Raw genomic sequence first — 107,043 nt, 5'->3', positions numbered from 1 at the left:
TTTTTCGATTAATCAATATAATTTATTAGATTACTCTCCAAAATTTTCAAAATCCGATATCATCCTCGAAATATTTGAAAAAACAGACCAAAACGGAGATTTATTGTGGAAACATACCTGATATTCATAATAATACTTTTTGTGCTGGCTATATCCGATTTGATCGTTGGCGTTGCAAACGACGCCGTCAATTTTCTTAATTCCGCCATCGGTTCGAAAGTGGCTCCAAGGCATATTATTCTGGTAGTTGCCGGTTTCGGCGTTGTAGTCGGAACATTGTTTTCCAGCGGTATGATGGAAGTGGCGCGCAAAGCAATCTTTCATCCCGAAATGTTCTATTTCAGCGACGTTATGACGATTTTCGTAGCCGTTATGTTTACCGACGTTATTTTGCTCGATATGTACAATACTTTCGGAATTCCGACTTCCACAACCGTGTCTCTCATATCGGGTCTGTTGGGCGGAAGTCTTGCCGTATCTTTTATTAAAATTTCCGAAGCGGGACAAAGCATAGATGAAATCGGAAATTATATAAATACCGCGCGCGTATCGGGCATCTTCTCCGCAATATTCTTGTCCGTGCTTATTTCTTTTATAGCAGGCTCCGTAATACAATTTATCTCGAGATTGATATTCACATTTGACTATAAAGAAAGGTTCAGAAAATACGGCGCAATCTGGGGCGCGCTGGCTTTGACCGCAATTACTTATTTTATTTTTATCAAAGGAGCCAAAGGCACAACGTTTCTTTCTAAAGAAGACGTCGACTGGATTCTATCCCACACTAAAACAGTATTGCTGGCGAGCGTAATTTTCTGGACGGTCGTTTTTCAATTGCTCCTCTGGTTTACGAAGATTAATATTCTAAAACCGATTGTGTTGATCGGGACATTCTCGCTGGCGTTGGCATTTGCGGCAAACGACCTTGTGAATTTTATCGGAGTTCCGCTGGCTGGTTTGAATTCGTATCAGATAGCTTCGATGAGCGATAATCCTTTGAATATGACAATGGAAGCTTTGAAAGAGCCGGTCAAAGCAAATTCGGTTATTCTTGTTCTGGCGGGTTTTATTATGATCGGAACTCTCTGGCTCAATAAAAAAGCCCGCTCGGTTACGAAAACCGAGATTAATTTGGGAAGGCAGTTCGAAGGATACGAAAAATTCGAATCGTCGGCTCTTGCCAGAAACATTGTAAGAATCGGATTGAATGCCGGCTACACAATTAAAAAAATCATTCCGAAGAAATACCTGAAAAAACTGGATAAACGTTTCGACGTCAACAAAGCAGAATACATGAAATTAAAGAAAAAAGAACGTCCGGCATTCGACTACATCCGCGCTACGGTCAATCTGATGGTGGCAAGCAGTCTTATTTCGGTAGCCACGTCGTATAAACTTCCACTTTCGACAACTTATGTGACTTTTATGGTCGCAATGGCAACATCTTTTGCGGATAAAGCCTGGGGACGCGACAGCGCAGTCTACCGCGTTAACGGAGTATTAACCGTTATTGCAGGCTGGGTTTTTACGGCTTTTATCGCGGTTGCAATAAGCGGCGCTATTGCCGCGCTGATTTACTACGGAGGTGTTGCGGCGGTTATTATTATCTTTGCGCTTGTCGCCCTTTCGATTGTGCGCACTAATCTGCTTCATCGCAAGAGAGAAAAGAAAGTTAAAAAGGTCGAAGAATCGCTGCTCGAAGAAGAGAAAGCATTTCTGTCGAATTCGTTCAAAGAAAACCTCGACAATTATCTGAAAAACGTCGATAAAATTTATTCCGGAATCTGCACTGGTTTATCGGCTGAAAAACGGAATAAATTAAAAAAATCGAAAAAGCAAACTAAAGAACTGGAAGAAGAAAGCGCGGTTCTGATTAATAAACTGTTGTACAGCGCTCAATTTGTCGACGGATTGGAAGATAATGTCGAATTCGGAAAGACGGTAACGGCTATCGGCGACGCCGCCCAGAATTTAAGAGATATCGCCAAAGAAGCGTTCGAACATATCGACAATAATCACTCCGGACTAATTAAAGAACAAATAGAAGATTTGAAAGATTTAAAAGACGCTCTCGAGTCAGTCGTTAAAGCCTTCGACCCGGAGAAGAAAAAGAATTTTAACGACAGATATGAAAAAGCGAAGGATTTGATACGCAAGCTCGACAAAAGCCAGATTAAATATATCAAACAGGGAAAATTGAAAGCCAGGACGAACCTTTTGTTCCTTAATATTCTTTTTAAGACCGAAGACATTCTCGATAATCTGAAAGCGATAAATGAATTTCTGAAAAACGGCGAGAAAAAATAAATTCGAAATAAAGAAGTGAACACAAGGATAAAAAGATAACGTATCCTGAATAACTTCGGATAAATTAGGATTAGGTTTGAATTTTTAAGAAAAAAATCGTAATTAGCAATGTAAGTTAAAACTGATATGGGGCATATGGAGGCAAATAATCAGAAACTAAACGATTTAGCGTTCTATTTCCTGATGGGAATTCTGAGCGTAAGCGTAGTCTACATTATCGGCTATTTATTATACGATATATTAGTGGCGTAAAATACCTCTTTCTGAAAATCGAAAATTAATTTCGATATATAAATAAGAAAGGGGTGGATATGAGGAAATCAATCGGTTTCCTGTTGATTTTCCTTCTTCCGCTCGGGGCAAATTTCTATTCACAGGATCTCTCGCTCTGCGAATTCATCGGCAGAAGCAGCGGCGAAGTCATTAAAAAATTCGGCAAACCGAAATTCCACGACAAAAGCAATCCCGCTATGGAATGCATCTTCTACCAAAACAATAAAGCAAGAATGGCGTTTATTGCCGATAAAGACGGAATATTTCAAATACAGGTCGATTTTATGTACAACAACAAAGCCCAAGCTGATAAAGCTCTCGGCGAATTTCTCGACAAATGCGCTACGAAGAATCTTGAAGTCGATACTTTGAGCGCGGCGGATTATAAAATTACGGGCAAAGGAATCCGGATGGAACTGAGCATGTTCAACAATACTTATACGAAAAAATACGAAATCAAATTCAAAGCCGAGAAGACAGCCTGGAATTAAATTGCAATTTTAACACCCGTAGCCGCTTCGATCATTTCGGCGCTGACGTCCCAGAATTTTTTTCTCAAATTTTCGTCATGGCAGATTGACGAGGGACGCGCCTGCTTTTTATCTATAAAATAAGCCCCGGTTATATTTGCAACTTCTTCCGAATCGGCAAGATAGACCGAAGTTTCGGCTCCTTTTTCCAACGAATCTCCTTTAATGCTGAAACCCGCCCGCAACAGTTTTGTGTCGATTACTCCCGGGTGCAGCGCGTTTACCGTAATATTTTTGTTATTCAGACGTTTAGCCAATTCAATCGTAAAAATAATATTTGCCAGCTTCGACAGAGCGTATGCGCCGTAAGGGTCGTAATGAATTTCCGCGTTAAGATTATTCCAGTCGATCTTTCCGTTCTGATGAGCGATCGAACTGACGTTTATAATTCTGCCCGGCTCGGCGATGACGTCCGAAAGGAGATAAGTCAATAACATATGAGCCAGATGATTTACTGCAAAAGTTAGTTCGTAGCCGTCTCCGGTCAACACCTTCTTTTGCGAGTAAACTCCGGCGTTGTTGATCAGAACGTCGATTCGAGGGCAGCTTTGTTTAATTTCTTCGCTCAATTTTACTAAATTGCGGAGCGAGGATAAATCAGCTTGAATGCCGTCGATTTTAACTTGCGGATATTTCTTTTTGAGTCCTTCCACGGTCGTTTCGATACGCTTCTTGTCGCGGCCGTGAATAATTATATTATAACCTCTTTTTGCCAATTCGTCGGCGGTTTGTTTTCCGATTCCGTCCGTTGAACCTGTAATCAGTATTGTTTTTCCGTTCATATTCCACCGTATTTATTTTAAATGCAAATATAATAAGTTATCAGGACAATATATCTTTATGAAGAAAAATTTTTTATTAAATTCCGTAAGTGAAATAAAGAGATAATTTTGTATTTTTAATAAGACAATAATATTCTTTTCTCTATGATGGTGAATTTATGAGAAATATGACGGAAGAAGTGCTGATAAAAAAAGATATCGAACCGAAGACTCTGGAATCGCTGAAAAAAGCGAAACAAAAGTTTGAAGAAGTATTCGGCGATTCAAGGAACGCTGTCGGAATAACGGCTCCGACCGGATTGATGATCCTTGGCGACCACACGCATTATAACGACGGAATTTTGTTATCGGCGCCTCTGAATTCTTATACAACCGTAATTTTGCGAAAGAGAAAAGACTACGAAATAAAAATTTACAACGCAATTAACGGGACTTCGAGAGAATTTAATTTTTTTGAAATACCTGCGGAAACCGACGTTTATTTCAAATATGTGGTAGGTATTGTCCGGCTTTTGAAAGCCGATAATCTGATCAACAGAGGTTTCGAAGCGCTTTTTGTAAACGACGCTCCCGATTGTATCGGGCTGGGCAAATTCTCTTCGATACAAATAGGTTTCTTATGCGCGCTCAGGAAAGCGTTTCGCTTGAATACCGACGGATTATTGAATTACGTTCATAATAACGAACTCGAATTGCTGGGCAAAATTTCAAATGTCGCGCAGCACCATACAATCCGAAATTCCAAAAAGAATAAATTCTTTTTTATCGATTTGAGAACTTTGCAGGAAAAACAATACAACTACAATTCAGAGTACGACCTTGTTATACTCGACACGCGGAATAAAATTATCGATTCGCTGTCGATTTGCAACGAAAGAATTGAAGAATGCGAAATCGGCGTCAAAGGATTGAGACTTTATATCTGGGGCATCAAAAATTTACGCGACGTAAATCTGGAATTCTTGCTGAGACATATTCATATGCTGCCCCGAAGGATATTCAACAGAATTCTCTATAACGTGCGGGAAAGAATACGAGTTGAAGAAGCGATAGAAGCTCTGAAAAAGAAAGATTACAGAGCCTTTGGCAAAATAATATCGCAATCGCACTGGAGTTTGTCGGCGGATTACGAATTGAGCGACGATTCGTGCGATTTTATAGTGCGCAATTCTGAAAATATCGACTGCGTCTACGGCTCCAAAATGATAAGCTGCTCTCAATACAGAAGCACGTTTCAGCTCGTTAGAAAAGAATGCGCGGCGGATTATATCGATCATATTAAAAAATTATATAACGAAAAATTCAAAAAAGAGTTGATTGCATATCGCTTTCAACCTGCCGAGGGCATGAGAGAATACACTTCGAAAGATTTGGAAAAAATCTGAAGTGTGATACGAGGCGCTAACAAAATTTCGGCGACAAATTCAACTTGATTTTAATGAACCTTAATTATACATTTTCCCGTGAATTTTATGGAGAGTAAATGGATTATAACTTTTTCGACGGTTTCAGCTCCGAATACAGCGACGAAGAATTGAAAGAAAAAATCGAAGCCTGCAAAAACATCATTAACGAAGGTCGAATTCTTACGAATATTGATTTAATAGAAGATACCATTCAACTGTGCATCGACTACGATCTCGTAGAGGACGGACTATATCTTACAAACGCATTATTGCAGATTACGCCTTATAATTATGAAATCTGGCATTTTAAAGGCGTCTTCCTGAACAATATGTTCAGATTTACCGAAGCTTATAATTGTTTCCGTAAAGCTCTGTCGCTCAATCCGAACGACGTGGATACTCATATCAATATCGCCATTGCGGAAGACAATCTCGGCATGTTCGAAGAGGCGGTTGAGTCGCTTGAAAAGGCGCTCGCCATCGATCCTCACAACGAAGAAATACTCTATAATCTCGGAACGCTTTACGAAAAAAAAGAAAAATATTACAAAGCCGTCTCGTATTTCAAAAGGGCGGTTGAAAAAGCTCCCGACTATCTGGAAGTCTGGTACGAATTGGGATATTGTTATGAATCGATGGGCGAACTTAAAGACGCCCTTGCAGCTTACGAAATGTATCTTAACGGCGACCCGGAAAATTACGCCGGCTGGTACAATAAAGGAATCGTTCACCTTCGTCTGGAAGAATTCGAAAAAGCGATCAATGCATTCGAACTTTCGATCGCTCTTAAAGACGATTTTTCGAGTTCCTGGTTCAATTGCGGCTACGCTTACTATAAAACCGGCAAATATAAACAGGCGATGACCGCTTATAAGAAAGCTCTTAAAATCGATCCCGACGACGAAACCATTTATTACAATTTAGGGCAGACTTACGAGGAGATGGGCTCGATTGCAAACGCGATTAAATGTTATACCGAAGCCATCAATCTCGATCCGGATTATTACGAGGCGTATCTTGCCAGAGGAAATTGCTACGACGCTACGGGAAAATTCCAGCTGGCGCTGAGAGATTTCAATAAAGCAATTACAATAGCTTCGGAGCCCGTGGACGCCTGGTATGCAAAAGCCGACCTCGAATATTCGCTGGGTAAATTGAACGAATCGATCGAAAGTTATAAAAACGCAGTCGAAATAGATCCCGATAATTTTAACGGCTGGCTGAAACTTGCAGAAGCTTATTTCGAAGTGGGCAATTGGCTCGAGTCGCTGAAAGCTTACAAAGAATGCATCCGTATCGACAAAAATTACGCGCGAGCTTATTATTCGATTGCCAAAATAAATTTTCTGCTCAGTCATACTCAGGACGGAATCGAATTTCTCAAAAAAGCTTTTGAGCTTGATCCGAATATCAAAACCGAATTTACGAATGATTATCCCGAAATCAAATCTTCCAAGTTGTTCAATAAACTGATCGACGACAATAAATAGTTTCTTCCGACATGCAAACTCAAAATAAGTTCAATCATAATACAAAGATTATCGGAATCATAGGACACCCGATTAAACATTCGTTTTCGCCTTTGATGCACAATCTCGCATTCGAACTGACAAAGCTCAATTATATATATCTGCCTTTCGACGTGCCTCCGACGCTTTTAAAAGATTCGCTCAAAGGCATGATTGCTCTCGGCATAAAGGGTTTCAACGTTACAATTCCTCTCAAGGAAAAAGTAATTCCGCTGCTGAAGGATATTTCCGAAGAAGCTAATATTATCGGGGCGGTAAATACGATAGTCAACGACGAAGGCATTCTAAGAGGTTATAATACGGACGTTCTCGGCGTAATTGAATCCTTGAATCCTTATAAGGAAGAATTACAGAATTCCGTGGTTACTGTTATAGGGGCGGGCGGAGCAGCTCGAAGCGTTATCTATGCATTAATCAGACATTTCAAAGTGGAGCGGATTAATATTGTCAACAGAACGGAACAGATTGCCGAGTCGTTGAAAGAATATTTCTCTACCAAAATGCTGTTCAATAATATTAAAGCTTACCCGCTTGTGCCGCCGGATTTGGTCAATACGTTCAATTCTTCCAAGCTGATTGTAAACACCACATCGATGGGAATGTTTCCCGATATCGACGACGCAGCCACGACCATACCCGAATCTTTTAATAAAGAACAGATTGTTTTCGACGTTGTCTACACGCCGATTAAAACAAAATTGTTGAAATTAGCCGAGTCGCGGGGCGCGCGTATTATTACCGGATTGAGAATGTTTGTCGAGCAGGGAGCAAAGTCGTTCGAATTGTGGACGGGCGAAGAAATGCCGAAAGATAAAATTTACAAAGCAATCGAATCGTATTTGATAAATAATTAAAAAATGCCCCGCTGCTGAGCGGGGCGTTAAGTTTTTATAATTTTACTCTTTTCTGAGCTTCCTCTGCTACTTCCGCCGAAACTATAATTCTGCCGCACGATTCGCAGGAATAAAGCCGTTTGTTTTGTTTTATTTCCAATTGTCTTTGAGGCGGAACGATATTGTGGCAGCCCGAGCAGGCGGCTCTGTTGATAGTAGCGATGGCTTTGCCGCCGAGCGCTTTCCGGATTCTCATGTAAGTGTTGTAATCGGGTTTTCTTACTTTCGCCGCCGTTTTTTCACGGATTTCCTTTAGCTTTACTTCTTCTCTTTCGTTTGCTTTTATAATTTGCTTTAAATCGGCTTCTTTTACTTTGAGCTCTTCGTTAAGAGCGTCGAGCTGCGGTCTTATTTCTTCTATTTCGCCTTTGAGTTTTTCGATCAGGTTTTCGAGTTCTATGTTTTCTTCTTCGAGCTTTTTAATCAATTCCTCCGCATGGTCGATCTCTTTTGTGAGAGCGTCGTATTCTTTGTTGTTTCGCACCTGATAAAGCTGGCTTTTGAATTTTTTCAAATTCGTCCGGAGACGTTCTATTTCTTCGTCGTTGTCTTTTCTCTTTTTGAGGGAATCTTCCTTTTCGGCTTCTTTGGAGTTGATTTGTTCCTGTATTGCTTCGATTTGGGAAGTGAGTTCGTTGACGGCTGCGGGCAGATCTCCCCTCAACTCTTCGAGTTGGTCGAGTTGGTCGTCAATTAACTGTAATTCGTAGAGTACTGTTAATCGTTCTAACAAATTATTTATCTCCTTTATGTTTATAAAACTTTATCGGGTTTGTGCTGCGCGTGTATTTGTATACTTTAATTTTTTTGTCGTTTATAAATTTTTCAATCCTCTTTTTAACTTCGTCGAGTACAACAACCTCTGTTTCGTAATGTCCCGCGTCAATAAGATGGATTTTGTCGAGAGCGTCGTGAAACGTGTGATATTTTATATCGGCTGTAATAAACGCGTCCGCTCCCGAAGCAATTGCGCGTCCGAGAAGTTCGGAGCCCGAACCGCCGCAAACGGCAACTTTATGAATTTTTTTCTGATTCCCTTTTGAATATCTGAACGATTCGAGCCTCAGAGATTTTTTTACGTGTTCGTAAAAATCCGAAGGCGTCATCTCTGCAGGCAAATTACCGATACAGCCGGCTCCGAAATTTTCGTTTTCGTTTTTCAGCGGATAGATATCGAACGCCGGCGTTTCGTAAGGATGATGCCTGTCAATAACGTCGAGTATTTTCGGGAGGAGCCATCTTTCGGCAATCAATTCGAGCCGCATTTCGGATACTTTTTCGAATGAGCCTTTTTTCCCGATTACGGGATTAGAATTTTCGCTCCCACGGAACGTGCCTTCTCCTTTTAACCGGAAACTGCATTTTGAATATTCGCCGATAATACCTGCGCCCGTTTCGAACAATTTTTCTGAAAGCGTATCGACCGATTCCTCCGGCGCGAAAACAACGATTTTGACGCGATTCGAATCGGCATTCTGAAGAAATTCGATATTTTGTAGATTTAATTTTTTTGCAAGGGCGAACGATACGCCGCCTTTGGTAAAGTCGAGATTGGTATGAGCCGAATAGACCGTTAAGCCGTGTATTATAATTTTTTCAATCAGATTGTCTTTGTCGAATTCGAGTTTTTTAAGCGGGGTGAAAATAAGCGGGTGATGCGTAAAAATAAAATTGCATTTCTTTTTGATGGCTTCCGAAACAACGTCGCGATTCAGTTCGAGGCATATCAGAATGTTTTTCAATTCTTTGTTTCGGGAGCCAATTTGAATGCCGACGTTGTCTCTTTCCCAGGCGGCTTCCTTTGGCGCCCAGTCTTCAAGATATTTTATCAGTTCGCCTGTTTTCATATATATATATACAAAAAAAATGCACCCCGATTTTATTGGAGTGCATTTTTACCTTTAAGAATTATTACTGTACGACTCTGGTATTTTCGTTTTGTAACTAAATGTGTCCATAATTATGTACAAAAATATGATTTCCGGTCTTCAATTTCAATACCGTCTAAAAATTAATCTTTTTCGACCCAATTTCCGTCTTCTTTTATTAACTCGATCAATTCGTCAAGAGCGCGTTCCGACTTAATATTCTTTTTAACTATCTCTTTCCCGCGGTAGAGCGTAATTTTGCCCGGACCCGAACCGACATAACCGTAGTCCGCGTCTGCCATTTCGCCCGGTCCGTTTACGATGCATCCCATTATGGCAATTTTAACCCCTTTCAAATGTTCGGTTCGTTTACGGATTTTGTTCGTCACTTCGACAAGGTCGAACAAAGTTCTGCCGCACGAAGGACATGCTATATATTCGGTTTTGGATATTCTTGTGCGCGTGGCTTGCAATATGCCGAACGACAATCTGTTGATTAATTCGGCGGTCTTGCTTTCGCCTGTTTCCCCGGATGGAGAGATCCATACGCCGTCTCCCAGTCCGTCTATCAACAGAGCGCCCAAATCGGTCGACGAGTAGAGCATTAACTTTTCCGCATCGTCCGTAGAGTAGCTGCGGCGAATGACTACCGGATTTTTAATGTCGTTTTCAATTAAGTGAAAGAAGACCCTCCTCTGCTCTGCCATTCCGTGCAGATTACCGGTAGTTAAAACGAATATAATGCGGGGGTCGTTCTTGATGATTTCGAGCGATTTGTTTTTTATGTCGTTAATGTTGATTTCGACGAAATTCATCACAAACGATTTTGAAATCGCCTGAGCAAAGTCTTTCGCCGAACCGAAATAAGGAAAATATTCGGTTTTGTTTTCCGATTTTATCCATTCGTCGTAATCCAGAATCGGTTTGAGATTTGTCGGCAGATTAAAGGCGGGAATTTTTTTGCCAAGATAAATATAATCCGCGGATTGGTCGGAGTAATTCCATTTGTCAGTTTCGCCGTCGTATGAGTATCCGATCGGCTCGAGTTGACTTTCTTTATTTAAATCGACCGACGCAAAATCGGCAATAACTTTCGGAACGTTGGTGCCGCCGAAATCAGACACTTCAAAAGTTTCGCGCCGCTTGTAATTGAAGGGATCGATAACGGACTTTTTAATTGAAGGAATCGATTCGTGTCCGCTCCTGTCCGCATATCTTCCTGCCAGGGTAATTGCAACGGGTATTTCGTTTTCGGGTTCCTCCGTTAAAGAAACGCGAATCGTATCTCCTAAACCGTCTTCTAATAATGCGCCGATTCCCACAGCCGATTTGATTCTTCCGTCTTCGCCGTCCCCGGCTTCGGTTACTCCCAGATGCAAAGGATAATTGAACCCTTCTTCTTCCATTTTGTTTACGAGCAGTCGATAAGCCTGTACCATTACTTGCGGATTGCTGGCTTTCATCGAAAGGACGATATCGTGAAAATTTTCGTCTCGGCAGATACGGACAAATTCCAGCGCCGATTCCACCATTCCCAGAGGAGTGTCGCCGTAACGGCTCATTATTCTGTCCGACAGAGAACCGTGGTTGGTTCCGATTCGAATCGCAGTGCCGTATTCTTTGCAAATTTTAAGGAGCGGGACAAACCGGTCGCGTATTCTTTCGATCTCTTCCTCGTATTGTTTGTCGGTATATTCGATTCTCTGGAATTTCTTTTTATCCGCATAATTGCCCGGATTGATTCTCACCTTTTCTACAATGCGCGCGGCTGTTTCAGCCGCATTCGGAGTAAAATGAATATCGGCAATCAGCGGGGTTTTATATCCTCTCTTGCGCAGCTCTTTTTTGATATTTTCCAGATTGCGAGCTTCGTTAATGCTCGGCGCGGTAATACGAACGTATTCGCAGCCTGCTTCGATCATGCGAATCGATTGTTCGACCGTGGCTATTGTATCCATTGTGTCCGTAGTGGTCATCGACTGGACTCTGATCGGATTGTCGCCGCCGAGCGGAACGCCGCCGATATTAACTTCTCTCGTTTTATACCGTTTGTATCTCGTTGCGCTTACGCAATATTTGAATTTTTCTATATCCATTGATATTGTCATTTTTTAATTAAACCGACGAACGATTCGGCGAATTCGACAGCCGCTTTCGGGTCGCGCGCCGTTATTATGCGTCCGTCTGCGAAGACCGGTACGTCTTTATATTGAACTCCTAACGATTCGAGTTCGGGCTTGTCCGAAGGATAACAAACGGCAAAGTCGCCTAAGACTCCCGCATTCGCTAAAATTAAAGGCGCGCTGCATATTGCTCCGATCGGTTTATCTAACCGGTTAAATTCCTGAACAATTTTTATCAGTTTTTGATTCCCTTTATAGTTCCTGGCGCCTGAGCCTCCGACAATTATCAATCCTCCGAAATTTACCGGATGAATGTTGTATAATTGTATGTCGTTTTTTACTTTTAACCCCGAAGAACCGACGCAAATTCCCGTTGCATCCGAAGCAATAAAGAAATTAATCCGCTCCCGTTTGAGCAAGGACGTAATTGCGAGATATTCCTCTTCGCTGAAATCGGTTTGAGGGATAAATAATAACAGACTTTTCGGAATCAAAAAATTTCTTTCCATGATGGTTATCGCTAAAATAACAATATTAAAATTGACGGGCAATGTTGATTCGGTGCCGATTAAAGAATTAAGTTTACAGGAATGATAAGAAACGGTTTGTGGAAATGAGAATTCCCGACGCAAAGATAGACGAAATACGAAACGCAGCGGACATTGTAGACGTGATCAGCCGGGAAGTCTCTTTAAAGAAACGCGGCAAGAATTTCGTCGGGCTCTGTCCTTTCCATTCGGAAGACACGCCCTCTTTTACGGTCAGCAGGGAAAAACAGATTTATCACTGTTTCGGATGCGGCGCCGGCGGCGACCTGTTCCGGTTTATGATGGAATTCAAAAAAATCTCGTTCGTGGAAGCCGTTCAGGAAATAGCCGACTTTGTGGGAATTCCGATCGAGCCGGAAAGCGGTTATTCAGAAAAATATAAAGCACAGGAAGAACTCTACGACATTATGTCGGCGGCGGTCAGATATTTTACCGAAATTTTGCATAAAAGCAAAGAAGCCGAAGAAGCGAGAAACTATCTTGTCAAAAGAAACATCAAACCGCCGACGCAAAAACTGTTCAATATCGGGTTCGCTCCTTACGGGTGGGACAACTTTTTGACTTTTGCAAAACAAAACGGCATCGACCTTCAAAAAGCAAAAACGCTCGGATTAATCGATACGAAACAAAACGGCGAATATTACGACAAGCTGCGCGGTCGTATAATTTTTCCGATTCATTCGACCAACGGCAGAATTATTGCATACGGCGCGCGCATACTGGACGATTCCGAAAAAGCCGCAAAATATATCAACTCTCCCGAAACGCCGATCTATTCCAAAAGGGAAGTTCTCTACGGACTCTTTCACTCGAAAGAAGAAATACGCAAACTCGACAGAGCGATTCTGGTGGAAGGTTATATGGATTTGATTTCGCTCTTTCAGGAAGGAGTTCAAAACGTTGTCGCGTCGTCCGGCACTTCGTTGACAGAAGAACAGGTGACGCTGCTTTCGAGATTCACAAGGAATATTTATGTTTTATTCGACGCCGACGCCGCGGGTCAAAACGCGGCTTTGCGAAGCATCGAAATTCTTTTGAAACACGATTTCGACATTAAAGTGGTTTCGCTTCCGGAAGGCGAAGACCCGGATTCTTTCATCAAAAAACACGGGCGGGAAAAATTTCAGGAACAACTTCAAAAAGCTCAGAATTTTTTTGAGTTTACGACTTCCAAGTACGCATCGGAAGGGAAATTCGACGACCCGGCTACTTCCGCAGCTGCTTTGAGGGAAATTATTAAAAGTCTGGCTCTGGTTAAAGACGAACTGAAATTGAATTTTTATATCAAATCGATAGCCCGAAAATTCAATCTGCGCGAAAAACTGATCGAAAAAGAATTGGACGAATTTCGTAAGAACGCTTCCGGAAGAACGGAAACCAGAAAAGCCGCCGCGCCGGGTTACTCAAAACCGAATGTAACCGCCGCTCAAAAGGCAAATCCGTACGAACGCGAATTGGCGCGCCTTTTATTGAGCGGCAAAGAAGAGATTGTCGATTATATCCTCGAAAAAGTCGGCTCGGAATCTTTCAGCCATCCTAATCTGAAAAAGATTGCCGAAATCGTAGCCGAATGTCACAAGCAGAACAACGTTTCGACCGCCAATATTCTCGACCATATAACGGATGAGAATTTGAGAGAATTTTTACGGCTCTGGCTGATGAAGGACGAGCAGATATCGACTATCAGCGATAAATGGGATAATTTTTATATAAGCGGAAAACTCGAAAAAGACACGCTGGAACACGCAGTTCAAACCGTAAGAAATTACTTCGTCTATAAAATAGAAGAAGAAATAAAAAGCAACAACGAATTGATTCAAAAAAACAACGACGAAATGCTTCATCTGGAATTGCTTAAACGCAACAAGGAATTATACGAACAAAAGAAAGAACTGTTGAACAATTGAGCTGAAAAATGAATTACAATCCTTCCCTTTACGAAATTAACATTCGAACATTTCTGAAAAGATTCGGAGAAGACGCAACGCTCGAAAAGATACCGCGCGAGTACTGGCTGGAACTCCGATCCAAAGGAATCGATTACGTCTGGTTGATGGGTATCTGGAAAACATGCGAGGAAAGCGTCGACAAATATTGTTTTGAAGATTATCTGATAAAAAGCTACGACAAAGCGCTGGGCGACTGGCGCAGGCGCGACGTTATCGGGTCGCCTTTTGCAATCGACAAATACGAAATTAATCCCCGGCTCGGATCCGAGGAATCGCTGCTGAATTTGAAAAACGAACTCAATGATATCGGGATTAAATTAATTCTCGATTTTGTGCCGAATCATTTCGGAGCCGATACGAGCCTGCTCCGCGAAATTCCCGACATCTTTTTGAAAGCGGACGAATCGAATTACCTTAAAGACCCGCATACTTTTTTCAAACCATTCGATAACCGGGAAGAATATTACGCCCACGGCAGAGACCCGTTTTTCCCGGCGTGGCAGGATACAATTCAGGTGAATCTGCCGGGTCGTAAAGCCCGCAATTATTATATCGATATTCTCGGCAATATGACCCGGCTCTGCGACGGCGTTCGATGCGATATGGCTATGCTGGCTATGAATAACGTTTTCAAAAATACCTGGGCAGGCGTCTATAATAAATCGGAAGAAGAGTCGGATGTCGAATTCTGGGAAGAAATTATTGGAGCGGTGCGCTCCGTAAGGAACGATTTTATATTTATCGCCGAAGCGTATTGGGATCTCGAATGGAAATTGCAGCGGCAAGGCTTCGATTTTACGTACGACAAAAAACTGACCGACAGAATTATTGCGGGTTATGTGAAGGATATTCACGATCACCTGATGGCTGAGGAATCGTATCAAAAAAAATCCGTCAGGTTTATCGAAAATCACGACGAAGAAAGGTCGGTTACGCTTCTGGGCAAGGAAAAGGCGCTGGCAGCTGCCGTAATCATCAGCACTATCCAGGGAATGCGTTTTTATTTCGACGGGCAATTCGAAGGCAAAAAAATTAAACTTCCGGTGCAGCTCGGCAGAGAACCGGTCGAACCCGTAAACAATGAAATAAAAAATTTCTACGACAAGCTGCTAAGCATTGCGTCTTCGGACATACTCAAGAAAGGGAATTGGACTTTGCTGGAACCCGATCCCGCATGGGAAGGTAATTCAACTTATTTGAATATGCTCGCCTGGGAATGGACTTATCAACACAAAAATTGCCTGGTGGTTATTAATTTTTCGGATAAAACGTCTGCCTGCAGAATTAAGCTCGATTTGCGGGATTACGACGATGAAATTTTTCTCAACGATTTGCTGAACGATAAAGTTTACAGACGAAGTTCCGAAGAAATTATTATGCATGGTTTGTACATCGAGCTCAAACCGTATGCGTCTCATATTTTTATGTGGGAATAACCGCGGCGTTAATTCATTTATCATTTAAACCATTCGATTTTTAATTGAAATTAGCGCACACTTTATAATTTTGATTATAAAAATAATTTGTTACTTTTGTCATGTTGCTTATCATACTCTGCAGGGTGCTGTAATAATCGGTACGTTAGAAATTTCTAAAAAGGTGGGGAGATGGGAAGCAAACCGAGGGAGAATTTAATTTCAGAAAAAGGTAAATTCGAAACGCTCATATCTCTCTTAAATAATTTACCTGTTCCCGCTCTCCTGTGCAAAAAAAGACCCCGCAGAATAATAGCGGCAAACAAAGCCGCCGCGCGTATCTACGGCTATTCCTTGAAAAAAATTCAGCAGTTGAAATTCGACGATTTACTGCCGGATAAAAAAACTCCCGCCAAACACAAAACCCGTACGGGTAAAGTAATAGACGTAAAACTTGCCGAAGAAGAAATCGAACTTAACGGTAAAAAGTTTCTCTTAATTCAAGTATGCGACGTTACCCGGGAATCTCAGGCGTTCGATAAACTACTCCTTTCCGAAGAAAAACTAAGAACAACGCTCTACAGCATAGGCGACGGAGTTATCGTTACCGACGAAAAAGGACGCATTACGATTATGAATCCGGTCGCCAAAAAGATGACAGGATGGAAAGAAAAAGACGCCCGGGGAAGGAAACTCGATACTGTCTTCAAAATTATTAACGAATACAGCCGGAAGAAAGTCGAAAACCCTGTTAAAAGAGTCTTACGGGAAGGTATAATAGTCGGACTGGCAAATCATACGCTCCTTGTTTCGAAAGACGGAAATGAATATCCGATACTCGACTGCGCCGCCCCGATTAAAAACAGTCAGGGTAATTTGACGGGAGTAATTCTCGTTTTCAGAGATCAGTCCAAAGAAAGAGAAGCTCAAAGGAAAATTGAAGAAGCCAGTAAATTGTCAGAAGGTATAGTCGAAACAATCAGAGAGCCGCTCGTAATTCTCGACAAAAATTTCCGAATAATAAGAGCGAATAAAGCTTTCTATTCGACGTTTAACGCAAGTCCGGAAAATGTTGAAGGAAAAAACTTATTCGATATTGAAAATAAAGCCTGGAATATTCCCGAACTGAAAAGACTGCTCAAGAAAATTCTTCCGCAAAACACTTCGTTTAACGATTTCGTAGTCGAACATAACTTTCCGGGAATCGGCAAAAAAACAATGCTCCTCAATGCAAGAAGAATTTACAGGGACGGCAATAAAACGGATAAAATCCTTCTGGCGATCGAGGATATCACCGTAAGGAAAAAGTCGGAAGAAAAAATCAGAAAATACAACCGACTTTATGAAGTTTTGAGCAATATTAATCAATCGATTGTGCGCATTAACGACGAGGAGAAGTTAATAAAAACCATTACGGAGATAGCCGTTTCGAAGGGCGATTTTAAATTGGCGTGGCTTGGCAAGCGCGACGGAAACATACTCAAAGAAGCATCGAAAGCGGGCAGAGGCGAACTTTTCCCTTACGACAAAATCGACCTCGATAAAGCCGATTCCGGTTTGTTGAAAGACGTTTTGCTCAAGAAAGAAAAAAAGATAATCAATAATCCGAAGGAATATAAAAAAGACAAATATTTACGGAAAGCCGTAGACAACGGAGCGAAAGCGTGCGCCTTGCTGCCGATTACTCCAAATGACAAAACATGGGGCGCGTTAATTTTAGTTTCCGATCAGTGGGAATTTTTCGACGCCGACGAAATTAAACTCCTCGACGAATTGACGCTCGACATTTCATTCGCGCTCGATTACTACAGAAAAGAAAAAGAAAGATTAGCCGCCGAAAAAATCATTCGGGATAACGAAGCTCTTTACAGAACTCTGCTCGAATCGAGCGAGGATTCGATTTATCTCGTCGATCCCGAAGGCAATTATCTTTATATGAACAATAAATATCTTTCGAGATTGGGAAAAGCCCGCGGGGAAGTTATTGGCAAACATTATTCCGAATTCCATACTCCCGAAGGCACGGACGAATTTTCCGAAAGGATTAATTATGTAATTGCAAATAGAAAACCAGTTACTTACGAATACAGAAGCAGCCGCGACGGGCGTTACTTCATTCGCACTCTTAGTCCCGTTCTCGACAAAGTTCGCAATACGGTGAACGCCGTTACAATCATATCAAAAGATATAACCGAACGCAGGATAACCGAATTGCAGTTGAAAGAGAGCGAGGAAAAATTCAGGAAACTCGCCGAATCGACCAATACGGCAATCTTCATCTATAAAAACACAAATTTTGTCTATGCGAACAGAGCTACCGAAGTTCTTACGGGCTACGGTTCGGAAGAATTATACAAAATGAATTTCTGGGACGTTGTTCATCCCGACGACCGTGAATTGATTATCAAGAGAGGGATGGCGCGCCTCAGAGGAGAAAATGTGCCGTCTCATTATGAATTCAGAGTTCTCAGAAGAAACGGCGAAATTAGGTGGATAAGTTTTACCGCCACTCTAATTGAATATCAGGGAGATACCGCGGCAATCGGCACCGCATTCGATATTACCGATAAAAAGATTGCGGAAGTAGCTCTTAAAGAAAGCGAAGAACGTTTCAGGACGATTTTCGAAAACTTAACAGTCGGAGTTTACCGCGCGAGAATTGACGGCAGACTCATTATGGTGAATCCTTCCTTCGTTGAGATGCTCGGCTACGAAAGCGCGGAAGACGTGATGAAAAATCATACAATACGGGACTTCTGCGCGGATATCGATCGGCGCGAACGGTTCTATCGGATATTATTGGAAGAAGGAATCGTTTACCGCTTCGAAGAAATCTGGAAAAAGAAAGACGGAACGTCGATCAACGTAAAAGAGAGCGCAAGAGCGTACAGAAACGAAAAAGGCGAAGTCTCGTTTTACGAATGCGTTGTCGAGGATATCACAATTCATAAAAATGCGGAAAAGGAATTGATCCTTGCCAAAGAAAAAGCCGAAAAAGCTGACCGTTTGAAAACAAACTTCCTTGCCCAAATTTCGCACGAAATCAGAACTCCGATAAACGTAATCGTCAATTTCAACAATCTCATTAAAGAAGAAATTGAAAATTACGTAAGCGACGAAGTAATGGAAGGGTTCTCAGCCGTCGAACAGGCAAGCAGGAGAATTATCCGCACTATCGACCTGATTCTGAACGTCGCCGAAATTCAAACCAACGCGTACGAGCCGATTTTCAGAGAGATAAACATTAAAGAAGAAATTATCGATAATATTTTAAAGGAATATTCTTTTTACGCAAAGGAAAAAAATCTTGCATTGATCGAAACGGTAAATACGGATAATTACATAGCCAGATGCGACGAGTACTCGGTGTCGCAGATTGTTTCGAATCTCGTGGACAACGCAATCAAATATACCCCTTCGGGTAAAGTGGAGCTTGTTTTGAGCCGGAACGAAAAAGACCGGCTTGTTGTCGAAGTGAAAGATACGGGAATCGGTATGAACGAGGATTTTCTTCCTCAGCTTTTCAGACCTTTCACTCAGGAAGAATCGGGATATACCAGGCGGTACGAAGGCAGCGGACTCGGTTTGGCTCTTGTGAAATATTATTGCGATCTGAATAATATCGATATCAGTGTGGAAAGCAGGAAAAATCACGGCACAAAATTTACGCTTACATTTAAATAATATTTATTGTTTATTTTGGTCGGATAAATTCATAAATTTAAGGCATAATAAACGGAAGGAGAGAAATGAGCGAAGCCAGAAAACCCACGCTTCTGATTGTCGAAGACGATTACGAAAATCAGAAATTTCTTCAGCTCTTTCTTAAAAGAAAATTCGAAGTCGAAGTTTGCGACTCTGCGGAAACCTTCTACGAAAAAATGAAAGAAAAAAAGATCGACATTATTTTGATGGATATTTCGCTTAGAGGGAAAAAAGACGGTCTGCAACTCACAAAAGAATTGAGGGAATCCGAAGAATATAAAAATATGCCGATTGTAGGTCTCTCCGCCCATGTTTTTCAAAGGGACAAAGACAACGCTTACAACGCCGGCGTGGATATATTTCTTACCAAACCGATACAGAACAGCGTTTTGATGGAAACTTTGGTTAAAACTCTCGAGAAAAAGACAGGCATTAAAATCGAATAATTTTACAGAAGAACTTTTCGGTTTTTCGCTGCGTCTAAAGGGCACATTTTAAAGAGGAGTATCATGAAAAAAGTAATTTTTTTATTGCTTGTCCCATTCGTATGCTCATTCGGGCAATATTACCATACCGATACGGATTTTCACAAATGGTTCAGATGGCACAAAGGCTCGCCCATGATCGAACTAAATTACGGATTTGCATCACCTGAGCACAAAAAACTTCAGAAAGATTTTGCCGACTTCGGCGCGCTCGATATTAAGCTCGGTTATTCGCGGGTGGATACTTTCGAATTGAATGTTACGGAAGTGAGCGAAAAGTTTTTAACGGGCGGTAAAGTTTCTTCGAAACTGGTTGAAAACGAGGGCTTGGGTTATAAAGCCGACATCTGGAAATTCGGCTTTGCCAAAAGGGAAGGCTGCGGATACAGGTTCGAAAAAATCGGAATCGAACCGTACGTTCAGGAAGGCTTCCTCTGGTCGGATTTCAAACCGGAGCAACTAAACGTTGTCTCGTCGGATTTAATATACGAAGATATCGAATTGTTGAAACGATTCGAAGGGAGAATCCGTTTCGGGTCTAACGTCGAAACGGGTTTGAAATTAAGAATCGGCAGCCATCTGGCTCTTAATGCGGCGTATGAATACAATCAGATTTTCCCGCGTTATCTCTTCTGGAAACACATCGGCAGCATTGCAATCGAAGGCGCGGCGGGTAAATTGCTCGACGAATTTATTGAGGAAGCTGCATATTCTTCGCCTTACGCCGCTCCTTTGATTCATCTTTTGTTGAAGGGCGGACTATCGTATGCGTTCTATGAATTGAGAAAAGACAGAATGAACTGGCCTTTCGAAAGCGAATCCCCGATAAGCTACGCTGCGTTTAAATTAGGCGTTTCCTTTTCGTTTTAAAATAAAAAAGCCTTCTGTTTGGTTTTAAACAGAAGGCTTTTTGCATCATCGTTTTATTAATATTCGTTCCAGCTTTTAATTTCGAGAGCGTCGGGATTTTTATTTACAAGCGCTTCTGCCAGTCTCATTGCAAGCTGACGGTTCGTTATAAGAGGAATTTTATAATCGACGGCCGTACGGCGAATCAGGTAGTCGTTTGTAAGCTCTTCTTCCTGGAAGTTTTTAGGTATGTTGATAACGAGGTCGATCGATTTGGATTTAATTAAATCGAGAGCGTTCGATTTTTTACCGTTCAAAGGCCAATCGACAGTGTCGACTGCAATTCCGTTCGAGTGCATAAATTTTGCCGTGCCGGGCGTAGCGTAATATTTTACGCCTGTTTTCTGGAGTTGTCTCAATGGCTCGAGAAGTTCCGATTTCGATTCGATTGTACCCGAAGAAACCAGTATCGATTTAATCGGAAATCTGAAACCGACCGCTGTCAAAGCTTTCAGAAACGCCTCGTCGAAATCTTTGCCCAGGCATGCTACTTCTCCGGTCGAAGCCATTTCGACTCCCGTAGTCGGATCGGCTCCTTCGAGTCGCGTAAATGAAAACTCCGGCGCTTTTACTCCGACATAATCGTAATTGAACGAAAAGTCGTCCGATTTCTCGACTTTTTTGCCTACAATAACTTTCGTTGCGATATCGATAAAATTTTTCTTGAGCGTTTTCGAAACAAACGGGAACGACCTCGAAGCTCTAAGATTGCATTCGATCACTTTTACTTTATTGTCTTTTGCCAGGAATTGGATATTGAAAGGACCGTTGATATTAAGCGAACGGGCAATATCCGAAGAGAATTTTTTAATCTGACGCATCGTTTCGAGATACGTTCTTTGAGCCGGAAGCACAAGCGTGGCGTCTCCCGAGTGAACGCCGGCGTTTTCAACGTGTTCCGAAATAGCCGAGCAAACAATCTCGCCGTTCTGAGCAACCGCGTCGAATTCGAGTTCTTTTGCGTTAACCAGAAATTTCGAAATAACGACAGGATGTTCGGGCGACACGTCTACGGCTTTTTGCAAAAAGTTTGTAAGCTCCACGTCGTCTGTGGCAATTGCCATAGCGGCTCCGCTCAACACGTATGAAGGACGAACCAGCACCGGATATCCGACTTTGTTGGCGAATTGAAGAGCCTCGCCGATTGTCTTGAGCGCGCTCCATTCTGGTTGTTCTATTCCGAGTTTGTCCAGAAGGGCAGAAAATTTTCTGCGGTCTTCCGCGTTGTCGATCGACTCCGGCGAAGTGCCGAGAATCCGCACTCCTATTTTATGAAGCTTAAGCGCCAGATTGTTCGGCGTTTGACCGCCCATCGAAACGATTACTCCCCGCGCTTTTATTTGATTGTAAATTTCCCAGATTGTCTCCGTCGTAAGTTCCTCGAAAAAGAGAGCGTCGGACTGATCGTAGTCTGTGCTTACGGTTTCAGGATTGCAGTTAATAATTACCGATTTATATCCTTGCTCTCTCAAAGTTTTGCTCGTATTAACGCAGCACCAGTCGAATTCGACAGAACTGCCGATTCTGTAAGGACCGGAACCGAGTATGATAATACTGTTTTTCAACTTGAGCGTTGAATCGTGTTTCGAACAATTGTACGTAAGATAAAGATAATTTGTTTGAGCCGGATATTCGGCGGCTAATGTGTCGATATGCTGAATAAACGGATGAATGTCGTGTTTAACTCGGAGTTTATAAATGTCGTGCGCGTCTTTATCGAGTATGTTGGCAATTTGTCTGTCGGAAAATCCGTGCTGTTTGGCTTCCAAAAGCGCTTCTTTTGTTAAGCGGTTGGAGCTCCGGATTTTCTTTTCTATTTCGACGATGTTCTGGATTTTATAAAGAAACCATTTGTTTATATGAGTAAGATTGTGCACCCAGTCGACGGAATAGCCGCTTTTGAGAGCCTGGACAACGGCAAACATTCGCTCTTCGGTCGGATTGCTGAGAGCTTCTTCCAAATTATCGAATTCGATTTTGGTTCTGCTGGCAGTCAAGCCTTCGACTCCGATGTCGAGCATTCGCATTGCTTTTTGAATCGCCTCTTCGAATTTCCTGCCGATAGCCATAACTTCGCCGACGGACTTCATCGACGAACCCAGTTTCCTTTTGACCAATCGGAATTTCTTCAAATCCCAGCGTGGAACTTTAACAACAATGTAATCGAGAGCGGGTTCGAAAAACGCTTTTGTTACTTTTGTGATTGAATTCGGGAGTTCGTGCAGTCCGTATCCGAGAGCCAGTTTGGCGGCTACGAACGCCAGCGGGTAGCCCGTGGCTTTCGACGCCAGAGCGGAACTTCGCGACAGCCGGGCGTTAACTTCGATGACGCGATAATCGTGCGAATTCGGATCGAGCGCAAACTGAATGTTACATTCGCCTACGATGCCGAGGTGCCGGATTGTTTTAATTGCTATCTTTCTTAACTGGTGATATTCTTCGTTCGTCAATGTTTGGCTGGGAGCTACGACAATGCTTTCTCCCGTATGAATTCCCATCGGATCGATGTTTTCCATATTGCAAACGGTGATACAATTATCGTAACGGTCGCGCACAACTTCGTATTCGATTTCTTTCCAGCCTTCGAGATATTCTTCCACGAGAATCTGGGAAGTATAAGAAAGCGCTTTTGAAGCTAATTTTTCCACCTCTTTTTTATTGCGGCAAATTCCCGAACCGAGTCCCCCGAGCGCATAAGCTATTCGAATTATCACGGGGAAACCGATTTTCTTTGCATATTCAATCGCTTCTTCGGTTGAACCGACGGCTTTGCTCTGCGGAAATTTTACGTCGATTTCGGAAAGTTTATTGCAGAAGAGCTGACGGTCTTCGGTGTTTTCAATCGCTTCTATCTGCGTGCCGAGAACTTTTACTTTATACTTGTCGAGAATTCCTTGTTTGTACAGGTCGAGTCCGCAGTTCAATGCGGTTTGTCCGCCGAAACCGAGAATAATTCCATCGGGTTTTTCACGAGCTATTACGCGCTCCACATAATTAGCCGTAATCGGAAGCAGATAGACCTTATCGGCAAGGTAATCCGAAGTTTGAATGGTGGCGATGTTTGGATTAATTAAGATTGTATAGACGCCCTCTTCTTTGAGAGCTTTAATGGCTTGCGAGCCGGAATAATCGAATTCTCCGGCTTCGCCGATTTTAAGCGCCGAACTTCCGATAATTAATACTTTTTTGTATTTCATCTGCTTTCTTCTTTTAATTAAACATCTTTTAGAAATTCATCGAAAATGAATTCGGTATCGACCGGACCCGGGGTCGCTTCCGGATGAAACTGAACGCTTCTGAACGGCAGTTTTTCGTGAATCATTCCTTCGTTTGAATAATCGTTAAGATTTTCGAACCAGGGCATCCAGCCTTTGGGCAATGTTTTTGTGTCGACGGCAAAACTGTGATTCTGCGAAGTTACATAGCATTTATTGGAGCCGACAACTTTAACGGGCTGGTTTTGACTGCGATGTCCGTATTTTAATTTATATGTTTTAGCTCCCGCCGCCAGAGCAAGAATCTGATGACCCATACAGATGCCGAGAGTGGGCACCTGTTTCTGGATTAATTTGCGGGCGGTTTCTACAAGTTTTTTATACACAACCGGATTGCCCGGTCCGTTTGACAAAACAACGCCGTCGAAATCCTCGTTCGAAATATCGTAATCGTACGGAACTCTCAATACGCGGACGTTTCGGTCGAGCAGATTTGTTATTATGCTTTTTTTACAGCCGCAGTCGACAAGTAGAATTCTCTTTTTACCGCTGCCGTATTCGTATTTCTGTGAAATGGTAACTTTGGAAATTAAGTTGTCCGTGTCGGGATCGTAATAATCGACCGGTTTGTTGTCGGTTATAATTTTTCCGAGCAGCGTGCCGTGCTCGCGTAAAATTTTTGTCAGCCCGCGCGTATCGATGCCGTAGAGACCGGGGATATCGTACGCTTTGAGCCATTCGTCCAAACTTTGATATCCGTTCCAGTGCGAGTGTTTTTCGGAATGTTCCGAAACCACGATTGCTTCTACCTGAATTTTCTGCGATTCGAAATAGAGAGGCAGATCGTCCGAATCGTTTAATTGCGGCACTCCGTAATTGCCCACAAGCGGATAAGTGAATACGAGTATCTGACCTTTGTAAGAAGGGTCGGTCATTGTTTCGGGATAGCCCATCATCCCGGTGTTAAAAACAACTTCGCCCGCTGCATTTCTTCTGCTCCCGAACAGAAATCCTTCGAATACTTTTCCGTTTTTCAATACAAGTTTGGCTTTTCGTTTGGGCGTATTTTTTCTATCTTTCATAGTCTCGTGTATCTCCAAGTTATTTAGGGAGGAAGCCTGCAATTGGATGTATAAATAAATTGTGCAAATTTATGAAAAAAATATTTTCGTTCAAAATTATTATTGCGTTATGACCGGAAAAATAAATAAAATATCGATTATAGTAAGTTTAACCTTAATAATTACGGCTTGTACGTCATCCGTGAGATTTACGTCGAAAACGGAAAAGTCGGCTAATGACTATGAAAATCTGAGAGTTCAAACCGGAATCGCATCTTTTTACAGCGACGAATTCCACAATAAAATAACGTACAGCGGCGAAGTTTACAATATGAATTCGATTTCGGCGGCGCACCCTTTCTTTCCGATGGGAACCCTTGTGCGAGTGACCAATCTTTCGAACAATAAAAGCGTGGTGCTGAAAATTAACGACAGGATGCCTTACCGTCCGGACAGAATAATCGACCTGTCGCTCGGCGCCGCCAGAGAACTCGGCTTTGTTGAAGACGGACTGGCTGAAGTTAAAGTCGAAGTGCTCGAATGGGGGAAGGGGAAAAAATAATCAATCCTGAAACGTTTTCCGTTTTTGGACATCATACCGACAGCAAGCAAAATTCAATAGGAGAAAAAATGTATATAGACGATCAATTAAAAGAAGAATTGCAGAAAGTTCTTTCGGTCTTGACAAAGGACGTTAAGATTGTGTTTTTTACGCAGGAACTCGAATGCCAATACTGCCGCGAAACAAAAGGAATATTGACAGAATTAGCTGATATAAACGACAAACTTCATCTTGAGGTCAAAAATTTTGTTAACGACAAAGCGGACGCGGAAAAATACGGAGTCGATAAAATTCCGGCTACGGTCCTTTTGGACGAAAACGGTAAAGATTACGGAATCCGTTATTACGGAATACCGAGCGGGTATGAATTTGCCTCGCTGCTCGAAGACATAAAAATGCTCGGCACGGGCGTTACCGGATTGCCGAAGGAAATCGAAGAGGAAGTAAAAAAAATCGACAAGCCGGTGCATATGCAGGTATTCGTAACTCCGACTTGCCCGTATTGCCCGCAGGCGGTAATTACGGCTCACAAATTCGCTTATCTGAACGACAATATTAAAAGCGATATGGTGGAAGCAACGGAATTTCCGCATCTGTCTCAGAAATACAATGTACGCGGCGTTCCGAGAACGGTTATAAACGAAAGCGCTTTCCTGGAAGGAGCGGCGCCGGAACAATCCGTGCTTGAAAAGGTAAAAGAAGCTCTCAATACGATTATTGTTTAATATGATAAATAAAAAAACAATAAAGAAAATATTTCCCGTAGCCGCCGGCGCATTGCTCGGATATGCGTATTACTATTTTATCGGCTGTAACGGTAGTTGTCCAATATCGGGCAACCCGTATGTATCGACGCTCTACGGCGCGCTGGTAGGCGCGGTTTGGTTAATCCCCGGTAAAAAAAATGAAGAAGATAAACAAAGAAATTCTGATTGAAGACCTTGTAAATCTGCTGCCCGAATCGGTTACATACTTGATGGAAAAAGGGATACGATGCTTGAGATGCGGCGAGCCGATTTGGGGCACTTTGGAAGAAGCCGCCGTCGAAAAAGGCTTTGACGAAAATCAAATAGACGCATTTGTCGAAGACCTGAACGAAATGTTATCAAAAAGTGATAAATAAATTGAGCGTTATTTATTATCTTTATTTTATTCATAAAAAGAAATGAGGAAGAATATGAAAAAGAAAAATCCCGGCGCAAAAGAAACCAAACAGGGATTAACCAAGAAACAAAGAAGTTATATTTATACAGGATTTTTCGTCGGATTGATACTGCTTTTATTCGTAGTCAATAATACCGGCAGCGAACCCGAAAGAGGACCCTATCCGCCGAATTACGTTCCTGCGGCTCAGCAGAATTCGGTAAAGGCTCCCGATTTTGCGCTGCCTACAACCGACGGCAAGACTTTGAAACTTTCCGACTTGCGCGGAAAAATTGTTATTCTGGATTTCTGGGCTACATGGTGCCCTCCGTGCCGCAAAGGAATTCCCGATTTAATAGATCTTAAAAATAAATACGGCAAAAAAGGACTCGAAATTGTGGGCATATCCGTCGATACCGATACGAAAAATCAGGTTGTTCCTTTTATGAAAGAAAAGGGAATCAACTACCCGGTAGTTTACGGTAATCAAAGCGTTTATATGCAGTATGGCGGAATTAGAGCCATTCCGACGACATTCGTTATCGATCCTGAAGGCAAAATAGTAGCCAGCTACGAAGGACTCGTGCCCAAACTTGCATACGAAAATCACATCAAAAAGATTTTGGGTCTGTAGAAATTAATTAACGAAATTAAAAAAGGCTGTCCCTGCCGAGAGACAGCCTTTTTTATTTTAAAACAAGTCGTCTATTGAAAGATACCGTTCGCCGGTGTCGTAATTGAAAGTAAGGATTCTTGAACCTTCGGGAATATCTGGCAGTTTTTTGTTGATTGCCGCAAGCGAAGCGCCCGATGAGATGCCCGCAAAGAGACCTTCTTCTTTTGCCGCTCTTCGGGCAAATTCGAAGGCTTCTTCTTTAGAAATTCGGATAGCGCCTTCGATCAAAGATGTGTCGAAAATTTGAGGAATAAAGCCGGCTCCGATACCCTGAATGGGATGAGGTCCCGGTTTGCCGCCCGATATAACAGGCGAATTTTCCGGCTCGACGGCAAAGACTTTCAGATTCGGAAATTTTTCTTTAAGAACTTTCGAAACGCCGGTAATATGTCCGCCGGTTCCCACGCCCGTAATCAGGTAGTCGAAACCTTCGGGAAAGTCGTTTAATATTTCCTGCGCCGTGGTTTTAACGTGAATTTCTACGTTCGATTGATTTTCGAATTGCTGAGGTATCCACACTTTTGGATTCGAAGCGGCAAGTTCTTTTGCTTTTTCGATTGCTCCTTTCATACCGAGTTCGCGCGGAGTCAGTTCGAATTCGGCTCCGTATGCAGCCATAATTTTACGGCGTTCAATCGACATCGATTCCGGCATTACGAGTATAATCCGGTAGCCCTTTACGGCGGCGACCATTGCAAGTCCGATCCCGGTGTTTCCCGAAGTCGGTTCGACAATTATGCTGTCGGGTTTTAAGATTCCTTTTTTCTCGGCGTCTTCTATCATTGCAAGAGCAATACGGTCTTTAATACTTCCGCCGGGATTAGACCTTTCGAGCTTTACCCAAACTTCGTATTTGTCGCCGAAAATACGATTTAATTTGAGATGAGGAGTGTTGCCGATTGTCTGGAGTATATTGAAAGCTTTCATTTTATTTTTCCCTTTCTTTTTTAGATTACAAAATCGAGCGTTTCTTCGAACGGTCTGGAAGACCTGATACGCACTTCGCTTTTATTATAAACAACGGAATTCGGAGGAATGCTCTTGATAATCCATGAGTTTCCTCCGATAACGGAATTTCTTCCGATCACAGTATTGCCGCCCAAAATAACCGCCTGCGAATAGATTACCACGTCGTCTTCAATGGTGGGATGCCTTTTTTGCTGAGCGAGATTTTTGTCGACGCTCAAGGCGCCCAGCGTAACGCCCTGATAAAGTTTGACGTTTTTGCCGATAACGGTTGTTTCGCCGATTACAATGCCGGTGCCGTGATCGATAAAAAACGGACATCCGATTTGAGCTCCGGGGTGAATGTCGATTCCCGTTACCTGATGGGCGTGCTCTGTAAGAATGCGCGGAATGATAGGAATTTTCAGTTCGTAAATAGCATGAGCGAGACGATAAATTACAATAGCCCGGAAGCCCGGATATGCGAGTATTACTTCGTCGATACTCTCAGCCGCGGGGTCGCCTTTGTAAATGAATTCGGCGTCTTTCCACAGCATCTCGTTGATTCCGGGCAGCTTTTTAATGAACTCGCCGCTTTTTTCCTCGGCGTTGACGGGAGCCATTCCGTTCAGCAATTTAATCAGTTGTATAAAATCTCTCTTGATCAATTGAAGCTTTGAAAGAATATCTTCTTCCGTATAATAAATTTTGGAAGAAAAATGAGGGAACAGAAAATCTATAATTCCTTCCAGAAAAGCAATCGATTCGTTTTTGAGCGACGAAGTGCATGCGTGCGTTTGCCGTCTCATCAAAATATTTTTTGCAAAATCTGTAAAATTAGTCCTTTCCAAGGATTCCATTTTTTATGCCCTTTAATAATTTCTTAAAATTAATTTTGGGGATTTAAGTATGTATTAACAACAGCAACAAGCGCAGTTGTTGGAGCGACAGCAATTAAGCTGAATTGAGAAAGAAGAGTGCAGTATGGATGTGAAAGTTTTCATATAAATACGAATTACGATTTTAAAAATGCGTTAATAATTCGAAAAGTTCAAGAACGGGCATAAAAAAAGCGGCATACAGCCGCTTTCGTTTGTTGCAAAATAATAAACTTTATTATTTGACAACTTTTACGTCTTGAGCCTGAGGTCCTTTCGGTCCGTCTCCGACTGTAAATTCAACCTGTTGACCTTTTTCGAGAGTTTTGTATCCGTCAACCTGAATCGAAGAGAAGTGAACGAATACATCTCCTCCTTGCGATCGCTCAATAAAACCGTAACCTTTTGTGGCATTGAACCACTTAACGGTTCCGTTTTCACGTTCTGCCATAAAAAAGAACTCCTTAAAAATTTTACTTACTACTAAATCGTAGGCAGAACGCGTCTAAAAAATTTTCATAATTTAGAGCATCTGCTCTACGGGCGAAACTTAAGAATAAATTCGATAATTTCAAAAATAATTCAAGCGGCGCGAATCATAGCGGCAATTTCCATTGCCTGTTTTTGATTGTATTCGAACGCAATTTTTTTGTAATTGATCAGATCGATTATCGTTCCGATCATGCAAATGCCGCCTGTCAGCAAATAGAGAATTCCGAGTCCCATTCTGTCGGTAATGAACCGTTGAATGCCTGCGATTCCGAGGAAGCCGACCAGCGTAAGAAGTAAGATCGTCTGCGGATCGCGCCTGCGGGTTCTGTAAACATTTGCAAATTGCTGGGCTTTTTGGTCGTCGAAATTTTTGATTATACTGGACACAAAAATCTGTTCTTCGCCCATAATTTCGGGCATCAGTTCGTATACGTTAGCCATATCAACTCCGATTTTTTGAAATTAATAATTGTTCTATGAATTAATTTTATTGTGCGGGCTGCAATTAATATCAATGCGACCGCGCCAAGAAAGTGGGATTCGAATGAATTGGCGAAATCAAAATGATAAATGAATCCTATCGAGCGTCCCAATCCGCAGCCAGGACAACTCTCGATGCCAATATTCTTAAAAGGGCAGAGCGTATAATGCTGCGGCGCATAAGGATCTATCGAAGCGAGGTAAATCAGTCCGCATAACCAGAAAACAGCTTCCCACTCGATGTTTTTCAATATGAAGATTAGTCTAATCAAATTTTATCGCTTTTTAACGGTTTAGTCGTATGAAAGGCGGGATAGTTTTAAAAGCCGGCATTTCAGTTACCGTTAAAAATAATTTTCCTTTATGAAATTAATATGATGAATAAAATGCCCCGCAATAATGTAGACTGCCGCCGATACGTTGAAAGGATATCCCCCGATATCTCCTTTCCTGCAGAGCGTTTCTTCGGTCAATGTTTTTATAAACGAAATTGTGGACTTGCGCATATTGATAAAATCTTCTATTAACAATAGGTGGTTTATTTTGCCGCATCCCGAATTGCGGACGTAAAATTCCTGGTCGAAACTTTTCAAATCGGAGCCGTCGTTCCTCGCTGCCGAAAGCATTCGGTAGACAAATATCCGCTCGGTATCGATCAAATGAACGATTATCTCTTTAACGCTCCATTTACCTTCGCTGTATCTGCGGTTGAAATCATTGGCAGTCAAGCCTGCTGCAAAATCATTGAACTCGTCGATTTGATTTTCGAGAACGGAAACAATGTCTTCCGAATCAATCAGATCGATATACATCTTGTAATACGGATGATAATCTTTAGGCGAAGGTTTCATTGTTCCTCTTTTGGTATAATTCTTTCCGTATACGAATCATAGTCGGGTAGAATTCTTTCATAGGGCTCGTCCATCAAAGCCGATGAAAAAATAAAATCCGCCGACGATCTGTTGTTCGCAATCGGAATATTCCAGACGACGGCAATTCTCAAGAGAGCTTTGACGTCGGGGTCGTGAGGCTGCGGTTCGAGAGGATCCCAGAAAAAAATCAGAATGTCGATTTCGTTTTCGGCAATTAAAGCGCCGAGCTGCTGGTCGCCTCCGAGCGGTCCGCTTTTAAGTCTTTTTACTTTGATACCCGTTTCTTCTTCGAGAAGTTTTCCGGTAGTTCCGGTCGCATAAATAACGCAATCTTTAAGTTTGTCCTTGTTGAAAGCAGTCCATTCCAGAAGGTCGCGCTTTTTGTTGTCGTGAGCGACGAGGGCAATCCTCTTTCTGACTGGCATTTTAATTTTTATTTTGTTCTGTTTCATAAGAGATATATTAATTTGTTATAAATCCGCTGAGGTAATAACCTTTGCTTCTGAGGTATGGAAGGTGCTTACCGATAAAATCTTTGACGGCTTCAATTCCGATTACCTTTACAATGCCGCTTCTAATAACTTGCTCTTTTTCCACGTAAACTTCGCCTTTATAAGGAATTTGAGGATTGAAGTCGATATCGTGTTCTTTGGTGAAGGGATGAAGATTCAATTGGAAATCTGCCGGCACTGAACGAACGAGTCCGACAAGTTCGAAATTCGGCACTCCGTCCCGGATAGCCAGAACGATACCGCCGCTGGAACCTTTATTGAAGACGGCGTCTATTAAAAAGATGTTCTTTTCTCTTTTGGGATTGCTCACTAGCGCTTTCGTAATCATTTTATAATTCATCGGATATCCGAATACGTAGACGAAAGTGCCCCATTCCAGTTCGGACGATGAGCCCCACGGGTAATTAAAAGGATTGAGCGCAAAAGCCGCTTTGGGATCGATTTTCTTGCCAAGGAGCGCTACGTCGATATTCTTATCCATTAAAATTATATCGAGCTCTCCGCCGTCGGGAAGGTCGGGAATGTAATTGCTTTGTCTCGATTTAATCGATATGCTTTCGATATATTCGGAAACGCTGCCGTCCGGATTGATAAAATAGGAATAGACTGTATCGGGGAAAGCCACGATGTGAGCTACGGTAAGGTAGAGAATACTTCCGTCCCCTGAATAAATCAAAGTAGCCGTTCCCGATGCGGTGCGGTTGAAATAAACTTTTTCCACAGCCGCGGATTCGATATCTGTCTGCGAGATGTTCTTTCTGGTTAGCCGCGAATTTTCGTCGAAAACATATCCTGTATAGAACGCTATGCTGTTCAGGAGATTGATTGAATTGCTTATCTCTTCTAATTGTTCCGAGGAGCTTTTATACGGAAATTCGCTGTCGTACTTGCCGTCGGTAAGAGTGGGATATACCGAGTCGTAGACGGCAGAGCAGCCGGATAAAATCACTAATAAAACAAGTAAGACACGCACAAATCCCCCGCGCGGAAATTTTTGTTAATAAATGTAACAGAATTTCCGCACTGAGGAAAGAATATTTTTTCAGCCTCTCATTTTGTCGAGCAAATCGTTTAGTAATTTGGCTTCGTTTTCGGTAAGATTCGACAGAGCCCTGTCGAATTCATCGTCGCATTTATCGATCTCTTTTAAAAGGTCGAGTCCTTTCTCGGTAATAATCACATTGGCGCGTCGTCTGTCGTTCGGGCATCGATTTCTATCGACCAGCCCTTTGAGGCGGAGCCGTTCGACCAATCGGGAAGCGTCGGACGTTTTATCGAGCATACGCTCTTTTAGCAGATTTACAGACGCGCTTTCGGGATATTGTCCTCTCAAAATACGCAATATATTGAACTGGTTCGGCGTTATGCCGAACCGTTCGAAAATCGACTTGTGTGTATTTATCAGCCAGTTGTTCGTATAATGAAGATTGACCGTCAGTTTATGAAATTCATTCCTGAATTTTTTCTGTTTTATCTCGTCTTCTAATCTCATTTCGCTTTAATAAGTTCTATATCGATAACAATGTCGACGTCTTCGCTTACAACCGCTCCGCCGAGTTCAAGCAATGCATTCCATTTCAGACCGTAGTCGAAACGGTTGATTGTGCCGGTTACTTTGAAGCCTGCGCGCGTATTGCCCCACGGGTCGTTAACCATCCCGTTGAAAGTTACGTCGAGGGTAACTTCTTTTGTATTGTCGCGTATTGTGAGGTCGCCCACCAATTTATATTTATTGTCCGCAACTTTTTTGAAGGATTTGCCGACGAAGGTAATTTTGGGAAATTTGGCGGCATTGAAAAAGTCGTCCGATTTCAAGTGTTCGTCGCGTTTTTCGTTGTCGGTGTCAATACTGTTGACGTCGATGGTAAAATTAATTTTGGCGTTTTCGAAATTATCGCCGTTAGTTTCAACCGTGCCTTCGTACTCGTTGAAATATCCGGTTACTTCCGATATAACCATATGCTTAACTTTAAAAGCGACTTTGGAATGGGATTTATCGAAATTCCATTTAGTCTGGGCGTTTATTAACCCGGCGGCTAAAAAGAGCATTAAAGATGATAAAAATAACTTGCGCATTGTATTTCTCCTTTTTTTGGTTAGAAAAACTAATTAGTATATGTGTTGTAACATATATTGCAATTAAAGAGTTCACTGAAAATTCAAAAAAAATTTTTCTTGCTTCTGATTAGGTAGATTCACTATTTTTGTAGGCGTTTTTCGAAAGGATTATGTTCTTTTTTAGAAATTAGTTCTGTTCGGTTATCCCGGTAAATCGGGATATCTGGCGCGCAGTATGTCGTCCCGCCGGGGCGGGATCGGATAGCGCCGAAACAAAGTTCTTAAATAAATGGGGTCGTAGTTCAGTTTGGTTAGAACGCCTGCCTGTCACGCAGGAGGTCGCGAGTTCGAGTCTCGTCGGCCCCGCATAGAAAAGCTTCAAAACAGTTTGTTTTGAGGCTTTTTTTGTTTCTGCTCTTCCTTAAAATCCCACTGTCATTGTACCCCACTGTGTACCCATTTTGTACCCACTTTTTTGAGGTACATCCTTTTTATTGTTGGTTGGTTAATATGGTTAGTTAAACTTAGCATCATCTTAAAATGAAATTAGTGATTGCTTCCCTCTTTAGCAACAAGAACAAGTGTAATTTTGCCGGGTTGATATACAACGGTATATTCTTTACCGATTTCAAAACCAATATTGACTAACTGTGAGTTTTTAATTTTTATCTGCGGGACCTTCTTATGATCCCGCTTTGTGCGATGGCTGCTTTCATATACTTTCATCTTATCCCCTCTGGATTAGATTCTTCAAACTCTTTACCGCAGATTTTACATTGCTTGGTTTGAGCAATTACAATATTGTTCAATGAATTAACTGAGTGAGTTTGAGAAATGATTTTAAGATTATTACTACACTCGTGTTTAGGAATCCAGCCGGAATTTTGGCTTTCTTCAAAGAATAATTGCAATTCATCTGGTTTTTGATTTGAATTCATTGTAACTCCTTTTTTTACGAGAATGATAAAAAAGGCGTACTGCCCCACAAAAAACATATTTTGCCCGCTTATCAGCGACTTTGCGTTTTTTATGTAAGGACATGGTGATGTTGTACGATTAACATGATTATTCAAGGCAAGGGCGAATACCGCTAACACTATTATCAAAAGAAATAGCGGTATGAGTTTATATACCCTTGCCCCGATTTATTGATTATGTTAGGTAAACACTAAGCTTGAAAAAGCAGCGGGCGAAATGTGCTTTTAACGTTTTGCGATTAGCAAAACATCAAATTGGGACTTAGTAGGTGTTGACGCCGTGTTTTTGGGTGGCAAGAGCTACGTCTAATTGACGCTGAATATTGTGATTGATTGATAGCCTTGCTGAGGGAATGGAATAAATGCTTTATTATTTATGTAATGAGCGAAATAGGGCGAAGGATTGATTCGTGTGATAATGATAGGACTTCCCTATCAAATAGAGAAGCCCTTGGAAGGATTAAGTTACTAAGACTGCTGTGTAAATGTAGCTGAGTACTGAACTACACTACCTTCAGCCGATTTGGAAGCAACAGCTAAATAAAGAATGCTATTTTGATATTTTGCAGCGATGCTTTGTTGTACTACATCAAGTGGAAGAGTGCCGTTATAAACTGCTGAGAAATCGAAGCCGGATTCTGCTTTGGAGAGTTTGATTACTCTGTACGGATTGTCTTCCGGGTTAATTGGATTATGGTAAACTACAACTGCAGCAATTGATAAATCGACTTCTTCGGGAGAGAATATTGCAACTGAATCCAATGCACCAAGTTCTAAGGTTAGATTATCTGATGCAAGTGTTGCGGTTGTTACAGGAAGACCGAAACCACCAGGAGTGATTATATTGTCCTCAGTTGGTCTATCCGGCGAAGTGTAAGGATAATTGCTTTTGAAGATTGTATTGAAAACACTCATACCAGGATATTTCTCTTTAGTCCAAATAGAAACAAGATCGGGATTCTCCATAAGGAATTTTGAAAAGTTGCCGGTTATACCGAAACGCTTTCTTGCTTCTATAGATTCTGGAGTCTGACTTACTGTGAAAGATGAAGGTCTTGCCGAAAGAATCGTTTTTCCTTCAACAGTTCTTGCTGAGAGGTTTCCGAGTTTACCTCTTAAGTTACCGAGTACACTACCAGTTAAACGTGCCATTTTATTTTTCTCCTTTCTTTGGTTAATGACGACTGAAAAGTATTGAGATAGAGAAAAAATGTAACTGTAGGAATGATTACAGTGTGATTGTATGCTAAGACTATTTACATACTATTCAGATACTATTTAGAAGGTAAGATCGAGGACTGATTTTTTGTTTCTTTCACGAAATAAAATTGAGTTGATGGAATCGAATGAGAGGAAATATTTTTGGGATAGTTGTGAAATGGATTCAATCATCGAATGAGATTTGCGAAGTTGGTTGTAATCGTTTTTGATTTGGAGATTGCGCAGAGCGATTTCATCAATTAATCCAAGAGAATAGAATTCTTTGAATTTGTTATCAGTTAAAAGATGATCGATATTTAATTTTTCCAACTGCATAAATTACTTGGACCAAATTCCCAAATTGTTTTTCATTGCTGTGCGGCGAAGGTTGTAGAATATTTCGTAATACCGCTTACCTTTTGGATAATAGCGAATATGTGCATAACCTTTTTTAAGTAATTCTGCTTGGACAAAGATTGAGTCTTGACCAGCTTTATTTGTAAGCCAAACGTATGCTAACAGTCTGCCGAAAATATCGAATGACTTACCATCAAATGTGAGTTTAATTGTTTTACCGTCAATAAGCTGCTTGGTAAGAACCTTGGCGGAATCTGAGAAGGGTTCAGCCGGTTTACCATTTCTTTCTAATTCAGGTGTGTCTATCCCCAGCATTCTTACGTGTTGTGAATCTGAAAGTACGAAGGTATCACCGTCAATTACGCGAGCTACTTTTGCTTTTACTGTGTAGCCGTAAGGATAATACATTTTATATTGACAATGAATAGTGCCGGAAATAAAAAGAAGAAGTGAAATAAGTATTCCGATACGCGAAAAGGATGATATTAGTTTTGAAAGTTGGAGATATTTATTTGTATGTGTGATAAACATAATCAACTCAAATTCTTTTTTGGAATTTATGAGTTGAGAAAATTTTAAACAACAATCGATGTTTATGTTTGATTTGCCTTTGTTTGACTTGAAGATAAAAATAGGAGCGAATTAGAGATTGGACGTTTTGGACGGAAAATTATGCGGTTTCAAATTGTGATTAAAAAGAAATAGAAATTGTGTCCAAAGTGTCCAAGTTATTTTATGTTCTTTTCTCTTGATAGAAAAGAACCAAAAGATCAAGACTGCAAATAAATTCCTAAAATTATTCTTCATTACTCTACAGAAAAATAACTCCCCCGATAGAATCGGGGTCAGACAGATTTTTCTGTTTAACGCTTCATTGCGAATAATTTTTTAACGGAATTTATTTGAGGTCATTTGAGAAAACATTAATAAAAAAAGTTATTTAAACAAATGAAGTGTTGGTTTTATTATACAAATGCAAGCGGAATGGAGGCGTGTCGAGGAACGAGCCGCCGGAATGAAGCGATATTCAGCTGAAATATTATGTTAGAAAGACCAATGAAAAGTTTAAATGATTGCTTTTACCAATGTAAGCGAATGAAGGGTGTGTCGAAGAATGAGCCACCCGAAATGAGCGATGATGAGCTGACAAGTGTTTTTGTGCCGAGTTTACATAAGGCAACATTATGCGACTTCGATAGAACTACAAATGTTAGTTGGGACTGCCAAAGTTAGTTGCATAATGTTTCTTATGTAACACTGGCTGTCCCAGTTCTTTTGATGAGCTGAGACCTCACGTGAAAGGTTGCTTGAAAATATTTTTCTTTGGGTTGTCTTCAGTGACGTCATTGGCTTCTTTTCTAAGGTAGTTGATGCAATTATGGTGCAAATGATGCGATTATGATTCCATTGTGAGGCGATTGAGGCGATATATTTATTCGCCAACTAATCCGCCTTTGCTTAAGCTCCGGCGGACAGGTCGCCAAAATCGCCAAGTTATGCCTTCACCCAGCCCTCTTACCAAAGGAGAGGGTGAAATAGGTTTTGTAAAAATTTTCGACTAAAAGCAGAAAATTGAATGAAATTTGAAATTATTTTCGAGGATAGAGTTAGTTTTTGTAAATATTTTCCAAAATAAGAATTGTGAGCCAATTGAGTTACTAGCTTTACCCCCAAATAACTGCGATAACGGTCAATTCGGCCCAATTTTGATCATCAATATGCAATTAATATGCAATTGATGTGCAATTTGTGCAATTAATGTGCAATTATTTCAAAGTATAAAATGAGCCGGCGCCTTTCACATTACTTTGAAGAATGAACCCTTTCTCAACTAAATCAGCAAGGTCATTGGTAGCTGTATTTCTAGAACAATCATTTATTTGCTGATAATCTTTGTTGGTGATTTTATTATTCTCTTTCAAATAAAGTACTGCTTGTATTTGGCGGGGTTTAAGTCCAATTTATTGAGGTATTCTTCTGTTAGTATGTCTTTGAAGATTGTAACTTGGAAACCACCGGCGGATTCTTTTCGTAGAAGGGATGATGAGTTGAGACCCACGTAAGAGGTGGGGATTAATAAGATAAAATAGAAGGAACAATAATCATTAAGTGAATGTATAAACTTGACAAAACTTGACAATGTAAAGGGAATCATTTAATTTAGACCTATGGAAAAAAAACTTAATATTCCATTACTTACCGAAAGATCTGAAGAACTCGGCCTCACTCAAACTTCAATTAGTAAAGAATTAGGTGTGTCTAAAGAAGCTGTATCACAATGGTTTCGCGGAGAAACATTTCCTAGACCACAAAAGCTACTTAGTTTAGGCCAATTATTAGACTTGAACTATCGAGATATTGTAATAGGTAAAAAACAATTTGAACCAGTTATTGCCTTCAGAAAAGTCAAGAATGCAAAAACTTCTATAAATCACATCAAAAAAGCTAAAGAAGCAGGTTATAATCTAGAAAAGCTTATTAAATATTTACCTTTTGAGACTGTTACTAAACCACCAGAACTGATAAATCCGAGTACCGAATATAATTACATTCAAACAGCAGTTAAAGTAGTAAAAAAGAAATTAGATATAAAAAAAATCACAATAGATGCTGATGATATTATAAGATGTTTTAATAAATATAAAACTATTCTTATACCGGTTTTATTAGGAAGCAAAAAGAATCACGAGAATGCATTACATATACATTTACCAGAAAGTGCTACTAATTGGGTTTACATCAATCTAGATACAAAAGTATTTGATTTCAAGTTCTGGTTAGTGCACGAGTTGGGACATATTTTCACACCTAGTTTAAAAGGCGAATTTGCAGAAGATTTTTCTGATAAATTTGCCGGAGCATTTCTGTTCCCAGAGGAAATAGCAAAAAAAACTTATGAGCAATTAAAGACAACAAGTTCCAAGAAAAAGAATGCAATCATATTTAATCTTGCAAAGAGATATATAATATCACCCTATACAATACTTTACGAAGTGGAAAAATATGCAACGCATTATAAGCTTGAACCAATAGGCATTGATAAGACATTTCACGCAAACTGTAATAGATTCCTAAATACCTATCAACTAATAAGTGAAAATTTATTCGGAACTGATAAACCAACCGCAGAGGAATATGTAGAAGTAGTAGAGAGGGAATTTGAAACAGTATTCTTTAATGCGTTACGTAAATTAATTAAAGAAGAGAAAGTGAATTATTCATATATTAGGAATGTATTAAATGTATCTATTACAGATGCAAAGGAAATATATACCGTTTTAGATTATGGCCTTCACAAAAATACTACTTGATACGAATGCTTATCTCAGATTAGGCAATTCAATACGACCACTACTATCCGATCCTTTCGGTACTGAACAATACGCTCTATTTATACACAAAGATCTCCAAAAAGAATTAAACAGAAGTTACAGAATACAAACAAAATACTATTGGCTTGATCAGCAAGAATATAGAGAAGAAAGAAAAAAAATAATTAATACAAGCAAAGCAGAGAAGGCAAGAATTGATAAAACTTACGATTTTATTTGGGATTACCAAAACGATGAAGGATTAAGCTTGTCAAGGGAAGATATACTGTGTATAGCGGTTGCGTACGAACTAAAAATTATTCTTGTTACAGATGACGAGGCAATGATTAAAGTAGCAAGGGATTTCGATGTAGATGTAAGAAATACTTTAGAGCTTTTGAAACTAATGAAAGATAATAAAAAAATAGATTTGCCTAAGATAGAGGAGATTGTAAATTATTGGTATTATCTAGATGATTTACCGGCTAATTTTGAGAAAGACTATAAGCGTTTATTTAAGAAAAACCCACCTAAAAAAAGCAAAAACTGGGACCAATGAATATCATATTTCGGGTGCTCCACGAATAAATTCATATCGAAATTCCCAATAATTCCGTTACCATTGATATTGTAATCTTCTCACTACAATTGAATATATTGAATTATTATTCAAATTATACCTAGTTTGCTTCATAGCTTTTTAGAATTAGGGGTTTTGCTTTTTCGAAGTCTTCTTCGTTGTTGATTTTGATTTCTACATTCCCTACTCCTAAGTGACCGATGTTTGATACATCTCTTGTAAATCCTTTTTCAAATGTTACTGACTTAGAATCGAGTTTGAGGTACACTATTACTTGGCTTTTTTGTGGACGTATTTCAACTGATGCAAAGGTTTTGATTTTTAAGAAAGCGTAATAATATAAGAGTTCTTTGTATTGAACATTTTCACCTAAGTTCATTATGAATTCTTTTACCATTACATATAGGTCTCGGGTTTTCTGATCTGCTTTTTCTAGTAATTCTGAAACGGTAGAGTATTTTTGTTTTGATGCTGATGATTTTGTTGGTTTATCAGTTTTTGTATCTGAAGTGGAGTTAACTAATTCAAGTAAGAGTAAATCATCATATTTTTTGTAACGATAGAGTTCTATGTTTCTGTTAATTTGCTCTACAGCGTAGCTGTCATACTTTGTATAATCACCAGCGATACAAATCATTCTTGAGGCAGCCCATTCTATTGATTCTGATGTTTTTTGACCTAGCTTCTTTTGAACTAGTAATTGAAAATCCGCTTTGTGGTCTAGCAGCCAATCTAAGTAAAACAAACCTTGATTGATTACGTTTTCGTTTGTTGATCTTTTGTACTCGATAATTACAGGACAATTATTTTCGTCAACACCCAATGTGTCTATTCTCCCACCGTGTTTTACACCGGTTGGATATTCTGTTGCAAGGAATTTAATACCAAGAAATTCTTCAAGATGATTTTCGATTAGTGTTTGGAGTGATTTCTCGATTTGAACTGATTTGCCTTCGAGTTCTTTTACAGTGTTGTTTTTAATTTGGAAAAGTTTGATGTCTGACATAATAGCTCAATTGTTGTTTACCATTTAGGAATTATTTTATAACCGTTCTTGCTTAACCACTCTACTGCTTTTTTGTACTTGGGAAATATTGCACTAAGTTTAAGCCAAAATTTAGTTGAGTGATTTGGAATTTTTGTATGTAATAATTCGTGATATATGATATAATCAATTACAAATTTTGGAGTATGGATTAAACGCCAATTAAGAGAGATGTTCTTTTTGTTTGAGCAATTACCCCATTTTGTATAAGATGAGCGGATGAATGCACGATTGTATTTGATTTTAGTTTTATCAGATAATTCTTGTAATCTTTCGTTAAGAAAATTCCTAGCAAACTTTTTAATATGATATTCCAGCTTGTCTGCATTAGTAATAAGAATCTTATCCTTTAAGTTAAAATCGAACTTGGAAGTATCTTCATCAATAACACGAAACGGTAAGCCAAAAAGCAATACAGAATTTTTCTTAACCACCGTTCTATGAGTTCTCGCTTTGAAAAAATCGAGCTTATTATTTATCCAGTCCTCTTTTTGAATTAAAATTTTATCTAACCGTGATTTGGAAATGTTTTGGGGTACAATAACTTTTACTTGTAAATCTTCATTTACCTTTATTCTAATATGCTTAACCGATTTTCTTATTATGTTAATATTAGATGAAGTCATTTAATTAATTGCGTAATTTTTAACAAAAATATTCAATAGACCTTCCAATAACTCATCGTTATCATAAATAGATAAAGAATCATATTCGTCAAATTGAGCAAAAAGATTAATGAGTGTTTTCATTCTGTATAATTCCGCATCGTTGTTTTGCCAACCGGAATAAATTGATTTCTTTATGTTGTCTGCAAGACCTTTGGAAAAGTCTTTTAGTAGTTCTTTGTCAGTATCTGTGATCTTATTTTTTAGGAGAGTAAAAACATCAAAAGCTGCTTTATCGTCAAAGCCCATTTTTTTAGGAAGTTCGGAAGCTGTGTTTACTTCAGTAAATAGTTCTGACAGATCGATCAGTAAATCACTAATCTCTTTTGCTTGGCTATCTTTCTCATTAATTAGGTTTTCTAATCTGTCTTGAAACTCTTGATATATGGGGCTTTCATTTTCATTTAACTTAATTATGGTTTCTATATCACGAATAATTTTTTCTGCCTTATCCGAAGGCTCCAAATTTAAGCGTTCAAGATTTTCCAAATAGTTTTCGTCAATAGTGATTTCAGGTAAATCACGCTTGAAGTTAAGCATCTTAGAGTTTTCTTGAATTAGTTTCCGAGTTTTAGCTGCGAAGAATTCTGCATCAAAGGATTGACGAACAAATTCCTCTAGATAAATTTCGTAAATGGTTATAAGCCACAGATATTGATCTTTGTATTTTAATAGTTCAGGATAAGGAGAAATTGCCTCGTAAAGATTAACAACATCCATTACACTTTGTCTGAACTTAGTTTGATCAATAACAGATAAACGCTGAACGATAGCTCTGCTACATTCATAAGAATCTTCTAATTTTATACCATCAAAGTATGACAATGCCGTCTCGATTGCCGGAGGAAAATTCTCAAATAGTTTATGGACGTCTTCAAAGGTCCCGATGTCTTCTGGATCATAATTGAGCGCTTCGTTATAATATTTAAATACACCAACATAGTCAACGATACGTCCGAATTCCTTTTTAATACCGGTTTCTTTTATTTCATAAGGTCTGTTTGTTCTAGCAATTGCTTGCAAAAGGTTGTGATTTTTTAGTGGACTATCTAAATACATAGTTTGTTCTATCGGGGCATCGAAACCGGTAAGGAGCATATTGCAGACGATGAAAATTTTAAGGTTATTTCCGTTTCGTTTTTCTTCTTCCGTAATTCTTCTTTTGAATTTCTTAATTAGTTTCTTTAATTCTCCTTCGGCGAGGTAATGATCTTTGTATAGATTGTATCGATACTCATCATCATAATTGCTTTGTGAGAAAACAATTGAAATTTCTGAAGGATCGAAATACTTAGTTAACTCATTATAATAAAGAACACAGGCTTCTTTATCACAAGCAACAATTTGAGCTTTGAAACCATTTGGTTCGACCGATTCACGAAAGTCTTTTGCAATGTCTTCGGATAAAGCCTTTATACGATCGGGGTGTTTGAGGAAGACCTTCCAAGGTTGAACTTGCCTTGCAACAATATTTGTTTGATCTTCGGTGAGCTCTGCTGTTATATTTTCCCACCCTTCCTTAATCTTATCTTTATCCAATTGCCATTTTTGAGGGCCAAAGGTGTAGTGGACAGGAACAGTAGCACCATCTTCAATAGCTTCTTTAATTTTATATCTATCAAGGTAATCACGAAATGTTTGAGTTGTTTTTAGAATAGGGGTGCCGGTGAAAGCGAAACGGCGAGCGTTAGGTAAAACACGCATCAATTCACTGTGAAAATCACCATACTGCGTTCTATGTGCTTCATCAATAAGTACAATTATATTATCCCGATCGTCAACTTCATCACCAAGAGAATCAAATTTCTGAACAGTTGAAATAATAACTTCAGAAGGTTTGTCTTTAATCTTTGCGCGAAGCTGCGAGATACTTGTAGGTTTAGAAGTATTCGGGAAATCACAATCTTCAAAAGTTCCACTAAGCTGGTTAACTAAATCTTTTCTGTCAATAACTATATAAACTGTTGGGTCTTTCAGTTTATCGTGGTTGCGTAATTTATAAGCTGTGTATAGCATAGTAAGGCTTTTACCGGAACCTTGTGTATGCCAAATTATACCGGTTTTAAGATCATCTTCAACTACACGTTTAACAATTTTATTTGCAGCACGAAGCTGTTGATAACGAGCAACTTTCTTGACAATACCGCTGTCATCGGTTCTTTCAAAAACAATAAAGTTCTGAAGAATATCTAGAATACGAGCGGGCTGCATTAACCCGACAATACCAAATTTCATCTTTTCATAATGCGGAATATCAAGAAAGTATTGACCTTCTTCTTCTTTGAATTTAACATTTTCTGTTGGTTTATCTATTATTGGGTTGGGTGCACTTATATCAATTGAGGAATCTTTCCATTCAAAAAAATATGCTGCGGATGAACCGGGAATACCGTATTTGGTTAAATGACCATTACACGCAACACCAAAGAGATGAGTTTGGAATAATTTAACGGCACGTATTGCATAGGTTGAAAACTGTCTAACTCCTTCTAACCAATTTGTACCTTTTTTTGAACTCGTTTTTGCTTCTATTGGAACGAGAGGAATACCATTTACCAAGCAGACAATATCTACCTTAACTATTTTATAACCTTGTACCCAATATTGACGTGTTACCCAAAAACTGTTATTCCAGATTTCATTAAAGTCGATGTAATAAATGTCTTTGTCTTCTTCATTTATTGTAAGTGTTGTTCCTTCAACAAGGCGTTCTAAGAATTTCTCGTTTCCGTCTATTGGGCTAGGATTATTGAGATTCTGAACTAAGATGTCATAAGCTTTTTTTGCGTCTTCTTCTTCAATGGAGTTTATTGCCATAATTTTGGAAATAAGGACTTGCTCTAAAATTGGATTGGAAAGAGGGCGCTTGTAGGTTTGAAGTTCTTCACTTGTTTTGTATTCCCAACCAATAAGTTCAAGCCAGCCAGTAACCGGTTTTTCTACTGCAAGTTTTTCTGAGATTTTGCTCATATATATCCCAATAAAATTTGTGACAGTATTATGGGCCACCTAGCGGCTAAAGCCCTAGTATTTTTTTGCTTCTTACTATCCGGCAATTTATTTTGCTATTCTTTTATTAGTTCTTGGAACTTGTTTAAGTCTATTCTTTTTTTGCCGGTTAATAGATTTTGCATTAGGGATTTTTTGAGTTTTTCTAAACTTTTGATTTTGTTCTGTTTGTTTTCTATTTGCTTGTCTGTTTCTTTTAACAAATTACTTATTTTAATCTGTTCCTCTTTATCATTTGGTAGTGGGATAACAATTGCCATAATGTTGGAAACATTGATGTTTGCTTGACTGATAGCAGGAGTAACTTTTGATTTAATTTTCTTTATACCATCATAATAATTCAAATAATAGTTAATATAATATGGGTCATTCTCTTCATTGGTTCTAAGACGAATAAGGTAAGAAGCAAAAACGTATTCACCCTCTAAATCGAAGATGCCTACCTTTCCGACTAACTCAAGACTGTTCGTTCGGTTAATGAGAATATCTCCCTTATTGACTTTATACTTTTCAAACTCTTTATTTGATAAGTCTATATACGCCATTGGAGCAGCAATCATTTTACCATTTTCTATATTATTCATTCTGAAAATTGGATATTTGCCAGTTTCATTCATTGCCTTCGACAAGCCATATTGACATTCAGTAAAAACTGAACCTAGTTTTTTGTATGACCAGGTTTTGGGTATCTTTCCATATTTTTCATCTACATAAAATTCATCTTCAGTGCGCCAGGTACCGTCCGGTTTAAGTTTGCCAGATAAGAGGTTTTGCATTAGAGATTTTTTTAGGCGTTCTGCTTTTGTAATAGTTTCTTTTGTTGCTTGGATAAGATCGTCAACTGTGGAGAGTATTTTTGCTATGGCTTTTTGTTCTGGTTTTTCAGGCTTGTATACTTCTAAATTCTTAAGAATACCTTTATCAACGTGTGGTATACCCGAACCAGCAGTCTTGGCTTTTAAAATATATTCTAAATATTTCATTGAATATATGAAATAAAGCTTATCGAATTCCTCCTCATCGATAATTAACTTAGTCATTGTTGAGGCTAGTATACCTTCTTTACTAATAAATATTTCGCCGGCATTGGAGCCATCCCAAAGAACGATTACTTCACTATCACCTATCTCAACAAGCCTTCCGTTTGGCTCAACATACAAAGGCTGAGATATTCCTCTCAAAAATTCAGGTGATAAATATGGCTTGAATCCTTCTTTAAATGAATCAAAGGTTTCAACAGGGGCTTTTCCTTTCTGATAATCTATATATTGACCAATTTTGACTAAGCTTTTACTCATCACTCATCAAATTCAATATTTTGGTTAATTCTTCGTCTTTTGTTAATTCTACTTGACGGAGTTTTACAAAATCTTTTACTGCTTCATTCAAATCAATTTCCTCTTCCGGTTCAAAAGTGTCTACATAACGCGGGATGTTAAGGTTAAACTCGTTTTCTTCAATTTCTTCTAAATCAACGATTGAGAAGTAACGTTTGCGTTCTTCGGGGTCCGCAAACATATTCATAAGTTCTGTTTTAACTCTTTCAATTTCGGCACGCTCTTTTTCGGCATTTTCTTTTGCTTCTTTTATTTTATTCTCTTTCTTTTCAAGAATTTTTTCAAGTCTCTCTAATCGTTTGGTTAGTTTATTCTTTTCTGCTTTTTTAAGGCCGTCTTTTTTCAGCTTTTCTATAATTTCATTATACTGCTTAACTTCTTCTTCGTATTCAAGATCAATTTCGCCTAGAGTAAAAAGAAGATTTTCTTCAATCATTTTGTTCAGACGTTTTTCGTGTATTGGTATAACTCGTTTTGCAACTTCAATATCACCCCAAGCTTCAAGCTGAACGAGTATTCGCAGAATATCGTGAGGCAGTAAAATGTTAAGATTAGATTCTTCTTTATACCATCCTTCGCGGGCGGCGTAAACCATAAGAATTTTATCTTTAATCTCTTCCGGTTTGTTTTTATTGAAAAAGATAATTGCAGCGGGAATGGTTGTACCGTAAAATAAATTTGCCGGGAGAACTACAATTGCTTCGATAATATTCTTTCGTTCTATTATTTTATTGTTAAGATCGCGTTTGCCTTCGATAAAGCCACGGCGTATTAAATATTCATCATCGGCTTTACGGTTTTGACCGTCTTCTTCTTCGGTTTTTTCGGGCTGCCCACGGAAAAGAACACCTTGGGGACATACAACGCCCGCTCTACCATTTTCTTCATCTAAAGAAGCAATTATATGTTGAATAAAGGCAAAATCTCCGTTTGAGTATGGAGGAATACCATAGTCGAATCTATTAAAGGGATCAGAGAAATCTTCTTTGCTTGGGTATTCCATTTGAGGGGAACCATCCTTTTTATATACCGTCTGCCCTTTCTTATTCTTTTTAGGTTTACCGTTACCCCACCAATTTTCTTGAGAGAAAGGAAAGTTAGCAAAGATGTATTTGAATTTTTCTATATCGTTATTTTCATCGAGAAATTTAGGGTCTCGAATTGTATCGCCTTGAGCGATTTTTCCTTCAAAACCGTGAAGAACCAAGTTGATGTTAGCAATAGCCCACGTGTTCCAGACAATTTCTTGACCATAAATTTGTACCGGGTTTTTGCTGTTAGCAGTTGGGTCTGTTTCTTTAACAAACTTAGCTGAGTTAATGAGGAAGCCGCCGGAACCACAATAGGGATCGTAAACTTTGCTGCCTTTTTCGGGCTTAATGTAACGGACAATTATATCTACAACTTCTTGGGGAGTATAGAATTGTGCTGCTACTTTACCGCCTTTGTTTTCATCAGCAAACTTTTTAATTAGGTATTCGTAAGCATCACCGAGAACATCAACAGAAACGTTATCGTTATCCAGCTTAACCGCATCCATATAATTTATAAGTGAAATAAGCAATTCAGGTGAAAGACGTTTACCACCTTTACCGTCGGGAGCGGGAGCGTTCCAATTAACCGCGTTTATAATACCTTGCGGAAGAATGTTTGCGTTAGCTTCAGCAATTGATTGAACGGCATTAGCAAGAACTTCATTTTTCTTTTTGGGCGGAGCATCTTTTACATCTTGCCAAAAGCAGCCATCAGGAATAATGAAAGTGTGTTTCTTTTCCTTGATTGTTTTAAGCTGTTTTGCGTTTGGTTCACGTCCGTATTCTTCTTTGAAAGCTTTTATTTCATTTTGAGTTTCCCAGTGGTAATTGTCTGAGATTCGTTTGAAGAAAAGAAGTGAAAGGATGTAGGTTTTATAATCTTCGACTTTGCTGTAAAGGATTTCCGCAAGACCCCAAAGAGTGTTACCAAGAGCTTGTTTAGATAGCATATATAGAATTAAATTTAATTAAATAAGTATTTATAAAATAAGAAAAATTGGAGAAAATTAGTATTAGTGAGATTAAGGGGCAAAAAATTATTCTGCCTGAGCAAATTGGAAGTATAGGTATATTTTTTATTTGACTATTTAACCATATACTATTAGTTTAAATAAAATAATTCTTTACAAACGAAGATCAGCTACCATATCACGAATCGATCCGAAAATTCTTGAACTAAGATAAGAAATTTGGATGGGACATAAACGGTACGGTCATCTTAAAAAGACTAAAGCTTGGCGTTTAATTGTAAATGAATTAGCCGGGTTTGCATTAGGAACCTCCGAAATATCCTCAATAGCTCAAAAGACTCTTCAAGAAGTACAAGACAGGTACAGCAATCTAAAAAATGATCCCTCCATAAATGCAGGCTTCGAGTTTTTAGTACACGTTTCTTTGGCTTTCCAAAAGGAAAACCCGTTAAAATATCTTGCGGAAAAAAAGATTTTAGATAAAGAAGAACTTTCATTAATAAAATTGGCTAGGGGCGCAACCAAGTATAAAAACAATGAAGTAGTTTCCCACGAATATCAAACATTTGCAAGACAGGCTGCTATAGATGCAATTAACAAATGGTACAGACAGAACATTGAAAGAGGACGAAGTTTATTCAGTGAAGATATTGATTCGAAAGCAATATTTCATAAGGCTGCCAACGGAAGCGGTTTTTGTGAGCTATCAAGATTGTACTTCTCAAAATTGACTGAACGGTATTTGAAGTATTATCTAGAAAGAGAAGCGGCCGCAAAAATTACTAATGTAAATGACAGAAAGAGATTTTCTAAAGAAATTGAGAAAGAAGTAAATCAAATTTCTCAACACGCTTTTGAAACCGCTAAAATTACAGAATCATTTGCTGCGGGATGGTATAACAAAAATGTTAAGAATGCATTCCCGGAAGAAAATGAAATAAAATATTTCCTATCTCGTTCTTTAGGCAAAATGAAAAGCGAACTCTTGATGGAAGAGGAGAAATGAGAGAGTTCGCGGAACATATAATCGCTTGCAATGGAATACATCTAAAAGACGACTTTAAAAATTCAAGGTATTTGGAGCTTAACCATGAAGGCGACAGAGGTAAAAAGAATGTAAATATTTATCTAAATAATTTTGTAGAAAACATATATAAGTTAGACAACAGGTATAAAGATTTATTAGAGATTGCAGCTTATATATTTGCCGCCGACAGACGGACATATAGAGGTAAACCGGATGATAATGAATACCATAGCTGGAGCAGATCATTTAATTTCCATCTACCCGTAAGAGATTATAATTTTTGGAACACATTAGAAGTAAAAGAATTGCTTGAAGAAGCCTTACTCTTTATGAGCGGCGATCATAGTTATAAATTTACGTTTTATAAAAGGAGTAAAGATTTTCCTACCAGTATTTTTGATGATGAGAATTTTACTGTTGACAGACCGGATAATTTGAAGGTTGTGCTCTTTTCAGGTGGGATTGATTCACTTGCGGGAGTTATTGAATTATTAGAAACAACAGATTCGGAAATATGTTTGGTAAGCCACCAAACAGGACTTCCGGGTGTTCAAACTACACAGAAGGGGTTGTATAATGAAATCAAAAGGTTATATCCCGAACGATGTAAGCATTATAAATTCCGCTGCGGTTTAAGCAATACACCTTCAAGAGACGAGACTCAAAGAACAAGGTCGTTTTTATATACTTCAATTGCATTTGCACTTGCAAGAGAGTATAACCAAGATTCTATCTATATTTATGAAAACGGTATCACTTCAATTAACTTTGCCGAGACACAGGATTTAATGAACGCAAGGGCAAGCAGAACAACACATCCGCAAACTATAAGAAAATTAGAAGAATTATTTACAGTTATCGGTGAAAAGCAGTTTTCAATTCAACATCCCTATTTGTATAAAATCAAAACAGATGTTGTTGAGATACTAAAAACACATAATAGATTAGATTTATTAGACAGTTCCGTTTCATGCAGTACAACAAGGAATAAAGCACCCGGCACAACTCACTGCGGTGTATGTTCACAATGTATTGATAGAAGGTTCGCAGTTTACGCTGCAGAAGTTGAGAAATATGATAACACCGGGCTATACCATTTTGATTTTTTAGAAGATGACTTAGAAAAAGACGATATAAAAAAGATATTAACCGAATACATACGGTTAGCACAAAGTTTCGCAAATCAAAACATTGACGGATGGTATGAAGAACGTGGAAGTGAAATTATAGACATAATAGATTTTATTGAAGGCTCTTCTGAATTCGAAAGACTTGAAAAGTTATATAATCTTTGTCGAAGACATTCGAAACATATAGAAAAATCAATAAAGAGAATGCGAGATTTACACGACTCGCCTTATAAACATCCGAGACCTAAATCATTTTTCAATTTGATAATAGGTCCAAGAGTTTATCAACAAAAAACAGACCAAAACAAATCTCCTTCGAGAAAGGAAAAGGGATTAGAAAAAGAGGTTCCTTCGAAAGGGCTAAAGAAATTAGCGAAAGAAGCTTGCGAGAAATTAATCAAACAGAGAATAATTACTGAAGTGCTGACTGAAACCAAGACAAAAAGAAATATCAGTAACTTAGTAGTTGAGCAATTGAAAAAGGAACGCTACATAATCACAAAAAGAAACGAAAATACTATCAGCGATTATTTCAGAAAATTTGAATTACAGCTTAGGAAAGAAAAAAACGGAAACCTAGTAGTAATAGAGAACCGTTTAAAAAGATAAAAAAGGATCATCCCCAAAATCCCCACGAAATCCCCGCTTGTTCCCTTTCATCTTCCCCTTTTTATTAGCGTCAAAAAAAGGAGAAGAAAAGGAAATGAAAAAAGACGCAATAGCAAAGCAGTTGGAAGAAATCAAATCACTTCTTAAAAAGAAAGTCGACCAGGCCAATCGGTATGCAAGTAAACCTCTAAACTTCAACCAGGCTGCGGAGTATCTGGGATTCTCACATTCCTATTTGTACAAACTAACTTCACGAAAGATAATTCCTTGTCACCGACCTACCGGAAAAGTATTGTTTTTCAATAAGGCGGAATTGGATGAGTGGATATTCGAAAACAGAAGTCAGGAGTCAGGAGACAGAAGTCAGAATAAAAACAATGAAGAAGAAGATGAGCCGCCGTAAGTCTGCTTCGATACAATCACAAAAATCGTGATTTACTCAGCAACCGGAAATACGAAGATTGGTTGATTGAGTGATTGGATGATTGGAAAGAAAACTGTTGTAAATAAATATTCTTTGGAAGCCCGCCTACGCTAAAGCTTCCCCCTACGCCACAGCTTCGGAGGACAGGACGGCGGATAGAGATTAAAAAGTTATAAAGAAAAAGGAAAGTCCGGCTACGTTCAAGGAAGGAACTTCGCCGCGACATTTGGAAAGCAAATGGAAGGATTAAATAACATAAATAGTGAGATGCATAATACCGGAAGTAATACAGATCCTATGCAATTGTTCAAACACTTTTCTGCTGAGGATATGGAAAAGATAAAGCTGCTTGCAGGATTGCTCGGTATAGGAAATCAGCAGCAAACTGTTAAAGAAACGATAACTGTTGAACAGGGTTTTAGTGAGTACAATCATCTTATTGAGTTTAATCTTTCAAAAAAATCTGTTGCAACTGCCAAGACTGCTGAGAGAAGATTTTTAGAATTCATTCCGGGAAACAGAGCATTAAATACAATTGAGCGAAAAGATGCTGAAAATTTAATGATGAAGATTTCCAAGTCCGCGCCTCTCGGTTGTTATAATTACCTAAAAATATATAGAACACTATTCAATGTGTTTGTAGATTGGAATTATATTGCTTCAAATCCCTTCCTAAAAGTAAAACTACCCAAAAGACAAAAAGATGAACCGGTTGTATTCACCGAGGAACAGATAAAGATAGTCTGTGAAAGACTTACAAAAAAAGGCAAAGATGTTATTGCCGATATGGTTCTCTTTGCAGTGGAAACAGGATTGAGATTAGATGAAGAAAATAATTTGAGATGGAGCGATGTTGACTTTAGGAATAAAGTAATAACCATCGGGAATAAACTGTTCAAAACAAAATCTAAAAAAGTAAGAAGGATTCCCTTTAATGAAAGAATGGAGAGAATCTTATTACGGAATTCAAATAGGCAGCTTGAGAAGAGTAAAATTCTGAGAGAGTTTGTTTTTGTGCAGAGTAACGGAAAGCAATACAAAAAGGATACCGTTTCAAAATCATTAAAGAAAGTTATAAAAGAAGCAGGGCTGCCGGATGAACTTCACTGGCATTGTTTACGCGCAACAGCAGCAACACGATGGGCAAGTAATAAGGTACCAATATTTACTGTTTCAAAGCTTCTTGGTCATTCAACTGTAAATGTAACAACTAGATATTATGCCGGAATTGACTTGGATGAATTAAGGGATGCGGTTAATAGAATTTAAGATGTTCGATTGATGAGGGGAAGCCCTCACCCCGACCCTCTCCCAAAGGGAGAGGGAGTTTTTAGAAAATATTTAACGGAGTAATATTATGAGTACATATAAAAAATTAGCTAAAAATTATAAAAGTAGAATGGGAATAAATATACTGCCTCTGAAAGGTAAAAGACCAATGATTGAATGGGACAGATGGCTAAATACGATACAAACCGAAGATGATATTGAAAAGATGAATTGGAGCGGTTCTACCGGTCTTGGCGGAATACAAGGCATTAATGATTGGCGGTGCCTTGACTTAGATGCTGTTGAGGATTTTGAGATTAATGAATTGATTTTACAAGAATTGGGATTACCGGAAAAATATTGTTGGGTTGTGCAGAGCGGGAGCGGTGAAGGATTTCATATTTATATAAGGGTTAAAGAAAATGCTGAACGTCTTGATAAGTTAGGTGGCGATAAAGCAGTTTATAAATTTAAGTTAAAGAAAGATAGTTACTGCAAACATCTTGAATTACGGTGGAAAGACTGTCAAACAGCTTTACCTCCTTCTATGCACGAAAGTGGTGGTATTTATAATTTCTACTTTGATAACCCAGAAGAGCCTCCCTCCTTTGTTGAATTAGATAAAGTGATTGAGTGCCTAGAAAAGTTTTGTGTGATAGAGGCGCAAAGCGCAGAGAGCAAAGTGAAAAAAACTAAAGATGGTAGAAAAGCTGAAAGTGTCTACTATGACAAGGCAAGATTGGAAAATGCACTTGATTATCTTTCACAAAATTTACCGGATGGAAGTTATGAGGAATGGTATAAAATAGGCTTTGCTTTAGTACCATTGGGTGCACAGGGCGAAAAGTATTTTATTGAAATGAGTCTTAAAAACCCAAGCTATAATGACACCGAACTTGAGTTGAAGAAGAAATTTGAGTCGCTTGTTAAAGACTATGATGGCAGGGTTACATTAGGAACCATTTATCATATTGCTGAAATATACGGCTGGAAAAAGCCGGTAATAAAATTTTGGGTTCGTGAAAATGAAAAGATAAAAATCTCACGGATTCGATTTAAGAAATTTCTGGAAAGTGAAGGTTTCTGTAAATATAAGATAGAGTCTAATCATCTATTTGTAAGAGTTGAAAACAACATAGTTGAAGAAATCGACAGCATTGATGTAAAAGAATTTGTTATGAATTATCTGGAACGGATGGCTACGGAAGAATTTGAAGGAACAAGCCGGAACGAGATAATTGATGCTTTGATAAAATCTGCTAATCAGCTCTTCACACAACAGTTTCTTGAATTTTTGATCACAAAGAATATTGAATTTAATAAGGACACTTTTGATAAAGGTTACTTTTATTTCAAGAATGGTTTTGTTGAAGTAAGCGTAAGTAAGATTGATTTTCACAGCTATAAGGAACTTAACAAACACATCTGGAAGAAGCAGATTATAGATCGAAACTTTGTTGAAAGCAGTAAGCGAAGTGTGTTTGAAGATTTTCTGTTTAATGTTTGCCGGAGCGAAGTTAAAAGATACGAGGCATTAAAAAGTGCAATTGGTTATTTATTGCATACCTATAAAGATCCTTCAATTACAAAATCCATTGTTTTTATAGATGAAAAACTAAGTGACGGTGCATTTGGCAGAAGCGGGAAAGGACTTGTTATAAAATCAATATCTAAAGTGAGGAATGTAGTAGTTGAAGATGGGAGAAATTTTAATCCTTCAAAGAATTTTGCTTTCCAGAGAGTTAAGGCAGATACAAATATTATTGGGTTCGAAGATATTAGAGAGAAATTTCCGTTTGAAAGATTGTTCTCAATCATTACCGACGGTATTACTATTGAGAGAAAAAACAAAGATGAGATTCATCTTAGCTATGACGAATCGCCAAAAGTAGTTATATCAACAAACTTTTCGATTTCCGGTGTTGATGATTCAACGATTGACAGACAGTTTATTATTGAGTTTTCGGATTATTACAATAAATCTCATCGTCCGGTAGATGATTTTGGTAAGCCGTTCTTCGGTAGCTGGACTGATGATGAATGGAGCGACTTTGATAATTTTATGATTGGATGTCTGCAGTTATACCTTAAGAAGGGACTGGTTACTTATGAATTTATAAATCTTGATAAGAAAAAAATGATTGATGAAACGTGTCAAGAATTCGTTGAGTTTGCTGAAGATGAAGTTGAAATCGGTAAAGAGTATGAAAAGAAAGAATTATATGAAAGCTTCAAGAAAGAGTATGAAGATTTCGACAAACTCACTCAAAGCAAGTTTACCAGGTGGTTGAAGGTTTGGGGTAAGGTTAAAAACTATGAGGTACAGGAAAGTAAATCCGGTGGGAAAAGGAATATTAGGTTTTATAAGAAAGAAGAAAAGGAAGCTGCATAGTTTGGACAGGATGGACGGAAATTATGCATGGAATTTATCAGGTAAAATTTTGACAGGAAATTGCGGCCAAGAGTTTATGATTAAAAATATAAGGAATACAAAAATGCACTTAACACCAGTGAAAGCCATAAAGAAACATTGTTTTGATTGCTCGGGCGGTTCTAAAAAAGAAGTTCGAGAATGTATTATTACAGATTGTCCGCTATACCTCTACCGTATGGGTAAGAATCCTAATAGGAAAGGGATAAAAAATAACGGCTCAAGTAACGTTTTGGAAAAGAAAACGGAACATTCAAGGGTAAATGTTGAAGCGTACTCTTAAAGTAAAAAGAGTACGCTTAAGGCGTATATTTTAATAATAAATTAACCGCTTCCAATAGGTTTTCTTTTTGAAGATGATAATAAATCCGCCAAAGGCGGACACGTTTGAGTTGTTTTTATGTTACCGTGACCTAGTAATTCTTTTACTGCATAACGTGAAATACCGCGTTGAACTAATGCGTAAGAAAAGGAATGACGAAAAATGTACCGCAGAGGATTAAAAATTCTTCTCAAAAGAAAACCTTATTGCTTTAGCTATAACATTTGCACATATGTGCAAATATAATTACATTAGGGAATGAAAAAAGAAAAGATTGCGCCGGTTTGCGAAGTTGAAATTGTTGATGAAAAGAAAGTCGCGCAAGCCCAAAAGAAAATTGCCGATACTGATCAAGTTCTCGAGATGGCGGAAATTTTCAAATTACTTGGGGAACCAACTCGTTTGAAAATTGTTCTATCACTTATTAACAGCGAACTTTGTGTTTGCGATCTTGCAGCGGCGGTGGACTCAAATGTTTCAACTGTTTCGCATCAATTAAGATTATTAAGAAATGCGAGATTAGTTAAATATAGAAAAGATGGTAAAATGGTTTTTTATTCCATTGACGATAAACATATCAATGATGCGATTGAAAAAATTAAAGAACATACTGAAGAGAAATGAATTACAATTTTCTAAATAAAGTAACTCACATACTTTTATTGTTGATATTCATCAGTCATCTGACATTTGCTCACAACTTGATGTCCGAGTATGTTTTATGCATTGGCAGTGATGGTCATATAGCAATAGAAAAAGTAGATGACTGTACCGAATGTAATAACGTAAATTATTTTGATCAGACCGATGGTGTAGAAATAAAACAACAATGTTGCGAAGATGTATCTTTAGAAGAAAACTGCTTTGAAGAAGAGCAGTTTCTCCCCAAAAGTAAAATTGTATTATCCACTTACATTACTACCTTTGCTTTTATACCAATAGAAACTTATAACAATAAAGACAAATTCTATTCAAATAATTTTTATCAATTAATAGATCAAACCTTAGAGAATTACACTACAGTATCACTCATCATTTGATGCTAACCATAAGCTTTATTTAACCTAAAAACATTCTAAAAAATTATTAGAGTAAAAACTAAAGGAGTTTTTATGCACAGAGTAATGTGTATAGTATTCGTTCTGTTTAGTCTTCTGTCTTTATCTACAGTCGGACAAACAAACGGTGAATTAACTATTGAAAAAGCTGTTTCATTAGCGGTTCAGAATAATCCCGAACTGAAAACTTTACGCTATGAAATAGATGCGCTTAAAGCGGCAAAGCTGCAGAGCGGTTTAATGCCTAATCCCGAGTTTGAAGTTGAAGCCGAAAATATATTAGGAAGTAAAGACTTCAACGGTTTCAATAACAGTGAAATAACAGCGGTCTTGAGCCAGGATATTTTACTTGCCGGCAAGATAAGCAAACGGGTTAAAGTTGCCGAAACGAACATCTCGCTGGCTGAATGGGATTATGAAACAAAGAGAATAGAAATTATTACGGCTGTAAGAAAAGCATTTCAACAGGCGTTAGCCGTTCAACTTCTCATTGAAAAAAATGAAGAACTTATAGAAGTATCGAAAGAGTTTATTGCAAATCTGCAGAAACGCGTTGATGCCGGTAAAATCTCTCCGGCTGAAGTATCAAGGGCTAAGATAATTCTAAACTCACTAAAGATTGATTTGAACCGTTTGAAATCCGAATATGAAAATTACAAATCGGAGTTACTCTCGCTGATATATCAGCCGGATTTAACTATAGACGAACTCATTGGCGAACTTGAATACCCAGTTGATATTCCGAGTTACGACTCACTCTTAAACCAGTTGACTAATAATCCTAAACTCAAGAGATATGAAAGCGAATACGACAAACAAACCGCGATTGTAAATCTCGAAGAATCGAAAGCAGTACCCGATTTAACAATAAGTGCCGGAATCAGAAGATTGAATGACGCAAAGGCTAACACATTTTTGATCGGAGCATCGATACCGCTTCCTATCTTCGATAGAAATCAAGGCGCAATTCAAGAAGCAAAAATTCGTCTCGATCAAAAGAAAAGAGAATACTTTTCTGTTAAAAACAGGTTAACTCTGCAGTTAAATGTTCTTTATGAGAGGTTGAACACATTAATAGAGACCGCCGATCAGTTAAGCGGCGAGTCAATACCGGAAGCAGAAGACGCTTTCCAAATAATCAAAGAAGGAAATCTCGTAGGAAGGTTTGCCATAATTGACGTGCTGGATGCTGAAAGAACATTGTTTGAGCTTCAGAATCAGTATCTGAATATTATCGGGCAAATTCATTCAACTCAAATCGAAATAGAAGGACTAATTGCAAAGGAAATAAATTAAGGAATCAATGAAATGGAAAAGAAAAATAAATATATATTCTTAATTATTGGTATTGCTGTCGGAGTGGTTCTAACCCTTGCGGCGGTGACATTTTTTGGTAAAAGTAGTGAAGATGTTCATTTGGAAGAAGCCGGGCATACCGAAGAAGCAGGAGAAGAACATACCGAAGAAGAACTTGTAGCTCTTTCCGATACCGAAATTAACGAACTCGGAATTAAACTTGATAAAGTCGGTTCAAAAAAATTACAGATGCATACCGATTTAACCGGCGAAATTGTACCCGACCCGGGTAAACTTGCTCATATTGTTCCGAGGTTTGCCGGTGTAGTAAAAAGCGTTTATAAAGAAATTGGTGATAATGTTAAAAAAGATGAAGTGATTGCTGTTATCGAAAGCAACGAAAGTCTTGTTACATACGAAGTTAAATCATCAATCGACGGAGTTGTTCTCGATCTTCATATGACCCCCGGAGAATTGATCGGCGACGACAAACATATTGTTACCGTTGCAGATCTAAGTTCGGTTTGGGCAGAATTGAACGTGTATCAAAAAGATCTTAATAAAATAAAAATAGGGCAGAGCGCTCAAGTTTATTTTAACGATATTAAAAATGCCGTAAATGGAAAAATATTCTATATAAGTCCTACTGTAGATGAACATACCCGCACGGCAACGGCAAGAGTACGTTTGAATAATTCGTCCGGTTACTGGAAACCCGGTATGTTTATAACGGGGAAAGTACTTACCGATTTTGTTGAAGTTGACCAAGCCGTAACTCTCAACGCAATTCAAAACTTCGAAGGACAGAAAGTCGTGTTCGTAAAAGAGGGTGAAGGTTTCAGACCACAGCCGGTAACTATTGGAAAAACGAATACAAATTACGCCGAAGTGTTAACCGGTTTGAATGCCGGGCAAACTTACATTGCCGAAGGAGCTTTTGTAATTAAATCGGAATTATTAAAAGAATCGTTTGGTGGCGGTAACGAACATTAATAGGAGAAAACAATGAATAAAATTATAGATTTTGCACTTAATAACCGTTTGCTCCTTACTGTATTGGCTTTGGTTGTTTTTGCCGGCGGTTACTTAAGTTATAATAAATTACCCATTGACGCATTTCCGGATGTATCTCCATCATTGGTTCAGGTTTTTACAGAAACTGAAGGTTTAGCGCCGGAAGAAGTTGAAAAGTATGTTACCTTTCCGGTAGAAACAGCAATGAATGGGTTGCCGAATTTGAAAAATATTCGTTCAGTTTCAAACTTTGGTTTGTCGGTTGTTAACATTTACTTTGAAGATGGAACCGATATATATTTTGCACGGCAGGTTGTTAACGAAAGATTACAAGAGGCTCGCGAACAAATACCGGAAGGATTCGGGGAACCTCAGATGGGACCGATTTCAACCGGAATGGGTTTGGTGCTGTTTTATTATCTTGAGGATACAACGGGCAATTATTCCCTTACCGAACTTAGAACAATACAGGATTGGATAATAAGGTACCAGCTACAAACCGTTCCCGGAGTTACTGAAGTACTCGGTATCGGCGGATGGGAAAAACAATTTCACGTAGTTGTTGACCCCAATGCATTGCTCCGATACGATATTGCAGTGAATGATCTTGTAGAAATAATTAAGAAAAACAATCTGAATGTAGGCGCATCATTTATTGAAAAAGATGCCGAAGAATTTTTAGTTCGTTCGGTTGGGTTAGCTACGAAAATAGAAGATTTGGAAAACATTGTCGTTAAATCCGAAGACGGAACTCCCATTTATTTAAGTCAAGTTGCGGATATAAAAATCGGCGGAGCGGTAAGAAGAGGCCTTCAGACAAGAAACGGTATTGAGGAAATAGTTGCCGGTCAGGTTGTTAAACTTTTTGGAACAAACTCCTCAACTGTTATAAGCAATGTTGAAAAGAAGATGGAAGAGATAAACAAAACTCTTCCCGAAGGAATAAAGATTGTTCCTTATTACGAACAGAAATCGCTTGTTGAAGCTGCTGTAAATACGGTCACTAATGCGTTGCTGCAGGGAATTGCCCTTGTTGCAATTGTATTGATTTTGTTTATGGGATCGATAAGACCGAGTATTGTTGTCGCAGTTTCAATTCCGTTCTCCGTTTTGTTCACATTTATCGGGATGGAGTATTTCGGTATTTCTATCAACTTAATGTCCTTCGGTGGGCTTGCAATTGCCATAGGAATGATGGTGGACGGGAGTATTGTACTTGTTGAAAATGTAGATAGGTTAAAACGAGAATCACCGGAAGATGAAAACTTCATTCATATTGTTGCGAAGGCTAGTAAGGAAGTTTTGCGCCCCATTTTATTTTCAATAATAATTATTATTACTGTTTTTATACCTTTGTTTACCTTGCATGGTGTTGAAGGCAAAACCTTCAGACCACTTGCATACACAATTGCACTTGCTATGTTTGGGTCTTTAATTTTTGCAATGCTTTTGGCTCCGGTATATTCTTCGTTTCTACTTAAAAAGAAAAACGAAAAAACTGTTGGGGATAAACCGAAAGAAAATATTTTAATTCGGATGTTACTGAAAATATATAGTCCGGTTATTAAGTTTTTCGTTAAGAACCGCATTGCCGCAGTGATGCTGGGGATATTGATTCTGATGGCCGGGGTATTGATTTATCCCAGGTTGGGTTCGGAATTTACGCCTACATTAAAAGAGGGAACCCTTATTGTAAGATTAGCTCTTGCACCATCTGTTTCCTTAGAATACAGTAAGGAAACTGCTCTAAAAGTTGAAAAAAGAATTATGAAGATTGAAGAGGTAGCCGGAACAGTGAGCAGAATAGGAAGAGGTGAGGTAGGCGCACATACCGATCCGATTAACAGTGTTGAAATGTATATTCTTCTTAAAGATGAAGAAGATTGGCGACCCGGAATGACACAGGAAAAAATCGAAGAAGAAATTAGACAGAAAGTTGAAAACTTTCCAGGTGTGCTTGTAAACTTTACTCAGCCAATACAAATGACCGTTGATGAACTATTGGAAGGTGTTAAAGCCGAACTTGCAGTTAAACTTTTTGGAGAAGATCTTGCATTATTAAAATCAAAAGCTGAAGAGGTAGCAGGAGTGCTGAGAAATGTAAGGGGTGCAGCCGATATTCAGGTTGACCAGATAAGCGGAAAACCGCAGCTTAAAATCACTGTCGACCGTCACTTAATTGCTCGCTACGGTTTAAATCTTGCAGATGTACAACAGGTTATTAAGACAGCCATCGGTGGAGAAACTGCCGGACAAATTTTCGAGGGTATTAGACGCTTCGATATTTTTGTACGATTAGCACCGGAATACAGAAATAACAAAGCTGCTATTAAAGAACTTCTGATAAGCACACCGACGGGAATGCAAGTTCCGTTAAGCCAGGTTGCCGATATTGAAGAAATAGAAGGACCGCGTCAAATTACACGCGAGCAGAATCAACGTTTTATTACAATTCAATGTAATGTTGTCGGTAGAGATATCGGGGGTTTTGTTGAAGAAGCTCAGCAGGAAATTGACGCAAAGGTAAACTTACCGGTTGGTTATTACACAACCTGGGGCGGGCAGTATAAACTGCAGCAGGAAGCGAACAAACGTTTTGCAATTGTCATCCCGATTACTTTATTGATTGTATTCTTCTTGCTCTATTCCAGCTTCAATTCAATGAAGAATACCTTGCTGATATTTATAAATATCCCGCTTGCTCTTGTTGGCGGAATCATCGCGCTTTGGTTAACCGATCAAAACCTTTCAGTGCCAGCTTCAGTCGGATTTATTGCGTTATTTGGTATTGCTCTGCAGAACGGAATGGTACTCGTTACATATCTGAATCAATTGCTGCGCGAAGGAATACCAATTGATGAAGCATCGATTGAAGGTGCGAAACTTAGACTACGCCCGGTATTGATGACGGCTCTTACAACAATGCTGGGTTTAATGCCCTTGCTTATTGCAACCGGCACCGGAAGTGAAGTTCAAAGACCGCTTGCTACGGTTGTTATCGGCGGGTTGTTTACTTCTACTATACTTACGTTGATTGTTTTGCCGGCATTGTATAAGTGGTTCCCGGTTAAAGTAAGGACAGGTGAAATGTAGACACTAATTTCACTAATTAGCACGAATACTAAATATATAATAAACCTCGAAGGTAATTCCTTCGAGGTTGCTCTAAGTAAGAAGTAAGATAGAATAATGGGAGAATAAAAATGAAAGAAATAAAAGCAATAATAAGACCGTTCAAATTAGATGATGTAATTACAGCTTTGCATAAAATTGAAGGACTGCCCGGAATTACAATTTCTGAGATCAAAGGTTTCGGAAAATCAAAAGCTAAGGATTCCGAGGATGCAATAAGAGAAGGATTGCACGATTATGTTGAAAAAGTGAAACTGGAATTAGTTGTTCATAATGATATTGTCGATGAAGTTGTGGATACTATTCAACGAATTGCCCATACAGGCAACCCCGGCGACGGGAAAATATTTGTAGTTGAGGTGAGCAACACTATCAAGATTCGTACGAATGAAAGAGGAGAAGAAGCAATCTGATATGGACGCTTAAATAGGAATAAAAATGGAATAGAATAATCATGAATCTTTTATTGATTTGTTGCATCTTACTCTATAGAAATGATTAAATATTTATTAAAATATCGTGCGTTATCGGTAACTGTTTTAGTTTTAGCGCCATTATTATTTTGGTTCGTCTATTCTGAAATGGGACAGTTCACTATTGCAGATGAAATTCCGGCTTCACAAGATTATTGTGAACTGGTAAAAGTAATAAAAACTGAAACCGGTAAAACTGCGCTAAGTGATTTATCCAAACTGAAAGTCGGGAAATCATTTTTCCCCGCTTCTATTGACGGGATAAACATACAACGTAATTCATATAATCAATTAGATATTAAACATTTCTACATTCCGCAAAAAACCAACAAAATATATCTTTTCAACAGCGCTTTTCTGATTTGATATTACTCCTTCTCGGGATGCACAGGCATTCTCTCTTTTCAAATTATCCCTTATATCTTAAAAGTATATAATAAAGCATATAATAATAATATTTATAATTTATAAAAAGTTACAAGGAGTAATACAATGTTACCTTTAAATAAAAAATGGTTTGCCGGAATTGCAATTGTTTTTGCAGTTCTGCTTGTATCTTTAACATTATTTGCGCAAGAGCATCCAAAGGAAAATAACTCTACGAATCATACTTATGATTCTTCTTACCTGAATACCAATGTTCCGGAACAGTATCGGCTTAATGATGACCAAATAAGCCGGGTAGATAAAATAAAAGCTGAATATGATGCATTAATACAACCGGAAATTGAAAAATATAATTCGGTTAGAGATGAATACTTTAATTACCGGCAGCAGGATGAAATCAGCAGACAACGTATAAGAGAATATCAAACCGAGTTGAGAAATATTGAAGATAATATCTACAGCTTAAAGACGGAAGCCGCAAATAAAATAAGAAATATATTCGGCAAAACTCAATTACCCTATTATAACAACTCAGTTTATGATAATTGGTGTGATATCTGGGGCTGGAATTACAACGGTTATATGGATTATGGAACGAGAGACCACGGATATATGGATTATGGATGGGGCTGCGCTCATCGGGATCACGGAATGAGAGACCGTTGCTGCTGGTAATATGATCAATAATTAATTGAGGAATCTCCCGCTGAATAAATCAGCGGGAGGGTTTATAAAATAATACTTGAATTCTTTAACCAATACAAGAAATATTATGAAACAGATAAAAAACAAAACCGCATTTACAATATTTATAATATTATTTATTGCGTCTATTGTTAATGCACAGGAAAATGAAAAATATAGAGTAATTGCCGGAATTAGAGTTAATCCATTAGTGATTTATGATTTTGAAGGTACAAGAAAAGAATTTGTACGAATCCACGGGGAAGTTGGTGCATTAGTTGATAAACGTACCTATTTTTCTCTTGGTTACACACCTTTTACAAACAGTATATACTCTTTTAATGAATATTGGTTTATACCTTTTAATAAACCGTTACCGATTTCGGCGGTTATTTCTGCGGAGTATATGTTTGATGATGAAAAACTTATACTTCAGGGTGGACCAAATTTCAAATTTAATGGTGGAAACGGATTTTTATTCCTTTTCACACCCGCAGATAAAATTGACTGGGGTCTTAAAGTTGGTGTGTTTATCCCAATAAACATAATATTAGGTAAGGGCTGAAATTTATATAAATATGAGTGAGCAAATGCTTCTCCCTGGGTAAATAATTAAGAAACAATGTAAAATAATTCAAAAAGGAGTAACAAAAAATGTCACAAACAAATTATGGCTTCTCAAAAGTAGTTAACCTCGGTTACGAAGAAGCAATTGAAAAAGTAACCGAAGAATTAAAGAAGGAAGGTTTCGGCATTCTAACTGAAATTGATGTTAAAGAAACACTAAAGAAAAAGCTTGATGTAGATTTCAAGCCGTATAAAATTCTTGGCGCTTGCAATCCGCCGTTTGCTCATAAAGCGCTTCAATCGGAAGAACAAATCGGCTTAATGCTTCCTTGCAATGTAATCGTTTATGTAAATGAGCAAAACGAAACTATTGTTACAGTCATAGATCCGATTGCATCAATGCAAGCAGTAAATAATGATAAACTTGGTGAGGTTGCAGAGACAATTCAAAGCAAATTGAAAAACGTAATTGACAGTCTATAAATTGAACTGTTCTATACTTTGTGAAATTTCAGATTTGTTGTCTGTAAAACATCATTAATTATTTTTCAAATCTCAAAGGGAGGAAATAAAATGAAACATCTATTAACATTATTCTTTTCACTAGCATTACTAATTACAGTCAAAGCACAGATGCACGGAGGCGGGCACGGTAATTTCGATCCCGATTCATTAACAGAAACAACTTTATCGGGAACCGTCATTATACAGAATGATTTTCAGCATTCGCAATATTTCTTAGATACAAACAATGACGGAACCGAAGACTACTACTTAAATTTCGGACCATATTGGTACGAACCGGACAGTTCTAATGTAGTTAGACCTACAGATGGTGAACAAGTTACCGTTACCGGCGGCTTACACGAATCTACTAACCTAGAAATCAGCACCTTAGTTGTTTACGAAATAAATGGTGAGTTTTGGAGAGAGCCGTATTATTCATATTGGAATAATTTCGACGGGCACGGCAGCGGTGGTCATGATGGAGGCTGTGGAGGTCATACTTTTGGAACACGGCACGATACCCTTGAATATGTTTTAAAAGAAGGAACAGCATTGGTTGATACTACATTTTTTATGAATCATTACTATCTGGATGTAGATAATGATACCACTGTTGACTATTTCTTGAATTTTGGTCCTTGGTGGTACCAACCGGAATCAGGCGCTGTAAGACCTGAGAACGGTGAAACTGTCACTATTGAAGGTGGATTAATCGACGGAGTTAATTTTGATATTATCGTAGTTTATAAAATTAACGGACAAGTTTGGATTGATTCAAGCAATTTCAGAAATGGAATTGGCGGCGGCTGGATAACCAACGATATGAACGATCAACGAAGATTTCATAATCCTTATGATGCTGAAGATCACTTTACGGTAATGCCGGGATGGAATCAAGGCGGCGGACATCATGGCGGCGGTATGATGCCTAATAATTTATTTACTCAAATGTTGGAATTATATCCTAACAATATTCCTAACGCACAAGGTCAGGGCGCTTTTATGGCTTATGAATTCGGTGCTTTCGGTGAAAACGGTAATAATATGTGCGGAGATGGTTTCAACAATCATATGGGATTCAGCAGTCAATCTAATTTCCAATTCCATTATAACGATATTCAAATTCAAGGAAATGAAGTTGACGAAAATTCTATTGAAGTAAAATATTGGGATGGAGCCGACAATAATTGGAAATCGATTAGCAATGTTTCAGTAGATCAGGAGTCAAACACCATTACATATTCAAGCGAAGATTTATATCAGTATGTAATTGTAACAGCCGACAAAGTTACCGGTGTTGAAACAAGTGATGGGGCTGAAATTCCATCTGATTTTGTTTTAAAGCAAAATTATCCGAATCCATTCAATCCGTCTACAACCATTGAATTTACACTTAAAAGTGCATCTGAAGTAAATTTAAGTATATACGATGTTTTAGGAAAGAAACTTACAACCCTCACTGATGGTATTTTACAAGCAGGAACTCATGAAGTGAATTTTGAAGGGCAGGATATTAGTTCAGGTATTTATTTCTATAGCCTAACAGTAGGAAATACTAAAGTTGTAAAGAAAATGACGCTTGCTAAATAATTTTATTAGCACCTCTCATGAATTGGGAGGTGTTTTTTAATTAGCCCTTTATTTGATTTATAACGGGAAAGATTATGTTGTTAATAAAATCGATATTTTTATTTTTCCTTGCCGGACTTGCCGAAATTGGCGGCGGTTATCTCGTTTGGCTTTGGCTGCGTGTAGAAGGAAGTATCTGGCTTGGGTTAATCGGCGGAATAATTTTAGTTTTTTACGGAATTATTCCTACACTCCAATCCTCTCTTAACTTCGGCAGAATTTACGCGGCTTATGGCGGTGTGTTTGTGGTAATGTCGATTTTATGGGGCTGGACAATTGACGGCAAAGCCCCCGATAATTATGATTTGATCGGCGCTGCAATTTGTATTGTGGGAATAGCTGTCATTATGTACGCACCGAGGAGTGTTTAAATGAAAAATATAATTTATGAATCAACTATAAAATGCCCCAATTGCGGATTTGAAAAACTGCTGATAATGCCGGAAGATGCTTGTATGCATTTTTACGAGTGCGAAAACTGCAAGCAATTATTAAAACCTTTGAAAGGCGACTGCTGCGTTTTCTGTTCATACGGTTCGGTTGTTTGTCCGCCAAAACAGAAAGAGAATAAAGGTTGTTGAAAAAATAAAAGAAGGTAAGATGTCACAAGATCATTCGCATACGCACGAAGTAAAAGATTTCGGCAAAGCATTCGCAATCGGTATTGCATTGAATATTGTTTATATAGTTGTTGAAGTAATATACGGCTTAATAGTAAACTCATTAGCTTTGATTGCCGATGCCGGGCATAACCTTAGCGATGTTCTGGGATTAGTAATTGCTTGGGTAGCGAGTTATCTGGTTAAAAAATCCACAACTGAAAAATATACTTACGGATTAAAAAAATCTTCCGTACTTGCAGCGTTCTTAAACGCAATGATTCTTTTGGTCGCTATCGGAATAATAATTTGGGAAGCAATCGGGAGATTTGCCGAACCACAGCAAATTGAAGGAACCACAATTATGATAGTTGCCGGAATAGGTGTTGTGATCAATGCAGCAACCGCATTTCTCTTTTTCTCCGGTAGAAAGCAGGACTTAAATATAAAAGGTGCGTTTCTTCATATGGCTGCCGACGCCGGAATTTCTCTCGGCGTTGTAATAGTGGGAGTTGTGTTAACTTTTACAAATTTGTACTGGCTCGATCCGGTAGTAAGTATTGTAATAGCATTGATTATATTTTGGGGCACCTGGGATTTACTGAAAGATTCCACAAGCTTAGCGCTCGATGCCGTTCCTAAAGACATAGACAAAGAAGAGGTTGAAAATTATCTTAATTCTTTACGGGAAGTAGAGAACTTTCACGATCTGCATATTTGGGCAATGAGTACTACTGAAACCGCTCTTACTGTTCACGCAGTAGCTAAAGAAAACTGTCGCAGCAATGAGCTAATTAACAAAATAAGCGAAGCTCTCAGAGATAAATTCAATATAGTGCATACAACAATTCAAATAGAAGAACCGGGAGATAAAGATTGCAATCAGAATCATATTTAACGAAATCGACTTACCGAATTTCAAAAATGGATTGCTCCGCCGAAGAGCAGATGGTAAGAATGAAATTGGAAAGTTTGAGTAATATCAAAAAATTAGATTTCGATCTTACTAACAGAACTCTATCCGTAATTCATTCGGATGATAATGAAAAAATAACCGAAAGCATAGATGAGTTGAATTTGGATTCATCTTTAATTGAATGCAAACCAATCGACGAGTCGAAAAGCATTCTCGCCGAAGAATCGAATCAGACCAAACTCTTGTGGACTGTTCTGATCATCAACTTTGCATTTTTTGTTATAGAAATGACAACCGGATTGATTTCAAAATCGATGGGACTTGTTGCCGATTCACTCGATATGTTTGCCGATGCCGCTGTTTACGGGTTGAGTCTGCTTGCAGTCGGTAAAGCGATCTCAAGGAAAAAGTTAGTAGCAAAGTTAGCCGGCTATTTTCAATTTACCTTAGCTGTAATTGGGTTTATCGAAGTTGTGAGGAGATTCATCGGATTTGAGGGCTTGCCCGATTTCCAAACAATGATAATAGTTTCAATCTTTGCATTGATCGGTAATGTCGCTTCGCTGATAATTCTGCAGAAAACAAAAAGTAAAGAAGCACACGTTCAGGCAAGTATGATTTTCACTTCGAACGATATAATTGTAAACGGCGGAGTTATTGCAGCCGGTATACTGGTGAGTTTGCTTAATTCAAAAATACCCGATTTAATTATCGGAGCAATTGTTTTTAGTGTTGTTATACGGGGTTCGTTTAGGATTTTGAAACTCGCCAAATAATTTTCATAAAAAGAATTCTAAGTTAATCGAAAACGCCGAACATAGTAATGTCAAAGAACTTACCGATTTAGCTATATCTGCTGATAAAGTTATTACATATTAAAGTAAACACAAGATAACCCGTTCAAAGTATTTGTCGTGTAAGAAATAGGAATATATGCATAGTAGATATTATTGCGATATGTGACTATAACAGATTGACTGCTTCTCTTAAGTTATCCTTCTGCAAATGAGAATAAATTTGAGTTGTTTTAATATTTCCATGACCTAATAATTCTTTAACAGCATAAAGAGAAATTCCACGTTGAACAAGAGCCGAAGCGAAAGAATGACGGAGTGTATGGAAATGAATTTTATCATTTAGTTTTGCTTCTCTTACTGCTTTTTTAAATTGTTTGCTTACAAAATCCTCATTTAATTTTATTCCTTCGTAACGACAAAAGACAAGAGTATTTTCAAACCTTCCTAATTGATAACGAGTTTGCAGAATAGTTTGTACTTTCTGATGAATAGGAATAATTCTTTCACGCTTGTTCTTGGAATTGAATTCACTTGAGTTTTTAACAGTGATGATATTTTCTGTGAAGTCAATCCAATTCCATTTCATATTAACTAATTCACCGAGACGCATACCGGTATAAAATGCGGTTGTAAAAATATCTTTCATTAGCTGCATTTGAGTATTGTTAAGAATAAGAATTAGTTCACTTTCTGAAATAAACACAGGAAAGGATTGCGGAACTTTGGGAGCTTTAATTTTATCGAAAGGATTAGCTTCAAGATAATTCCAAACTACAGCTTTATTAAATGCTGCTTTTAGGGTGCGGTGGTAAAGTGACGCTGAATGTTTGGAACTTGCTGAGGCTGAGGATATAAATTGATCAATGATTCTTGTTGATATATGAATAAGCGGTATATCTTTTATGTGTTTTTGTAAAGCTGCAAAAGAAGGTTTGACAGCTTTTTTAAGATACTTTTCTGAATAAGTATTGCTTACATAAGTTTTATATTCTTTAACGAAGCTACTGAGTTTTATAGAAACTTTTTTCTCTTTTGGTTCTTCCGGTTCAACCTTCTTTTCTTTTGGTTTAGGAGTAAAGGATTTTAGAAATTTTTCCGCTTCCCTTTTGTCGGTTGTCTTTGTAGAAATTTTGGTTCTCTTACCATTTACAAAATAGATAACTTGGTAATACGGTGATTTTGTATCTCTTGAAAGAAACATAATAATACTCCTTCAAGGATGTACCGACTATGTACCGACTGCCGAAAAGCTGGGAATTGACAGCAGGATTGCAGAAATCCCACTGTCTGTCACGCAGGAGGTCGCGAGTTCGAGTCTCGTCGGCCCCGCAAGAAAAACTCGCTGAAAGGGCGAGTTTTTTGTTTTAAATGGTTAGCCCCAATGCAATGGTATACCTACATAATTTATTCATCTTCGACGGATAGATATTATGTTGGCCACACGCATAATTTATCATTCAGACTTGAAAGACATAATTCGGGCAACAGTCGTTCGACAAAACACGGTATACCCTGGGAAATTGTCTACTTTGAAGTTTATCCCACCAAATCCGAAGCAATGAAAAGAGAATACGAAATCAAAAGAAAGAAGAGCAGAAAATACATTGAGGAGCTAATAGGAAATTAGAACACACGAAGGAGGTCGTCCCGCCGGGGCGGGAAGTCTCGTCGGCCCCGCAAGAAAAACTCGCCAACAGAGCGAGTTTTTTGTTTTAAAAGGTTAGCCGCAATGCAATGGTATACCTACATAATTTATTCGCATTCCGCAGACAGATATTATGCTGGTCACACTCAGAATTTGTCATTAAGACTCGAAAGACATAATTCGGGCAATAGCCGTTCGACAAAACACGGTATACCCTGGGAAATTGTCTACTTTGAAGTTTACCCCACCAAATCCGAAGCAATGAAAAGAAGATATGGTGTCTAGAACATACTATTTACTCTCTCTATTGATTAAGAATTTCCTCAAAGTCTCTTTAAAATATTTTTTCGCTTGACAAATTTTGATTTTTCCGTTAATATTACGTATGACATAATACAAAAAAGGATAGTATGTTTAATCCTGTTGGGAATAAAGAACTTTTAAGTATGAAAGTTGCCGAGGAAATTGAAGAAGCAATCAATTCGAAAATATTGAATCCCGGCGACCGTCTTCCAACCGAACTGGAACTTTGCGAACAATTTGCAGTTAGCAGGACTGCTGTAAGAGAAGCCTTAAGAACATTGAGTGCCAAAGGATTGATTAGTGTTGAAAAAGGAAGAGGGATATTTGTAAGAAAAATATCTTCGGATAGTGTTTCTAATCCATTAAAAAATTATCTGTTGTACCACAGCGGGTCTTCATATATATTGGATATTGTAGAAGCAAGACTGATAATTGAACCAGAAATAGCTCGATATGCCGCTTTAAATAGGACTAGTGAAGATATCGAGCGGATCAACGAAGCTCTGAACAAACTAAAATCCTTTAGCGGTTCTGCAGCAGAATTAGCAGGTGTTGATATGGAATTCCATGTATCTATCGCAAAGGCTACTAAAAACAAAGTCCTTCCACTTATGTTAAAACCAATATTTAACCTCATGCCGGAAATTAAAAGCAGAATAATTCATGATATTCCCGATGCAATAAATTCAGCCGTTGTTTGGCATCAATATATTTTGGACGCAATTATTGAAGGAAATTCTGATAAAGCGCATGATTTGATGAAAGAACATTTGACTATAGCTAAAAAACACGCAAAAGAAATGATACGCATAGAAAAAATAAAGTAAAAAATTTTTTTTCAACTTAATGTATGACATATTACAACATAGGTAATATTTTCTCTTTATTTAACCGCGACAAATAATCATTTGGAGGTAATTAAATAATGAAAAAATTTTTGCTACTGCTAATTTCAATTACTTTACTTCTGTTCATAACCAGTGAAGTTACTTTTGCCGGGGAAACTGGTAAAATATCAGGGAGAGTAATTGATAAGGAAACGGGGGAACCTTTAATAGGCGCTAATATAATTATTGTCTCAAAAATTGTTGAAGGTAAAGAGGTGCCTCTAGCATATACTTATGGAGCGGCAACGGATATTGATGGTGAATATTACATTATAAATATCCCCCCTGGGTACTATAATGTCAAGGCATCCTACGTGGGATATAATGAACAACTTCAGACAAATGTCGAAGTAAACGTTGACAAAACTACGAGGGTGGATTTCCAGTTATCTCTCAGTACTGTCGCTTATGAAGAAGTATATATAGTCGGATATAAAAAAGATCAGGTGGAGTCGGATCTTACTGCAACAAAGCAAACATATACTATTGAAAAAATTGAAACGCTGCCGGGCGTTACGGATGTTGGCGATATCGTTTCGCTGCAAGCGGATGTATCAGACGGCCATTTTAGAGGGGGAAGGTCGGGAGAGTCTCTCTACCTGGTCGGTGGTTCTTCAATTGTAAATCCTCTGAATAATTCACGTTCTTTTGAACCTATAGCTTTCGCATTCCAGCAAGTTGAAGTTTATACAAGCGGATTTAGCGCTGAATATGGAAACGTACAATCAGGCGTGGTTAACCTGGTTACAAAGGAAGGACCTACTGATAGATGGGAAACTAAATTTGAGGTTGCGACAACTAACTCATATTATAAGACTTGGGGGGGGAGTGTTTATAGTAGGGAGAATAATCCATTCTTCGAGAAGATGTATAATCCGGAAGAGTGGCTGGACGGAAAAGATCCGTCGTCGGGTAAAATTTTATGGACTCACTTTGGAATTAATTTTCCGGAAAATTATTTGCCTCCCGTTCCAGTTACTTGGCCTCCCAGCCCCCCTCTGAGTCGTATGGATTCACTCAGAACCGCAAGCTTGGTAAGAGCTTTATGGTTGCAGGCTTTCAAATTGGTCGGACTTGAATACGATAAACCCGATTACAGAGTTGATTTTACGCTTGGCGGTCCAGTGGCTAATAATACTTCCCTCTTCGTTGCAGGCAGATACGAAGTCATTAATCCTATCCTTCCTACTTCTCAGCCAGACTTGAATATACAAATGCTTTCATCCTTGATGTACAGACCATCATCATCGGATAAATTCAAACTGATATTGAACTATAGCAATCAACGGGCAAATGAATTCCACAGAGATTATTTCGGTTATTTTGACCCAATTTTTAATTTGACAATTAATACTCAGAATACGTTACAAATGGGCGCTGAATGGAACCATGTATTCAGCAACTCAACATTTATGGATGTTAAAATAGGTTGGTTGATGACAGATGATTTAGATGACCTTCATGTTTTGAAAGATAATGAGTATTCAACTATATACAACGACAACAGTAATTGGAGATTTTATACAGACCCCTCAGGTCATACTGTCGGCAGCCTATACACGTCGTCGGGAAAGAGTAAAACTAATACATTGAGCATTAACGCCAGCGTTACAAGCCAGGTCAACAAGAATAATTTGTTAAAAACCGGCGTCCAGTTCTTTTATTACGATATGGATGTCGACCGGCGGTCGAGCGCTACCAACTCGTCCAGTGTACGCTTCGACAAGTATCATGCTTACCCTTATGAAGGCGCGCTCTATATACAGGATAAACTTGAATTTGAAGGTATGATAGCTAACGTCGGGTTAAGATATGATTTCTACAATTTTAACACATTCTCATATCTCGATAAATTTTCACCATATCGAAATCCAAATATTGACCCGACCGATCCGACTTCAAAGTACTATAGCGAAGAATTAGCCGCGAAGGAAAACACGAAATTGGTATCCGTGCTTCAACCGCGCATCGGTATTTCTTTCCCAATTGACGTAAGCACCGTGTTGCATCTCAATTATGGTCTGTTTACCCAGCGACCGGCTTATCAGTATGTCTTTCTGAAAACTCTAAAAATTTCTCCCGAACCCAATTTTACTCGCTTGGGTAATCCTGATTTAAAACCAGAAAAAACCATATCCTATGATATAGGAATTGTTCGGATGCTCCCGTTTGGTTTTTCTATTGACCTGAGCGCCTACCTTAAAGACGTTAGCAACCTTGTTCAGGATGCCGTGTACGTCGATCGAAGCGGAAATTTATATCAGACTTTTAATAACAGAGAATATGCCGATATTAAAGGCTTTCATATTAACATTGAGAAAAACGAAGGCGCTGTTACAGGATTTATACGATACAATTGGCAGTCTGTAAGGGGAAAAAATTCAAGCGCTATCGGTCCCGTTTACAGTGCGGTTTATTATGAAACTAACCCTGAGAATAACACTTTGCCTGCGCCCGAAGACATCTACCTCGATTTTGACCGTACGCACAGAGTGCTCGCAAGCTTGAAATACAGCATTGAAAAGGGCGTCTCTATCTTTGGAGTAAATCCGTTTAACAATGTATCTCTCAGTATGATATACAGATTCCAGACCGGAAGACCTTTTACATATGACGAAACTGGCCAAGGGTTGAGAAATAACAGAAGAACGCCGGACGAGCACGATCTGAGACTCAGAATTGATAAGAAATTTACAGTGGGTAAAGTCGACCTGGGAATTTATTTAGAAGCCTTTAATGTGCTCAATAGTAAAGTATATGATTACAATAATGTTTTCTCGGAAAGTCCGGATAACAGATATAAATCGATTTATGTTAAAGACAGGGAAAATTTAGAGACAGATATGTTATATGCGCCGTATGTAACGAAAATAGAAAGTTTTCTTTACGGTAATACACCAAGACATTTTCGTCTGGGCGTTAATATCAGATTTTAATAAATAAAGGAGTTAATAGTTCCAATGAAATTTCTTAATCAATACAAAATATTTTCAGTAGCAGTTTTTCTGCTGCTTCTGCCTGCATTAGTTCGTGCGCAACTTGTTGATTATAGAATACACCAAAGGGGCATGCTGCATGAGACTGTTTACAACGACGGAGTAATTGGAAGACCTTGGCAATACGGTAGCAGCGGAGAAAAACAAAGTTTGCCAAGTTTCGAGTGGCCCCCGTATTCAAAAACAATTATTAATGGAATTGAATACAGCGGTCAACATAATATTATTGGCGGAGGTATATATATAAGCGCAAATGAAGTCGGCAAGCCGGGATGGGAAAATCGCATTTTCTCTTTTTGCGGCGGTATCGGGACGGGTAGCGGACCCGAATTGCCTGCCGGAAGGTGGAGCTTCCCTATCTCAATTGAAAAAATCGAGAACTATCCACTATTGCCCGACGGCGAATTAAACCCCAATTATAATCCCGACGAAGCCGAAGAGATTATTATAGCAAAATGGGCTACAAATGTCGGAATTACTGTCACAAGAACTTCGCGTGCCTGGTCGTATCCCGATTATAATGATATGATAATTTACGAATATGAATTGGAATACACGGGAGACACCGACGGCAATCCCGCAACAATCGAAAGAACTGCTCCCCTGGTCGATGTTTTATTCCACGTTAATTACGGTTTTTCTCCTTCCATGCTCGGTTACCAACGGAATTACGGCGAATGGAAATACGAACAAGGTATGTATAGACAGGACAATCGAAGCAGTTTCGATCCCGACTACTGGCTGACGTTTATGCAAACAGTTCATACCGGAGCGGCAGACGCAAAAGACGAGTATATGGCGTTTAAGCCGGAACCAGACGAGGAATTATTTAAATATTTCGCAGAAACGGGTGTAAACGGAGGCGGACTGTTAAGTCCTCAGGCGCCTGGATATTGCTGGCTCTACTGGGACACTGATCATTTTGCCGTTGTTGACCCTGTCAATCCGGAAAGAAATGAATCGGAATATGCAAACTATATGCTCAAAGACAGTAAAGGAAGATATTTTGAAACAGATGAAAACGGGTATATACTACAACCGTGGAATATGAAAACAGAAAGCGGAAATACACGTATCGAGAAAATGGAAGACAGAGCTACAACTATGGACGAAAGATGGTGGACAGTATATGGCGAACTTGGAGCGCCGGAAGGATTTCCTTCCGACGAAGGGCGATTTGTTCTGCCTAAGGGAAGACAATGGCTTGGAAGAGCTCGTTATGAATGGGATGAAAGCTACAACGGAGTTCAGATTATTAATGGGTTCGGACCATACAAGATGAAATTGGGAGATAAACTTGAATTTGCCTATGCGGAAGTGGTCGGCTATGGAGGTACGGAAGGCAAAATTATTTGCGGCGGACAAACGAGCACTCAATTTTTCCCCATCAGATCTATGGACAGAAAAGTTGTTGTAAACGGGAAAGTTTACACAGAGCATTATTTACAGGATTATGGATATCCGGATTATATCGACTCGGATATTATAAGCGTTAATCAAGTTGCTCATAAAGCTTGGGAAGCGTATTTGGGGCAGCAAATTCCATACGACCCTGATAGAAAAGGACCGGCGGGCGGCATGCTGTTTCCCGAAGACAATCCCAAACCGTCGCTAAATTCAGCTAAGTACAAAATCCCGATTCCAGTACCTGCTCCGGTGATTAAAGTAGAAAACACACCTCAAGCGACTGTCAAAATTACCTGGAAAAGGTCTGTGGAAAACTTCTCGGCGCCCCGTATGACAGGCAAGTTGAGCAAGTTCTATGTATGGAGAAGCAATGCCGGTATGGGTCCGTGGAAATTATTAGGGGAAGTCCAGTTAGGCAATGTAAATGAAGAAGGATTGTATGAATTTATCGATAACGACGAAACATACAAGTTGGGCGAAACAAAATACTATAGCGTAACTTCGGTTGACGATAAAGGCAATCAAAGCGGCAGAACAAATATAACCCCGCATGTTAAAAATGTACGCAGCGTCGATAAAATGGATAAGGTATATGCAGTTCCTAACCCGTTTATTGTAAAGTCGGGTTTCGAAGGACACGGACAGGATAATGCTATCGGGTTTTACGGACTCCCTGAAAAATGCACCATTAGAATTTATTCCTATGCCGGACAATTGGTAGAAACAATAGAGCACGATTCCCCGGTTTATTCTACAGCCTGGTTCCAGGTAACCAGAAATAATCAAGATATAGCTTCGGGTATCTATTTTTATGTCATTACTACTCCATCAGGCGAAACAGCAACTGGTAAATTAGTTATTGTAAAATAATTAGAAAAAATTAAGGTATTAGTCATGAGAATAGTCTTAATTAATTTGCTGATGATTATTATAATCCCGCTGTCAACTATTTACAGTCAGAGCATCGGCATTGACAAAGTGGGAACAACCTCGTTTCAATTCTTAAAGGTCATACCGGAAGCGAGAATTACCGGAATGGGGGATGCCGGCGTAAGTATAGCTGATAATTCGGATGCGGTATTCTGGAACCCTGCGAATCTGATATATATAAATGGCTTTAGCAGTTCGTTTTCTGTGGTTGACTGGTTCCTGGATGTTAAACAATTTTCTTTTTCGGCTGCATATAACTTGAACGATTTTGGCACCATCGGATTCCATGCCATGGTAAACGACATCGGAACTATTGAAGTGACAAGAGTAAGTAGCTTGTATCGCGATGAACAGGGCAATTTCAATCCGGGTATCACTGGAGAAACTATCAGACCAAATTCCCAGGTTTACGGGCTGTCGTTTGCAAAAAGTCTGACCGATAAATTTTCTTTCGGTCTGACAGCAAAATATGCTTACGAAAATCTCGTTGTAAAAAGCACGGGCGCTTTGATGTTTGACGGCGGAGTTTTGTACAATACGGGTTTTAAGTCAATAATAGTTGCCGCGTCTCTGAGAAATTTTGGTCCTGAAGTAAAATATTATGATAAATCGTATCCCCTCCCGCAAACTTTTGCAATTGGAATATCTACATACATGGTATCGGACAGTCAGCCGTTTTTAGCAAGCTCTTCGGATCACGCTTTTTTAGTTGCTGCTAATTTATCTCAGCCAAGAGATTACAGCCAGCAATATCAAGTGGGGTTTGAATATTCTTTCAGAAAAATATTCTTTCTGCGGGGAGGCTACAAATTTAATTATGACGAAGAAGGCATATCCGTTGGACTGGGACTGAATTATAGCGGCTATAAAATAGATTATTCATTTAACGACTACGGCGATTTCCTGGGAGATGTTCATCGGTTTACTATTAGCTTCAGTACAAATTAAAGGCTTATTCAAAAAGGAGTTTAAAAATGTCAAAATTATTTGTAAGAAAATTATTGATGCTAATCTTCTTAATGTTTTTGCTGCCGACATTGTTTGCTCAGCATAGAGGGGATAATATCTACTTCCAGGGATTGAATGATATTACAAATTTGAGCAGCGTTAAATTAATAGCGCTGGGAGGAACGGGCGTAGGCGGCACAAGCGACATCAACTCGTTATATACGAACCCTGCAGGTTTGTCTGGCTCCAGTAAATTTCAGATATATATTGGAATTGGCAACTTCGAAAGCAAGTGGTGGGAAAACCAGGATTACCGTCCGAATCGTCAGTTTGTAACCTTGCCATTCTATCTCGACGGAATGTACGTGCCAAATCCGGAAAACAATGGGGAATGGGATAATAAAGCTTTCTTTAATGATTCGTCCTACATCGTTTCTGAACCCAAAATCGGTCCTGATCCGTATAGCCAGGACGCTGCGGACTGGGTTGAAAGTAAAGACGAATGGGCGTTAAAGAACATTGCCGTTGCAGTTCCATTTAATTTTGCATCGTACAATTTTGTATTCGCAGCCTCCTATAACAGGAATAATGTTTGGGATTACGACAGAAACCAAACCTACTTGGATCCGCATATCGGATATACTGGATACGGGTATCTGCCTGAAAGAGTTACGTCCGCCGACGATAGCATTAGAATTAATTGGTACGACTATCAAAGAAAACGATTCGGAGAAGTTACTCAGTATAGATTCGCATTATCTTCAAGAATCAACGACTGGATTAAGGTTGGTCTTAGCGCAACCGTTTTATCAGGTGAAACCGATGATTTTTTGTCGTTGAACAAAGTAGGTTATTTCGATTTGATGGGAGGCGCAAACAAATTTAAGTTTTCTTACGATACATTAAATAACGTTAATTCGGGCGTTTCGGAATTTAATTCTTTTAATGTTACTCTCGGCGTTATTTTCACGTTTCGTAAACTCGATGTGGGTTTGAAATTCGACATACCTTCCTCGATTACGAGAAAATATTCATATGAGAACGAAATTTATAATGCGGACATAAACAACAAAACAAAAACCCGAGTAGAAGGCGAAGACGAAATTGATATCCCGTTGAACTTTGCAGTGGGTATTTCCTATCGTCCTGTAGAGCAGTTCAGACTGGCTATAGATTACGAGTTGAATCCTTATTCCGAATCTAAATTTGCGCTTGCAGCGCAGGATACCGCATTTAGTGGCATCCCGGATTCGTATTCGCTAAGATTTGGAATAGAGTATCAACTACTTGACTTCGTTGAATTGTTAGCCGGTTACAACACTTATTCGGAGCTATTTATTCCGGATGGAGCGCCGGATAAAAAATACGGACCCAACTCGAACGCTTATTCCTTTGGTCTGGGCGTCTCTATTCCTTATGGCAAAATTAATATTACTTACGCTTACAGTATTCTGAAATATTACGATTCCTACTTCAGCAATACAAATTATCAGGTAAGAAGAAATCAACAAATATTATTGGGGTACACTTTAGTATTCTAATATTTATTAATCAATAAAAAGGAGTAAGCTATGAAGAAGCATTTTTATTATTTGGTTGTTACACTTATTTCCTTCGCCAATATAGTATTAGGACAGGCAATAGAAGTAAAAGTAAGCGACGGATTGAATAACGCGCTTGCTTTTGTCAATACAGGCGCCGCTAATGAAATTATATTGGTCGACGATGGGGGGCTTTATATCACTAATCCGACAACTATCGAAACACCCGTTAAAATTAGAGCTAAAGAAGGGTTGCAAAACCCTCCCGTTGTGGTAATAAAAGGCTGTCAAGCATTGCCGTTTTTCAAAATTAAAAATGATTTCGAGATAGAAGGAATCATATTTGACGGTTATGATTCGAATGCAGGCACATACGACTCAATTCAGTATGTCTTCCAGGTTCAGGCTATGGCAGGCGGCGTTAATGAAAAACCAAAAGTTACAATTAAAGACTGTATTGTAAGAAATATATACAAGTACGGTGACCCGGAAACGAGCACAGACGGTACAATCTTAGACTTTGCTAAGGGCGCGCGCGCAGGCGATGTATTAATTGAAAATACTACGTTTATGAATACAGGCGACGAAGCGCTTAGAGCAATCAATACGCACAAAGATCCTGTGCCGCTTGAAGGAAAATTTGCGGAAACATTTACAGTAAGAAATTGCACCTTTCATAATATCAGAGGAAGCGCTATAAAAATTGAAGACGACGGCGACTCAACAAATGTCGACACACAGGTATTAATCGATCATTGTACATTTAATAAGAGTCAAAGAAGAGTTATTTGGCATCGCGACCTTTCAAATTCGATTATAAGAAATTTATTGATAACGAATTTGATTCAAGGTAACGATCAACTTGGCTATATTATTACTGTCCAGAGAGAAGGTACGATAGTATCGCATATAGATACATTTAACGTTTCAATACCAAACTACACTAACGGATTTTTAGCTGAAACTCCAGCGTCATGGTCGGGAGCGCAACGCACAGCTACAATCGACGAATCGACTATTTATAATTACGATCCAATGTATAAAGATCCGGATAATGCCGATTTCACATTAGATCCTAATTCGCCGGTTCGTACACTTGCTTCCGACGGAAAAGCATTGGGCGACTTAAGGTGGGCTGGAGATGTTGTCAGTGTTGAAGAAAATGGCGTAACTCCTACTAGTTTTGAACTAAAACAAAATTTCCCAAACCCCTTTAACCCTTCAACCGTAATAGAATTTACAGTTCCCAAAGCTGGAGCTTATACACTCAAAGTATATAACGTACTTGGACAGGAAGTAGCTACTTTGATAAATAGAAACTTGGCTGCTGGTACGCATACTACAATCTTTAACGCAAAGAATTTACCATCTGGATTGTATCTCTATAAACTTTCTGGTGAAAACATAAATCTTATTAGAAAAATGATGTTGATGAAATAAAGCCTTTTCGTGTTGCCTCCACATTACGAATAGCGAGTCGGGGAATAACTAATTCTCCGACTCCTAAAATTTTAGGGTGAACTAATGAATAAATCTTACAAAATATTAATAACTATCATTGTTGCAGTGCATTTTTTCCTTAATAATATATTTGCCACTACATACGAAGCGAAGAATGCTTCCGAGATTGCAAACTTCACTAAAATTGCAGCTCCTGGCGACACTATTATTATGAAAAATGGAATCTGGACTAACCAAACGATAGTGTTTACAGGGAACGGTACAGAGGAAGCCAATATTGTGTTAAAAGCCGAGACGCCAGGCGGAGTTATTCTTAACGGTAATTCTACCTTGAGAATTGCAGGGAAATATTTGACTGTAGACGGCTTGTGGTTTTATAAAGGTTATAGTTCAAGCGGAGCGGTTGTTGAGTTTCGTAATGGCAGCGTTAATGCATATCATTGCAGATTAACGAATACTGCAATTGAAGATTATAATCCGGCTAATAAAAATACCGATTATAAATGGGTCTCCATTTACGGTCAAAATAACAGAGTAGACCACTGTTATTTTAAGGGGAAAGAGCACTCAGGTACAACTTTGGTGGTTTGGGTTAGTAAAAATACGTCTCCTAATTACCATCTTATAGATCACAATTATTTTGGTTACAGGCCTGAACTTGGCTATAACGGAGGCGAAACAATACGTGTGGGCGATAGCGAAAATTCGATTTATAATTCTTCCACAACCGTTGAGTATAATTATTTTGAAAGATGTAATGGTGAAACCGAGATTATATCGAACAAAAGTGATTACAATATCTACAGATATAACACTTTTTACGAATGCGACGGACAGCTTACTCTTAGACACGGCGACAATTGCGAGGTGTACGGAAATTATTTTTTCGGCAATAATAAACCAGGAACCGGAGGGGTAAGAATTATTGGAGCAGGGCACAAAGTTTATAATAATTATTTCCAGGATTTGGCAGGCGAAGTAAGCGATTGGCACGGCGCGATTGTAATGATGAATGGCATTGAAAATTCACCTTTGAACGGATACTTCCAGGTAGACAGCGCTACGGTAGCGTTTAATACTATTGTTAATTGCAAAAATGGATTCGTAATCGGACTCAAAAAGTCTAGTGATCCCGATCAGATATTGCCGCCTAAAAATTCTGTCTTTGCAAATAATGTAATTTATAATACTACGAATTTACTTACTTATGTAACTGAGCCTATTAATTTTATATATCAAAACAACTACGTGTGGGGCGGCAATTATACGACTGTTGCCGAAGGTTTTGTTGAGGCCGATCCGTTAATGGTCATGGGAGCGGATAATCTTTGGCGTCCTCAATTTAACAGTCCATTGATTAATTCTGCTGAAGGCGATTACTATTTTGTAATAGACGATATAGATGGACAAGTTAGAGATTCTTTGAAAGATGTCGGCGCCGACGAATATTCAGTTGCAGAAATTATACGGACTCCCGTTACTCCCGAATCGTCAGGGCCTACTTGGCTATCGAATAACAACGATGTAGTAGTCTTAACGGTAACTCAAACCGGGACAGGCGAAGTAATATTAGAACCCGCAGGCGGAGTTTATAAAAAAGGAACAAACGTTACTTTAACCGCAATTCCGGCAACTAATTCTTCTTTTATTAATTGGACGGGGGACACCGTAACCACCGAAAATCCGATCACAATACTGATGAATTCCGATAAGAATATTACGGCAAATTTTAAAGACCCGAAAGTATATAAACTAGCGATATGGAAAAACGGCGAAGGCGATGTAATCCTGTCACCGGAGGGCGGAAGTTACATTGAAGGCACTAAAGTAATTATTACGGCTGTTCCGGCTGAAGGATGGGCGTTCGAATCCTGGAGTAACGCCTTAACTGGCAACTCCAATCCGGACACGGTACTTATGGATGCAGACAAGCTTGTTATAGCAAATTTCAACAAATTAACAGATGTTTATGAAAAGGCGGTTCCGACAGAATACAATCTTCAACAAAATTACCCGAATCCATTTAATCCTTCCACGGTTATTGAATACTCTATACCGGAACCAACTTTTGTCAAAATTTTAGTTTACAATGAGTTGGGACAACTAATAGACGTGCTGGTTAATGAATATAAAAGAGCGGGTAAATATCAGTTAAAGTACAATCTTGAAGGGAAAAATTTCAGTTCGGGAAGATTATTCTATCGCATCGAAACAGATAAGTACTCAGAAACAAAATGTATGTTAATAATAAAATAATACCTAAAAAATAATGGATAGAATATTTATCGGTTTTAAATTGCTCTTGAGTCTGTCAATCCTTTTTTTCATCACAAATATTTTTTATGCTCAGGAATGGCAATCTTCGATAGTTTACTATAACGGCGATAAACTTGTTTACATAAGCGATAGCGCTGGAAACAGAATACCCGATTTTAGTTATGCTGGATATAAAAACGGCGAAGAAGAGCTCCCTTATGTAGAAACTGTTAAAATTATCGAACCTTTGGAGGGAGACAATACTGAGCATATACAGAATGCTATTAATGAATTAGCCCGGCTGCCATTGAATGCTAGCGGATTCAGAGGAGCTCTATTATTAAGAGCCGGCGTGTATAGAATAAGCGGAACTATTTATCTAAACGAAAGCGGTATAGTGCTTAGGGGAGAAGGAGACGGCGAGGATACAACATCTAATACAATTATATACGCAGTCGGAAATAACCCGCATCAAAGAAGCGTTATTATTGCTGGCGGTGGAAATAATACAAGGTGGGCGGATAGAGTAGAAAATTCAACCACAAAAATTATTGATGATTATGTCTTCGTCGGGGCATTTAAGTTTAGGGTGGAAAATCCATCTTTATTCAAACAGGGCGATAATATTATAATATATCATCCTGCTACAGACGCTTGGCTAGATGCTGTCGACAGGGGAGGAACGGCATCGGACCCGGGCTGGACAATATATGATGGAATTGATATAGTTTATAATCGTTACATTGAAAAAATAAACGGTGATACAATCTTTATTGACGCTCCGGTTTTTTATACTCTTAATAAGAATTTATCGGAATCCTATGTTTACAAGTATAGCCGGGAAGGCATTAAGACTAATATTGGTATTGAAAATTTAAGAGTCGACATTGAAGCAAATGATCTGCCTACGAACTCCAACGGAAACGAAAATCATGCATGGCAAGCAATTGAATTGATGCAGATTGAGGATGCCTGGGTGATAAAATGTACGGCTATTCATTTCGGGCAGTCCGGCTTTCGAACCAGCACTGCATCCCGCATAACGATAGATAGCTGCAAAGCAATCGATCCGATAAGCAGAATTACCGGCGAAAGAAGATATAATTTCAACTTATACCATGCGTCGCAGTTAATTCTTGTTAAGAATTGCTATGCCAGATATGGTAGACACGATTTTGTATCTAATGGCACCAGTACTGTTTCGGGATGCGTCTTTTATAACAATGTAAGTGAATATACTTATTCGTCGAGTGAAGGACATAGATGGTGGAGTCAGGGACTTTTATACGATAATATATTGTTCAAATCCCCAAACTACAGCTATGTTTTGGCGCTCTATAATAGAGGCGACAAAGGCACCGGTCACGGATGGGGCGCGGTGAATTCGGTAGCTTGGAATTGCAAAGTAGAAAATTCAAAAAATATAATAATACAAAAACCTCCCACAGCGCAAAATTATGCAATCGGATGCTTTGCCGGAAAGGTAAGCGGCTTAAAAGTGCACGGCGCTTTATTCGTCCACCCTGAAGGATACATAGAAGGCACTAATAGAGAAGGGTTAAATCCATCCTCGCTATACATAGCGCAACTTAACGAAAGAAGAAATTATACATCGGTTCAATCTGAAAAGAAAACGCTTCCGTCCGAATTTAAGCTGAATTATAATTACCCGAATCCTTTCAATCCTTCAACAATTATAAGTTACAATCTATCCGAAGATAATTATGTTAATGTCGCTGTTTATAATATGCTCGGAGAAAAAATTTGCTCTCTTGTCGACCAATTTCAAAAAGCAGGTTATTATAAAATAAAATTCGACGCCAGTTCATTTAATCTCTGTTCGGGCGTTTATTTATGTAGGATTATAGCCGGCAACAATTCAAAAACCATTCCAATGTTATTATCAAAATAGGAATTAATTAAAATGAGGAAAAACATTCTATTGTTCTTATTGTTAAGCTTTACGCTATACTACGGCCAGAATAGCGTTCAGGATAATGTGCCTCGCAATCGTCTTCTCTCGGATGATGAATTAATGAATCTTCTGGATTTAACGGTTCCTCAACTCAAATCAATATATGATTATTATAAGAGAGATAAAGAAAAAGGATTAATTCAACTTGCCGAATATTTCAGAAAAAGAAACAACGTCAATTATTTTTTTAATAATGTTTCTTTAAAAGAAAGATTAGCCTCTTTTGGCAATGAATATCCCGACGCAGTGGTAATGTACATTGAAGATTCGAAGAAATTTTTAAGAACGTTCGGGACAGATATCGATTGGAAATTACCTTCGGTAGACAAGCATGGAAGAAAACTTAATCCGAATGCGCTGCGCTATGTTTCGCGTTTCGAACGAGCAAGCGAAATGGCGCTCGCTTCGTACTACGCCAAGGATGATCGGTATGTGAAAAGTTTATTGTTGTTGGTTAAAGATTTTATAAGAGATTATGAAAACAAAGAGACTGAAATTGGAGGCAATGATTTGTTCGAGAGGTTTTATGCGGGACACCGATTAAGGAATTTGTTGCAGGCATATCATTTTATGCTAGGAGCGGATTATTTAGACTGGAAGGATCAAATATTTTTAATAAAACTGTTTTTGCTTCACGGCGCGCGTATTGTCGATGTAAGTAAAGTCTATAATTATGGCAATCATCAAACCCATGGTTTGGAAGCTTTATATGAAACGACGTTAATGTTTCCCGAGTTTACTATTGCAAAGTTGTGGAACAAGATAGCTCTTAATACCCTGATGGAGCATATTAAAACCGAGGTAATGGAAGACGGTTTTCAATTCGAAAGAGCTTCCCACTATTTTAAACTGGAACTGATCAATTATTTCAGAGTATCTCAGCTATCTCGCAGAAATAATGTTGAGCTTCCCGAGCTGTTTCGCAGAAGATTTCACAGAATGTTCGATGCAATTGTCAAATTAGCATTGCCTTCTGGAGAATTACCCGTATTGCAAGACGCTCAGGCTACTTATGGCGCCGAGAATGATTCTCTCGAGAATTTAGAAGCTGCAGAGTTGCCGGATATTAAAACTTCCATTATCATGACTATCGGAGCGGCGTTTTTCCTGGATAAGAACTATAAAAGTTATAGCTGCTATAAATTCCCTTCGGAGTTGTACTGGTTCTTTTCCGCTAAAGAAATAGAGGACTACCATAAATTGATTCCTGAAAGACAAAATATTAGTTCGGCTTTCTTAGAACAAACCAAATATTTTGTAATGCGTAGCGGATCAGACAGTAGCTCCTTGTATTTATTAGTAGACGCCGGATTGGCGAAGTTAAAGCCCGATCACACGCACGGAGGCGTTTTGGGTATAGTAGCTCACGGTTACGGCGAAGAATTATTGCCTTCTTACAGAGTTAGATACAGCGACGTATCGATTCAGTATATGAAAAATTCTTTAACAAAGAATGTAGCGCTGGCTGATCGCTATTTACAGGGCAGAGATTGGATTGATAATCATGCAAGAACGGGTTTTGGTAAATGGAATATTCTACCGGAGCCACTAATACATGATTTGTATATCGGTAGTAATTTTGATTATATCATGGCTGAACACAATGGTTTTGACACACTCGGAGTTAATTATAACAGAGAAATATTGTTTGTCAAACCGTATTTCTGGTTGCTTACGGATAATTTTACATCAAAAGAGATACATAATTATCAACAAATATTTCAAGGAGAATATGAGCGGGAAAGCATGAATAACGGAGTCGTAAAACATAAGGGAAATGTCCGGTTTTATATTTTGCAGGCTGATCAAACAGATATGGATATTAATAAAATATCCAAGTATGGAATTGACGCTGTATTGTTTGAAAAACACTCGGTTAATGATTACTCGTTTAATACACTCCTGTTTCCTACGCTCAATGACAAAGTAACGCCGTCGATAAGAAAATACAACAATCCTAATTATGTGTTGCTTACTGTTACGTCCGGCGGACTAAAGGCTGATGTTTATATAAAAAAAGGCGACGAGCTAAAGCTGCCTGAAATAAAAACTGACGCGCAATTTGTATGCATATTGAGTAGGGACGAAGAACCAAGCGCATTATTGTTATATAAAGGCAGTTACGTTAGATACGACGGATTAGATACAAAGCAATCGAATAAATCTGTATATGAATATCAAAAATCGGCTGATGGCTGGAAGTTGGTAAACAAATCATACGATAAATAATAGGAGATTAAAAAAGGATGGAGAGACAACAAATAATTCGGAAAATACTTGACCATAAAATAGTTGCAGTAATCAGGATGGAAGACGCGAATAAATTATTAAACGTAGTAGACGCAATTTATAAAGGCGGCGTAGACATAATCGAAATTACAATGACAGTGCCGGGAGCAATAAATTTAATAGAAAAAACGGCTGAGAAATTCGGAGATAGTGTTCTTATTGGCGTCGGCTCGGTATTGAAAAAAGAAACCGCTCAGGATGCTATAAATGCGGGAGCTAAATTTGTTGTAAGCCCTATATTCAAAGAGGAAATAATAGACTTGGTTCATAAAAATAATTTACCTGCATTCCCCGGTTGTTTTACTCCTACAGAGATTTATAAAGCTTATGAAAGCGGCGCAGAGATTATAAAAGTTTTTCCCGCCGATATTCTTGGAATGCAATTTATTAAAGCTGTAAAAGCTCCTATCCCAGAAATTAATTTAATGCCAACAGGAGGGGTTACACTGTCCAATATTAAGGACTGGATACAAGCTGGAGCTTGTGCGGTCGGAATAGGAACTGCCTTGTTGGATAAAACGGCAATAAAAGAAAATAATTATCAGTTATTAACTGAAAATGCCCAAAAAGCTTTAGAAAACCTAAAAAATATAAACTAACATTACGGAGGTAAAAAAATGGTTAATCTAGAAGGTAAAGTAGCAATTGTAACCGGTGGCGCAAGAGATATTGGTCGACAAGTATCAATAAGACTTGCTCGGCAAGGCGCTTCGGTATGCCTGAATTATTTTGATAATCCCGAAGACGCCGACGAAACATTAAGATTAATTTCTGAATTTGGCGGCAAAGCTATAAAAGTACAGGGAGACATGACTAAACCAGAAGATATCAATCGTCTTGTAGAAACCTGCGTTAAAGAGTACGGACCTCAAATAGATATATTGGTAAATGTCGTAGGAGGTTTGGTAGGAAGGAAAACAATCAACGAAATGGATGAAGCTTTTTGGGATTTCGTGGTTACGTTAAATATGAAAACAGTCTTTATGGTAACTAAAGCCGTTGTGCCTTATATGAAAAGCGGCGCATCGATTGTTAATTTTGCTTCTCAGGCGGCAAGAGACGGCGGAGGTCCCGGAGCTGGCGCATACGCTGCTGCTAAAGGAGGAGTACTAACTTATACCAGGAGCCTTGCCAAAGAATTCGGCCCTAAAGGAATTAGAGTTAACGCCGTTTCCCCTGGTATGATAAGTACAACCTTCCATGATAAATTTACAAAACCGGAAGTAAGACAAATGGTTGCCAATAACACACCGTTAAGAAGAGAAGGGAAAGCCGAAGAAGTGGCGGACTTGGTTGCTTATCTTGCATCCGACTCTGCTTCTTTTATAACAGGCGCCTGCGTTGAAATTAACGGCGGTACTTATTTTGTATAATATTAACACGAGAGGAAAATTATGAAGTTTAATACGTTAGTCTTAAGTGTATTGATGTTCTTTACATATATAAATTCGGATGCGCAAAATATGCATCCGAATTTATTATTAACTAAAAAAACTGTTGAAATTATTAGGCAGGAAAAAGATAAATATCCGCTCTTCCATAATACCTATCAAAAGATTAAAAACTATATCGATTCGGTAATTGCCGAGCCGATGGACGTACCGGTTCCCAAAGACGCCGGCGGAGGGTACACTCACGAGAAACACAAACAAAATTACAATGAGATGTACTATGCCGGGATATTGTATCAGATTACGCAAGATGAAAAATATGCCGTTTTTATCCGTGATATGTTAAATAAATATGCAGAACTGTATCCTAAGATAGGACAGCATCCGCAAAGCAAAATAGAAACCCCCGGGCGTCTCTTCTGGCAAACCTTGAATGAAAATGTATGGCTTGTACATACAATCCAGGCATACGATTGCATATATGATTGGTTGTCCCCGCAAGATAGAGAAAAATATGAGAATAATATTTTTAATCCAATGTGTGAATATTTCATGGAACACGAAGAGGAATTTAATAGGATACACAATCATGGAACTTGGATGGTAACAGCCGTTGGTATGACTGGACTGGTTACACAAAATGATAAGTATGTGCAGTATTCGCTTTACGGAACACACTTGGACGGAAAAGGGGGGTTTATAAAACAATTGGATTTATTGTTCTCTCCAGACGGTTATTATACGGAAGGGCCATATTATGCGCGTTATGCTTTGTGGCCGTTTTTTATTTACGCGGAAGCTCTGGAAAATAATAAACCTGAATTGAAAATTTATCAATACAGGGACTCTATACTAAAAAAGACTTTGAACGCTCTGTTGCAACAGACGAATACAAACGGAGCTTTTTTCCCCATTAACGATGCTCTCAAAGAAAAAACATGGCAGTCCGAAGAACTGGTTATAGCTTCTAATTTAATTTACTACAGGTATGATAAGGACGACAATTTGCTGAGCCTTGTCAATGAGCATGGTCGGGTAATTCTGAGTTACGCCGGATTGGTTGTAGCAAAAGCTATAGCGAAACGAGAGAGTCTGCCTGAATTTAAATGGAAAAGTATAAAGTTTAGCGACGGAGCCGATGGTAAACAAGGTGGTCTTGCAATTCTACGTTGGGGGAATAATAAAGAAGAACTTTCAACATTAGTATTTAAATATGCATCGCATGGCCTTTCGCACGGTCATTATGACAGACTACACTTTTTATATTACGACAAAGGAAGTGAAATTATACAGGATTACGGCGCAGCTAGATTCTTAAACATCGATCAGAAATTCGGCGGCAGATATTTGCCTGAAAATAAATCATACGCTATGCAAACAATTGCTCATAATACAATTGTAGCGGATGAGAAATCCCATTTTGACGGTAAACGAAGCAGGGCCGAAAAATTCCACCCCGAAGAGTACCTGTTTGATATTTCGGATGCTAATTTCCAATACGTAAGCGCAAAAGAAAAAAATGCTTACAAAGGGATTGAATTACATCGAACATTGGCGCTTGTAAAATCACACCAACACGATTATCCGATCATTGTTGATGTATTTAGAGTCAACTCCGATACGGAACATCAGTACGATTTGCCATATTATTTTATGGGGCATATTATAGATATAAATTTCGATTATGAAGCGTACGATAATCAAAGAGTTCCTCTGGGAAAGTCTAACGGATATGAACATCTGTGGGTTACAGCCAAAGGAAAAGGAAACGGCGTCTCTTCGCTAACTTTCCTGAGTGACAATAATAGATTTTATACTCTGTTAACAACTTGCGATAATTCAACGGATATATATTTAACTCAGATAGGAGCTAACGATAAAAATTATAATCTTCGAAATGAACAAGGTATAATGTTTAGAAAAAAGGCAAAAAATCACCTTATTGTTTCAGTAATTGAACCGCATGGCGAGTTCAATCCGACTCTGGAATATACAAAGAATTCATACGCTACTATTAGCGATATTAAAGTGCTTTATAATGACGGTAATTATACCGTAATCGAAATCATTAACGAAGATAAATCCGGGATTAACTTATTTATTGCAAATAATGATCCTTCCAAAAATAAAGTGCATAATATTAATACGGGAAATGCCCAATATTCTTGGAAAGGACCAATTCATCTGAAATACATTAATTAAGTAACTTTAAATTAAGGGGAATAAAAATGAAAAATAAAAGCGAAAATTTTATTAAAGCTAATTTCTTAGAATGGGAAAATGTTGCCCCGGGCGTAGAAAGAAAAATTCTAGGATACGACGATAAAATAATGATGGTTAAAGTTCGTTTTAAAAAAGATTCTGTCGGCGAGCCGCATAAACATTTTCACAGTCAAACGACTTACGTTGTGTCCGGAAAATTCCAGGTAGAGATAGACGGGATTAAACAAATATTAAGTAGCGGGGACGGATTTTATGTCCCACCCAATGCATTGCACGGCGCCATATGTCTGGAGGACGGTATGCTTATAGATGTGTTCAGTCCGGTACGTGAGGATTTTCTCAAAAAAGGTTAAACAGATAAAAAATATTGAGGTCTACAATGAAAAAAGTAAAAGGCTTACGTTGGTGGATAATAACTCTTATTTGTATCGCTACAATTATTAATTACATAGACAGAAGCACTTTGGCAATAATGTGGCCCAGCATTTCTGAAGATACGGGAATGGATAAAACAGATTACGGCTTGATACTAAACGTGTTTATGATTGCGTATGCGATCGGGCAGTCTGTGTCAGGCAAATTATTCGATAAAGTTGGCACCAGAATCGGATATGTAATTGCCGTAGGAGTCTGGGCGTTATCTTCTTTTGCTCATGCTTTTGCGAGGAATATCTATTCATTTAGCCTTTTTAGAACAACGCTTGGATTGGCGGAAGCCGGAAACTGGCCAGGCGCAGTCAAAAGCAATGCTGAGTGGTTTCCAGTAAAAGAAAGAGCAACTGCACAGGGTTTATTTAATGCCGGCGCTTCAATCGGTTCTGTGATCGCTCCTCCTCTTATCGCTTTGTTATGGGCGAGTTTTGGCTGGCAAACAACCTTTATGATAGTTGGCACTTTCGGATTGATATGGTTGATTCCATGGCTAATTATTAATAAAACATCTCCTGATAAACATCCGTGGTTAAGCGAGGAAGAAAGGACATATATACTTGACGGACAAACTCAAACTGAAAAAAACAATAGTAACGCGAGAGCGCTAAGTATTAAACAAATTTTATCCCACAGAGAATCATGGTCGGTCTTAATATCAAGATTTTTCTTTGAACCTATCTGGTGGCTTTTTGTAGGTTGGATGCCGATATATCTTGCAGACGTATACGGATTCAACGTTAAGGAAATAGGACTCTTTGCCTGGGTGCCTTATGTCGGAGCTGCTATCGGAAGTATAAGCGGCGGATACTTCGCCGGCAAGCTTATCTCTAAGGGTAAATCTGTTAACAGAGCAAGAAAAACAGCTATCTCTATAGGAGCGGTTATTATGTTCCTCGGATTAATAACTACGATTCTTTTTGCCGACACTCCATTAAAATTTGTTGTGATAGTTGCGTTTGTCTTATTCGGTTTTCAGTTTGCAATAGGCAATGTTCAAACTCTGCCAAGCGATCTCTTCAGTGGAAAATCGGTTGGCACTTTGGCGGGGCTAGGCGGCAGCGTGGGGGTTTTTTCTGTAATTGTTATGAATTTTCTTGTCCCTATTATTACTAAAATCTCATATACACCAGTATTTATTATGATAGCAGTATTTGTACCATTCGGTGTATTGGCAATTTATTTCTTTGCAAAAGAAATTAAACCGTTAGAATGATCTTGATTAAATTAAATCTCGGAGAAATTGTCGGTCGTCGGAAAAATGAAGCTAGTTAGCTGTAAATAAGTTTGTGACTGGTTAATATATACACCAAAAGTCTAATTCAGGCTTTTGATACAATACGGTAGTCAAAGAACAATATATAACAGAGCGATTATTGCATAATAAAATATGCTTAGAAAGATTTTTTTAATAATCTTTTTTGTAAGCCACCTAAGTAAAGTATTGGCGGGTAATAAATATGTCGCTCATTCTAAAGACGAATTAAAGGCATATGTGAATTCATTGTTGCCCGGTGATACGCTTGAGCTTGCGAACGGACAATATGAACTTGGGTATATTACTATCGCCGGCATAAATGGCACAGCCGAAGAACCGATAGTTATAAAAAGCCAGGCAGTAGGAGGAGCGGTATTAACAGGCAATTCTTATTTTACATTAAGGAAAATAAGTCATGTTATTTTAAAAGGATTTGATTTCCGTTCGGAAAGCGGGACGGTTATTAAATTAGAAGCGTGTAATCATGTTCGTATTACAAGAAATTTTTTCAGATTAAATGAAACTAAATCGGCTAAATGGATTATCGTGGGTGGTAAATGGGACGAACCGTACGCAACTTCTTCTTATAACCGAATAGATCATAATCTTTTTGAAAATAAAACACAACCGGGCAATTTTATTACCTTGGATGGAACGCCAAAACCAACAAGTATCCCCTCAAAATACGATAGAATCGATCATAACTACTTCAGAAATAATAAACCGAGGGTGGTAAACGAAAAAGAGTCTGTACGATTGGGACAAAGTGAATTAAGCTGGGATAGCGGTTTTACGGTAGTAGAATATAATTTGTTTGAAGAGTGCGACGGCGACCCTGAAATTGTTTCGGTAAAAACATCCGAAGATACTATCAGGTTTAATACTTTTATAAGGTCAAAGGGAACGTTATGCCTCAGACAAACAAAAAATTCCGTGGTATATGGCAACTACTTTTTAGGATACAATGTTGACAGTACGGGCGGTATTCGTATGTATGGATACGGGCATAAAATATATAACAATTATTTTCATGACTTACAGGGGGAAAAATGGGATGCTGCTATTACCATTACAAATGGCGATGTGGAAAACACTTCTACAAGTTATTCTTCCCACATGAGACCCGAAAATATCATAGTATGCTTTAATTCTTTTATTAATGTCGAGCATCCGGTTGAAATAGGTTACACAAACAATGATTCTTATAAAAAGGCTCCCCGGAATATTATGTTCTCTAATAATTTAGTAGTATCAAACGGAACTAATCCAATTATTAAAATCATTTCTAAACCGGAGGGCTTATTACTGGAAAATAATGCTTTCGCTGTTACCGATTCTGTTTATGTAGGAGTGCCTTTTACAAAAAATGAAATAGAATTGATAGACGACCCGTCTTTGGTGATGAATGACGGCGTATATCAAATTAGTGCAAAAAGTCCTACGGTGAATAAGGGAAATAATCATTACCCTTTTGTTAATTACGATATCGAAGGACAACAGAGAGATACTATGCCCGATATAGGAGCCGACGAGTTAAGTATGTTCCCAAAATCCAATTATCTGCTTACTCCTGATAAAGTTGGTCCATATGCCGCCGAGGATGATATAGAGACTTCCGTTAGAGAGTATGATGTACCTAGTCACGATTTTGAACTAATGAATAATTATCCAAATCCCTTCAATTCAACGACAAATATTGTATTTATAGTGAATAAAAAAGGACTATACATATTAAAGATATATGATATACTTGGGAGAGAAGTTGCAAAACTACTAAACAAGGAGCTATTGCCGGGTAAATATACAGTTCAATTTGTAGCTGATAAAATAGCAAGCGGTAAATATTTCTGTAAAATAGAAGGACCAAGCGGGCATAAAATACTAAAAATAGTTTATCTAAAATAATATTTAAAACAGGAGTTAATTAAATGAGCAAGAAAGTAGTAACCTTCGGCGAGATAATGCTTCGTCTTTCTACGCCGGGATACACTCGTTTTGTCCAGGCGCAGAATTTCGACGTAACATTCGGCGGCGGCGAAGCAAACGTAGCTGTATCGTTGTCGAATTACGGATTCGAGTCGTATTTCGTTACAAAATTGCCGAAACACGAAATCGGTCAAAGCGCGGTAAATCATCTGCGCCGTTTCGGGGTTAAAGACGACTACATAGTACGAGGCGGCGATCGTATCGGCATTTATTTTCTGGAAACGGGCGCCAGTCAGAGAGCTTCGAAAGTAATTTACGACAGGGCAAATTCGGCGGTCGCTCTGATGAAAAAGGGGGAAGTCGACTGGAAAAAAGTATTCGAAAACGCCGCCTGGTTTCACTGGACGGGAATAACCCCGGCTCTCGGTAAAAACGCGCAGGAAATTCTCAACGAAGCGTGCGAAACAGCCAAATCGATGGGAGTTACGGTAAGCTGCGATCTCAATTTCCGGGCTAAAATGTGGACTACCGAAGAAGCTCAGGCTGTAATGAAACCGTTGATGAAATATGTAGACGTATGTATTGCAAACGAGGAAGACGCCGAAAAAAGTCTTGGCCTCAAAGCCGATAAGACAAACGTAGAAGCGGGCAAACTCGACGAAGAAGGATATTTTAACGTGGCAAAGAAACTGAAAGAGACATACGGTTTCCAAGCCGTTTCAATTACTCTCAGGGAAAGCTATTCGGCGTCGCGAAACGGCTGGAGCGCATTGTTGCTCGACGACAAAGACTGCAAAGAACCGTACCGCTCGAGAAGATACGACATCGATATTGTCGACCGTGTGGGCGGCGGAGATTCGTTTGCAAGCGGTTTGATTTACGGTCTGCTTACAAAAGAAAACTCAAAGGAGGCTCTTGAATTTGCAGTCGCTGCCTCTTGTTTGAAACATACGATTCCGGGCGATTTTAATCTTGTAAGCGTCGACGAAGTGGAAAAATTAATTAAGAGCGGCGGCTCGGGCAGAGTGGAAAGATAATTCTATCAAATGAATACCAACAGATAGATCTATTATATATTGTGCTAGGAAGTATACATATAGCTCCGATTAATATCGGAGCTTGTACTAATTAAGTGAATTTTCATTGTTGCAGAAGCGATTATCTTATTCAGTGTTGTATAAATCAGACTAATGACTACATTAGGTTAATTGATATGAGTAAATTGGTTTTATTTTCGGAAACAACAAGATAGAAATTTATGACCTCTTGAATGTCGGATAAGATATCCAAAGCTGAAGTAGTTCTGCTAAAAAAATGCCCTAAAAATGCGCTACCACCTTATTAAAACAACTCAAAAACGCACTTTGGGGGCTTCGGATTTCCCTGCTACCCAGGAGGTCGTCCCGCCGGGGCAGGAAGTCTCGTCGGCCCAAAAAAGTCATTCATTGTTTTACTCGGAAAGGGAAAGGCTAATTCCCAGATAATTCTTAATTTTACCTGCCGCAATAAAATTTTTCATTTACAAACTTATACTACGGAGCAAAACTTATGGACAAATCCGCTTTGAAAAAAGCTTACAAGGAATCTAAAAAGCCGATGGGCGTTTATTCGATCAAAAATAATTATAATCATAAATTATACCTCGGCGCGTCGGTCGATCCGGAAGCCAGAATTAACCGGCATAAAGCGGAATTGAGATTCGGCAGCCATAGGAATGCAGAGCTTCAAAATGCCTGGAAAAACGGCGGCGAATCCGCTCTGGAATTCGAAATTCTCGATCTACTCGAACAGAAAGAAGAAGTGGAAAATAATATTGAAGAAGAATTGCGGCTTCTTACGGAGATGTGGATTCAAAAATTGAAAGACGGCGATTATGAGATAATTCTTATTAATTAAGTATGAAAAAGAGACTGCTTAATTTGAGCAGTCTCTTTTTAATTCATCCTTCCAAACCAGTCCTGTTTAACCTTCTCGGCCCGGCTTCAATTACTTCCTTCGAACAGAATTTTTCGTATAATTTAAAATTATCGATGAATCTTGCTGCAAGTGCGTCGTACTTTTTCCAGAATTCTTCTTTATTGCCCCATGAACTTTCGGGATTTAATATTTCCGAAGGCACTCCGGGACAGCTTGTGGGCACTTCGAACCCGAAGAGTTTATCCTTGCGGTAATTAACATTGTCGAGTATGCCGTCGAGAGCCGCATTCAGCAAGTTGCGGGTGTGACGAATCGAAATTCGTTTGCCGACGCCAAATCTGCCTCCGACCCAGCCGGTATTGATTAGCCACACTTTTGCGTTGTGTTTCAGCATTCTTTGCTTGAGCATTTGAGCGTATTCAAACGGATGCCGTACCATAAACGGAGCCCCGAAACACGCGCTGAACGTCAATTCGGGCTCGATTCCGAGTCCGATTTCAGTGCCGGCAATTTTCGAAGTGTAGCCGCTAATAAAATGATATTGCGCCTGTTCCGGAGAAAGTCTCGCTATGGGAGGCAGAACTCCCGTTGCGTCGCAAGTAAGAAATATGATATTCTTCGGATGGGCATGAACGTACCCTTCGGGTATTACATTTGGAATGAATTCTATCGGATACGAAGCGCGGGTGTTTTCCGTAATCGAATCGTCGTCGAGATCTATTGCTCTCGAGACAGGATCGAAAACTACGTTTTCAAGTATTGTGCCGTACCGGTGAGTTGTCGAATAAATCTCCGGTTCGTTTTCAGCAGAGAGTCGTATTACTTTTGCATAGCAGCCGCCTTCGAAATTGAACACGCCTTTTGAACTCCAGCCGTGTTCGTCGTCGCCAATCAATTTCCTGTTGGGGTCGGCGGACAGTGTGGTCTTGCCGGTTCCGCTCAATCCGAAAAACAACGCCGCGTCGTTTTCTTTGCCTACGTTTGCCGAACAATGCATCGGCAGAACATCCCGGAAAGTTAACAGGTAATTGAGCACCGTAAAGACCGATTTTTTAATTTCGCCCGCGTAGAGAGTGTTTGCGATAATCGCCATCTTGGCGCCGAAATTCAATATTATTCCCGTCTCCGATCTCGTTCCGTCGATTACGGGATTTAGTTTGAATCCGGGCACGGCTATAATTGTAAATTCCGGTACGAATTTTTTCAATTCGTCTTTATTATCGATTGTAATAAACATATTTCTTGCAAACAAACTATGCCATGCCTTCTCGGTTATTATTCTTACGGGCATTCGATATTCGGGATCCGCGCCGGCATATACATCCTGAACGAACAACTCTTCGCCCTGAGCCCATGCCTGCAGACGTCCAAACAGTTCGTTGAATTTAGCCTGACTGTATGGCCTGTTATAGATTCCCCACCAGATATTATTTCCCGTTGATTCTTCCTGAACAATATATTTATCCGCTGCGGCTCGCGCTGTGTGTTTTCCCGTATTTACGAGCAGCGGACCGCCTTTGATTATTTTGCCTTCGTTACGGAAGATTGCTTCTTCATAGAGAGCTTCTTCCGGCAAATTCCAGTATACTCTGTCGAGATACGTCAGTCCCTGATGTTTTAATCTGAAATCCGACGCTAATTCCATCGCTTCTTTCGAAGCGGGGGTATTGAATTCGAGGTATTTGCTCATAACCAGTCCCTCACTAATTTTCTGTCGCCGATATAAAGTTCGTTAGGAGCGTTCGGATCGATTGCCCATTTTATTCTTTCGACTCCTTCCTGAATTTCTTTCATCGAACCCGCAAAACTAAGACGAATAAATCCTTCCATTCCGAATTCAACTCCGGGCACGGTCAACACCATAACTTTGTCGACCAATAACTGAGAGAGTTTATGAGAGCTTTTTTCGTATGCGCTGAAATCGACAAAACAGTAAAATGTTCCATCGGGCACAAAAACTTTTGCGCCTTCCATTGAGCGCAGCAAGTCGACCATTACGTTGCGATTGTTTTCCAGAGTCGCTCTGAGATTTTCCACACTCGATTGAATTCCGTTCAGAGCTCCCACTGCGGCGCGCTGCAAAACAACAGATGGCCCTCCCGATTGGTGGCTCTGTATATTCGTCATTGCTTCGATAAGTTTTTTGTTTGCCACAGCCCAGCCTATCCGAAAACCCGTCATTGCATATTGTTTCGACACTCCGTTGATAATTATCATTTTCGAGTTTTCGTCTTTCTTTTTTGCATACATCCAGGGATTAATCGGTTTCCTGCCGTCGAAAATCAAACGATGATAAATATCGTCCATTATTAAATAGAGGTCGCGTCGCTCGCAAAAATCGACAATGTCGGCAATAAATTCTTCCGAGTAAACGGCTCCGGAAGGATTATTTGGACTGTTGATTATAATTGCTTTCGTATAACTGCCTACCTTCCTTTCGATATCCTGAATTCTGGGATAAAAAGCGCCGTCTTCGGGCGGAACGGGAACTCCGATGCCGCCGCACAATTTTGCCATTTCGGGATAACTTACCCAATAAGGCGCGGGATATAAAACTTCCTCCTGAGGATTGAGAATTGTTTGAAGCGCTACCATTATTGCCTGTTTTGCTCCGCCCGAAACAATTATGTTCTCGGGTTCGACTTTCCGGTCGTAGAATTCCTCGGTATAACGGATAATTGCCTTCTTCAAGTCGGGTATCCCGTCCGGAGGAGTATAACGAACCTCGCCGCTGTTGAGAATTTGAACTGCGGCTAGTATCGAATCGAGAGGCGCGCGGCTGCGCGGTTCGCCCACGCTGAAGTTGATTACCGGTTCCCCTTTCTGGCGCAGTATTTGCGCTTTTTCGTTTAAAGCTAATGTGGGGGACGCCGATATGCTTTTGGCTATTAGACTCAGACTCATATTAGTACCTTAATGATTGGTTTGATTGGATGGGATTTATATGAAATGAAAAAATATATTTGCGACTGCGCATTTAACACGCTCGTATTTTTAGAATTTTTGATTCTAATTTTTATGCGAAATTCTGTTTTGCAGATTCCGCAGACAATAAAGGGGATGTTTTGCATCCCCCGTCTTTTAATGCCAATTGTGCTTTTTTACACTGAGGAAAAATAATAAATAAAGCGAGAATGGCAAAGAATAACCGGAACGTGATTTTGCTTTTACGACAAACGGTTTATCGGATGAATTTAATCTCCCTGATTATGCCTTTGAACCAAGATTTTTTGTTTTGTCTTACTCCTATTGAAATCGTACCGTTGTCGCCGATCGGCTCGAAATCGATTTTCCCTCTCATCCCCTCTCGACCGTTAACAGAATGCTTCATAATACCTTTCGTGTAAGACAGCGCCGCTTTGTACCATTTGCCCGCTTCGTGCCAAATTGAAGTATCGATTAGCGTGCATTTCGAATCCCCGTTTTTAATAAAGGTGTCGAGCGTCCATCTGTTTTTCTTCAAACGGAGTTCGATTAAAATCCTTCTTGAATCGTCGCTGTTTTTGATATGGATAAAACGCTGTTCGTAATTAGAAATGTCCGACGACGAATCCGGCCGGAAAAAAACTTCGATCGTAAAACTGTCCGCATTGCCGAGCGGATTGGCGTTGACCAAGATTCCGTCGTCGACTCCGTCGAAAATGAGAGCCTCTCCGTATTCAGTGTTTATTACGGAAGGGCGATCTGTAAGATACGAAGTTTTGAAATTCCCGACAGTATCCGGATTATTAAGTTTCCAGACCAGAGTGTCCTGAGCAGGAATGAGCGTATAGCCCAAGAATAAAATTAGCAGGCAATAGTTTTTGTTCATTTTAATAAATAGCTAAGTTTAATGAACGCAAGATACTTTTTTTATTAAAAAAGCGCAGAGGCTTTCTTTGTTATGGAACTATTTCTACGTAATATGGATTTATACACTAAAAAAAGGGAATAAAGTTGAACATTGAATGCAGAACAAAAGTATCGGAATTGTTAGCCGAAAGATACAGTCCATACGATTTTTCCGGCGAAGAGGTCCCATCGGAAGATATAAAAGCGCTGCTCGAAGCTGCGCGCCTGGCTCCTTCGTCATACAATGAACAACCGTGGAAATTTTATGTCGGTTTCAAAGGCGATAACATATACAATTCCTTGCTCGACTCGCTTTTCGACAGCAATAAAACGTGGGCGGCAAAAGCTCCCGTTCTGTTAGGAGTTACCGGAAGGACGAACCTTTCTCTCAACGGCAAGAAGAATAATTATACTGAATACGATGTCGGTCAGGCAGTCGCATTTTTAACATTGGAAGCGACGGAGCGCGAAATTTATTTGCATCAAATGGGCGGATTCGACAGGAATAAATTTAGCGACAGTTTTAATCTCAACGAAGAAGAAAAACCCGTTATAGTCATTGCCCTCGGTTATAAAGACGAAAACAACCCGCGAAGAAAAGGCAGAAAAGAATTAAAAGAAATAGTGGTTGCGGAAAAAAATATTTTTTGAACGCAATTGATCGGACCCGGGGTTCGCATACAACGCAAATAATATAGTTGATAAACGCTGCCTTATTAATTAAATTGGCGCTTAAAAAAAAGGACGTTAATTGAGAGCTGTAATTCCGGCAGCGGGTTTCGGAACACGATTAAAACCTCACACGCATTCGCTTCCAAAAGTTATGCTCAATGTAGGCGGAAAGCCTATCATAGGTCATATCGTCGACAAACTAATTCAGGAAGGCATCAATAAAGCCACGTTTATTATCGGCTACATGGGCGAAAAAATTGTCGATTATATCAAAAACGAATATCCTCTGGTCGACGCTAGATTCGTTGAACAGGAAGAATTGCTCGGATTGGGACACGCAGTTTATGTGGCGCTGAAAGACGACGTTGACGATGAAATATTCATTATTCTTGGCGACACAATTTTCGACTTCGATTTGAAAAAGGGATTCCAGAAAAACACAACAGCTCTCGGAGTAAAACAGGTCGAAGATCCGTCGCGTTTCGGCGTGGCTGTTTGCGAAAACGATACGATTGTCAAACTCATAGAAAAACCGCAAACGCCCGTATCTAAACTGGCTCTCGTCGGATTGTATTACATTAAAAACACTTCGCTGCTGAAAGAATGCTTAACGGAATTAATCGAAAAAAACATTCGCACCAGGGGCGAATACCAATTAACCGACGCGCTGCAGTTGATGATCGACAAAGGCGAGATTATAAAAACGTTTGACGTCGAAGGCTGGTACGACTGCGGCAAACCCGAAACTCTTTTGGAGACGAATCGATTTCTTCTTTCGAAAAACGGAACGCATAAAAAATTTGATAATGTCGTCGTAATCGAACCGGTTTATATCGACGACAAAGCCGAAGTTATTAATTCCGTGATAGGACCTTATACGACTATTTCAAAAGGCTGCAAAATTACCGACTCGATAATCAGGAATTCGATTATAAGCGAAGGCGCATTAATTGACAAAAGCATGCTCGAGAACTCAATAATCGGCAGTAATGCAATCGTCAAAGGAAATTTTAAAAAATTGAATACCGGCGATTCATCCGAAATTGAATATTATTAATAAAAATAAAACAGAGGTATAAATGTCATACTTATTCACATCCGAATCCGTTTCCGAAGGGCATCCGGATAAAGTGTGCGATGCAATATCGGACGGAGTTCTAGACGCTGTAATGAAGAATGATCCGAACGGAAGGGTAGCGTGCGAAACTTTTGTTACGACCGGACTGGTGGTCGTCGGCGGAGAAATTACTACCGACGCTTACATCGATATCGAAGACATTGTAAGATCGACAATAAGAAATATCGGTTATACAAAAGCCGAATATAAATTCGACGCGGAATCGTGCGGCGTTATTAACGCAATCCATTCGCAGTCGCCCGATATCGCTATGGGAGTAAACAAAGGAGGCGCCGGCGACCAGGGAATTATGTTCGGATACGCCTGCGATCAAACTCCGGAGTTTATGCCGATGCCTTTGATGTTTGCACATAAACTCGTTAAACGTCTTGCCGACGTAAGAAAAAATTCGCCCGGCGAAATGCCTTATCTTAGACCCGACTCCAAATCGCAGGTGACAATAGAATTCGAAGACGACGGCGCTCCCAAAAGAGTGGACGCCGTTGTAATTTCGACTCAACACGATCCCGGCGTTAGCCAGAAAAAAATCAAAGCTGACGTAATTGATAATATCGTTAAGAAAGTTATTCCCGCAGAACTGCTCGACAAAAAGACCAAGTATTACGTCAATCCTACGGGGCGATTTGAAATCGGCGGACCTCACGGCGACACCGGCTTGACCGGCAGAAAAATAATCGTTGACACATACGGCGGATGGGCTCCTCACGGAGGCGGAGCTTTCTCGGGAAAAGACCCGTCGAAAGTCGACAGAAGCGCCACTTATGCCGCTAGACATATCGCTAAGAATATAGTCGCCGCGGGACTTGCCAAAGAATGTCTCTTTCAGATTGCATATGCAATCGGAGTCAAAGAACCCGTTTCCGTCTATGTCAATACTAACGGCACGGGAGTTATTCCGGATAAGCAATTGGCAAAGTTGATTAAGAAGGAAATCGACCTTACTCCGAACGGCATAATCGAACGTTTGAAATTGAGAAGACCGATTTATCAAAAGACTGCAGCTTACGGTCATTTCGGAAGAAACGAAAAAGAATTTACTTGGGAAAAACTCGATCTGGTATCAACACTAAAAAAACTCGTTAAATAAGGAGCAATATTTATGGATTTCAAAGAAGGTAAGTATAAAGTACGCGATATTAAATTAGCCGCCGAAGGCAGAAAAAAAATCGAATGGGCGGAATCGAGAATGCCCGTTATGATGGAGCTTAGAGAAAAGTATTCGAAGACCAAGCCGTTGAAAGGATTCAAAATTGCCGGATGTCTCCACGTTACGAAAGAGACTGCGGTTCTTGTTGAAACATTGAAAGCTGCCGGCGCAAAAGTAAGCTGGAGCGGATGCAATCCGCTTTCGACACAGGACGAAATTGCCGCCGCCCTTGCAAAAAACGGCATCGAAATTTATGCATGGCACGGTCAGAACGTTAAGGAATTCTACTGGTCGATCGAACAAACATTAAGAATGAAACCCAATCTTACGCTCGACGACGGAGCCGATCTGATTTTTACGGTTCACAATAAATATCCCGAACTGGCAAAAAATATTATCGGCGGAACCGAAGAGACGACTACCGGCGTTCACAGACTGCGCGCAATGGCCGCCGCAAAGAAACTGCTTTATCCCGTTATCGCCGTCAACGACGCCGAAACGAAGTGGGATTTCGACAATGTCTACGGAACGGGTCAATCTTCCATCGACGGCATATTAAGAGCCACCTCTGTATTGCTTGCCGGCAAGAATTTCGTTGTCGCCGGATACGGTCACTGCGGACGGGGCGTAGCTATGAGAGCCGCCGGAATGGGCGCCAACGTGATTGTTACGGAAGTTAAGCCGACGGCAGCTCTGAAAGCCGCTCTCGAAGGCTTCCGGGTTATGCCGATGGACGAAGCCGCTAAAATCGGAGATATATTTATTACCGCGACCGGCGTTAAGGACGTTATTGTTTCGAAGCATTTCAAAAGTATGAAAGACGGAGCGATCGTCTGCAATACCGGACATTACGACTGCGAAATCAATATTCCGCATCTTGAGAAACTTAAAAAATCCAAAAGAACCGTGCGACCGAATAACGAAGAATATACGCTCAAAAACGGAAGGCGCATCTATTTGCTGGCGCAGGGCAGACTGGTAAACCTCGCCGCAGCCGAAGGTCATCCTTCCGAAGTTATGGATATGTCGTTTGCAAACCAGTTCATGTCGCAGCTCCGTTTGGCCGAAGTAAAAATGAAAGGCATTAAACTTGAACCTGATGTAATCGATATTCCTGAAGAACAGGATCAGGAAATTGCAATGATTAAGTTGAAAACGATGGGTTACAAAATAGACAAACTGACCAGAGAACAGGTTAAGTATATCAACGATTACAGCGCCGGAACGTAATCAAGGCGATTGATTTATAGTTAATAGTAATTGGTTTTTGAAAGCCCGCATAAGCGGGCTTTCTGATTTCTCAGTATGCAAAACCGTTGATTACGGGAGCTGTGAAATTTTTCCCTTTCTTTTTGAGCAGAGTAAAAAGGTAATAAAGAAGTGTTTTAATGTCGGCAGGTTTTGTAAGATACATATCGCATCCGGCGTTGAGAGCGTTAATTCTGTCGCGGTTCATTGCAAATGTTGTATAGCATAGAATAGGTATCTGCGCGTAAGTTTCGTTGTTTTTTAATTCCTGAATTAATTGAACGCCGTCTTTGTTGCCTTTTAATGCGATCTCCATCAGTATTATGTCGTAATTGTTTTGTGAAAGAAGTTCATAAAGTTCTTCCGCTGATTCGCACGTATCGGGCGCGAAATATTTTTTTAGATAGAGCTTCAGAAAATGTCTGTTGTCCTGGTCTCCCTCTGCAATTAAAATCCTAGGTTTTTTTACTTCTTGTTCTTCCATAACTGTTACCCTCAAAAATAACCGTGAAAACCGAGCCGGTACCCAACTCGCTCTTCACTTCGATTTTGGCGTTATTAACGTCCAAAAGATTTTTAACTAGCGCCAGACCCAAGCCGGCACCTTCGAAAGGCTTGGAGTATGACATGTTTGCCTGCGAAAACGGAGTGAATAATTTTTCAATATATTCGGGAGGCATTCCTATGCCGTTGTCTTTTACGTCGACATAGAAATAATCGTCATCCCTGCGCAGTATAATATCCACGTTTCCGTTTTCGGAATATTTTATGGCGTTGTCGATCAAATGGGAAAAAATCTGATTAACCGAATAATGATCCGCGGTTATAAAAGTATCTTCCGTAAGCGGAACAACTCTGAGCGCAACCCGTTTTTCTTCGGCGTAAGTGGCGAATTCATTTGACAACGATTTTATAATCGGCAGCGCGTCAATCCGTTCAAAGCGTATATTGAACGTGCCCGTTTGAATTTGCGACATATTCAACAACAAGTCGAATGTGCGATAGAGCCGTTTGCTGTTGTTGATAATCGAAAGGTAGATTTCTTTCATGTCGGGGTCGTTGCTGCTTTTGGCTTCTTCGAGCAGCATATTGGAAAAGCCGATAATAACGTTCAACGGAGAACGCACCTCGTGCGATATTTGCGACAGGAAAAATTCTTTTAATTTTTGCGACTCTTCGGCTTTACGCAGCGCTTCCTGGAGTTCTTTTTCCGACCGCTTAAGCTCGGTTATGTCTCGTCCGTATATCTGGCAAATTTCGAGACTCGAAATACCGCTTATCTTGAATTGGAAAAAATTCTGATTGATTTGAGTAGTATAATTAATCGTTATGTCCCGCTTGATCATTTCGTAAATGTCGAGGTCTTTCGTAAACGGGAGGACTTCGGAGATTTTCGTGCCGAGCAGAACTTTGAAAGGAAAGACCTTATGAGCGGCGTCGTTTGCCAGTATTATATTGCTTGCTTTATCCACGCGGAATACCGGGTCGGGGGCAAGACTCGCAAAGAGAGCCATCAATTCCGCCTGACGCAGCTGCATCGTCTTTTCTTCTTTTTCGTGGCGTTTCCGCATAGGGAGAATTACGTACCAGAAAAACATAAAAGACACCACGAGTATTACAGCTATCAGGAGAATTGCGTAAAAATACGGATTCTCAGCGCTGAATAACGACCCGGGCTCTATCTCCTCTAACGATCGAAAAGAAGAGTCCAAAGGAGATTTGGAAGATACTTGTAATAATAAAGTAAGCGGTTGCATTTGTAAATCCGAAAGCCACATTTAAATATTTGAGTATGGTTGTGAATTCGTAAAAGATAACTATTAAAAGAAAAATATCGAGCTCGCTCTTAAAAGAGAAACGGATAATAAATTCCTTCAGAAAAAGGAATACAATAAGAAAATGGAGAATCCCAACCGCAAGCTGGGATTGCTCCATTATTAATGTTAGTATAAATGTAAAAGACGATATTGTAAGAGTTACAGGAAAATAGAATTTTTCGTTCGCGTTGTCTTTCCTGTATACGGAGAAAAACAACAATAAAGAAATAAACGGGTAATAAAAATGAATATTACTGCTTAACACATAATTTTTTAAAAACATCGATACTGGATCAGCCAGCGCCAGTATAAGAAAAAAGTAAAAGTATTTGGTCTACCATTGACGTACGGGTGGAAAGAGCCAAATTACGATACTTGTATAAAAGAGTATTTTAAATATTTCAATCTTGTTCATGGAATTTACTTAATTATGGATCTACACAATATGGCGGACAATCAGCAGACAATTCCAGCGTGCTTACCGAGTTGCTTAAAGTCAATATTGCATTTGACGAGAAGGAACCTGAAGTGCGTCTGCCGCCTCCCCATTCGGCGCCTCTTATTTCTATCTCGATGACGGAATCGTTTGTGCTGTTGAGAAATTCTTCAACAGCTTCCTTGCTGAAGACGAAACCTTTTTCGCCCGGGTCCAACGTAACGTTATCGTCGAGCAGCGGTTTTCTTCTGCTGTTGAACATTAACGGTCTTTTGCCCTTGATTGCAAATAGAACGTATTTATCAACACGCGAAAGAGCGGCTTTGATGATGTCTTTCTTGACTTTTACCGAAAAGACCACGTTGCCGAAAAGCTGATTGGCTTCTTCTTTACCGAAGATTTTTCCGAAACGCACGTTGCGATCCTGCGCCACGGTTAAAGAAGAGAATAAGATTACCATAAAGGAAATCATCAGTGTGATACTGAGAGTTTTTTTCATACATACCCCCTTTTTAGGCTTTTCATTGTTTCTCGCAGATTAATGGAAAAATTCAATTAAAAATATTGATAAAGTTAGTAAATTCATAATAAAAAAAATC

Annotated in this window: 97 protein-coding genes and 1 tRNA gene; 62 read left to right on the top strand and 36 right to left on the bottom strand. The window is 39.2% G+C overall.

Annotated features, from left to right (window positions below):
* Positions 1–105 precede the first annotated feature (105 nt).
* Both ACSSWA_RS12625 and ACSSWA_RS12620 read left to right on the top strand, forming a co-directional pair.
* Positions 106–2,307 (top strand): inorganic phosphate transporter, encoded by a 2,202-nt coding sequence (locus ACSSWA_RS12625; protein ID WP_437356911.1) that lies wholly within the window; start codon positions 106–108, stop codon positions 2,305–2,307.
* Between the two features lie 311 nt (positions 2,308–2,618).
* A complete protein-coding gene (locus tag ACSSWA_RS12620) occupies positions 2,619–3,071 on the top strand; it encodes a hypothetical protein (RefSeq protein WP_437356910.1) in 453 nt (150 codons plus the stop codon).
* Here ACSSWA_RS12620 and ACSSWA_RS12615 read toward each other — a convergent pair.
* On the bottom strand, positions 3,068–3,892 hold the full coding sequence (locus ACSSWA_RS12615; RefSeq protein ID WP_437356909.1) for an SDR family oxidoreductase: 825 nt from the start codon (positions 3,890–3,892) through the stop codon (positions 3,068–3,070). The two genes, ACSSWA_RS12620 and ACSSWA_RS12615, sit on opposite strands and share 4 nt — an antisense overlap.
* Before the next feature lie 158 nt (positions 3,893–4,050).
* Here ACSSWA_RS12615 and ACSSWA_RS12610 point away from each other — a divergent pair, with 158 nt between their 5' ends.
* The 3 genes from ACSSWA_RS12610 (at position 4,051) to ACSSWA_RS12600 (ending at position 7,681) form a co-directional block, all read left to right on the top strand.
* Entirely contained in the window at positions 4,051–5,277 is a 1,227-nt protein-coding gene (locus ACSSWA_RS12610; RefSeq protein WP_437356908.1) for a galactokinase, read from the top strand.
* A gap of 98 nt (positions 5,278–5,375) precedes the next feature.
* Positions 5,376–6,788 (top strand): tetratricopeptide repeat protein, encoded by a 1,413-nt coding sequence (locus ACSSWA_RS12605; RefSeq protein WP_437356907.1) that lies wholly within the window; start codon positions 5,376–5,378, stop codon positions 6,786–6,788.
* An 11-nt stretch (positions 6,789–6,799) separates the two neighbouring features.
* Complete coding sequence (locus ACSSWA_RS12600) at positions 6,800–7,681, top strand: shikimate dehydrogenase (protein WP_437356906.1); 882 nt, start codon at positions 6,800–6,802, stop codon at positions 7,679–7,681.
* 34 nt (positions 7,682–7,715) lie between these two features.
* On the opposite strand, the gene ACSSWA_RS12595 is transcribed toward ACSSWA_RS12600, so the two are convergent.
* From ACSSWA_RS12595 to ACSSWA_RS12580, 4 genes are all read right to left on the bottom strand, one after another.
* Positions 7,716–8,453, bottom strand: coding sequence for a zinc ribbon domain-containing protein (locus tag ACSSWA_RS12595; RefSeq protein WP_437356905.1), 738 nt, complete (start codon positions 8,451–8,453; stop codon positions 7,716–7,718).
* Between the two features lies 1 nt (position 8,454).
* A complete protein-coding gene (locus ACSSWA_RS12590) occupies positions 8,455–9,567 on the bottom strand; it encodes a Nif3-like dinuclear metal center hexameric protein (RefSeq protein WP_437356904.1) in 1,113 nt (370 codons plus the stop codon).
* 164 nt (positions 9,568–9,731) lie between these two features.
* Positions 9,732–11,684, bottom strand: coding sequence for a (E)-4-hydroxy-3-methylbut-2-enyl-diphosphate synthase (gene ispG, locus ACSSWA_RS12585; RefSeq protein WP_437356903.1), 1,953 nt, complete (start codon positions 11,682–11,684; stop codon positions 9,732–9,734).
* Positions 11,685–11,692: 8 nt separating this feature from the next.
* Positions 11,693–12,220, bottom strand: coding sequence for a DJ-1/PfpI family protein (locus tag ACSSWA_RS12580; protein WP_437356902.1), 528 nt, complete (start codon positions 12,218–12,220; stop codon positions 11,693–11,695).
* A gap of 104 nt (positions 12,221–12,324) precedes the next feature.
* On the opposite strand from ACSSWA_RS12580, the gene dnaG reads away from it, so the two are divergent.
* The 5 genes from dnaG (at position 12,325) to ACSSWA_RS12555 (ending at position 20,683) form a co-directional block, all read left to right on the top strand.
* Positions 12,325–14,166 carry a DNA primase gene (gene dnaG, locus ACSSWA_RS12575; RefSeq protein ID WP_437356913.1) on the top strand — a complete coding sequence of 614 codons (1,842 nt, stop codon included), beginning with the start codon at positions 12,325–12,327 and terminating at the stop codon, positions 14,164–14,166.
* Positions 14,167–14,174: 8 nt separating this feature from the next.
* The gene (locus ACSSWA_RS12570) at positions 14,175–15,644 is read left to right on the top strand and encodes an alpha-amylase family glycosyl hydrolase (protein WP_437356901.1); all 1,470 of its coding nucleotides are present in this window, start codon (positions 14,175–14,177) and stop codon (positions 15,642–15,644) included.
* A 171-nt stretch (positions 15,645–15,815) separates the two neighbouring features.
* Positions 15,816–19,307: a PAS domain S-box protein gene (locus ACSSWA_RS12565; RefSeq protein WP_437356900.1), complete on the top strand. Its 3,492-nt coding sequence runs from the start codon at positions 15,816–15,818 to the stop codon at positions 19,305–19,307.
* A 65-nt stretch (positions 19,308–19,372) separates the two neighbouring features.
* Positions 19,373–19,774: a response regulator gene (locus ACSSWA_RS12560; RefSeq protein WP_437356899.1), complete on the top strand. Its 402-nt coding sequence runs from the start codon at positions 19,373–19,375 to the stop codon at positions 19,772–19,774.
* 63 nt (positions 19,775–19,837) lie between these two features.
* On the top strand, positions 19,838–20,683 hold the full coding sequence (locus ACSSWA_RS12555; protein WP_437356898.1) for a hypothetical protein: 846 nt from the start codon (positions 19,838–19,840) through the stop codon (positions 20,681–20,683).
* Positions 20,684–20,739: 56 nt separating this feature from the next.
* Here ACSSWA_RS12555 and carB read toward each other — a convergent pair whose 3' ends face one another.
* Both carB and carA read right to left on the bottom strand, forming a co-directional pair.
* Positions 20,740–23,919 (bottom strand): carbamoyl-phosphate synthase (glutamine-hydrolyzing) large subunit, encoded by a 3,180-nt coding sequence (carB, locus tag ACSSWA_RS12550; protein WP_437356897.1) that lies wholly within the window; start codon positions 23,917–23,919, stop codon positions 20,740–20,742.
* 17 nt (positions 23,920–23,936) lie between these two features.
* Positions 23,937–25,019, bottom strand: coding sequence for a glutamine-hydrolyzing carbamoyl-phosphate synthase small subunit (gene carA / locus ACSSWA_RS12545; RefSeq protein WP_437356896.1), 1,083 nt, complete (start codon positions 25,017–25,019; stop codon positions 23,937–23,939).
* A gap of 109 nt (positions 25,020–25,128) precedes the next feature.
* Here carA and ACSSWA_RS12540 point away from each other — a divergent pair, with 109 nt between their 5' ends.
* From ACSSWA_RS12540 to ACSSWA_RS12520, 5 genes are all read left to right on the top strand, one after another.
* Positions 25,129–25,560 carry a septal ring lytic transglycosylase RlpA family protein gene (locus ACSSWA_RS12540; RefSeq protein ID WP_437356895.1) on the top strand — a complete coding sequence of 144 codons (432 nt, stop codon included), beginning with the start codon at positions 25,129–25,131 and terminating at the stop codon, positions 25,558–25,560.
* 68 nt (positions 25,561–25,628) lie between these two features.
* Positions 25,629–26,285, top strand: coding sequence for a protein disulfide oxidoreductase (pdo, locus tag ACSSWA_RS12535; protein ID WP_437356894.1), 657 nt, complete (start codon positions 25,629–25,631; stop codon positions 26,283–26,285).
* Position 26,286: 1 nt separating this feature from the next.
* Positions 26,287–26,496, top strand: a complete 210-nt coding sequence (locus tag ACSSWA_RS12530; RefSeq protein WP_437356893.1) for a DUF6132 family protein — start codon at positions 26,287–26,289, stop codon at positions 26,494–26,496.
* Positions 26,465–26,683 (top strand): DUF1858 domain-containing protein, encoded by a 219-nt coding sequence (locus ACSSWA_RS12525; RefSeq protein WP_437356892.1) that lies wholly within the window; start codon positions 26,465–26,467, stop codon positions 26,681–26,683. The genes ACSSWA_RS12530 and ACSSWA_RS12525 overlap by 32 nt, the downstream gene beginning before the upstream one ends.
* A gap of 54 nt (positions 26,684–26,737) precedes the next feature.
* The gene (locus ACSSWA_RS12520; RefSeq protein ID WP_437356891.1) at positions 26,738–27,337 is read left to right on the top strand and encodes a peroxiredoxin family protein; all 600 of its coding nucleotides are present in this window, start codon (positions 26,738–26,740) and stop codon (positions 27,335–27,337) included.
* Positions 27,338–27,394: 57 nt separating this feature from the next.
* Here the strand turns inward: ACSSWA_RS12520 and cysK are convergent, their stop codons facing one another.
* The 10 genes from cysK to ACSSWA_RS12470 form a co-directional block, all read right to left on the bottom strand.
* Positions 27,395–28,306 (bottom strand): cysteine synthase A, encoded by a 912-nt coding sequence (gene cysK / locus ACSSWA_RS12515; RefSeq protein WP_437356890.1) that lies wholly within the window; start codon positions 28,304–28,306, stop codon positions 27,395–27,397.
* A 20-nt stretch (positions 28,307–28,326) separates the two neighbouring features.
* A complete protein-coding gene (epsC, locus tag ACSSWA_RS12510) occupies positions 28,327–29,184 on the bottom strand; it encodes a serine O-acetyltransferase EpsC (RefSeq protein ID WP_437356889.1) in 858 nt (285 codons plus the stop codon).
* Between the two features lie 256 nt (positions 29,185–29,440).
* Positions 29,441–29,653, bottom strand: a complete 213-nt coding sequence (locus ACSSWA_RS12505) for a cold-shock protein (protein ID WP_014856016.1) — start codon at positions 29,651–29,653, stop codon at positions 29,441–29,443.
* Positions 29,654–29,784: 131 nt separating this feature from the next.
* Positions 29,785–30,135, bottom strand: a complete 351-nt coding sequence (locus ACSSWA_RS12500; RefSeq protein WP_437356888.1) for a TM2 domain-containing protein — start codon at positions 30,133–30,135, stop codon at positions 29,785–29,787.
* Positions 30,114–30,446, bottom strand: coding sequence for a DUF2752 domain-containing protein (locus ACSSWA_RS12495; RefSeq protein ID WP_437356887.1), 333 nt, complete (start codon positions 30,444–30,446; stop codon positions 30,114–30,116). Before ACSSWA_RS12495 ends, ACSSWA_RS12500 begins: the two co-directional genes overlap by 22 nt.
* 72 nt (positions 30,447–30,518) lie before the next feature.
* Positions 30,519–31,025 (bottom strand): DinB family protein, encoded by a 507-nt coding sequence (locus ACSSWA_RS12490; RefSeq protein ID WP_437356886.1) that lies wholly within the window; start codon positions 31,023–31,025, stop codon positions 30,519–30,521.
* On the bottom strand, positions 31,022–31,498 hold the full coding sequence (locus tag ACSSWA_RS12485; RefSeq protein WP_437356885.1) for a methylglyoxal synthase: 477 nt from the start codon (positions 31,496–31,498) through the stop codon (positions 31,022–31,024). The genes ACSSWA_RS12490 and ACSSWA_RS12485 overlap by 4 nt, the downstream gene beginning before the upstream one ends.
* Before the next feature lie 10 nt (positions 31,499–31,508).
* A complete protein-coding gene (locus ACSSWA_RS12480; protein ID WP_437356884.1) occupies positions 31,509–32,531 on the bottom strand; it encodes a S1 family peptidase in 1,023 nt (340 codons plus the stop codon).
* 69 nt (positions 32,532–32,600) lie between these two features.
* Positions 32,601–33,050 carry a MarR family winged helix-turn-helix transcriptional regulator gene (locus ACSSWA_RS12475; protein WP_437356883.1) on the bottom strand — a complete coding sequence of 150 codons (450 nt, stop codon included), beginning with the start codon at positions 33,048–33,050 and terminating at the stop codon, positions 32,601–32,603.
* Complete coding sequence (locus ACSSWA_RS12470) at positions 33,047–33,634, bottom strand: YceI family protein (RefSeq protein ID WP_437356882.1); 588 nt, start codon at positions 33,632–33,634, stop codon at positions 33,047–33,049. The genes ACSSWA_RS12475 and ACSSWA_RS12470 overlap by 4 nt, the downstream gene beginning before the upstream one ends.
* 273 nt (positions 33,635–33,907) lie before the next feature.
* Here ACSSWA_RS12470 and ACSSWA_RS12465 point away from each other — a divergent pair.
* Positions 33,908–33,982, top strand: a tRNA-Asp gene (locus ACSSWA_RS12465).
* A gap of 180 nt (positions 33,983–34,162) precedes the next feature.
* On the opposite strand, the gene ACSSWA_RS12460 is transcribed toward ACSSWA_RS12465, so the two are convergent.
* The 5 genes from ACSSWA_RS12460 to ACSSWA_RS12440 all read right to left on the bottom strand — a co-directional run bounded on the left by ACSSWA_RS12460 (position 34,163) and on the right by ACSSWA_RS12440 (position 36,681).
* Positions 34,163–34,342 carry a hypothetical protein gene (locus ACSSWA_RS12460; RefSeq protein WP_437356881.1) on the bottom strand — a complete coding sequence of 60 codons (180 nt, stop codon included), beginning with the start codon at positions 34,340–34,342 and terminating at the stop codon, positions 34,163–34,165.
* Positions 34,339–34,554 carry a hypothetical protein gene (locus ACSSWA_RS12455; RefSeq protein ID WP_437356880.1) on the bottom strand — a complete coding sequence of 72 codons (216 nt, stop codon included), beginning with the start codon at positions 34,552–34,554 and terminating at the stop codon, positions 34,339–34,341. Before ACSSWA_RS12455 ends, ACSSWA_RS12460 begins: the two co-directional genes overlap by 4 nt.
* Positions 34,555–35,061: 507 nt before the next feature.
* Positions 35,062–35,745: a hypothetical protein gene (locus ACSSWA_RS12450; RefSeq protein ID WP_437356879.1), complete on the bottom strand. Its 684-nt coding sequence runs from the start codon at positions 35,743–35,745 to the stop codon at positions 35,062–35,064.
* Between the two features lie 126 nt (positions 35,746–35,871).
* Positions 35,872–36,129 carry a hypothetical protein gene (locus ACSSWA_RS12445; protein ID WP_437356878.1) on the bottom strand — a complete coding sequence of 86 codons (258 nt, stop codon included), beginning with the start codon at positions 36,127–36,129 and terminating at the stop codon, positions 35,872–35,874.
* A 3-nt stretch (positions 36,130–36,132) separates the two neighbouring features.
* Positions 36,133–36,681 (bottom strand): thermonuclease family protein, encoded by a 549-nt coding sequence (locus tag ACSSWA_RS12440; protein ID WP_437356877.1) that lies wholly within the window; start codon positions 36,679–36,681, stop codon positions 36,133–36,135.
* A 1,637-nt stretch (positions 36,682–38,318) separates the two neighbouring features.
* Here ACSSWA_RS12440 and ACSSWA_RS12435 point away from each other — a divergent pair.
* Both ACSSWA_RS12435 and ACSSWA_RS12430 read left to right on the top strand, forming a co-directional pair.
* The gene (locus tag ACSSWA_RS12435) at positions 38,319–39,461 is read left to right on the top strand and encodes a helix-turn-helix domain-containing protein (RefSeq protein ID WP_437356876.1); all 1,143 of its coding nucleotides are present in this window, start codon (positions 38,319–38,321) and stop codon (positions 39,459–39,461) included.
* Positions 39,436–40,020 carry a PIN domain-containing protein gene (locus tag ACSSWA_RS12430; protein ID WP_437356875.1) on the top strand — a complete coding sequence of 195 codons (585 nt, stop codon included), beginning with the start codon at positions 39,436–39,438 and terminating at the stop codon, positions 40,018–40,020. Before ACSSWA_RS12435 ends, ACSSWA_RS12430 begins: the two co-directional genes overlap by 26 nt.
* Before the next feature lie 121 nt (positions 40,021–40,141).
* On the opposite strand, the gene ACSSWA_RS12425 is transcribed toward ACSSWA_RS12430, so the two are convergent.
* The 5 genes from ACSSWA_RS12425 to ACSSWA_RS12405 form a co-directional block, all read right to left on the bottom strand.
* Complete coding sequence (locus ACSSWA_RS12425; RefSeq protein ID WP_437356874.1) at positions 40,142–41,047, bottom strand: DUF5655 domain-containing protein; 906 nt, start codon at positions 41,045–41,047, stop codon at positions 40,142–40,144.
* Positions 41,048–41,064: 17 nt separating this feature from the next.
* A complete protein-coding gene (locus ACSSWA_RS12420) occupies positions 41,065–41,712 on the bottom strand; it encodes a M48 family metallopeptidase (RefSeq protein ID WP_437356873.1) in 648 nt (215 codons plus the stop codon).
* Positions 41,713–44,721 carry a type I restriction endonuclease subunit R gene (locus tag ACSSWA_RS12415; protein WP_437356872.1) on the bottom strand — a complete coding sequence of 1,003 codons (3,009 nt, stop codon included), beginning with the start codon at positions 44,719–44,721 and terminating at the stop codon, positions 41,713–41,715.
* A gap of 95 nt (positions 44,722–44,816) precedes the next feature.
* Positions 44,817–46,058, bottom strand: coding sequence for a restriction endonuclease subunit S (locus tag ACSSWA_RS12410; protein WP_437356871.1), 1,242 nt, complete (start codon positions 46,056–46,058; stop codon positions 44,817–44,819).
* A complete protein-coding gene (locus ACSSWA_RS12405; RefSeq protein WP_437356870.1) occupies positions 46,051–48,081 on the bottom strand; it encodes an N-6 DNA methylase in 2,031 nt (676 codons plus the stop codon). Before ACSSWA_RS12405 ends, ACSSWA_RS12410 begins: the two co-directional genes overlap by 8 nt.
* A 244-nt stretch (positions 48,082–48,325) precedes the next feature.
* Here ACSSWA_RS12405 and ACSSWA_RS12400 point away from each other — a divergent pair, with 244 nt between their 5' ends.
* From ACSSWA_RS12400 to ACSSWA_RS12375, 6 genes are all read left to right on the top strand, one after another.
* Entirely contained in the window at positions 48,326–49,108 is a 783-nt protein-coding gene (locus ACSSWA_RS12400; protein ID WP_437356869.1) for a hypothetical protein, read from the top strand.
* A complete protein-coding gene (locus tag ACSSWA_RS12395; protein WP_437356868.1) occupies positions 49,105–50,868 on the top strand; it encodes a hypothetical protein in 1,764 nt (587 codons plus the stop codon). The genes ACSSWA_RS12400 and ACSSWA_RS12395 overlap by 4 nt, the downstream gene beginning before the upstream one ends.
* 94 nt (positions 50,869–50,962) lie before the next feature.
* Positions 50,963–51,271, top strand: coding sequence for a helix-turn-helix domain-containing protein (locus tag ACSSWA_RS12390; RefSeq protein ID WP_437356867.1), 309 nt, complete (start codon positions 50,963–50,965; stop codon positions 51,269–51,271).
* Positions 51,272–51,529: 258 nt separating this feature from the next.
* Positions 51,530–52,561 (top strand): tyrosine-type recombinase/integrase, encoded by a 1,032-nt coding sequence (locus ACSSWA_RS12385; protein ID WP_437346695.1) that lies wholly within the window; start codon positions 51,530–51,532, stop codon positions 52,559–52,561.
* Between the two features lie 88 nt (positions 52,562–52,649).
* Positions 52,650–54,953, top strand: coding sequence for a PriCT-2 domain-containing protein (locus ACSSWA_RS12380; RefSeq protein WP_437356866.1), 2,304 nt, complete (start codon positions 52,650–52,652; stop codon positions 54,951–54,953).
* Position 54,954: 1 nt separating this feature from the next.
* On the top strand, positions 54,955–55,275 hold the full coding sequence (locus tag ACSSWA_RS12375; protein WP_437356865.1) for a hypothetical protein: 321 nt from the start codon (positions 54,955–54,957) through the stop codon (positions 55,273–55,275).
* Between the two features lie 41 nt (positions 55,276–55,316).
* Here ACSSWA_RS12375 and ACSSWA_RS12370 read toward each other — a convergent pair whose 3' ends face one another.
* Complete coding sequence (locus tag ACSSWA_RS12370) at positions 55,317–55,508, bottom strand: tyrosine-type recombinase/integrase (protein WP_437346693.1); 192 nt, start codon at positions 55,506–55,508, stop codon at positions 55,317–55,319.
* Between the two features lie 64 nt (positions 55,509–55,572).
* Between ACSSWA_RS12370 and ACSSWA_RS12365 the strand changes: the two genes are divergently transcribed.
* From ACSSWA_RS12365 to ACSSWA_RS12295, 15 genes are all read left to right on the top strand, one after another.
* Complete coding sequence (locus tag ACSSWA_RS12365; protein ID WP_437356864.1) at positions 55,573–55,938, top strand: ArsR/SmtB family transcription factor; 366 nt, start codon at positions 55,573–55,575, stop codon at positions 55,936–55,938.
* The gene (locus tag ACSSWA_RS12360) at positions 55,935–56,354 is read left to right on the top strand and encodes a hypothetical protein (RefSeq protein WP_437356863.1); all 420 of its coding nucleotides are present in this window, start codon (positions 55,935–55,937) and stop codon (positions 56,352–56,354) included. Before ACSSWA_RS12365 ends, ACSSWA_RS12360 begins: the two co-directional genes overlap by 4 nt.
* Positions 56,355–56,426: 72 nt before the next feature.
* Positions 56,427–57,668, top strand: a complete 1,242-nt coding sequence (locus tag ACSSWA_RS12355) for a TolC family protein (protein WP_437356862.1) — start codon at positions 56,427–56,429, stop codon at positions 57,666–57,668.
* A gap of 12 nt (positions 57,669–57,680) precedes the next feature.
* A complete protein-coding gene (locus ACSSWA_RS12350) occupies positions 57,681–58,661 on the top strand; it encodes an efflux RND transporter periplasmic adaptor subunit (protein ID WP_437356861.1) in 981 nt (326 codons plus the stop codon).
* A gap of 12 nt (positions 58,662–58,673) precedes the next feature.
* Positions 58,674–61,775 carry an efflux RND transporter permease subunit gene (locus ACSSWA_RS12345; RefSeq protein WP_437356860.1) on the top strand — a complete coding sequence of 1,034 codons (3,102 nt, stop codon included), beginning with the start codon at positions 58,674–58,676 and terminating at the stop codon, positions 61,773–61,775.
* Between the two features lie 110 nt (positions 61,776–61,885).
* The gene (locus ACSSWA_RS12340) at positions 61,886–62,227 is read left to right on the top strand and encodes a P-II family nitrogen regulator (RefSeq protein WP_437356859.1); all 342 of its coding nucleotides are present in this window, start codon (positions 61,886–61,888) and stop codon (positions 62,225–62,227) included.
* An 81-nt stretch (positions 62,228–62,308) separates the two neighbouring features.
* Positions 62,309–62,653 carry a hypothetical protein gene (locus tag ACSSWA_RS12335; protein ID WP_437356858.1) on the top strand — a complete coding sequence of 115 codons (345 nt, stop codon included), beginning with the start codon at positions 62,309–62,311 and terminating at the stop codon, positions 62,651–62,653.
* A 126-nt stretch (positions 62,654–62,779) separates the two neighbouring features.
* On the top strand, positions 62,780–63,349 hold the full coding sequence (locus tag ACSSWA_RS12330; protein ID WP_437346685.1) for a hypothetical protein: 570 nt from the start codon (positions 62,780–62,782) through the stop codon (positions 63,347–63,349).
* Between the two features lie 97 nt (positions 63,350–63,446).
* A complete protein-coding gene (locus ACSSWA_RS12325; protein ID WP_437346684.1) occupies positions 63,447–63,923 on the top strand; it encodes a hypothetical protein in 477 nt (158 codons plus the stop codon).
* Positions 63,924–64,012: 89 nt separating this feature from the next.
* Positions 64,013–64,408, top strand: coding sequence for a DUF302 domain-containing protein (locus ACSSWA_RS12320; protein WP_437356857.1), 396 nt, complete (start codon positions 64,013–64,015; stop codon positions 64,406–64,408).
* 90 nt (positions 64,409–64,498) lie between these two features.
* A complete protein-coding gene (locus ACSSWA_RS12315; RefSeq protein WP_437346682.1) occupies positions 64,499–66,022 on the top strand; it encodes a T9SS type A sorting domain-containing protein in 1,524 nt (507 codons plus the stop codon).
* A gap of 74 nt (positions 66,023–66,096) precedes the next feature.
* Entirely contained in the window at positions 66,097–66,432 is a 336-nt protein-coding gene (locus ACSSWA_RS12310) for a YnfA family protein (RefSeq protein WP_437356856.1), read from the top strand.
* Positions 66,433–66,642 (top strand): GDCCVxC domain-containing (seleno)protein, encoded by a 210-nt coding sequence (locus tag ACSSWA_RS12305; RefSeq protein ID WP_437356855.1) that lies wholly within the window; start codon positions 66,433–66,435, stop codon positions 66,640–66,642.
* 19 nt (positions 66,643–66,661) lie between these two features.
* A complete protein-coding gene (locus ACSSWA_RS12300; RefSeq protein WP_437346680.1) occupies positions 66,662–67,558 on the top strand; it encodes a cation diffusion facilitator family transporter in 897 nt (298 codons plus the stop codon).
* 26 nt (positions 67,559–67,584) lie between these two features.
* Positions 67,585–68,352: a cation transporter gene (locus tag ACSSWA_RS12295; RefSeq protein WP_437356912.1), complete on the top strand. Its 768-nt coding sequence runs from the start codon at positions 67,585–67,587 to the stop codon at positions 68,350–68,352.
* A gap of 187 nt (positions 68,353–68,539) precedes the next feature.
* Here the strand turns inward: ACSSWA_RS12295 and ACSSWA_RS12290 are convergent, their stop codons facing one another.
* Positions 68,540–69,574 (bottom strand): tyrosine-type recombinase/integrase, encoded by a 1,035-nt coding sequence (locus ACSSWA_RS12290; protein ID WP_437356854.1) that lies wholly within the window; start codon positions 69,572–69,574, stop codon positions 68,540–68,542.
* Positions 69,575–69,754: 180 nt separating this feature from the next.
* On the opposite strand from ACSSWA_RS12290, the gene ACSSWA_RS12285 reads away from it, so the two are divergent.
* From ACSSWA_RS12285 to ACSSWA_RS12195, 19 genes are all read left to right on the top strand, one after another.
* On the top strand, positions 69,755–70,000 hold the full coding sequence (locus tag ACSSWA_RS12285) for a GIY-YIG nuclease family protein (protein WP_422882426.1): 246 nt from the start codon (positions 69,755–69,757) through the stop codon (positions 69,998–70,000).
* A gap of 102 nt (positions 70,001–70,102) precedes the next feature.
* Positions 70,103–70,303, top strand: a complete 201-nt coding sequence (locus tag ACSSWA_RS12280) for a GIY-YIG nuclease family protein (protein ID WP_014856026.1) — start codon at positions 70,103–70,105, stop codon at positions 70,301–70,303.
* A 125-nt stretch (positions 70,304–70,428) separates the two neighbouring features.
* On the top strand, positions 70,429–71,148 hold the full coding sequence (locus ACSSWA_RS12275) for a FadR/GntR family transcriptional regulator (protein WP_014856027.1): 720 nt from the start codon (positions 70,429–70,431) through the stop codon (positions 71,146–71,148).
* A gap of 98 nt (positions 71,149–71,246) precedes the next feature.
* Positions 71,247–74,144: a TonB-dependent receptor gene (locus ACSSWA_RS12270; RefSeq protein WP_014856028.1), complete on the top strand. Its 2,898-nt coding sequence runs from the start codon at positions 71,247–71,249 to the stop codon at positions 74,142–74,144.
* 132 nt (positions 74,145–74,276) lie between these two features.
* Complete coding sequence (locus tag ACSSWA_RS12265; RefSeq protein WP_157867330.1) at positions 74,277–76,481, top strand: T9SS type A sorting domain-containing protein; 2,205 nt, start codon at positions 74,277–74,279, stop codon at positions 76,479–76,481.
* A gap of 24 nt (positions 76,482–76,505) precedes the next feature.
* A complete protein-coding gene (locus ACSSWA_RS12260) occupies positions 76,506–77,489 on the top strand; it encodes a PorV/PorQ family protein (protein WP_014856030.1) in 984 nt (327 codons plus the stop codon).
* 26 nt (positions 77,490–77,515) lie between these two features.
* Positions 77,516–79,030: a hypothetical protein gene (locus ACSSWA_RS12255; protein WP_014856031.1), complete on the top strand. Its 1,515-nt coding sequence runs from the start codon at positions 77,516–77,518 to the stop codon at positions 79,028–79,030.
* Positions 79,031–79,060: 30 nt separating this feature from the next.
* The gene (locus tag ACSSWA_RS12250; RefSeq protein ID WP_014856032.1) at positions 79,061–80,470 is read left to right on the top strand and encodes a DUF5123 domain-containing protein; all 1,410 of its coding nucleotides are present in this window, start codon (positions 79,061–79,063) and stop codon (positions 80,468–80,470) included.
* 84 nt (positions 80,471–80,554) lie between these two features.
* On the top strand, positions 80,555–82,747 hold the full coding sequence (locus ACSSWA_RS12245; RefSeq protein WP_014856033.1) for a chondroitinase-B domain-containing protein: 2,193 nt from the start codon (positions 80,555–80,557) through the stop codon (positions 82,745–82,747).
* Between the two features lie 13 nt (positions 82,748–82,760).
* Entirely contained in the window at positions 82,761–84,659 is a 1,899-nt protein-coding gene (locus ACSSWA_RS12240; RefSeq protein WP_014856034.1) for a T9SS type A sorting domain-containing protein, read from the top strand.
* Positions 84,660–84,671: 12 nt separating this feature from the next.
* Positions 84,672–86,951: a heparinase II/III family protein gene (locus tag ACSSWA_RS12235; protein ID WP_014856035.1), complete on the top strand. Its 2,280-nt coding sequence runs from the start codon at positions 84,672–84,674 to the stop codon at positions 86,949–86,951.
* 17 nt (positions 86,952–86,968) lie between these two features.
* The gene (locus ACSSWA_RS12230) at positions 86,969–87,610 is read left to right on the top strand and encodes a bifunctional 4-hydroxy-2-oxoglutarate aldolase/2-dehydro-3-deoxy-phosphogluconate aldolase (protein WP_014856036.1); all 642 of its coding nucleotides are present in this window, start codon (positions 86,969–86,971) and stop codon (positions 87,608–87,610) included.
* A gap of 18 nt (positions 87,611–87,628) precedes the next feature.
* Positions 87,629–88,384, top strand: a complete 756-nt coding sequence (locus ACSSWA_RS12225) for an SDR family NAD(P)-dependent oxidoreductase (protein ID WP_014856037.1) — start codon at positions 87,629–87,631, stop codon at positions 88,382–88,384.
* A gap of 21 nt (positions 88,385–88,405) precedes the next feature.
* Positions 88,406–90,604 (top strand): alginate lyase family protein, encoded by a 2,199-nt coding sequence (locus tag ACSSWA_RS12220; RefSeq protein ID WP_041355969.1) that lies wholly within the window; start codon positions 88,406–88,408, stop codon positions 90,602–90,604.
* A gap of 26 nt (positions 90,605–90,630) precedes the next feature.
* The gene (locus ACSSWA_RS12215; protein ID WP_014856039.1) at positions 90,631–90,978 is read left to right on the top strand and encodes a cupin domain-containing protein; all 348 of its coding nucleotides are present in this window, start codon (positions 90,631–90,633) and stop codon (positions 90,976–90,978) included.
* A gap of 26 nt (positions 90,979–91,004) precedes the next feature.
* Positions 91,005–92,270, top strand: a complete 1,266-nt coding sequence (locus ACSSWA_RS12210; RefSeq protein ID WP_014856040.1) for an MFS transporter — start codon at positions 91,005–91,007, stop codon at positions 92,268–92,270.
* 174 nt (positions 92,271–92,444) lie between these two features.
* Complete coding sequence (locus ACSSWA_RS12205) at positions 92,445–94,217, top strand: chondroitinase-B domain-containing protein (protein ID WP_014856041.1); 1,773 nt, start codon at positions 92,445–92,447, stop codon at positions 94,215–94,217.
* A 23-nt stretch (positions 94,218–94,240) separates the two neighbouring features.
* Positions 94,241–95,275, top strand: a complete 1,035-nt coding sequence (locus tag ACSSWA_RS12200) for a sugar kinase (RefSeq protein ID WP_014855759.1) — start codon at positions 94,241–94,243, stop codon at positions 95,273–95,275.
* Between the two features lie 511 nt (positions 95,276–95,786).
* On the top strand, positions 95,787–96,134 hold the full coding sequence (locus tag ACSSWA_RS12195; protein WP_014856042.1) for a GIY-YIG nuclease family protein: 348 nt from the start codon (positions 95,787–95,789) through the stop codon (positions 96,132–96,134).
* A 43-nt stretch (positions 96,135–96,177) separates the two neighbouring features.
* Here ACSSWA_RS12195 and pckA read toward each other — a convergent pair whose 3' ends face one another.
* The 3 genes from pckA to ACSSWA_RS12180 all read right to left on the bottom strand — a co-directional run bounded on the left by pckA (position 96,178) and on the right by ACSSWA_RS12180 (position 99,966).
* Complete coding sequence (pckA, locus tag ACSSWA_RS12190; protein ID WP_014856043.1) at positions 96,178–97,845, bottom strand: phosphoenolpyruvate carboxykinase (ATP); 1,668 nt, start codon at positions 97,843–97,845, stop codon at positions 96,178–96,180.
* The gene (locus tag ACSSWA_RS12185) at positions 97,842–99,059 is read right to left on the bottom strand and encodes a pyridoxal phosphate-dependent aminotransferase (protein ID WP_422882166.1); all 1,218 of its coding nucleotides are present in this window, start codon (positions 99,057–99,059) and stop codon (positions 97,842–97,844) included. The genes pckA and ACSSWA_RS12185 overlap by 4 nt, the downstream gene beginning before the upstream one ends.
* A gap of 277 nt (positions 99,060–99,336) precedes the next feature.
* A complete protein-coding gene (locus ACSSWA_RS12180) occupies positions 99,337–99,966 on the bottom strand; it encodes a lipoprotein (RefSeq protein WP_014856045.1) in 630 nt (209 codons plus the stop codon).
* Positions 99,967–100,091: 125 nt separating this feature from the next.
* Between ACSSWA_RS12180 and ACSSWA_RS12175 the strand changes: the two genes are divergently transcribed.
* The 4 genes from ACSSWA_RS12175 (at position 100,092) to ACSSWA_RS12160 (ending at position 104,173) form a co-directional block, all read left to right on the top strand.
* Positions 100,092–100,637, top strand: a complete 546-nt coding sequence (locus tag ACSSWA_RS12175; RefSeq protein ID WP_437356853.1) for a nitroreductase family protein — start codon at positions 100,092–100,094, stop codon at positions 100,635–100,637.
* 100 nt (positions 100,638–100,737) lie between these two features.
* Positions 100,738–101,715, top strand: a complete 978-nt coding sequence (locus tag ACSSWA_RS12170) for a sugar phosphate nucleotidyltransferase (RefSeq protein WP_437356852.1) — start codon at positions 100,738–100,740, stop codon at positions 101,713–101,715.
* A 22-nt stretch (positions 101,716–101,737) separates the two neighbouring features.
* Complete coding sequence (gene metK / locus ACSSWA_RS12165) at positions 101,738–102,883, top strand: methionine adenosyltransferase (RefSeq protein ID WP_437356851.1); 1,146 nt, start codon at positions 101,738–101,740, stop codon at positions 102,881–102,883.
* A 12-nt stretch (positions 102,884–102,895) separates the two neighbouring features.
* Positions 102,896–104,173 (top strand): adenosylhomocysteinase, encoded by a 1,278-nt coding sequence (locus ACSSWA_RS12160; protein WP_437356850.1) that lies wholly within the window; start codon positions 102,896–102,898, stop codon positions 104,171–104,173.
* Between the two features lie 70 nt (positions 104,174–104,243).
* Here the strand turns inward: ACSSWA_RS12160 and ACSSWA_RS12155 are convergent, their stop codons facing one another.
* From ACSSWA_RS12155 to ACSSWA_RS12140, 4 genes are all read right to left on the bottom strand, one after another.
* Positions 104,244–104,675, bottom strand: coding sequence for a response regulator (locus tag ACSSWA_RS12155; protein WP_437356849.1), 432 nt, complete (start codon positions 104,673–104,675; stop codon positions 104,244–104,246).
* Positions 104,647–105,789, bottom strand: a complete 1,143-nt coding sequence (locus ACSSWA_RS12150) for an ATP-binding protein (protein WP_437356848.1) — start codon at positions 105,787–105,789, stop codon at positions 104,647–104,649. The genes ACSSWA_RS12155 and ACSSWA_RS12150 overlap by 29 nt, the downstream gene beginning before the upstream one ends.
* Positions 105,790–105,844: 55 nt before the next feature.
* Positions 105,845–106,291 (bottom strand): hypothetical protein, encoded by a 447-nt coding sequence (locus ACSSWA_RS12145; RefSeq protein ID WP_437356847.1) that lies wholly within the window; start codon positions 106,289–106,291, stop codon positions 105,845–105,847.
* A 145-nt stretch (positions 106,292–106,436) separates the two neighbouring features.
* The gene (locus ACSSWA_RS12140; RefSeq protein ID WP_437356846.1) at positions 106,437–106,943 is read right to left on the bottom strand and encodes a hypothetical protein; all 507 of its coding nucleotides are present in this window, start codon (positions 106,941–106,943) and stop codon (positions 106,437–106,439) included.
* Positions 106,944–107,043 lie beyond the last annotated feature (100 nt).

Origin of the sequence: Melioribacter sp. Ez-97, assembly GCF_051488665.1 — a bacterium.
Classification (GTDB): Bacteria; Bacteroidota; Ignavibacteria; order Ignavibacteriales; family Melioribacteraceae; genus Melioribacter.
This window is presented reverse-complemented; position numbering and strand designations above follow the sequence as displayed.

Coding starts and splice junctions, on each gene's coding strand:
- ACSSWA_RS12620 (WP_437356910.1), top strand. CDS start 2,619: ATGAGGAAATCAATCGGTTTCCTGTTGATTTTCCTTCTTCCGCTCGGG.
- ACSSWA_RS12615 (WP_437356909.1), bottom strand. CDS start 3,892: ATGAACGGAAAAACAATACTGATTACAGGTTCAACGGACGGAATCGGA.
- ACSSWA_RS12610 (WP_437356908.1), top strand. CDS start 4,051: ATGAGAAATATGACGGAAGAAGTGCTGATAAAAAAAGATATCGAACCG.
- ACSSWA_RS12605 (WP_437356907.1), top strand. CDS start 5,376: ATGGATTATAACTTTTTCGACGGTTTCAGCTCCGAATACAGCGACGAA.
- ACSSWA_RS12600 (WP_437356906.1), top strand. CDS start 6,800: ATGCAAACTCAAAATAAGTTCAATCATAATACAAAGATTATCGGAATC.
- ACSSWA_RS12590 (WP_437356904.1), bottom strand. CDS start 9,567: ATGAAAACAGGCGAACTGATAAAATATCTTGAAGACTGGGCGCCAAAG.
- ispG (WP_437356903.1), bottom strand. CDS start 11,684: ATGGATATAGAAAAATTCAAATATTGCGTAAGCGCAACGAGATACAAA.
- ACSSWA_RS12580 (WP_437356902.1), bottom strand. CDS start 12,220: ATGGAAAGAAATTTTTTGATTCCGAAAAGTCTGTTATTATTTATCCCT.
- dnaG (WP_437356913.1), top strand. CDS start 12,325: ATGAGAATTCCCGACGCAAAGATAGACGAAATACGAAACGCAGCGGAC.
- ACSSWA_RS12570 (WP_437356901.1), top strand. CDS start 14,175: ATGAATTACAATCCTTCCCTTTACGAAATTAACATTCGAACATTTCTG.
- ACSSWA_RS12565 (WP_437356900.1), top strand. CDS start 15,816: ATGGGAAGCAAACCGAGGGAGAATTTAATTTCAGAAAAAGGTAAATTC.
- ACSSWA_RS12560 (WP_437356899.1), top strand. CDS start 19,373: ATGAGCGAAGCCAGAAAACCCACGCTTCTGATTGTCGAAGACGATTAC.
- ACSSWA_RS12555 (WP_437356898.1), top strand. CDS start 19,838: ATGAAAAAAGTAATTTTTTTATTGCTTGTCCCATTCGTATGCTCATTC.
- carB (WP_437356897.1), bottom strand. CDS start 23,919: ATGAAATACAAAAAAGTATTAATTATCGGAAGTTCGGCGCTTAAAATC.
- carA (WP_437356896.1), bottom strand. CDS start 25,019: ATGAAAGATAGAAAAAATACGCCCAAACGAAAAGCCAAACTTGTATTG.
- ACSSWA_RS12540 (WP_437356895.1), top strand. CDS start 25,129: ATGACCGGAAAAATAAATAAAATATCGATTATAGTAAGTTTAACCTTA.
- pdo (WP_437356894.1), top strand. CDS start 25,629: ATGTATATAGACGATCAATTAAAAGAAGAATTGCAGAAAGTTCTTTCG.
- ACSSWA_RS12530 (WP_437356893.1), top strand. CDS start 26,287: ATGATAAATAAAAAAACAATAAAGAAAATATTTCCCGTAGCCGCCGGC.
- ACSSWA_RS12525 (WP_437356892.1), top strand. CDS start 26,465: ATGAAGAAGATAAACAAAGAAATTCTGATTGAAGACCTTGTAAATCTG.
- ACSSWA_RS12520 (WP_437356891.1), top strand. CDS start 26,738: ATGAAAAAGAAAAATCCCGGCGCAAAAGAAACCAAACAGGGATTAACC.
- cysK (WP_437356890.1), bottom strand. CDS start 28,306: ATGAAAGCTTTCAATATACTCCAGACAATCGGCAACACTCCTCATCTC.
- epsC (WP_437356889.1), bottom strand. CDS start 29,184: ATGGAATCCTTGGAAAGGACTAATTTTACAGATTTTGCAAAAAATATT.
- ACSSWA_RS12505 (WP_014856016.1), bottom strand. CDS start 29,653: ATGGCAGAACGTGAAAACGGAACCGTTAAGTGGTTCAATGCCACAAAA.
- ACSSWA_RS12500 (WP_437356888.1), bottom strand. CDS start 30,135: ATGGCTAACGTATACGAACTGATGCCCGAAATTATGGGCGAAGAACAG.
- ACSSWA_RS12490 (WP_437356886.1), bottom strand. CDS start 31,025: ATGAAACCTTCGCCTAAAGATTATCATCCGTATTACAAGATGTATATC.
- ACSSWA_RS12485 (WP_437356885.1), bottom strand. CDS start 31,498: ATGAAACAGAACAAAATAAAAATTAAAATGCCAGTCAGAAAGAGGATT.
- ACSSWA_RS12475 (WP_437356883.1), bottom strand. CDS start 33,050: ATGAGATTAGAAGACGAGATAAAACAGAAAAAATTCAGGAATGAATTT.
- ACSSWA_RS12470 (WP_437356882.1), bottom strand. CDS start 33,634: ATGCGCAAGTTATTTTTATCATCTTTAATGCTCTTTTTAGCCGCCGGG.
- ACSSWA_RS12460 (WP_437356881.1), bottom strand. CDS start 34,342: ATGAAAGTATATGAAAGCAGCCATCGCACAAAGCGGGATCATAAGAAG.
- ACSSWA_RS12455 (WP_437356880.1), bottom strand. CDS start 34,554: ATGAATTCAAATCAAAAACCAGATGAATTGCAATTATTCTTTGAAGAA.
- ACSSWA_RS12450 (WP_437356879.1), bottom strand. CDS start 35,745: ATGGCACGTTTAACTGGTAGTGTACTCGGTAACTTAAGAGGTAAACTC.
- ACSSWA_RS12445 (WP_437356878.1), bottom strand. CDS start 36,129: ATGCAGTTGGAAAAATTAAATATCGATCATCTTTTAACTGATAACAAA.
- ACSSWA_RS12440 (WP_437356877.1), bottom strand. CDS start 36,681: ATGTTTATCACACATACAAATAAATATCTCCAACTTTCAAAACTAATA.
- ACSSWA_RS12435 (WP_437356876.1), top strand. CDS start 38,319: ATGGAAAAAAAACTTAATATTCCATTACTTACCGAAAGATCTGAAGAA.
- ACSSWA_RS12430 (WP_437356875.1), top strand. CDS start 39,436: ATGGCCTTCACAAAAATACTACTTGATACGAATGCTTATCTCAGATTA.
- ACSSWA_RS12425 (WP_437356874.1), bottom strand. CDS start 41,047: ATGTCAGACATCAAACTTTTCCAAATTAAAAACAACACTGTAAAAGAA.
- ACSSWA_RS12420 (WP_437356873.1), bottom strand. CDS start 41,712: ATGACTTCATCTAATATTAACATAATAAGAAAATCGGTTAAGCATATT.
- ACSSWA_RS12415 (WP_437356872.1), bottom strand. CDS start 44,721: ATGAGCAAAATCTCAGAAAAACTTGCAGTAGAAAAACCGGTTACTGGC.
- ACSSWA_RS12410 (WP_437356871.1), bottom strand. CDS start 46,058: ATGAGTAAAAGCTTAGTCAAAATTGGTCAATATATAGATTATCAGAAA.
- ACSSWA_RS12405 (WP_437356870.1), bottom strand. CDS start 48,081: ATGCTATCTAAACAAGCTCTTGGTAACACTCTTTGGGGTCTTGCGGAA.
- ACSSWA_RS12400 (WP_437356869.1), top strand. CDS start 48,326: ATGGGACATAAACGGTACGGTCATCTTAAAAAGACTAAAGCTTGGCGT.
- ACSSWA_RS12395 (WP_437356868.1), top strand. CDS start 49,105: ATGAGAGAGTTCGCGGAACATATAATCGCTTGCAATGGAATACATCTA.
- ACSSWA_RS12390 (WP_437356867.1), top strand. CDS start 50,963: ATGAAAAAAGACGCAATAGCAAAGCAGTTGGAAGAAATCAAATCACTT.
- ACSSWA_RS12385 (WP_437346695.1), top strand. CDS start 51,530: ATGGAAGGATTAAATAACATAAATAGTGAGATGCATAATACCGGAAGT.
- ACSSWA_RS12380 (WP_437356866.1), top strand. CDS start 52,650: ATGAGTACATATAAAAAATTAGCTAAAAATTATAAAAGTAGAATGGGA.
- ACSSWA_RS12365 (WP_437356864.1), top strand. CDS start 55,573: ATGAAAAAAGAAAAGATTGCGCCGGTTTGCGAAGTTGAAATTGTTGAT.
- ACSSWA_RS12360 (WP_437356863.1), top strand. CDS start 55,935: ATGAATTACAATTTTCTAAATAAAGTAACTCACATACTTTTATTGTTG.
- ACSSWA_RS12355 (WP_437356862.1), top strand. CDS start 56,427: ATGCACAGAGTAATGTGTATAGTATTCGTTCTGTTTAGTCTTCTGTCT.
- ACSSWA_RS12350 (WP_437356861.1), top strand. CDS start 57,681: ATGGAAAAGAAAAATAAATATATATTCTTAATTATTGGTATTGCTGTC.
- ACSSWA_RS12345 (WP_437356860.1), top strand. CDS start 58,674: ATGAATAAAATTATAGATTTTGCACTTAATAACCGTTTGCTCCTTACT.
- ACSSWA_RS12340 (WP_437356859.1), top strand. CDS start 61,886: ATGAAAGAAATAAAAGCAATAATAAGACCGTTCAAATTAGATGATGTA.
- ACSSWA_RS12335 (WP_437356858.1), top strand. CDS start 62,309: ATGATTAAATATTTATTAAAATATCGTGCGTTATCGGTAACTGTTTTA.
- ACSSWA_RS12330 (WP_437346685.1), top strand. CDS start 62,780: ATGTTACCTTTAAATAAAAAATGGTTTGCCGGAATTGCAATTGTTTTT.
- ACSSWA_RS12325 (WP_437346684.1), top strand. CDS start 63,447: ATGAAACAGATAAAAAACAAAACCGCATTTACAATATTTATAATATTA.
- ACSSWA_RS12320 (WP_437356857.1), top strand. CDS start 64,013: ATGTCACAAACAAATTATGGCTTCTCAAAAGTAGTTAACCTCGGTTAC.
- ACSSWA_RS12315 (WP_437346682.1), top strand. CDS start 64,499: ATGAAACATCTATTAACATTATTCTTTTCACTAGCATTACTAATTACA.
- ACSSWA_RS12310 (WP_437356856.1), top strand. CDS start 66,097: ATGTTGTTAATAAAATCGATATTTTTATTTTTCCTTGCCGGACTTGCC.
- ACSSWA_RS12305 (WP_437356855.1), top strand. CDS start 66,433: ATGAAAAATATAATTTATGAATCAACTATAAAATGCCCCAATTGCGGA.
- ACSSWA_RS12300 (WP_437346680.1), top strand. CDS start 66,662: ATGTCACAAGATCATTCGCATACGCACGAAGTAAAAGATTTCGGCAAA.
- ACSSWA_RS12295 (WP_437356912.1), top strand. CDS start 67,585: ATGGATTGCTCCGCCGAAGAGCAGATGGTAAGAATGAAATTGGAAAGT.
- ACSSWA_RS12290 (WP_437356854.1), bottom strand. CDS start 69,574: ATGTTTCTTTCAAGAGATACAAAATCACCGTATTACCAAGTTATCTAT.
- ACSSWA_RS12285 (WP_422882426.1), top strand. CDS start 69,755: ATGCAATGGTATACCTACATAATTTATTCATCTTCGACGGATAGATAT.
- ACSSWA_RS12280 (WP_014856026.1), top strand. CDS start 70,103: ATGCAATGGTATACCTACATAATTTATTCGCATTCCGCAGACAGATAT.
- ACSSWA_RS12275 (WP_014856027.1), top strand. CDS start 70,429: ATGTTTAATCCTGTTGGGAATAAAGAACTTTTAAGTATGAAAGTTGCC.
- ACSSWA_RS12270 (WP_014856028.1), top strand. CDS start 71,247: ATGAAAAAATTTTTGCTACTGCTAATTTCAATTACTTTACTTCTGTTC.
- ACSSWA_RS12265 (WP_157867330.1), top strand. CDS start 74,277: ATGCTGCATGAGACTGTTTACAACGACGGAGTAATTGGAAGACCTTGG.
- ACSSWA_RS12260 (WP_014856030.1), top strand. CDS start 76,506: ATGAGAATAGTCTTAATTAATTTGCTGATGATTATTATAATCCCGCTG.
- ACSSWA_RS12255 (WP_014856031.1), top strand. CDS start 77,516: ATGTCAAAATTATTTGTAAGAAAATTATTGATGCTAATCTTCTTAATG.
- ACSSWA_RS12250 (WP_014856032.1), top strand. CDS start 79,061: ATGAAGAAGCATTTTTATTATTTGGTTGTTACACTTATTTCCTTCGCC.
- ACSSWA_RS12245 (WP_014856033.1), top strand. CDS start 80,555: ATGAATAAATCTTACAAAATATTAATAACTATCATTGTTGCAGTGCAT.
- ACSSWA_RS12240 (WP_014856034.1), top strand. CDS start 82,761: ATGGATAGAATATTTATCGGTTTTAAATTGCTCTTGAGTCTGTCAATC.
- ACSSWA_RS12235 (WP_014856035.1), top strand. CDS start 84,672: ATGAGGAAAAACATTCTATTGTTCTTATTGTTAAGCTTTACGCTATAC.
- ACSSWA_RS12230 (WP_014856036.1), top strand. CDS start 86,969: ATGGAGAGACAACAAATAATTCGGAAAATACTTGACCATAAAATAGTT.
- ACSSWA_RS12225 (WP_014856037.1), top strand. CDS start 87,629: ATGGTTAATCTAGAAGGTAAAGTAGCAATTGTAACCGGTGGCGCAAGA.
- ACSSWA_RS12220 (WP_041355969.1), top strand. CDS start 88,406: ATGAAGTTTAATACGTTAGTCTTAAGTGTATTGATGTTCTTTACATAT.
- ACSSWA_RS12215 (WP_014856039.1), top strand. CDS start 90,631: ATGAAAAATAAAAGCGAAAATTTTATTAAAGCTAATTTCTTAGAATGG.
- ACSSWA_RS12210 (WP_014856040.1), top strand. CDS start 91,005: ATGAAAAAAGTAAAAGGCTTACGTTGGTGGATAATAACTCTTATTTGT.
- ACSSWA_RS12205 (WP_014856041.1), top strand. CDS start 92,445: ATGCTTAGAAAGATTTTTTTAATAATCTTTTTTGTAAGCCACCTAAGT.
- ACSSWA_RS12200 (WP_014855759.1), top strand. CDS start 94,241: ATGAGCAAGAAAGTAGTAACCTTCGGCGAGATAATGCTTCGTCTTTCT.
- ACSSWA_RS12195 (WP_014856042.1), top strand. CDS start 95,787: ATGGACAAATCCGCTTTGAAAAAAGCTTACAAGGAATCTAAAAAGCCG.
- pckA (WP_014856043.1), bottom strand. CDS start 97,845: ATGAGCAAATACCTCGAATTCAATACCCCCGCTTCGAAAGAAGCGATG.
- ACSSWA_RS12185 (WP_422882166.1), bottom strand. CDS start 99,059: ATGAGTCTGAGTCTAATAGCCAAAAGCATATCGGCGTCCCCCACATTA.
- ACSSWA_RS12180 (WP_014856045.1), bottom strand. CDS start 99,966: ATGAACAAAAACTATTGCCTGCTAATTTTATTCTTGGGCTATACGCTC.
- metK (WP_437356851.1), top strand. CDS start 101,738: ATGTCATACTTATTCACATCCGAATCCGTTTCCGAAGGGCATCCGGAT.
- ACSSWA_RS12160 (WP_437356850.1), top strand. CDS start 102,896: ATGGATTTCAAAGAAGGTAAGTATAAAGTACGCGATATTAAATTAGCC.
- ACSSWA_RS12155 (WP_437356849.1), bottom strand. CDS start 104,675: ATGGAAGAACAAGAAGTAAAAAAACCTAGGATTTTAATTGCAGAGGGA.
- ACSSWA_RS12150 (WP_437356848.1), bottom strand. CDS start 105,789: ATGTTTTTCTGGTACGTAATTCTCCCTATGCGGAAACGCCACGAAAAA.
- ACSSWA_RS12145 (WP_437356847.1), bottom strand. CDS start 106,291: ATGTTTTTAAAAAATTATGTGTTAAGCAGTAATATTCATTTTTATTAC.
- ACSSWA_RS12140 (WP_437356846.1), bottom strand. CDS start 106,943: ATGAAAAAAACTCTCAGTATCACACTGATGATTTCCTTTATGGTAATC.